This is a genomic window from Methylobacterium sp. C33D, assembly GCF_053345825.1.
Window position 1 is genome coordinate 54502 of record NZ_JBKFAV010000016.1, and the last position, 99210, is coordinate 153711.

General features: G+C 71.8%; 91 protein-coding genes, 1 tRNA gene and 1 pseudogene (1 of these 93 only partly in view). 50 read left to right on the forward strand and 43 right to left on the reverse strand.

Annotated features, from left to right (window positions below; all coding sequences use genetic code 11):
- Both ACLBXO_RS14670 and ACLBXO_RS14675 read right to left on the reverse strand, forming a co-directional pair.
- On the reverse strand, positions 1–109 hold the 5' portion of the coding sequence (locus tag ACLBXO_RS14670; RefSeq protein WP_447685788.1) for an enoyl-CoA hydratase-related protein. Its footprint begins 629 nt before the window's first position; the window shows 109 of its 738 coding nt (coding positions 1–109); it begins with the start codon at positions 107–109; its stop codon lies off the left edge, out of view.
- Entirely contained in the window at positions 106–1134 is a 1029-nt protein-coding gene (locus ACLBXO_RS14675; RefSeq protein WP_447685789.1) for an NAD(P)H-dependent flavin oxidoreductase, read from the reverse strand. The genes ACLBXO_RS14670 and ACLBXO_RS14675 overlap by 4 nt, the downstream gene beginning before the upstream one ends.
- Positions 1135–1473: 339 nt before the next feature.
- Between ACLBXO_RS14675 and ACLBXO_RS14680 the strand changes: the two genes are divergently transcribed.
- From ACLBXO_RS14680 to ACLBXO_RS14695, 4 genes are all read left to right on the forward strand, one after another.
- On the forward strand, positions 1474–3543 hold the full coding sequence (locus ACLBXO_RS14680; protein WP_331314035.1) for a 3-hydroxyacyl-CoA dehydrogenase NAD-binding domain-containing protein: 2070 nt from the start codon (positions 1474–1476) through the stop codon (positions 3541–3543).
- Positions 3544–3557: 14 nt separating this feature from the next.
- A complete protein-coding gene (locus ACLBXO_RS14685; protein WP_447685790.1) occupies positions 3558–4745 on the forward strand; it encodes an acetyl-CoA C-acyltransferase in 1188 nt (395 codons plus the stop codon).
- A 4-nt stretch (positions 4746–4749) separates the two neighbouring features.
- Positions 4750–5946 carry an acyl-CoA dehydrogenase family protein gene (locus ACLBXO_RS14690; RefSeq protein WP_331314038.1) on the forward strand — a complete coding sequence of 399 codons (1197 nt, stop codon included), beginning with the start codon at positions 4750–4752 and terminating at the stop codon, positions 5944–5946.
- A gap of 134 nt (positions 5947–6080) precedes the next feature.
- Positions 6081–7235, forward strand: coding sequence for an acyl-CoA dehydrogenase family protein (locus ACLBXO_RS14695; RefSeq protein WP_331314039.1), 1155 nt, complete (start codon positions 6081–6083; stop codon positions 7233–7235).
- Positions 7236–7341: 106 nt separating this feature from the next.
- On the opposite strand, the gene ACLBXO_RS14700 is transcribed toward ACLBXO_RS14695, so the two are convergent.
- From ACLBXO_RS14700 to ACLBXO_RS14715, 4 genes are all read right to left on the reverse strand, one after another.
- A complete protein-coding gene (locus ACLBXO_RS14700) occupies positions 7342–8214 on the reverse strand; it encodes a tetratricopeptide repeat protein (protein ID WP_331314041.1) in 873 nt (290 codons plus the stop codon).
- A 333-nt stretch (positions 8215–8547) separates the two neighbouring features.
- A complete protein-coding gene (locus ACLBXO_RS14705; RefSeq protein ID WP_331314043.1) occupies positions 8548–9660 on the reverse strand; it encodes a 5-(carboxyamino)imidazole ribonucleotide synthase in 1113 nt (370 codons plus the stop codon).
- Positions 9657–10157, reverse strand: a complete 501-nt coding sequence (purE, locus tag ACLBXO_RS14710; protein WP_447685791.1) for a 5-(carboxyamino)imidazole ribonucleotide mutase — start codon at positions 10155–10157, stop codon at positions 9657–9659. Before purE ends, ACLBXO_RS14705 begins: the two co-directional genes overlap by 4 nt.
- A gap of 78 nt (positions 10158–10235) precedes the next feature.
- Complete coding sequence (locus ACLBXO_RS14715) at positions 10236–10496, reverse strand: YdcH family protein (protein WP_081636461.1); 261 nt, start codon at positions 10494–10496, stop codon at positions 10236–10238.
- Positions 10497–10627: 131 nt separating this feature from the next.
- On the opposite strand from ACLBXO_RS14715, the gene ACLBXO_RS14720 reads away from it, so the two are divergent.
- Entirely contained in the window at positions 10628–10810 is a 183-nt protein-coding gene (locus ACLBXO_RS14720; protein WP_012318068.1) for a YdcH family protein, read from the forward strand.
- Positions 10811–11021: 211 nt separating this feature from the next.
- The gene (locus ACLBXO_RS14725) at positions 11022–12950 is read left to right on the forward strand and encodes a propionyl-CoA synthetase (RefSeq protein WP_447685792.1); all 1929 of its coding nucleotides are present in this window, start codon (positions 11022–11024) and stop codon (positions 12948–12950) included.
- Between the two features lie 48 nt (positions 12951–12998).
- Here the strand turns inward: ACLBXO_RS14725 and ACLBXO_RS14730 are convergent, their stop codons facing one another.
- Positions 12999–13466 (reverse strand): hypothetical protein, encoded by a 468-nt coding sequence (locus ACLBXO_RS14730; protein ID WP_419539328.1) that lies wholly within the window; start codon positions 13464–13466, stop codon positions 12999–13001.
- A 186-nt stretch (positions 13467–13652) separates the two neighbouring features.
- Here ACLBXO_RS14730 and ACLBXO_RS14735 point away from each other — a divergent pair, with 186 nt between their 5' ends.
- Positions 13653–14771, forward strand: a complete 1119-nt coding sequence (locus tag ACLBXO_RS14735) for an NADH:flavin oxidoreductase/NADH oxidase (protein ID WP_447685793.1) — start codon at positions 13653–13655, stop codon at positions 14769–14771.
- 9 nt (positions 14772–14780) lie between these two features.
- On the opposite strand, the gene ACLBXO_RS14740 is transcribed toward ACLBXO_RS14735, so the two are convergent.
- Complete coding sequence (locus ACLBXO_RS14740) at positions 14781–15533, reverse strand: phosphodiester glycosidase family protein (RefSeq protein WP_447685794.1); 753 nt, start codon at positions 15531–15533, stop codon at positions 14781–14783.
- A gap of 213 nt (positions 15534–15746) precedes the next feature.
- Here ACLBXO_RS14740 and ACLBXO_RS14745 point away from each other — a divergent pair, with 213 nt between their 5' ends.
- The 3 genes from ACLBXO_RS14745 to ACLBXO_RS14755 all read left to right on the forward strand — a co-directional run bounded on the left by ACLBXO_RS14745 (position 15747) and on the right by ACLBXO_RS14755 (position 18590).
- Entirely contained in the window at positions 15747–16274 is a 528-nt protein-coding gene (locus tag ACLBXO_RS14745; RefSeq protein WP_331314052.1) for a hypothetical protein, read from the forward strand.
- Positions 16275–16413: 139 nt separating this feature from the next.
- A complete protein-coding gene (locus ACLBXO_RS14750; RefSeq protein WP_447685795.1) occupies positions 16414–17718 on the forward strand; it encodes an MFS transporter in 1305 nt (434 codons plus the stop codon).
- A gap of 2 nt (positions 17719–17720) precedes the next feature.
- Positions 17721–18590 carry an amidohydrolase family protein gene (locus ACLBXO_RS14755; RefSeq protein ID WP_447685796.1) on the forward strand — a complete coding sequence of 290 codons (870 nt, stop codon included), beginning with the start codon at positions 17721–17723 and terminating at the stop codon, positions 18588–18590.
- A gap of 22 nt (positions 18591–18612) precedes the next feature.
- On the opposite strand, the gene ACLBXO_RS14760 is transcribed toward ACLBXO_RS14755, so the two are convergent.
- From ACLBXO_RS14760 to ACLBXO_RS14770, 3 genes are all read right to left on the reverse strand, one after another.
- Positions 18613–18810, reverse strand: coding sequence for a hypothetical protein (locus tag ACLBXO_RS14760; RefSeq protein WP_091682246.1), 198 nt, complete (start codon positions 18808–18810; stop codon positions 18613–18615).
- A 68-nt stretch (positions 18811–18878) separates the two neighbouring features.
- The gene (locus tag ACLBXO_RS14765; RefSeq protein ID WP_331314056.1) at positions 18879–20198 is read right to left on the reverse strand and encodes an MFS transporter; all 1320 of its coding nucleotides are present in this window, start codon (positions 20196–20198) and stop codon (positions 18879–18881) included.
- Positions 20199–20314: 116 nt separating this feature from the next.
- Positions 20315–20875, reverse strand: a complete 561-nt coding sequence (locus tag ACLBXO_RS14770) for a cupin domain-containing protein (RefSeq protein WP_012318079.1) — start codon at positions 20873–20875, stop codon at positions 20315–20317.
- Positions 20876–21042: 167 nt separating this feature from the next.
- Here ACLBXO_RS14770 and ACLBXO_RS14775 point away from each other — a divergent pair, with 167 nt between their 5' ends.
- Both ACLBXO_RS14775 and ACLBXO_RS14780 read left to right on the forward strand, forming a co-directional pair.
- Entirely contained in the window at positions 21043–22377 is a 1335-nt protein-coding gene (locus tag ACLBXO_RS14775; protein ID WP_447685797.1) for an aminotransferase class III-fold pyridoxal phosphate-dependent enzyme, read from the forward strand.
- Between the two features lie 349 nt (positions 22378–22726).
- Positions 22727–23788, forward strand: coding sequence for an SDR family oxidoreductase (locus ACLBXO_RS14780; RefSeq protein WP_447685798.1), 1062 nt, complete (start codon positions 22727–22729; stop codon positions 23786–23788).
- Between the two features lie 7 nt (positions 23789–23795).
- Here ACLBXO_RS14780 and ACLBXO_RS14785 read toward each other — a convergent pair whose 3' ends face one another.
- A complete protein-coding gene (locus tag ACLBXO_RS14785; protein WP_447685799.1) occupies positions 23796–25088 on the reverse strand; it encodes an ArgE/DapE family deacylase in 1293 nt (430 codons plus the stop codon).
- A gap of 100 nt (positions 25089–25188) precedes the next feature.
- A complete protein-coding gene (locus ACLBXO_RS14790; RefSeq protein WP_331314060.1) occupies positions 25189–26079 on the reverse strand; it encodes a LysR family transcriptional regulator in 891 nt (296 codons plus the stop codon).
- A gap of 125 nt (positions 26080–26204) precedes the next feature.
- Between ACLBXO_RS14790 and ACLBXO_RS14795 the strand changes: the two genes are divergently transcribed.
- The 4 genes from ACLBXO_RS14795 to ACLBXO_RS14810 all read left to right on the forward strand — a co-directional run bounded on the left by ACLBXO_RS14795 (position 26205) and on the right by ACLBXO_RS14810 (position 29183).
- A complete protein-coding gene (locus ACLBXO_RS14795) occupies positions 26205–27191 on the forward strand; it encodes an NAD(P)H-dependent flavin oxidoreductase (RefSeq protein WP_447685800.1) in 987 nt (328 codons plus the stop codon).
- 111 nt (positions 27192–27302) lie between these two features.
- On the forward strand, positions 27303–27941 hold the full coding sequence (locus ACLBXO_RS14800) for a L,D-transpeptidase (protein ID WP_447685801.1): 639 nt from the start codon (positions 27303–27305) through the stop codon (positions 27939–27941).
- A 211-nt stretch (positions 27942–28152) separates the two neighbouring features.
- On the forward strand, positions 28153–28638 hold the full coding sequence (locus ACLBXO_RS14805) for an SRPBCC family protein (protein WP_012318087.1): 486 nt from the start codon (positions 28153–28155) through the stop codon (positions 28636–28638).
- 200 nt (positions 28639–28838) lie between these two features.
- Positions 28839–29183 (forward strand): hypothetical protein, encoded by a 345-nt coding sequence (locus tag ACLBXO_RS14810; RefSeq protein WP_447685802.1) that lies wholly within the window; start codon positions 28839–28841, stop codon positions 29181–29183.
- On the opposite strand, the gene ACLBXO_RS14815 is transcribed toward ACLBXO_RS14810, so the two are convergent.
- Positions 29174–30124, reverse strand: a complete 951-nt coding sequence (locus tag ACLBXO_RS14815) for a LysR family transcriptional regulator (RefSeq protein ID WP_447685803.1) — start codon at positions 30122–30124, stop codon at positions 29174–29176. The two genes, ACLBXO_RS14810 and ACLBXO_RS14815, sit on opposite strands and share 10 nt — an antisense overlap.
- Positions 30125–30216: 92 nt before the next feature.
- Between ACLBXO_RS14815 and ACLBXO_RS14820 the strand changes: the two genes are divergently transcribed.
- Positions 30217–31002 carry an NAD(P)H-dependent oxidoreductase gene (locus tag ACLBXO_RS14820; protein WP_447685804.1) on the forward strand — a complete coding sequence of 262 codons (786 nt, stop codon included), beginning with the start codon at positions 30217–30219 and terminating at the stop codon, positions 31000–31002.
- Positions 31003–31021: 19 nt separating this feature from the next.
- Here the strand turns inward: ACLBXO_RS14820 and fdhE are convergent, their stop codons facing one another.
- The 5 genes from fdhE to ACLBXO_RS14845 form a co-directional block, all read right to left on the reverse strand.
- Positions 31022–32017 (reverse strand): formate dehydrogenase accessory protein FdhE, encoded by a 996-nt coding sequence (fdhE, locus tag ACLBXO_RS14825; protein ID WP_447685805.1) that lies wholly within the window; start codon positions 32015–32017, stop codon positions 31022–31024.
- Positions 32018–32020: 3 nt separating this feature from the next.
- Positions 32021–32743 carry a formate dehydrogenase subunit gamma gene (locus tag ACLBXO_RS14830; RefSeq protein WP_447685806.1) on the reverse strand — a complete coding sequence of 241 codons (723 nt, stop codon included), beginning with the start codon at positions 32741–32743 and terminating at the stop codon, positions 32021–32023.
- 155 nt (positions 32744–32898) lie between these two features.
- The gene (gene fdxH / locus ACLBXO_RS14835) at positions 32899–33834 is read right to left on the reverse strand and encodes a formate dehydrogenase subunit beta (protein WP_331314072.1); all 936 of its coding nucleotides are present in this window, start codon (positions 33832–33834) and stop codon (positions 32899–32901) included.
- Positions 33835–33849: 15 nt separating this feature from the next.
- A complete protein-coding gene (fdnG, locus tag ACLBXO_RS14840) occupies positions 33850–36930 on the reverse strand; it encodes a formate dehydrogenase-N subunit alpha (protein ID WP_447685807.1) in 3081 nt (1026 codons plus the stop codon).
- Between the two features lie 154 nt (positions 36931–37084).
- Positions 37085–37426: a hypothetical protein gene (locus ACLBXO_RS14845; RefSeq protein WP_331314074.1), complete on the reverse strand. Its 342-nt coding sequence runs from the start codon at positions 37424–37426 to the stop codon at positions 37085–37087.
- A gap of 183 nt (positions 37427–37609) precedes the next feature.
- Between ACLBXO_RS14845 and ACLBXO_RS14850 the strand changes: the two genes are divergently transcribed.
- The 7 genes from ACLBXO_RS14850 (at position 37610) to ACLBXO_RS14880 (ending at position 43334) form a co-directional block, all read left to right on the forward strand.
- Entirely contained in the window at positions 37610–37795 is a 186-nt protein-coding gene (locus tag ACLBXO_RS14850) for a hypothetical protein (protein ID WP_331314075.1), read from the forward strand.
- A 340-nt stretch (positions 37796–38135) separates the two neighbouring features.
- On the forward strand, positions 38136–39173 hold the full coding sequence (locus ACLBXO_RS14855; protein ID WP_447685808.1) for a sulfate ABC transporter substrate-binding protein: 1038 nt from the start codon (positions 38136–38138) through the stop codon (positions 39171–39173).
- Between the two features lie 11 nt (positions 39174–39184).
- On the forward strand, positions 39185–40039 hold the full coding sequence (gene cysT / locus ACLBXO_RS14860) for a sulfate ABC transporter permease subunit CysT (protein ID WP_331314076.1): 855 nt from the start codon (positions 39185–39187) through the stop codon (positions 40037–40039).
- Positions 40032–40913 carry a sulfate ABC transporter permease subunit CysW gene (cysW, locus tag ACLBXO_RS14865; protein WP_447685809.1) on the forward strand — a complete coding sequence of 294 codons (882 nt, stop codon included), beginning with the start codon at positions 40032–40034 and terminating at the stop codon, positions 40911–40913. The genes cysT and cysW overlap by 8 nt, the downstream gene beginning before the upstream one ends.
- A gap of 70 nt (positions 40914–40983) precedes the next feature.
- A complete protein-coding gene (locus ACLBXO_RS14870) occupies positions 40984–41967 on the forward strand; it encodes a sulfate/molybdate ABC transporter ATP-binding protein (protein ID WP_419539330.1) in 984 nt (327 codons plus the stop codon).
- Between the two features lie 40 nt (positions 41968–42007).
- Positions 42008–43057 carry a cysteine synthase A gene (locus ACLBXO_RS14875; RefSeq protein WP_447685810.1) on the forward strand — a complete coding sequence of 350 codons (1050 nt, stop codon included), beginning with the start codon at positions 42008–42010 and terminating at the stop codon, positions 43055–43057.
- 121 nt (positions 43058–43178) lie between these two features.
- Positions 43179–43334: a hypothetical protein gene (locus ACLBXO_RS14880; protein ID WP_007563230.1), complete on the forward strand. Its 156-nt coding sequence runs from the start codon at positions 43179–43181 to the stop codon at positions 43332–43334.
- A 96-nt stretch (positions 43335–43430) separates the two neighbouring features.
- Here the strand turns inward: ACLBXO_RS14880 and ACLBXO_RS14885 are convergent, their stop codons facing one another.
- A complete protein-coding gene (locus tag ACLBXO_RS14885; protein ID WP_447685811.1) occupies positions 43431–44900 on the reverse strand; it encodes a serine protease in 1470 nt (489 codons plus the stop codon).
- Positions 44901–45114: 214 nt separating this feature from the next.
- Here ACLBXO_RS14885 and ACLBXO_RS14890 point away from each other — a divergent pair, with 214 nt between their 5' ends.
- On the forward strand, positions 45115–45291 hold the full coding sequence (locus ACLBXO_RS14890) for a hypothetical protein (RefSeq protein WP_012318104.1): 177 nt from the start codon (positions 45115–45117) through the stop codon (positions 45289–45291).
- A 37-nt stretch (positions 45292–45328) separates the two neighbouring features.
- Here ACLBXO_RS14890 and ACLBXO_RS14895 read toward each other — a convergent pair whose 3' ends face one another.
- Together ACLBXO_RS14895 and ccrA are read right to left on the reverse strand one after the other, a co-directional pair.
- Positions 45329–45628, reverse strand: a complete 300-nt coding sequence (locus ACLBXO_RS14895) for an alkylphosphonate utilization protein (protein WP_331314079.1) — start codon at positions 45626–45628, stop codon at positions 45329–45331.
- Positions 45629–45796: 168 nt separating this feature from the next.
- The gene (gene ccrA / locus ACLBXO_RS14900) at positions 45797–47083 is read right to left on the reverse strand and encodes a crotonyl-CoA carboxylase/reductase (RefSeq protein WP_331314080.1); all 1287 of its coding nucleotides are present in this window, start codon (positions 47081–47083) and stop codon (positions 45797–45799) included.
- A 601-nt stretch (positions 47084–47684) separates the two neighbouring features.
- Between ccrA and ACLBXO_RS14905 the strand changes: the two genes are divergently transcribed.
- The 5 genes from ACLBXO_RS14905 (at position 47685) to ACLBXO_RS14925 (ending at position 54401) form a co-directional block, all read left to right on the forward strand.
- Positions 47685–49727 (forward strand): protein meaA, encoded by a 2043-nt coding sequence (locus ACLBXO_RS14905; RefSeq protein ID WP_331314081.1) that lies wholly within the window; start codon positions 47685–47687, stop codon positions 49725–49727.
- A gap of 112 nt (positions 49728–49839) precedes the next feature.
- Positions 49840–51525 (forward strand): methyl-accepting chemotaxis protein, encoded by a 1686-nt coding sequence (locus ACLBXO_RS14910; RefSeq protein WP_447685812.1) that lies wholly within the window; start codon positions 49840–49842, stop codon positions 51523–51525.
- A gap of 40 nt (positions 51526–51565) precedes the next feature.
- The gene (locus ACLBXO_RS14915) at positions 51566–52672 is read left to right on the forward strand and encodes an MraY family glycosyltransferase (RefSeq protein ID WP_447685813.1); all 1107 of its coding nucleotides are present in this window, start codon (positions 51566–51568) and stop codon (positions 52670–52672) included.
- Positions 52673–52688: 16 nt separating this feature from the next.
- Positions 52689–53624: an NAD-dependent epimerase/dehydratase family protein gene (locus tag ACLBXO_RS14920; protein WP_447685814.1), complete on the forward strand. Its 936-nt coding sequence runs from the start codon at positions 52689–52691 to the stop codon at positions 53622–53624.
- Positions 53625–53876: 252 nt separating this feature from the next.
- The gene (locus tag ACLBXO_RS14925) at positions 53877–54401 is read left to right on the forward strand and encodes a SixA phosphatase family protein (protein WP_447685815.1); all 525 of its coding nucleotides are present in this window, start codon (positions 53877–53879) and stop codon (positions 54399–54401) included.
- A gap of 4 nt (positions 54402–54405) precedes the next feature.
- Here the strand turns inward: ACLBXO_RS14925 and ACLBXO_RS14930 are convergent, their stop codons facing one another.
- Positions 54406–55440: an alpha/beta fold hydrolase gene (locus ACLBXO_RS14930; protein WP_447685816.1), complete on the reverse strand. Its 1035-nt coding sequence runs from the start codon at positions 55438–55440 to the stop codon at positions 54406–54408.
- Between the two features lie 251 nt (positions 55441–55691).
- Here ACLBXO_RS14930 and ACLBXO_RS14935 point away from each other — a divergent pair, with 251 nt between their 5' ends.
- Positions 55692–56174: an Hsp20 family protein gene (locus tag ACLBXO_RS14935; RefSeq protein ID WP_331314082.1), complete on the forward strand. Its 483-nt coding sequence runs from the start codon at positions 55692–55694 to the stop codon at positions 56172–56174.
- A gap of 171 nt (positions 56175–56345) precedes the next feature.
- A complete protein-coding gene (locus ACLBXO_RS14940) occupies positions 56346–57344 on the forward strand; it encodes a GNAT family N-acetyltransferase (RefSeq protein ID WP_447685836.1) in 999 nt (332 codons plus the stop codon).
- 139 nt (positions 57345–57483) lie between these two features.
- Here the strand turns inward: ACLBXO_RS14940 and ACLBXO_RS14945 are convergent, their stop codons facing one another.
- Positions 57484–57933: an RNA polymerase subunit sigma-70 gene (locus tag ACLBXO_RS14945; RefSeq protein ID WP_447685817.1), complete on the reverse strand. Its 450-nt coding sequence runs from the start codon at positions 57931–57933 to the stop codon at positions 57484–57486.
- A 205-nt stretch (positions 57934–58138) separates the two neighbouring features.
- On the opposite strand from ACLBXO_RS14945, the gene ACLBXO_RS14950 reads away from it, so the two are divergent.
- From ACLBXO_RS14950 to ACLBXO_RS14965, 4 genes are all read left to right on the forward strand, one after another.
- On the forward strand, positions 58139–58999 hold the full coding sequence (locus ACLBXO_RS14950) for a Kdo hydroxylase family protein (protein WP_447685837.1): 861 nt from the start codon (positions 58139–58141) through the stop codon (positions 58997–58999).
- Positions 59000–59015: 16 nt separating this feature from the next.
- A complete protein-coding gene (locus tag ACLBXO_RS14955; protein ID WP_042673072.1) occupies positions 59016–59315 on the forward strand; it encodes an antibiotic biosynthesis monooxygenase family protein in 300 nt (99 codons plus the stop codon).
- A 126-nt stretch (positions 59316–59441) separates the two neighbouring features.
- Positions 59442–64778, forward strand: a complete 5337-nt coding sequence (locus ACLBXO_RS14960; RefSeq protein ID WP_447685818.1) for an alpha-2-macroglobulin family protein — start codon at positions 59442–59444, stop codon at positions 64776–64778.
- Between the two features lie 139 nt (positions 64779–64917).
- Entirely contained in the window at positions 64918–66042 is a 1125-nt protein-coding gene (locus ACLBXO_RS14965) for a mechanosensitive ion channel family protein (protein WP_331314089.1), read from the forward strand.
- Between the two features lie 104 nt (positions 66043–66146).
- Here ACLBXO_RS14965 and rlmN read toward each other — a convergent pair whose 3' ends face one another.
- Positions 66147–67421: a 23S rRNA (adenine(2503)-C(2))-methyltransferase RlmN gene (gene rlmN / locus ACLBXO_RS14970; RefSeq protein WP_043347814.1), complete on the reverse strand. Its 1275-nt coding sequence runs from the start codon at positions 67419–67421 to the stop codon at positions 66147–66149.
- A 98-nt stretch (positions 67422–67519) separates the two neighbouring features.
- On the opposite strand from rlmN, the gene ACLBXO_RS14975 reads away from it, so the two are divergent.
- Positions 67520–68176, forward strand: coding sequence for a class I SAM-dependent methyltransferase (locus tag ACLBXO_RS14975; RefSeq protein ID WP_331314091.1), 657 nt, complete (start codon positions 67520–67522; stop codon positions 68174–68176).
- A gap of 171 nt (positions 68177–68347) precedes the next feature.
- Here ACLBXO_RS14975 and grxD read toward each other — a convergent pair whose 3' ends face one another.
- The 5 genes from grxD to recQ form a co-directional block, all read right to left on the reverse strand.
- A complete protein-coding gene (grxD, locus tag ACLBXO_RS14980) occupies positions 68348–68686 on the reverse strand; it encodes a Grx4 family monothiol glutaredoxin (RefSeq protein WP_012318124.1) in 339 nt (112 codons plus the stop codon).
- A gap of 14 nt (positions 68687–68700) precedes the next feature.
- The gene (locus ACLBXO_RS14985; RefSeq protein ID WP_447685819.1) at positions 68701–69576 is read right to left on the reverse strand and encodes a DUF29 family protein; all 876 of its coding nucleotides are present in this window, start codon (positions 69574–69576) and stop codon (positions 68701–68703) included.
- Positions 69577–69599: 23 nt separating this feature from the next.
- Complete coding sequence (locus ACLBXO_RS14990) at positions 69600–69836, reverse strand: BolA family protein (protein WP_007568343.1); 237 nt, start codon at positions 69834–69836, stop codon at positions 69600–69602.
- A 26-nt stretch (positions 69837–69862) separates the two neighbouring features.
- Entirely contained in the window at positions 69863–72088 is a 2226-nt protein-coding gene (gene purL / locus ACLBXO_RS14995; RefSeq protein WP_447685820.1) for a phosphoribosylformylglycinamidine synthase subunit PurL, read from the reverse strand.
- A gap of 154 nt (positions 72089–72242) precedes the next feature.
- Entirely contained in the window at positions 72243–74084 is a 1842-nt protein-coding gene (recQ, locus tag ACLBXO_RS15000; RefSeq protein ID WP_447685821.1) for a DNA helicase RecQ, read from the reverse strand.
- Positions 74085–74178: 94 nt separating this feature from the next.
- On the opposite strand from recQ, the gene ACLBXO_RS15005 reads away from it, so the two are divergent.
- Positions 74179–74418: a type II toxin-antitoxin system VapB family antitoxin gene (locus ACLBXO_RS15005; RefSeq protein WP_331314097.1), complete on the forward strand. Its 240-nt coding sequence runs from the start codon at positions 74179–74181 to the stop codon at positions 74416–74418.
- Positions 74418–74819, forward strand: a complete 402-nt coding sequence (locus ACLBXO_RS15010; protein WP_331314099.1) for a type II toxin-antitoxin system VapC family toxin — start codon at positions 74418–74420, stop codon at positions 74817–74819. The genes ACLBXO_RS15005 and ACLBXO_RS15010 overlap by 1 nt, the downstream gene beginning before the upstream one ends.
- Positions 74820–74822: 3 nt before the next feature.
- On the opposite strand, the gene denD is transcribed toward ACLBXO_RS15010, so the two are convergent.
- From denD to ACLBXO_RS15035, 5 genes are all read right to left on the reverse strand, one after another.
- Positions 74823–75800 (reverse strand): D-erythronate dehydrogenase, encoded by a 978-nt coding sequence (gene denD, locus ACLBXO_RS15015; protein WP_331314102.1) that lies wholly within the window; start codon positions 75798–75800, stop codon positions 74823–74825.
- Positions 75801–75922: 122 nt separating this feature from the next.
- Positions 75923–77197: a 3-oxo-tetronate kinase gene (otnK, locus tag ACLBXO_RS15020; protein ID WP_447685822.1), complete on the reverse strand. Its 1275-nt coding sequence runs from the start codon at positions 77195–77197 to the stop codon at positions 75923–75925.
- Positions 77194–77976 carry a 2-oxo-tetronate isomerase gene (gene otnI, locus ACLBXO_RS15025; RefSeq protein ID WP_447685823.1) on the reverse strand — a complete coding sequence of 261 codons (783 nt, stop codon included), beginning with the start codon at positions 77974–77976 and terminating at the stop codon, positions 77194–77196. The genes otnK and otnI overlap by 4 nt, the downstream gene beginning before the upstream one ends.
- A gap of 29 nt (positions 77977–78005) precedes the next feature.
- Positions 78006–78914: an L-threonate dehydrogenase gene (ltnD, locus tag ACLBXO_RS15030; RefSeq protein WP_447685824.1), complete on the reverse strand. Its 909-nt coding sequence runs from the start codon at positions 78912–78914 to the stop codon at positions 78006–78008.
- A 106-nt stretch (positions 78915–79020) separates the two neighbouring features.
- Positions 79021–80343: an MFS transporter gene (locus ACLBXO_RS15035; RefSeq protein WP_447685825.1), complete on the reverse strand. Its 1323-nt coding sequence runs from the start codon at positions 80341–80343 to the stop codon at positions 79021–79023.
- A 351-nt stretch (positions 80344–80694) separates the two neighbouring features.
- Between ACLBXO_RS15035 and ACLBXO_RS15040 the strand changes: the two genes are divergently transcribed.
- Together ACLBXO_RS15040 and otnC are read left to right on the forward strand one after the other, a co-directional pair.
- Positions 80695–81702, forward strand: coding sequence for a LacI family DNA-binding transcriptional regulator (locus ACLBXO_RS15040; protein WP_447685826.1), 1008 nt, complete (start codon positions 80695–80697; stop codon positions 81700–81702).
- Complete coding sequence (gene otnC, locus ACLBXO_RS15045) at positions 81699–82379, forward strand: 3-oxo-tetronate 4-phosphate decarboxylase (RefSeq protein ID WP_331314110.1); 681 nt, start codon at positions 81699–81701, stop codon at positions 82377–82379. The genes ACLBXO_RS15040 and otnC overlap by 4 nt, the downstream gene beginning before the upstream one ends.
- 102 nt (positions 82380–82481) lie before the next feature.
- Here otnC and glyS read toward each other — a convergent pair whose 3' ends face one another.
- The 3 genes from glyS to ACLBXO_RS15060 all read right to left on the reverse strand — a co-directional run bounded on the left by glyS (position 82482) and on the right by ACLBXO_RS15060 (position 86240).
- Positions 82482–84581, reverse strand: coding sequence for a glycine--tRNA ligase subunit beta (gene glyS, locus ACLBXO_RS15050; protein ID WP_447685827.1), 2100 nt, complete (start codon positions 84579–84581; stop codon positions 82482–82484).
- Between the two features lie 52 nt (positions 84582–84633).
- On the reverse strand, positions 84634–85077 hold the full coding sequence (locus tag ACLBXO_RS15055; RefSeq protein ID WP_042671538.1) for a DUF3828 domain-containing protein: 444 nt from the start codon (positions 85075–85077) through the stop codon (positions 84634–84636).
- 254 nt (positions 85078–85331) lie between these two features.
- On the reverse strand, positions 85332–86240 hold the full coding sequence (locus ACLBXO_RS15060) for a glycine--tRNA ligase subunit alpha (RefSeq protein WP_447685828.1): 909 nt from the start codon (positions 86238–86240) through the stop codon (positions 85332–85334).
- Positions 86241–86416: 176 nt separating this feature from the next.
- On the opposite strand from ACLBXO_RS15060, the gene ACLBXO_RS15065 reads away from it, so the two are divergent.
- The gene (locus ACLBXO_RS15065; protein ID WP_447685829.1) at positions 86417–86866 is read left to right on the forward strand and encodes a GNAT family N-acetyltransferase; all 450 of its coding nucleotides are present in this window, start codon (positions 86417–86419) and stop codon (positions 86864–86866) included.
- Positions 86867–87015: 149 nt separating this feature from the next.
- Positions 87016–87294 (forward strand): hypothetical protein, encoded by a 279-nt coding sequence (locus ACLBXO_RS15070; RefSeq protein WP_331314119.1) that lies wholly within the window; start codon positions 87016–87018, stop codon positions 87292–87294.
- Positions 87295–87309: 15 nt separating this feature from the next.
- Here ACLBXO_RS15070 and ACLBXO_RS15075 read toward each other — a convergent pair whose 3' ends face one another.
- The 4 genes from ACLBXO_RS15075 to ACLBXO_RS15090 all read right to left on the reverse strand — a co-directional run bounded on the left by ACLBXO_RS15075 (position 87310) and on the right by ACLBXO_RS15090 (position 91003).
- Entirely contained in the window at positions 87310–88914 is a 1605-nt protein-coding gene (locus tag ACLBXO_RS15075; protein ID WP_447685830.1) for a Na+/H+ antiporter, read from the reverse strand.
- 129 nt (positions 88915–89043) lie between these two features.
- Positions 89044–89556: an MmcB family DNA repair protein gene (locus tag ACLBXO_RS15080; protein ID WP_447685831.1), complete on the reverse strand. Its 513-nt coding sequence runs from the start codon at positions 89554–89556 to the stop codon at positions 89044–89046.
- 115 nt (positions 89557–89671) lie between these two features.
- Positions 89672–90448, reverse strand: a complete 777-nt coding sequence (locus ACLBXO_RS15085) for a cobalamin-binding protein (RefSeq protein WP_447685832.1) — start codon at positions 90446–90448, stop codon at positions 89672–89674.
- A gap of 33 nt (positions 90449–90481) precedes the next feature.
- A complete protein-coding gene (locus tag ACLBXO_RS15090; protein WP_056523547.1) occupies positions 90482–91003 on the reverse strand; it encodes a DedA family protein in 522 nt (173 codons plus the stop codon).
- Between the two features lie 136 nt (positions 91004–91139).
- Between ACLBXO_RS15090 and pdxY the strand changes: the two genes are divergently transcribed.
- From pdxY to ACLBXO_RS15125, 7 genes are all read left to right on the forward strand, one after another.
- Positions 91140–91988 (forward strand): pyridoxal kinase PdxY, encoded by an 849-nt coding sequence (pdxY, locus tag ACLBXO_RS15095; protein WP_331314127.1) that lies wholly within the window; start codon positions 91140–91142, stop codon positions 91986–91988.
- A gap of 56 nt (positions 91989–92044) precedes the next feature.
- Positions 92045–92929, forward strand: a complete 885-nt coding sequence (locus ACLBXO_RS15100) for a PhzF family phenazine biosynthesis protein (protein WP_447685833.1) — start codon at positions 92045–92047, stop codon at positions 92927–92929.
- Complete coding sequence (locus ACLBXO_RS15105; RefSeq protein WP_447685834.1) at positions 92922–93656, forward strand: NUDIX hydrolase; 735 nt, start codon at positions 92922–92924, stop codon at positions 93654–93656. The genes ACLBXO_RS15100 and ACLBXO_RS15105 overlap by 8 nt, the downstream gene beginning before the upstream one ends.
- Before the next feature lie 279 nt (positions 93657–93935).
- A complete protein-coding gene (gene glgX, locus ACLBXO_RS15110) occupies positions 93936–96206 on the forward strand; it encodes a glycogen debranching protein GlgX (protein ID WP_447685835.1) in 2271 nt (756 codons plus the stop codon).
- Between the two features lie 141 nt (positions 96207–96347).
- Positions 96348–96437: transfer RNA gene (locus tag ACLBXO_RS15115), tRNA-Ser, on the forward strand.
- A gap of 385 nt (positions 96438–96822) precedes the next feature.
- Positions 96823–97617, forward strand: a complete 795-nt coding sequence (locus ACLBXO_RS15120; protein WP_447685838.1) for an ABC transporter permease — start codon at positions 96823–96825, stop codon at positions 97615–97617.
- A 100-nt stretch (positions 97618–97717) separates the two neighbouring features.
- Positions 97718–99007, forward strand: a complete 1290-nt coding sequence (locus ACLBXO_RS15125; protein ID WP_447685839.1) for an IS1182 family transposase — start codon at positions 97718–97720, stop codon at positions 99005–99007.
- Positions 99008–99100: 93 nt separating this feature from the next.
- On the opposite strand, the pseudogene ACLBXO_RS15130 reads toward ACLBXO_RS15125, so the two are convergent.
- Positions 99101–99210: pseudogene (locus ACLBXO_RS15130) on the reverse strand (IS630 family transposase); the annotation flags it as partial.

Consider the following 99210-nt stretch of genomic DNA (forward strand, 5'->3'; position numbering starts at 1 on the left):
CGTCGGTCAGGCCCGCGTAGGTCGCTCGGTCGAGGGCGTTGCGCCGCTCCGGCCGGTCGATCGTGACGAGCCGGATCCCGGGCTCCGGATCGGCGAGGCGGACGCTCACGGAACGGCCCCGCCGTCGCGGTCCGCGGCGTCGTCCGCGGAGCTGCCGGCGATCCGCGCCCGCGCCGCCGCGTATTCCCGGGCGAGCCGGGCGACGAGGTCGGCGGTCGCCGGCGCGTCCGCGATGGTGCCGACGCCCTGGCCGGCGCCCCAGACGTCCCGCCACGCCTTCACGCTGCCGCTGCCGAAGTTCATCGCGGTCTTGTCGCGCACCGGCAGAGCTTCGGGATCGAGCCCCGCGGCGCGGATGCTCGGCGTCAGGTAGTTGCCGGGCACGCCGGTGAAGTAGGGGGTGTAGAGGATGTCGGACGCCGCGCTGCCGGCGATCATGTCCTTGTAGGCGGGGGCCGCGTTCGCTTCCCGGGTGGCGATGAACCGGGTGCCCATGTAGGCGAGGTCGGCGCCCATGGCCTGGGCCGCCAGGATCGCCGAGCCCGAGGTGATCGCCCCCGACAGGATCAGCGGTCCGTCGTAGAACCGCCGGATCTCCCCGACGAGGGCGAAGGGGCTCAGCGTCCCCGCGTGACCGCCCGCCCCGGCGCAGACCAGGATCAGCCCGTCGACGCCGGCCTCCAGCGCCTTCTCGGCGTGGCGGACGGTGGTGACGTCGTGGAACACCACCCCGCCGTAGGCGTGGACCGGGCGGATCACCGCGTCCGGCGCCCGCAGCGAGGTGATGATGATCGGCACTCGGTGCCGGACGCAGGCCTCGACATCCTGCGCCAGCCGGTCGTTGGACGCGTGGACGATCTGGTTCACCGCGAACGGCGCGACCTTCCGCGCCGGGTCCGCCGCGCGGGCCTCCGCCAGCGTCCGCGTGATCCGCGCGAGCCACTCGTCGAGCAGCTCGGCCGGTCGGGCATTCAGCGCGGGGAAGGAGCCGACCACGCCGGACAGGCACTGCGCGATGACCAGCTCCGGGCCGGAGACGATGAACATCGGGGCGCAGATCACCGGCAGGGCGAGCCGGCCGCGCAGGATCTCGGGCAGGCGCCCGCCCGGGTCGCGCTCGGGACCGTCGCTCACCGCCCGCTCCTCACCGCCGGAACCCGCGCCGGACAGGCACCCCCGGGCCGCTCGCCCCGATCCTTGCCGCGCACCGCGATCCTCCTCCCCGTGCCTCCGGCGGCCCGGCCGTCGCGCGCCGGGCGGCGTCCGCAACCGAGTCTCGTCCAGGGCCGTTGTGATGCCACGGGCCCGGGCCGCGGGTCAAACGGCCGCGGCACCGATCTTCTGCACTGCAGAACAGTTGGATCCACTTTGTCGACGGACCTCGCCTGTCCTTGACGCTGGGGAACACACGGACCAACATCCCGCCGAAATGCGGACACTCATTCTGCATTGCAGAACATCAGGGAGCTTCGGGTGGTTCGTCAGGAGGTCGATGGCGGGGTGGCGGTGCTCACGCTCGCCAACCCGCCGGTCAACGCGCTGGGCGCCGCGCTGCGGGCGGCCCTCGACGAGGCCCTGACGCGAGCCGTGGCGGACGCCTCGGTCCGTGCCGTCGTGCTGGCCGCCGAGGGCAAGGTGTTCGTCGGCGGCGCCGACATCGGCGAGTTCGGCAAGCCGCAGCGGCCGCCGAGCCTGCCGGACATCCTGGACCGGCTCGACGCCAGCCCGAAGCCGGTGGTGGCGGCGATCGGCGGCGCGGCGCTCGGCGGCGGCCTGGAACTGGCGATGGCCTGTCACGGCCGCGTCGCCGCCCCGTCGGCCAGGATCGGGCTGCCGGAGATCAAGCTCGGGATCATCCCGGGCGCCGGGGGCACGCAGCGCCTGCCGCGGCTGATCGGGCCCGACGCCGCCTTCGCGATGATGCTCACGGGCGAGCCGGTCTCCGCCGAGAAGGCGGCGGCGCTCGGCATCGTCGACGCCGTCGTGCTCGGCGACCTGGTGGCGGCGGCCCGGACGCGCGCCCTGGAACTCGCCGATGCGGGGACGCTGCCGCGGGTGCGCGACCGTTCCGACAGACTCACGCGAGAGGCGCGCGACCGGTTCGAGGCGCAGGCCGCCGAGGCGGTGAAGCGCGATCCCGACGCCACCAACGTCCACGCCCTGGCGCGGGCGGTGCGCGCCGGCCTGGAGCAGGATTTCGACGCCGCGGTGGCGGTGGAGCGGGCCGAGTTCCGCACCCTGGTGGAGGATCCGCGCTCGAAGGCCCTGCGCTACGCCTTCTTCGCCGAGCGCGAGGCCGGCCGGGTGCCCGGCCTGCCCAAGGACACGCCCCGCCGTCCCGTCCGCACGGCCGCCGTGATCGGCGCCGGCACGATGGGGGGCGGCATCGCGATGTGCTTCGCCAATGCCGGCATCCCCGTGACGGTGATCGAGACGGAGGAGGGCGCCCTGGCGCGCGGCCTCGACCGGGTGAAGGGGCTCTATGCCGGCTCGGCCAAGCGCGGCTCGATCACGGAGGCCCAGCGGGAGGAGCGGGTCGGCCGGATCACCGGGGCGCTCGGCCTGGAGAACGCCCGGGAGGCCGACATTGTCGTCGAGGCGGCCTTCGAGGATATGGGCGTCAAGCGCGAGATCTTCTCGAGGCTCGACCAGATCGCCAAGCCCGGCGCGATCCTGGCCACCAACACCTCCTACCTCGACGTGAACGCCATCGCGGCGGTGACGGGCCGGCCGCAGGACGTGCTCGGCCTGCACTTCTTCAGCCCGGCCAACGTCATGCGCCTCGTGGAGGTGGTCCGTGCGGAAAAAACCGCGCCGGACGTGCTGGCCACCGCCCTCGATCTCGGCAAGCGCCTCAACAAGCTGCCGGTGACGGTGGGCGTCTGCTTCGGCTTCGTGGGCAACCGTATGCTGGAGCGCCGCAGCCGGGCCGGCGAGCGCCTGCTGCTCGAGGGCGCGCTGCCCCACGAGGTCGACGCGGCGGTGACCGGGTTCGGCTTCCGGATGGGGCCCTTCGCCATGGGCGACCTCGCGGGCCTCGATATCGGCTGGCGCTCGCGCAAGGATTTCGGCGGCCGGGCGCCGGTGGCGGACTCGCTCGCCGAGCAGGGCCGGTTCGGCCAGAAGACCGGCCGCGGCTTCTACCTCTACCCGGACGGTGCCCGCGCCGGCACGCGCGACCCCGAAGTCGAGGCGCTGATCGCGCGGGTCGCCGCCGAGCACGGCGTGAACCGCCGCAGCTTCACCCCGGACGAGATCATCGCGCGGCTGATGTACCCGATGGTCAACGAGGGCGCGCGGATCCTGGAAGAGGGCATCGCGGCCCGGCCCGGCGACATCGATACGATCTGGATCAACGGCTACAACTGGCCGGCCTGGCGCGGCGGCCCGATGCACTGGGCCGACACGGTCGGGCTGCAGACGATCGCGGAGGCGCTGTCGCGCTTCGCGGCCGAGACCGGCGACGACAGCCAGGAGCCGGCGCCGCTGCTGAAGCGTCTCGCCGCCGAGGGCGGCAGCTTCGCCGGCCTGAAGAACGCCTGAGCGGGAGAGAGATCATGACCGACGCGGTGATCGTCGCGACCGCCCGCACCCCCATCGGCAAGGCCCATCGCGGGGCCCTGAACCTCACCCGCGGCGCCGACCTCGCGGCCCACGCGATCCGCGGCGCCCTGGACCGGGCGCGGCTGGAGCCGGAGGCCGTCGAGGAGGTGGTGCTCGGCTGCGGCTATCCGGAGAACGCCACGGGCGGCAACGTCGCCCGGCACGCGGCCCTGGTGGCGGGGATCCCGGTCGAGTCGGCCGGCGTCACCGTCTCGCGCTTCTGCGCCTCGGGCCTGGAGGCGATCGCCAGCGCGGCGCGGCGGATCGTGCTCGACGGCGTGCCGGTGGCGGTGGCGGGCGGCGTCGAGTCGATCAGCCTCGTCCAGCCGAAGGTCCAGCGGGAGCTGACCCGCAATGCGTGGCTGGAGGCGCACCTGCCGGCGATCTACATGCCGATGATCGAGACCGCCGACATCGTGGCGGAGCGGTACGGCATCTCCCGGGAAGCGCAGGATCTTTTCGCGCTGGAGAGCCAGCGCCGGACCGCAGCGGCGCAGGAGCGCGGCCTGTTCGACGACGAGATCGTCCCGATGTCCGCCGTCATGGCTGTGACCGACAAGGCCACCGGCGAGACCCGGGAGGTCGAGACCCGGCTCGCCAAGGACGAGGGCAACCGGCCGGACACGAATCTGGAGGGCCTCGCCAAGCTCAAGCCCGTGCGCGGGGAGGGGGCCTCCATCACGGCGGGCAATGCCAGCCAGCTCTCGGACGGGGCCTCGGCCAGCGTGCTGATGTCGGCCGACGAGGCGGCGCGCCGGGGGCTCGAACCGCTCGGCACCTTCCGGGGCTTCGCCTCGGCGGGCTGCGGGCCGGACGAGATGGGCATCGGCCCGGTCTTCGCGGTGCCGCGGCTCCTGGAGCGGCAGGGCCTGCGCGTCGCCGACATCGATCTCTGGGAGCTGAACGAGGCCTTCGCGTCCCAGTCGGTCTACTGCCGCGACCGGCTCGGGATCGACCCGGCCACAGTCAACGTCAACGGCGGCGCCATCGCGGTCGGCCACCCGTTCGGCATGTCGGGGGCGCGGCTCGTGGGCCACGCCCTGCTGGAGGGCCGCCGCCGCGGCGCCCGCTACGCCGTCGTGACCATGTGCGTCGCCGGCGGCCAGGGCTGCGCCGGCCTGTTCGAGATCGCCCGGAGCTGAGCCGATGGACCTGCGCTTCACCGACGAGGAAATCGCGTTCCGCGACGAGGTCCGGAGCTTCTGCCGGACAGAGATCCCGGCGGAGATCCGGAAGAAGGTCTCGGAGGGGCGCAGCCTCTCGAAGGAGGATTACGTCACCAGCCAGCGGATCCTCAACGCCAAGGGCTGGGCGGTGCCGCACTGGCCGCAGGAATGGGGGGGCCGGGACTGGACCCCGATCCAGCGCTACATCTACACCGAGGAGCTGTTCCAGGCCGCGGTGCCGCTGCCGCAGCAGTTCAACTGCTACATGTTCGGCCCGGTGCTGGCGACCTTCGGGCGGCAGGACCAGAAGGCGCGCTTCCTGCCGCGCGCCGCCAATCTCGACGATTGGTGGTGCCAGGGCTTCTCCGAGCCCGGCGCCGGCTCGGACCTCGCGTCGCTGAAGACCAAGGCGGTGCGCGACGGCGACCACTACGTCGTCGACGGCCAGAAGACCTGGACCACGCTCGGCCAGCACGCCGACTGGATCTTCTGCCTGGTGCGCACCGATTTCGAGGCCAAGAAGCAGCGCGGCATCTCCTTCCTGCTCATCGACATGAAGACGCCCGGGATCACCGTGCGTCCGATCCTCACCCTGGAGGGCCGGCACGAGGTCAACGAGGTTTTCTTCGATTCTGTCCGCGTGCCGGTCGAGAACCTCGTCGGCGAGGAGAACAAGGGCTGGGACTACGCCAAATTCCTGCTCGCCAACGAGCGCACCGGCATCGCCCGGATCGGCCTCACCAAGGAGCGGATCGCCCGGATCAAGCGGCTCGCCCGCGAGATGCCGGCCGGGCCCGGGACGATGTGGGACGATCCCGCCTTCCGCTCTCGCGTCGCCGAGGTGGAGGTCGAGCTGAAGGCCCTGGAGATCACCCAGATGCGGGTGGCGGCCAAGCAGGGAAGGGCGGATTCGGTGGAGCCGGATCCGGCCTCCTCGCTCCTCAAGATCCGCGGCTCCCAGCTCCAGCAGGCGGCGACCGAGCTGCTGGTGGAGCTCGCCGGGCCCTTCGCCCTCGCGGCGCCCGCGCGGGGGGCCGGGGCCAACAACCTGCCCGGCGGCTTCGACTGGGTCGACGCGGCGGCGCCGAGCTACTTCAACAACCGCAAGGTTTCGATCTACGGCGGCTCGAACGAGATCCAGCACAACGTCATCGCCAAGGGCATTCTGGGGTTGTGAGCGATTTCCCCTCCCCCTTGCGGGGAGGGGTCAGGGGTGGGGGTGGTTCAGGATCGAGCGCCACGGTGCCTTCTGCACCCCCCCACCTCCGGCTCCTCCCCGCAAGGGGGAGGAGAGGGGGCAGAGGAAACACCATGGATTTCGACCTGAACGAGGACCAGTCGCTCCTGCGCGACTCGGTCGAGCGGCTCGCCGCCGACCTCTACCCGTCCCTGGAGAGCCGGCAGGCCCGGCTCAAGGCGCCGCTGGGCTTCCCCGAGGAGGGCTGGACGGCCTTCGCCGAACTCGGCGTCGCCGGCCTGCCCTTCTCCGAGGAGGAGGGCGGCCTCGGCGGCGGCCCGGTCGAGACCATGCTGGTCATGGAGGCGGTGGGCCGCAACCTCGTGGTCGAGCCCCTGCTCGCGAGCCTCGTGCTCGGCTCGACGGCCCTGCGGCTCGGCGGCAGCGCCGCGCAGCGGGAGCGCCTCGTCCCGGGCCTCGTCGCCGGCGACCTGCGCCTGACCCTCGCCCATACCGAGCGCCAGTCCCGCTACGACCTCGCCGACGTGGCCACCGCGGCCCGGCGCAGCGGCGACGGCTACGTGCTGAGCGGCGCCAAGAGCGTCGTGCCCAACGCCGACGCGGCCGGCCTGATGGTGGTCTCCGCCCGGGTCTCGGGCGAGCGGCGCGATCCGCACGGGATCGGCCTGTTCCTGGTCCCGACCGACGCCGCGGGCGTCGCCATCGAAGCCTATCCGACCCAGGACGGCGGCCGGGCGGCCGAGGTGTCGTTCTCGGACGTGACGCTCCCGGCCGACGCGGCGCTCGGCGATCCCGAGGGCGGCCTGCCGCTCCTGGAGCGGGTGGTGGAGCACGGCATCGCGGCGCTCGCCGCCGAGGCGGTCGGCTCCATGGATGCGCTCCATAAGCTCACGGTCGAATACCTCAAGACCCGCAAGCAGTTCGGCGTCAGCGTCGGCTCGTTCCAAGCGCTGCAGCACCGGGCCGTCGACATGCTGATCCAGCTGGAGCAGGCCCGCTCGATGGCGCTCTACGCCGCCATGATGGTGGACGCGCCGGATGCCAAGGCGCGGGCCGCGGCCCTGTCGGCCGTGAAGGTGCAGATCAACAAGGCCTGCCGCTACGTCGGCCAGGAGGCGGTCCAGCTCCACGGCGGCATCGGCATGACGCTCGAGTATATCGGCGCCCACCATTTCAAGCGGCTCGCCATGATCGAGTACCTACTCGGCGACACCGCCTACCACCTGCGCCGGATCACGCAGGACGAGAACGGGCTGCTGGCGGCGTAGGTCGGCTCGGGCACTCGCGCCGGCGCCGCGAGCGGCGCGACCCAGCGGCGCCACGCTCGCGAGTGTGGCGCTGCCCCGGGCCGCTCCGCTCGCGATGACGGGGCGATCAGTTGAACAGCGAGCCGACCCCGCCCTGCACGCGGCCGAGACCGGCCCGCGCGACGGTGTTGTTGGGGTCGATCGTCGAGGCGCGCTGGTAGTTCTCCATCGCCTCCTTGCGCTGGCCCTGCTTCTCGTAGGCGAGGCCCCGATAGGCCCAGGACGTGGCGTCCTTGGCGTTCACGTTGAGCGCGGCGTTGTAGTCTTCGATCGCCTTCGCGTACTGGTTGGTCGCGATCAGGCTCTGGCCGCGGGCCGCGTAGGGCGCGGCCACGAACGGGTCGCGGTCGATGGCGGCGTCGAAATCGGCGATCGCCTGGGTGTCCTGACCCTGCTTCTGCCGCACGAGGCCGCGGGCGTGGTAGGCCTGCGCGGATTCGGGGCTCAGGCGGATCGCGACGTTGAGGTCGTTCAGCGCCTGGTCGAGGTTGCCCTGCGCGCGCTCGACATTGGCGCGGCCGATATAGGCCGGCCCGTAATTCGGATCGATCCCGATCGCCTTGGTGAAGTCCTGCAGCGCCGGGCCGTCGCGGCCGATCTGCCGGTTCGCCAGGGCGCGGTTGTTGTAGGCGGAGGCGGAGTTCGGATCGAGCTGGATCGCCTTGGTGAAGTCGCCGATGGCGTCGTTGAACTGGCCGGCGCGGGCGTAGGCGGCGCCGCGGGTGTTGTAGGCCGCCGCGTCGTTCGGATTGCGCTGCACCACCTCGGTCAGGGAGGCGATGTTGACGTTGGTGGCGCCGGTCGTGTCCTTCTCCAGGACCGCGTATTGCCGCGGGCCGGCCGCGCTGCCGACGGTCTCGCAGCCCGCGAGGCCGGCAGCCGAGACCAAGGCCGCGCCGATCAGTGCCGTCTTCCGTCCCAGCCGGTTGCGTACGTTCATCGCCCCACTCTCCCCGAGGCGTCGCCCGCTCCGCGCGTGCCCGCCCCGCCCCTCACAGTCCAAGAGCCCGCGCCCTGCGCCGGGCACACCCGCATCCGGGGCACCGTCGCGCATCACGGTGAAGGCCGGCTTAAGAAGCGCCGCGTCGTGATCCGGCCCCCGCCGGTCCCGACGGGACCGAGGCGGTGCGGGCGGAATCGATCGACAGCATTCGGTACCGACCACGGTGCCGTGGAAGCGGCGGGATGTGGCGAAGGTATGGCTCGACCGTCGCGCGGCGCCGCGGACGGCCGTCCGGCGGTCACGCGGCGGCGCCGGTGTGCCTTCGAAGCCTCAGGAACCGGTCGGGGCGGGTCCGAGACGGGTGACGTGACCCATCTTGCGGCCGGGGCGCGCCTCGCCCTTGCCGTAGAGGTGCAGGTGGGCGCCGGGCTCGGCCAGCAGGGCGTGCCAGTCGTCGGCCTGGGCGCCGATCAGGTTGCGCATCTCCACCGAGAGCCCGCCGACCCGGGCCGGGTCGCCGAGGGGCCAGCCGCAGACGGCCCGGACGTGCTGGGCGAATTGCGAGGTCAGCGCCCCCTCGCTGGTCCAGTGGCCGGAATTGTGCACCCGGGGCGCGATCTCGTTGACCACGAGCCGCTCCGCCCCGTCCTCGCGGACGAGGAACATCTCGACGGCGAGCACGCCGACATAGTCGAGGGCGTCGGCGATCCGCCGGGCGATCTCGACGGCGGCGCGGCCCGTCTCGGCGGACACGCCCGGCGCCGGCACCCGGGTCAGCGCGAGGATGTGGTCGCGGTGCTCGTTCTCGCAGAGGTCGTAGGCCGCGAAGCTGCCGTCGCGCCCGCGCGCCCCCACGACCGAGACCTCGCGCTCGAACGGCACGAAGCCCTCCAGGATCAGCGGCGCGCCGCCGAACTCGGCGAACAGGGCGTTGCGGTCGCCCTCGGCCCGCTCGCGGAGCATGCGCTGCCCCTTGCCGTCGTAGCCGAAGCGGCGGGTCTTGAGCACGGCCGGCAGGCCGATCACCTCGATCGCCCGGTCGAGGTCGTCGGGCGTGTCCACGGCCCGGAACGGCGCCGTCGGGATGCCCAGGCCGTTGATGAACTCCTTCTCGGTGAGCCGGTCCTGCGTGGTCGAGAGCGCGTGCGCGTTCGGGTGCAGGGCGGCGTGCCGGGCCAGGACGTCGGCGGTGGCGTGCGGGATGTTCTCGAACTCGTAGGTCACGACGTCGACGCTGCGGGCGAAATCCGCGAGCGCCGCGGCATCGTCGTAGGCCGCGCAGGTGGTCCGGGCGGCCACGTCGAAGGCGGGGCTGTCCGCGTCGGGCGCGTAGACATGCGCCTTGAGGCCGTAATCGGCCGCCGCGAGCGCGATCATGCGCCCGAGCTGGCCCCCGCCGACGATGCCGAGGGTGGAGCCGGGGCCGAGGATCTTGTCCGTCACGCGTTCTCTTCCGTCACCGGCCGTTCGGCCACCGAGGCGCTCTGGGCCGCGCGCCACGCCTCCAGGCGCTCCGCCAGACCCGCGTCGGTCAGCGCCAGGACCGCCGCGGCGAGCAGGGCCGCGTTGACGGCCCCGGCCCGGCCGATCGCCAGGGTCCCCACCGGGATGCCGGCCGGCATCTGGACGATGGACAGCAGGCTGTCCTGGCCGGACAGGGCCTTCGACTCCACCGGCACGCCGAACACCGGCAGGCGGGTCATCGCGGCCGCCATGCCGGGCAGGTGCGCGGCGCCGCCCGCGCCCGCGATCACGACCCTGAGACCGGCCGCGACCGCGCCCTTGGCGAAGGCCACGAGCCGGTCCGGCGTGCGGTGGGCCGACACGATGCGCGCGTCGTACGGCACGCCGAGCGCGTCGAGCGTCTCGGCGGCATGCCGCATGGTCGCCCAGTCGGACTGGCTGCCCATGATGATCGCGACCGGAGGAGGCGACGCCATCGTTGATCCCGGCAAAAGAGGGCGCTTACAGGCGGCGCGGGCCTGCGGCAAGGCGGGGCCCGAGGGCGTCCACCGGCATCAGGCGATGATGTCCGGCGTGAGCGCGTCCTCGATGTGGTAGATGCGGTCGCGCAGCGTGAGCTTGCGCTTCTTCAGGCGCTGGATCTGGAGCTGGTCCCCGGCGACGCTGCGCTCCAGCGCCTCGATGGCGCTGTCGAGATCCCGGTGCTCCTCGCGCAGCCGCGCCAGCTCGCCCAGGAGGTCCGACTGCGCACCCTCACCCGCCTCGTCCGCCATCGTCACCTGAGAACCCGAAGACCGTTCGTCGCCCGAGAGCATGCGTCACGCTCCGGCGCCGGACAAGGCGGCGCGGTAAGCAATCATCAGACTTAGCAGCAGAAAACGCTTCGACAGGTCCGGCATCCTGTGCCAATCTCGTTGTGTCGAAACGATGACAGGAGATTCGACTCATGTCGCTGCAGACGCATCTGAACCAGCTCGCCCGTAAGCACGAAGCCCTCGAGCGCGAGATTCAGGAAGCGATCCACAGACCTTCGGCGAATGACCTCCACATCGCCGAGCTGAAGCGACGGAAACTCCTCCTCAAGGACGAGATCAACAAGCTCCAGGCGGGCAACGACACGTTGCACTGACGCCTGACACGTCCATCTGATAGCGAATTCGAGCCGACGACCGCCGCACCGGGAGCCCCCGGTGCGGCGGTTTTGCTATGGCGCCCCCGCGGGTCCCGGCCGTCGTGACCCGGACGTGGGCTTGCTCGTCCCTGGCCACTCCCGCGCGCGCGAGAATGGGCTACTCTGCGGACGGCCGCCGGAGAGCGGCCCGCGAGGAAACGCCGGACCAATGACGAGAGCCAGCCTGCCGGGCCGCTACCCGGAAATCTACGAATCGGCCCGCCGCGACCCCGAGGCGTTCTGGCTCGGGGCGGCGCAGGCCCTCGACTGGGCACGCGCGCCGGAGCGCGCCTTCGCGCCGGATTCAGGCCCCTACGGCCGTTGGTTCCCGGACGGCAGCCTGAACGCCTGCCACAACGCGGTGGACCGCCACGCCGACGGGGCCCGGGCGGAGCAGGTGGCGATCCGCTACGACTCGCCCGTGACCGGGACCAAGCGCAGCATCACCTACCGGGCGCTGCGCGACGAGGTGGCGGTGCTGGCCGGGGTGCTGGCCGACCTCGGCGTCGGCAAGGGCGATCGGGTGATCCTGTACATGCCGATGGTGCCCGAGGCGCTGTTCGGCATGCTGGCCTGCGCGCGGCTCGGCGCGGTCCATTCGGTGGTGTTCGGCGGCTTCGCCGCCAACGAGCTGGCGGTGCGGATCGAGGACGCGGCGCCGAAGGTGGTGCTCGCCGCCTCCTGCGGCATCGAGCCGAACCGCGTGGTCGCCTACAAGCCGCTCCTCGACGCAGCGATCGCGGCCTCGCGGCACAAGCCGGAGGCCTGCCTGATCCTCCAGCGCCCGCAAGGGCCCGCGACCCTCGTCGCGGGACGGGATCGCGACTGGGGCGAGACCGTGGCGGCGGCCCGGGCGGCGGGGCGGAGCGCGGGGTGCGTGCCGGTCGCCGCCACCGACCCGCTCTACATCCTGTACACCTCCGGGACGACCGGGAAGCCGAAGGGCGTTGTCCGCGACACCGGCGGCTACCTCGTCGCCCTCGCCTGGTCGATGCCGAACCTCTACGGCGTCCAGCCCGGCGAGACCTACTTCTGCGCCTCCGACATCGGCTGGGTGGTCGGCCACTCCTACATCGTCTACGCGCCGCTCCTGCACGGCTGCACCACGGTCCTCTACGAGGGCAAGCCGGTGGGCACGCCGGATGCCGGCGCCTTCTGGCGGGTCGTCGCCGAGTACGGCGTCGTGTGCCTGTTCACCGCGCCGACGGCCCTGCGGGCGATCAAGAAGGAGGATTCCGCCGGCACCCGGATCGCGGACTACGACCTCTCGGCCTTCCGCAGCCTGTTCCTGGCGGGCGAGCGCGCCGATCCGGACTCGGTCGCCTGGGCCGAGCGCGTGCTGGGCCGGCCGGTGGTCGACCATTGGTGGCAGACCGAGACCGGCTGGCCGATCGCCGGCAACCCGATGGGCCTCGGCCTCCTGCCGGTTAAGCACGGCAGCACCTGCGTGCCGATGCCGGGTTACGAGGTCGAAGTCCTGGACGAGGGCGGCAAGCCGGTTCCGGCAGGGACAATGGGCACGATCGCGATCCGCCTGCCGCTCCCGCCCGGCTGCCTGCCGACGCTCTGGGGTTCGGACGACCGGATGCGGTCGAGCTACCTCGCCACCTTCCCGGGCTACTACGACACCTCGGATGCCGGGGTCATCGACGCCGACGGCTACATCACGGTCCTGGGACGGACCGACGACATCATCAACGTGGCGGGCCACCGGCTGTCCACCGGCGGCATGGAGGCGGTGCTGGCGAGCCACCCGGACGTGGCCGAGTGCGCGGTCATCGGCATCCGCGACGCGCTCAAGGGGGAGGTGCCCTGCGGGTTCGTGGTGCTGAAGGCCGGCGTCGCCCGGTCGACCGAGACGATCGAGCGGGAGCTCGTGGCGAAGGTCCGGGACGAGATCGGCCCGGTGGCAGCCTTCAAGCTGGCGCTCACCGTGCCGCGGCTGCCCAAGACCCGGTCGGGCAAGATCCTGCGGGCGACCATGAAGCGCATCGCCGATCACGAGCCCTGGACGATGCCGGCGACGATCGACGACGCGGCGGCGCTCGAGGAGATCGGCGACAGCCTGAAGGACCGGGGGATCGGCGCGGCCCGGTGAGGAGGCCGCGGGTCCGCGCCGATCGGGCGGGAGACGTCCCGATCCGCCTCAGTCGACGTCGGGGCCGTCGTCGTCGCTGTCGGCGTCGACCGTCGGCTGCGACACGGCGGGCGCGTAGGCGCTCGAGGCGGATCCCGCGACGACCGAGGCCGGCACGCGCCGGGCGTTCGGCTCCGACGGGATCAGGGTCGCGGTGGCCGCCACGAGGCCGGCCATGGACCGGACGTCCTCCGGCTGACGCGGATCGCGCGAGATCAGCGTTGCCTCCTGCTGGAGGCGCAGGTTGCAGGCCTGCGAGGGCAGGCCACCCTGCGGCGTGCAGGCGTCGTGGCGCGCGCAGGCCGCGTCGAGGGCGTCGATCGGCGGGAGGGGCGCGTTGTTGCCCGGCCCGCAGTAATTGCCGTGGATCAGCATCTTGGGTCCGCCGAAGGCGGCGGGCTGCGCCTGCGCCGAGGCGGCGAGGGCGGCGCAGCCGGTGGCCAGGGCGAGCGGGACGGCGAGTCTGGTGAGCATCATCTGGACCTCGGGCGATCTCGCCCCCTCAGGCGGTTCGCGTCGATTGCCGCGATGCGGCGACAGGCCAGGAAACGGGCGGCCACATCCGCGAGTTCCGCAACGCCCGACCGCAGGGGTGCTCTGCCGCACCGCACTGGCCGCGACGCCCGTCCTGGGCCAGAGTGGTCCTTCCACCAGGAGTTGCCGATGACCGCTCGCCTGTTCGAACCGCTGACGCTCGACGCGCTCACCCTCGAGAACCGCATCCTGATCGCCCCGATGTGCCAGTACTCGGCGCGGGACGGCGAGGCGACCGACTGGCACATGATGCATCTCGGTCAGCTCGCCATGTCGGGGGCCGGCCTGCTGACCCTGGAGGCCACCGCGGTCTCGCCGGAGGCGCGGATCACCGCCTGGGATCTCGGACTCTACAACGACGGCTGCGAGCGGGCGCTGGGCCGGGTGCTCGACGCCGTGCGGGAGTACGCGCCGATCCCGGTCTGCATCCAGATCGCCCATGCCGGGCGCAAGGCCTCGAGCGAGGCCCCCTGGGCCGGCGGCCAGCAGATCCCGCCGGAGCACGCCTACGGCTGGCGCACCGAGGCGCCCTCGGCGGTCGCGCACGGGGAGGGCGAAGTCCCGCCCCACGCCCTCGACGCCGCCGACCTGAAGCGCGTCCGCGACCAGTTCGTGGCCACCGCCAAGCGGGCGGTGCGCCTCGGCATCGAGGCGGTCGAGCTGCACGGCGCCCACGGCTACCTGCTGCACCAGTTCCTGTCGCCGATCGCCAACAAGCGGACAGATGAATACGGCGGCAGCCTCGCGAACCGCATGCGCTTCCCGCTGGAGGTCTACGACGCCGTGCGGGATGTCGTGCCCGCCGGCAGCCCGGTCTGGCTGCGGGTCTCGGCCACCGACTGGGTCGAGGACGGCTGGGATCTCGACGAGACGGTGGAGCTGGCCCAGGCCCTGAAGCGCGCCGGATCGCCGGCACTGCACGTCTCGACGGGCGGCGTGTCGCCGAAGCAGGCGATCAGGCTCGGGCCGGGATACCAGGTGCCCTACGCCGAGCGGATCAAGGCCGAGACCGGGCTGACCACCATCGCGGTCGGGCTGATCACCGAGGCCCAGCAGGCGGAGACGATCCTGCTGGAGGGCAAGGCGGACGCGATCTCGCTCGCCCGCGCCATGCTGTACGATCCGCGCTGGCCCTGGCACGCCGCCGCCGAACTCGGCGCCCGGGTGCGGGCCCCCAAGCAGTACTGGCGCTCGCAGCCGCGGGAGTACAAGGACCTGTTCAAGGACACGGCCTTCGGCCAGCGCTGAGCGCGCCCCTCACCGCGGCAGCGCGCCGACCAGCGGCCCGAGCGGGCGGCTGATGTCGGCGCGGCCGAGATTCGGCGCGTAGAGGCTGGAGACCGAGCCGTCGAGGAACAGGGCGTTGCGGCAGCCGAGATCGTCGCGGAACAGCCGCGCGAAGGCCCCGAAGGTCACCGGGCGCTCGGAGATCGCGAAGATCGCCACGTGCCCGTCGCCGGGCACGCCGACGCCGTTGCGGATCTTCTGGCTCGGCCCGTCGGCGGCGATCTTCGGATGGATCTGGCCGTCGATCACCAGCATCGGCCCGGACTGCGTGGCGAAATCCGGCCGGATCTTCGCCCGCAGGTAGCGGGCCGTGTCGACCACCCCGGCGCGCTCGCCCTTCACCCAGAAGATCCCGTTGGGCTTCAGGTGGAAATTGCCCGGCCCGTCGGTCGTGGACACGCGCCTCAGCTCGTGCCCGTCCTCGACGTAGAGGCCGACCGGCGCCTGGTCCTTGTCGTACATGCCGGCGTTCATCGCGAAGGCCAGGCGGCCGCCCTGCTTCTCGGCGAGGGTGCCGAGGGCGCCGTAGGGCTTGCCGTCGTCCTGGAGCCAGAAGAGCCGCAGCCGCTGCTTCCGGAGGTCGATGGTGCAGACCGTGAAGGTCTCACCCTGCGCCTCGACCGCCCGGCAGGGCTCGGTGGCGGCCGCCGGAGCGGCCGCCCGGGCCGGCGCCGCGAGGGCGAGCAGCGTGATCAACAGGGCGTGAGCCGGTCGCAGCATCATCATTCGTTCCAGGCAGCTCGGGGACGGCGAGTCGGGGACGGCGGAGCGCGTCCGGCGCGCCCTTCGCTCTGGAAAGCGGCGAATTTCGTGTCCGAGCGGCGTCCGGCCGCGCCCGGGCGCGGCGCGCGGCCGCGCGCCGCGGGCGGGGCTGGACCGTTTTGCCGATTCGGACGTTCTTAGCCGCAGAGGGCGTTTTTCCACGGAGATGACGTGATGAAGGGTGCAGTGCTCGGCTCGGCCCTGCTGGCGGCGGGTGCTCTGGCCTTGGCGCCGGCCAGCGCGGACGCGCGCGGCTTCGGCGGTGGCGGCTTCCACGGCGGCGGATTCGGCGGCGGCTTCCACGGGGGCGGGTTCGGCGGCGGCTTCCGCGGCGGCGGCTTCGGCGGGTTCCGCAACGGCGGCTTCGGCGGCGGCTTCCGCGGCGCCGGCTTCCGTCCGGGCGGTTTCGGCTACGGTCGCGGCTTCTACGGCCGGGGCTACGGCTGGCGCGGCGGCTACGGCTACCGCGGCGGTTACGGCTACGGCCTCGGCGGCCTGGGCCTCGGCGTCGGGCTCGGCCTCGCGGCCGGCAGCCTCTACGGCGGCTACGGGTACGGCTACCCGGGCTACGGCTACGGCGGCTACTACGCCCCGGCAGCCTACGATTACGGGTACGGCTACGGCGGCGGCTGCTACACGGTCCCGCGGGTGCGCTGGACGCCCTACGGCTACCGCCGGGTGCTTGTCGAGCGCTGCTACTGAGCCTCGCCCGACCGCGAAAAGAACGGGACAGGCCGCCTCCGGGCGGCCTTTTCCTTTCCTGTTCCTTGCGTGACCCGCCGCATCGTTGGACAGCTCTGACCGGGATGCCGATACTGGTATCGGACGGCGGGAGGCGGTGATGAGTTCAGCAGCCGGACAGGGGCGCGCGGGCGTGGACGCGGTCGAGATCCGCGACGCCAGCCTCACCGCGTTCTACCGATCGATGACGCCGCCGGAGCGGCACACCTTCTGGGCGTGCGCCGCCGGCTGGTGCCTCGACGGCATGGACTTCATGATCTACCCGCTGGTGATCGGGACGATCATGGCCCTGTGGCACGTCGATGCCGGCACGGCCGGACTCGCCGCCACGGTGACGCTGCTGGCCTCGGCGCTCGGCGGCTGGCTCGCGGGCTTCGTGGCCGACCGGATCGGCCGGGTGCTGACCCTGCAGATCACGATCCTCTGGTTCTCGGTCTTCTCCCTCCTCTGCGCCTTCGTGCAGAACTTCGAGCAGCTGCTGATCGCGCGGGCGCTGCTCGGCCTCGGCTTCGGCGGCGAGTGGGCGGCCGGCGCGGTGCTGATCGGCGAGACGATCCGGGCCGAGTATCGCGGCCGGGCGGTGGGCTCGGTCCAGTCGGGCTGGGCGATCGGCTGGGGCCTCGCGGTCCTGTCGCAGGCGGTGCTGTTCTCGGTCCTGCCGCCCGAGACCGCGTGGCGCTGGATGTTCGCGGTGGGCGCCCTGCCGGCGCTGCTGGTCTTCTACCTGCGCCGCTACGTGAAGGAGCCGGAGGTCGCCGCCGAGTCCCGCGCCCGGGCCGCCGCCACGGGCGACCGGCCGCAGATCTGGGAGATCTTCTCCGGCCCGACCCTCAAGACCACGCTGCTCGCCTCGCTGGCGGCGGCGGGCTGCCAGGGCGGCTACTACGCGATCACCACCTGGGTGCCGCGCTTCCTGACCACCGAGCGCCACCTGTCGATCGTGTCCTCCACCGGCTACCTCGCGGCCCTGATCATCGGCTCGTTCACCGGCTACCTCGTGGGCGCGTGGCTCGCCGACCGGCTCGGCCGGCGGCCGCTCTTCCTGATCTTCTCGCTGGGCGCCATCGCGGTGATCGTCGCCTACACGCAGATCCCGCTGTCGAACGGCGTGCTGTGGGTGCTGGGCTTCCCGCTGGGCTTCTTCGCCTCCGGCTACTTCTCCGGCATGGGCGCGTTCCTGACCGAACTGTACCCGACGCGCCTGCGCGGCTCGGGGCAGGGGTTCTGCTACAATTTCGGCCGCGGCGTCGGCGCGCTGTTCCCGGCGCTGGTCGGCTACCTCGCGGAGCGCGCCGGCCTCGCCTCCGCCATCGCGATCTTCGCGGCCGTCGCCTACGGGATCTTCTTCCTCGCGGCCTTCGCGCTGCCCGAGACGCGCGGCAAGGTCCTCCACGCGGATTCCTGACCATGTCCGAGATCCGAGACTGCCCCGCCCCGGACCCGCATCCGCAAGGCCCGACCCGCTACGCCGTGCCCGAGGGCGCGGTCGACACGCACGCCCACGTCATCGGCCTGCCGCCGGACTATCCCCTGGTGGCGGACCGGAGCTACACGCCGCCGGCGGCGCCGGCCGAGCGGTACCTCGCGATGCTCGACGGGACCGGCATGGCCAACGGCGTGCTGATCCAGGTCAGCGTGCACGGCACCGACAACCGGCTGATGGTCGAGACGCTGCGCGCCCACCGGCAGCGCCTGCGCGGCGTCGCGGTGATCCCGCTCGGCCTGCCCGACGCCGAGCTCGCCGCGCTGAAGGAGGCCGGAATCGTCGGCCTGCGCCTCAACGTCCTGTTCGGCGGCGGGGTCGGCCTCGACGCGGTCGAGGCCTACGGGGCGCTCGCCCGCGAGATGGGCTGGCACCTCCAGTTCCTGCTCGATGCGCGCGAGCTGCCGCCGATCGCCGGCCGCCTCGCGCGGCTGCCCGTGCCACTGGTCTTCGACCATATGGGGCACATGCCGACCTCGGCGGGCGTGGACCATCCGGGGTTCCGGGCGCTGCTCGGCCTCGTCGCCGACGGCAACTGGGTGAAGCTCTCGGGCGCCTTCCGGGATTCCGTGACCGGGCCGCCCTACGCCGACACGATCCCCTTAGCCCGGGCGCTCAACGACGCCGCGCCGGAGCGCTGCCTCTGGGGCTCGGACTGGCCGCACGTGGCCGCCTGGGACGGGCCGCCGCGGACGCGGGAGCTCCTCGACCTGATGGCCGACTGGGTGCCGGACGCGAACAGGCGCCGGATGGTGTTCGTCGACAACCCGCGGCGGCTCTACGGCTTCGGGTAGGCGCGCGCGGGGCGCGCCCCGGTCAGACCCGCAGGTCGACGCTCTGGCCCTGTCCGGGAGGGGCCGGCGGGCCGGCGCTCGCCGCCTGGGCGGCGCTGTCCGCCACCAGCCCGGCGACGGCCTTGTCGGCCGACAGCTGCTGCTTGGCGACGGCGATGCCGATCTGCTGGTTCTGGGACGAACCCAGCATCTGGACGGCGGCTGCGGCGATCGAATCCATGTCGCCGATCCTGGACCACCGGTCTGAATCTGGCGTTACCCGGATCCGGCGCCTTTGACCGGTCGCGCTCACCCGTCGAGGAAGCCCCGCTGCCGGGCCCGGTAGCCGCCGATCGCCGTGACGCACAGGAACGACACGCCGGCCAGCGCCGTGCCGAACACCGCGATCGGCCACCAGTGGCCCTGGAACCGCTCGGCCAGCACGGTGCCGACGATCGGGGTGAGACCGCCGGCGAGCGCGCCGCAGAACTGGTAGGCGATGGAGATCGCCGTGTAGCGCACCCGCGTCGGGAAGGCGCCCGCGAGGTAGCCGGCGATCACCGCGTAGAAGGTCGCGCTGCCGATGACGTTCAGGGCGAGGCCCAGCACGATCAGCGGCACCGACTTGGTCTCGACCAGCCAGAACAGCGGGTAGGGGGCCAGCATCGCCCAGACCAGCGTCCCCTGGAGGAACAGCCGCTCGTTGCGGATCACCTCGGCGATCCGGGCCCCCACCGGGGTCATCACCAGCTGGACCACGGCGGCGATCAGCAGGGCGTCGAGGATCGTCGCCCGCGCGATGCCGAGATACTGCGTGGTGAACGCGATCATGAAGGTGTTGAACAGGTAGACCGAGGCGATCGCGAAGGTGTTGGCGCCCGCCGCCAGCAGCACCGGCTTCAGGCAGGTCGTCAGCACCTCGCGCACGGGCGCCGGCGGCGGCCCGCCGGCGGCCCGGGCCTTCTCGAAGGCCGGGGATTCCGCGACGCCGAGGCGGATCGCGAGCCCGACGCCGAGCAGCAGGATGCTGACGAGGAACGGCAGCCGCCAGCCCCAGGCCAGGAAGCTCTCCTTGTCGAGGAGGCCCGCGAGCCGGAAGGCCAGCAGCGACAGGATCTGCCCGGCGGGGCTGCCGAGCTGAGCGAAGGAGGCGAAGAAGGTGTTGCGCCCGGCCGGCGCGTGCTCGGCCGCCATCAGCACGGCGCCGCCCCACTCGCCGCCGACCGCGAGCCCCTGGATCAGCCGCAGGACCACCAGCATCACCGGCGCCCAGATCCCGATCGAAGCGTAGGTCGGCAGCAGGCCGATGCCGGAGGTCGCGATGCCCATCATCACGAGCGTCGCCACCAGGGCGCGCTTGCGCCCGAACCGGTCGCCGAGATGCCCGAAGATCAGGCCGCCGAGCGGCCGGGCGAGGAAGCCGACCGCGAAGGTGCCGAAGGCCGAGAGCGTCGCGATGTAGGGGGACTCGGTCGTGAAGAAGAGCGGCCCGAACACCAGGGCCGCCGCGGTGCCGTAGATGAAGAAGTCGTACCACTCGATCGTGGTGCCCACGAAGGCCGCCAGCGCCGCGCGCGCCGACTGGTTCTGTCCGGGCCCGGCGGCCGGGGCGGCTGTGGTGACGGCCATCGATCCTCGCGCGGCATTATGAATTCAAGCGCCGCCCTGCATGCGCCAGTCGGCCGGCCGACCGCAACGCCCGCACGCGACAGGCGGGGTGTTTCATCCGAAAGTCGCGCTCCGCCTCAGAAGCTCGGCGGCGTGCAGGCGCTCACCACTTCGCAGGGGTTGGGCCCGACGCAGCGGAACCGGTGCGGGCGGCGGCTGTCGAAGCTGTAGGCGTCGCCGGGGCCGAGGATCCGGCGCTCGGCGTCCACCGTCACCTCCAGGCGGCCGGAGAGGACGATCCCGCCCTCCTCGCCCTCGTGGGAGAGCGGCACCCGGCCGGTATCGGCGCCCGGCTCGTAGCGCTCCTTGAGGATCTGGAGCTTGCGCCCGAACAGGCTGTCGCCGACCTGCCGGTACGAGATCGCCCCCTTGGCGGCCCGGCGGCCGATCTCGGTGAGTTCCTCGGCGGCGAAGAACGCCTTGCGCTCCGGCTCCGGCTCCAGGGCGAAGAACTCGGCCATGCCGATCGGCACCCCGTCGAGGATCCGCTTCAGCGCGCCGACCGACGGGTTCACCCGGTTCGCCTCGATCAGCGAGATCGCGGAGTTCGTCACGCCGGCGCGCTTGGCGAGCGTCCGCTGCGACAGGCCGTGGCGGGCGCGCACGAAGCGCAGCCGCGCGCCGACATCGATGCTCATCCGGCCGGACCCCGTTTCAGGTGTTGCGGATTCCGCAACGGTGCCACCCGTGGCCCCGGTCCTGCAAGGGGTTGGCGGCGACCAGAAAAGGACTTGTTGCCCGATCGGCGAAGGTGTCCCCTGGTCCCGCCGCTCGATCCGCGCCGCCCGCCCCGGAGAACCGCCCCATGACCGACCATCCGCTCCGCAACACGCCCGCGATGGACGCCTTCTGGATGCCGTTCACGGCCAACCGCCAGTTCAAGGCGGCGCCGCGCCTGCTCGTGTCGGCCGAGGGCATGCACTACACCGCCGACGACGGCCGCAAGGTCCTCGACGGCTCCGCGGGGCTCTGGTGCGTCAACGCCGGCCACGGGCGGCGGGGCATCGCGGCGGCCGTGGAGCGCCAGCTCGCGACCCTCGACTTCGCCCCGACCTTCCAGATGGGCCACCCCGTCGCCTTCGAGTTCGCCGAGCGGCTGGCCGAGATCGCTCCGGGCGGGCCGGACAAGCGCCTCGACCGGGTGTTCTTCACCAATTCCGGCTCGGAATCGGTCGACACCGCCCTCAAGATCGCGCTGGCCTACCAGCGGGCGATCGGGCAGGGGACGCGGACCCGGCTCGTCGGCCGCGAGCGCGGCTATCACGGCGTCGGCTTCGGCGGCCTGTCGGTCGGCGGCATCGTGTCGAACCGGCGGGTCTTCCCGCAGCTCAACGGCACCGACCACCTGCGCCACACCCACGACCCGGCCCGCAACGCCTTCGTGAAGGGCCAGCCCGAGCACGGGGCGGAACTCGCCGAGGACCTGGAGCGGCTCGTGGCGCTGCACGGGGCCGAGACGATCGCGGCCTGCATCGTCGAGCCGGTGGCGGGCTCGACCGGCGTGCTGATCCCGCCGAAGGGCTATCTCGAGCGCCTGCGCGAGATCTGCACGAAGCACGGCATCCTGCTGATCTTCGACGAGGTCATCTCCGGGTTCGGCCGCCTGGGTGCGCCGTTCGCGACCGACTTCTTCGGCGTCGTCCCCGACCTCGTGACCAGCGCCAAGGGCCTGACCAACGGCACGGTGCCGATGGGCGCGGTCTTCGCGAGCCGCGCGGTCCACGACGCGCTGATGCAGGGGCCGGACGGGATCGAGCTCTTCCACGGCTACACCTATTCCGGGCACCCGATCGCCTGCGCGGCCGGCCTCGCGACGCTCGACATCTACCGGGAGGAGGGGCTGCTCACCCGCGTCGCCGACATCGCCGACGACTGGGCGGCGGCGATCCACGACCTGCGCGGGCGCAAAAACGTCGTCGACATCCGCACCATCGGCCTCGTCGCCGGCGTCGAGCTGGCGCCGCGGCCGGACGCGCCGGGCAAGCGCGCCTACGACGTGTTCGTCGACTGCTTCGAGCGCGGCCTGCTCACCCGGGTGACCGGCGACATCATCGCGCTGTCGCCGCCGCTGATCATCGAGCGCGGCCAGATCGGCGAGATCGTGGACATCCTGGGCGCCGCGATCGACCGCGTCGCCTGAAAACTCTCGATCCGCGTTTCCAAGGGGCGAGCCCTAAGCTGCTTATGATGAACGCGCATTTCCCCTCCCCCTTGTGGGGAGGGGCAGGGGTTGGGGGTGGTTCAGGATTGAGCGCAACGGTGCCTTCTGCGCCACCCCCACCTCCAACTCCTCCCCACAAGGGGGAGGAGAGCGCGTCTGGTCGGTATCCCGCCGGCCCGAAATCACCTTAACAGGGGCGGGCCTCGACCTTTCGAAACCGCGCCTGGAGCCCTCCGCATAGGTGCCTGTCCCACACGGCGGGGTTGTCGCGACACCGCCCGTGCCCATCTGCCCGGGACCCGGATTTGGGCCGGGCACGAGGGTTTCCATGTCGAACACCGCCCTGATCGTCGGCGCCAGCGGGATCGTCGGCAGCGCCACGGCGGCGCTGCTCCATCGAGAGGGCTGGCGGGTCGCGGGCTTGGCGCGCCATCCGGTGCAGCAGGACGGCGTCGAGCCGGTGGCCGGCGACCTGCAGGATCCGGCCTCCCTGGAGACGGCCCTGGCCGACCTCGCACCGAGCCACGTGTTCCTGGCGACCTGGCAGCGGCGCCCGACCGAGGCGGAGATGATCCGCGTCAACCGGGCGATGGTCGAGAACCTGCTCGACGCGCTCCGGTCGAAGAGGAGCGTCCGCCACGTCGCCCTGGTGACCGGGCTGAAGCACTATCTCGGCCCGTTCGAGGCCTACGGCAAAGGCAAGCTCCCGCAGACGCCGTTCCGCGAGGACCAGGGCCGCCTCGACATCGAGAACTTCTACTACGCGCAGGAGGACGCCGTGTTCGCGGCCGCCGAACGCGACGGCTTCACCTGGAGCGTGCACCGCCCGCACACGATCATCGGCAAGGCGGTGGGCAACGCCATGAACATGGGCACGACGCTCGCCTGCTACGCCACCCTGTGCCGGGAGCTGGGGCGGCCCTTCGTCTTCCCGGGCTCGGCCGCGCAGTGGAACGGGCTGACCGACATGACCGACGCGCGGCTCCTCGCCCGCCAGCTGCTCTGGGCGTCGACCGAGCCCAAGGCCGCCAACGAGGCGTTCAACGTCGTCGACGGCGACGTCTTCCGCTGGAGCTGGATGTGGGGCCGGATCGCCGACTGGTTCGGGATCGAGGCGGTGCCGTTCGACGGCACGCACCGGCCGCTCGAGCCCCGGATGGCGCAGGACGGCCCGGCCTGGGCCGGGATCGCGCAGCGCTACGGTCTGGCCGAGCCGAACCTCGAGAAGCTGGCCTCGCCCTGGCACACGGATGCCGATCTCGGCCGGCCGATCGAGGTCGTCACCGACATGAGCAAGAGCCGGCGGCTGGGCTTCACCGCCTACCAGCCGACCGACGACGCGTTCTACGACCTGTTCGCCCAGCTCCGCGCGGACCGGCTGATCCCCTGACGGCGGCTCACGCGGCCCTGCGCTCGGTCCCGCACCACTCGGCCACGAACAGCGCCATGGCGGTCGTGATCCGGTTCACCGAGGCGAGGCTCACGCGCTCGTCGAAGCCGTGGATGTTCTGGGAGGTCGGGCCGTAGCAGAGGGCCGGCACCCGGTCGTAGAGGGCGTGGACCCGGGTATCGAGGTAGCCCGCGGTCATGAAGCTCTGGAGCGGCGACCCGATCGCCCGCTCGTGGGCGCGGCCGAGCACCGCCTCGGCCTCCGAGCCCTCCTCCAGCACGTAGCCCTCGGCGAAGAAGCCGTTGAAGACCACGCGCGGCGGGCTGTTGGCCAGGAACGGGTCGGTGCGGGCGAAGGACGCCACCGCGGCCTCGATCTCGGCGGCGGCCTGCGCGGCGGTCACGCCCGGGTAGAGCGCCACCCGGCAGTGGATCCGGCACCAGGCCGGGACCGAGGAGGCCCAGTCGCCGCCCTCGATCTTGCCGATGTTGAGGTTGATCGGGTGGTCCTCGGTTTCGAAATGCGAGTGCGCCGCCTTCTCGGCGTTCCAGCGGGCCTCGACGTCGCGCAGCGCGCCGATCACCCGGTAGGTGGCGTCGATGGCGTTGGCGCCCGCGCCCATCTCGCGGACATGGACCGGCACGCCCCGCACCTCGACGGTGAACCAGAGCACGCCGGTGTTGGCGCGGACGAGCTTCTCGTCCTCCGGCTCGGGGATCAGAACGGCGTCGGCCCGGTAGCCGCGCAGGTGGGTCATCAGGGCGCCGTTGCCGGTGGATTCCTCCTCGACCACCGACTGCACCGTGACCGAGGCCGCCGGCTGGAGGCCGAGGCGGGCGAGCGCGTCGAGGGCGAACAGGTTGGCGGCATGCCCGGCCTTCATGTCGCCGGCGCCGCGGCCATACATCCAGTCGCCCTGGATCACCGGATCGAAGGGCCGATGGGTCCAGAGGTCGAGGGGACCGGGCGGCACCACGTCGACATGCGCCTGCAGGATCAGCGAGCGGCCGGTCTCGGTACCGGGTCGATGGTGGCAGACCACGATCGGCGCGTCCGAATGGTGCGCGGCGTCGATCTTCGAGCCGCCCGGATGGGCCGCGATGGCGGCCCGGTCCATGGTGAAGCGCTCGGTGGCGTAGCCGCGCGCGCGGAACTGGTCGAAGACGTAGTCCTGGCAGGCATGCTCCTCCCCGCGCAGGGACGCGAACCGGACGAGCGCCTGCGTGTGGGCGACCTGATCGGCGAATCCCTCCGCCACGGAGGCTTCGATCTCGGCGGCGAGGGTGGGGTCGAGGGCCATGGGAACTCCGAACCGTCTGCGGCCGGGAGGAAGCGCCCGGGCCCGGGCAGCTGTCAACCGGCGGTTGCCGAGAGCATGGCGCGTGCCGGAACCGGGAGGTTCACGGCGCGTGCGCGACGGCCGTTCGGACCTGCTCGGCGAACCGCGCGAAGGCCGCGCTCGGCCGGTCGTCGGCGCGGTGGACCAGCAGGGTCGGGACGTGTCCCTCCCCGTCGGGTACGGGGTGGACCGAGACGCGGCCGGCGCGGTGCGCCGGGTCCGCCACGGCGCGCGGCACCAGGGTCACGCCCAGGCCGGCCGCCACGCAGCCGAGGATGCCGTCGAGGGTGCCGAACTCCATGCGCCGCACGTGCACGAGGCCCTGGCGCCCCAGAAAGTCCTCCAGGCGCCTCCGGTACGAGCAGCCGGCCCGGAACACGAGCACCTTCGCGTCGCGCGCCCGGGCCAGCCGGTCGAGCAGCGCCGCGAGGTCGCCGACGGCCGGGGGCGCCACCAGAACCAGCTCTTCCGTGAAGACCGGGATCCCGACGAGGTCGGCCTGCGCGACCGGGCCGGCCACGAAGGCCCCCTCCAGGCTCCGGTCGAGGACCCGGGCGATCAGCTGCTCGGTCGGGCCGGTCTCCAGCTCGATGTCCACCTCCGGGTGGCGCGCGGCGAAATCCGCGAGCGGGCCGGGCAGGCGCAGGGCCGCGGTCGTCTCCATGGCGCCGATCCGCAGGGGTCCGCGCGGCTCGCCCTCGGCCAGCAGGGCGTGGCGCGCCTCCGCGAGGAGCTGCCCGACCTGAAGCGCGTAGGGCAGGAGCCGTTCTCCCGCCCGGGTCAGCGTCACCCCGCGGCTGCCGCGGTGGAACAGCGGCACGCGCAGGGCCTGCTCCAGGGCGCGGATCCGCCCGGTCACATTGGACTGGACGGTGTTGAGCCGCGCCGCCGCCCGCCCGATGCCGCCGGTCTCGGCAACGGCCGCGAAGAACATCAGGTCGGTGCTGTTCATGTCATCTGCTTTTCCGATGCCTTCCTTCTCAAGGAATCATTTTCTCAGCACCGGACGGATCGTTAAGCCTGGACGGGCAGCGCGCGCAACCGCGCGTCCGAGACGTTCCGCGGAGGAGGGGACCCATGGCCCTGAGGACCAGACTCACCGACGCCTTCGGGCTGCGGCACCCGATCGTGCTCGCCCCGATGGACCCGGCCTCGGGGGGCGCCCTCGCGGCGGCGGTGAGCGCCGCCGGCGGCCTCGGCCTGATCGGCGGCGGTTACGGCGACCACGCGACGCTCAAACGGGAATTCGCCCGCGCGGGCAATCAGCGGGTCGGCTGCGGCTTCATCACGTGGTCGATGGCCCGGGACCCGTCGCTCCTCGACGCGGCGCTCGCCCGGTCGCCCGCCGCCCTGATGCTCTCCTTCGCGGATCCCGCGCCGTTCGCCGACCGGGTCCGCGCCGCCGGCGTGCGGCTCATCTGCCAGGTGCACACGCTGGCCCACGCCCGGCGCGCCCTGGAGGTCGGCGCGGCCGCGGTGGTGGCGCAGGGGACGGAGGCCGGCGGCCACGGCCTCACCGCCCGCGGCACCGCGGCCTTCGTGCCGGCTGTCGCCGACCTGATCGCCCGCGAACGCCCCGAGACGCTGCTCCTCGCGGCGGGCGGCATCGCCGACGGGCGCGGCCTCGCCGCCGCCCTGGCCCTGGGGGCCGACGGCGTCCTGATGGGGACGCGGTTCTGGGCCACCCGGGAGGCGCTGATCCATCCGGCCGCGAAGCGACGGGTCCTCGCCGCCACCGGCGACGAGACGATCCGCACGCAGGTCTACGACATCGCCCGCCAGCGGGCCTGGCCGGCGCCCTATACCGGGCGGCTCCTGCGCAACGCCTTCATCGAGACGTGGCACGGCCGCGAGGACGCGCTGCGCGCGGCCTCGGCCGAGCGGCGCCGGGACGTGGAGGAGGCCGACGCGGCCGGCGACTACGATGTCGCCAACGTCACGGTCGGCGAGGCCGTCGGGCTGATCGACGATCTGCCGGGCGCCGGCGACCTCGTCCTGCGCATCGCCGAGGAGGCGGAGGCCGCGATACGGCGGATCTCCGGCATGGCCACGGCGGCGCCGTGACGGCACTCAGCAAAGCGTGACTACGCAGGGTTGCCGCGGACCGGAACCTCGGTGTTGCCGACGGCTTAGCGTGACGGCAAACCGTCGCTGTCTTTCCAGTCGGAGTCGCTCATGCGTGTCGGTCTGATCTCCGTCCTGTCCGGGCTCCTTCTGTGCGCGGGCATCCCCGCGACGGCCAGCGCCGACGTGCTCGTCAATGTCGACAAGTCCGCGCAGCGCATGGAGGTCTCGGTCGACGGCCAGCCGCGCTACTCCTGGCCGGTCTCGACCGGCGTCGCGAGCTACGACACCCCGTCCGGCTCCTATCGCCCGTTCCGGATGGAGCGCACGCACTTCTCGAAGGAGTGGGACGACGCGCCCATGCCCTTCGCGATGTTCTTCACGACGCAGGGCCACGCCATCCACGGCACCAACCACGTCCGGAGCCTGGGACGCGCGGCCTCGCACGGCTGCGTGCGCCTGTCGGTGCGCAACGCCGCGACCCTGTTCAACCTCGTGAAGAGCCAGGGCATGGGCCGGACCCGGGTGGTGATCGAGGGGGCGGATGTCCCGATGGCCGACCGGGGTCAGCGCGGAACCCGCGTCGCCCGGAGCCGCAGCCCCTACGGGCCTGACGACCTGCTGGCGGACAGCGATCAGATGGGACGCCGGTCGGTACCGGCCTATTACCGCCCCGCTTCCCGGCCCGCCTACGCGCCCGCGACGGTCTACGGCTATCCGGCCGACACCGACGAGATGGACGGCTGGTAGGCCGGATCGCGCTCCGGGCCCGGTGTCCGCGGATCGGCGCCACGACCTGCCCTGACGCGCGGCCGGTCACCGACCGCGTCGTGTGACTGCGAAAGTCATGCGCCGCCGCTCCCGCCCATTGCCGAGCGCCACCTCCCGGCCTAGCTCCTGCGCGGCCAACAGAGCCTGCGCGGCCCCTGCCGCGACCTGAGACGGACGGAGACACCCCGAGATGCCCTTCGCTTTCTGCCGGTCCCTTCCCCTTGCCGCCCTGGCGCTCGCCGCCGCCACCGTGCCGGGCTACGCCCTGGAGGTCACGCGCTCGGCCGACATCGCCGCGCCGCCGGCCAAGGTCTGGCAGACCATCGGCGAGTTCTGCGGCATCGGCGACTGGCACCCCGCCATCGAGAAATGCGTCCTGTCGGACAAGGACGGCATGAAGGTCCGCACCCTCAGCCTCAAGGGCGGCGGCACCATCAAGGAGGAGCAGGTCTCCCGCGACGACAAGGTGATGAGCTACACCTACACGATCCTGGAGAGCCCGCTCCCGGTCTCGGACTACAAGTCGACCCTGTCGGTCGCCCCCGCCGGCTCCGGCTCGAAGGTGACCTGGACCGGGACCTTCAACGCCAAGGGCGCCCCGGACACGGTCGCCACCGACGCGATCCAGGGCATCTACGATTCGGGCCTGAAGGCGCTCGCCGACAAGGCGAAGTAAGTCCCGTCACGATTCGGAGCGCGCCGCCGGTGTAGGATGCCGGCGGCGCGCTCCAAGGTCCTGCTGGCACAGCGAAATCGCAAGCCGCCGGCGCTCGGCGTCCCGCGCTCCGCGCCCCCTCGGCATGTGGCCGGGGCGATTGACCCACTGCCAAGCTCGGCTCAAAACCTCGGCGGCGCGGTCCCTCGCGCCCCAACAGGATGATCGCCGTGCCCGCGTCCCGCCTCCCGATGCGCCTCAGCCTCGTCGCCCTCGCCGTCGCGGCGCTGGGCGCCTGCCAGCAGCGCGCCACGCCCGCGGTCACCGAGCCCGCGCCGGTCATCCCGGCCCCCCTGGCCCTGCCCACCGGCAGCGGCTGCGGCCCGGAGATCGCGCGCACCAAGGCGATCGTCGACAGCGACGTGGCCACCGGCAACCTCAACAAGCCGGTGGGCGACCGCTTCAGCGCCGACCTCGCCCACGCCGCCGCGGAATGCTCGGCCGGCAAGTCGGGCGAGGCCCTGCACCTGCTCGCCGCCGCCAAGAGCCGCTACGGCTATCGCTGAGCGGCGGCCGCGCCCACGGCGGGCTCCGGCGCGATCCCCGGGACCGCGCGGAGTTCCGTGGCGAGGAAATCCGCCAGCAGCCGGACCCGCGCGATCCCGGCCCGCTCGGGCACGATCAGCAGGCTGAGCGGCACCGACGGCACCGCGTGATCCGGCAGGACCGCCTCGAGCCGGCCGTCGGCGAGACAATCCGCGACCAGCCAACGATGCGCGGGCGCGATGCCCCGCCCCGCGAGGACCGCCGCCCTTGCGGCGAGCCCGTGATCGACCCGGAGGCGTCCGCCGAACGGCACCGCGTGGCGCCCGCCATCCGGTCCTTCGAGAACCAGCGTGCCGCTCCCCGCCACGTTCGTCATGCGGATCCCCTCGTGGCCGGCGAGATCCTGCGGCGTCAGCGGCCGGCCGCGCGCCGCCAGGTAGGCGGGGGCCGCGACGAGACGACGCTCCGACTGCCCGACGGCCCGCAGCCTCAGGGTGCTGTCGGCCAGGGGGCCCAGGCGGATCGCCAGGTCCATGCCCTCGCGGACGAGATCCACGCGCTCGTCGGTCAGGCTCAGATCCACTGAGATGTCGGGGTAGCGGTCCTGGAACGCGAAGACGGTGGCGCCGACGTGGAGGGCGCCCAGCGCCGCCGTGCACGACAGGCGGACGGTGCCCGCCGGAGCGTGCCGCCGGTCCCGCGCCGCGGCACCCGCCTGCTCGACGAGGTCCAGGATGCGCAGGCTGTTCTCGTAGTAGCCCAGGCCCTCGGCCGTCAGGGCCAGGCGCCGCGTCGTCCGGCTGATCAGGGCGACCCCGACGGCGTCCTCGAGTTCGCGCAGGTGCCGGGTGATCGTCGATTGCCCGACTCCGAACTCGCGCGCCACCGCCGACAGGCTGCCGCGCTCGGCCACCCGGACGAAGCTGCGCATGCGCTCCAGGGTGACATCGGATCTATCCATGCTGCGGCACAATCCTATCCGGACGCGCCACGTACCGGATCGATCGGCCGCGGGCTAGCAGGGGGGCCCCGATACACGACGGATCCCGCACCATGAACATCCTGATCGTCTTCGCCCATCCGGAGCCGCGCTCCCTCTGCGGCGCGCTCCGCGACGAGGCCGTGGCCGCGCTGGAGGCGCAGGGCCATGCGGTCGCGGTCTCGGATCTCTACGCGATGGGCTGGAAAGCGGCGGTCGACCGGGCGGACTTCCCGGGCCTCTTCCCCGGGGCGCGCCTGCGCGTGCCAGCCGCCTCGGGGGAGGCCGCCGCGGCCGGACGCCTCACCGCCGACGTGGTCGCCGAGCAGGCCAAGCTCCTGTGGGCCGACCAGCTGATCCTGCTGTTCCCGCTCTGGTGGTTCGGCCTGCCGGCGATCCTCAAGGGCTGGGTCGATCGGGTCTACGCCCACGGCTTCGCCTACGGCGTCGGCGAGCACAGCGACCGGCGCTGGGGCGACCGCTACGGCGAGGGCCGCCTCGCGGGCCGGCGCGCCATGCTGATCGTGACCGCCGGCGGCTGGGAGGAGCACTACGCCGCGCGCGGGATCAACGGGCCGATCGACGACCTGCTGTTCCCGATCCAGCACGGGATCCTGCATTATCCCGGCTACACGGTGCTGCCGCCCTTCGTCGCCTACCGGGCCGACGGCCTCGACGCGGCCGCGTTCGAGGCCGTGGCCGAGCGCCTGCGGGAGCGGCTGGCCGCGCTCGCGACGACGCCCCCGATCCCGTTCCGGCAGCAGAATGGCGGCGATTACCGGATTCCCAGCATGGAGCTGCGGCCGGGGCTGGAGGCGCCGGGCGCGCGGGGATTCGCCCTCCACCGCGCCGGCGCGTGACCGGCGCGGCCGAGGCCGCTCAGATCACGAACAGCAGGTTCAGTCCGGCGCGCCGGAACCCGTCCTCGGCGATCTTCAGATCGAGTCCGTAGGACGCGATGTCGTCCGCCACCGGGTCGAGGGCCGGCGCGCGATGCTGGTGCAGGTGCTTGATGTAGCTGTGGCAGGCCGTGCAGGTCTCGACCTGAACGTCCTTCGAGACCTCGTCGAGCCCGTAATAGCTGACGCCCTCGCCGTCGCCGCAGGCGGTGCAGCGGATCCGGACGTGGTTCCAGTACGTGCCGCAGAGCGAGCAGCTGAGGTACCGGGCCTTGTCGGCCGGGGTCCAGGAGACGATGACGCTCGCCACCGGCGCGCCGCCGCAGCACGGGCAGACACCGTCCGCCACGGGCTTCAGCGCGGTCCTGTCGAGGCGCGCGGCCTGCTCGGCGAGGCGCACCTGCAGCGCGGCCGAGACGAACACGCACTCGGCGATCCGGTCCACCGGCAGCGCGCCCTCGAAAACCTGGAGGGCGAGATCGAGACGATCCTCCCGCGAGGCGGCCCGCAGGGCATCCCGCGCCGCGCCCGAGGCCTCGGGCGCGGTCGAGAGATCCAGCTCGGCGAGCAGCGCGAGGAGGCACGCGTCGAAATCCGGGTCGGCCTCGAGGCCGTGCCGCGACAGCGGCGGCATGCCGTGCTCGCTCCGCAGCGCCTGATCGGCGGCGTCCGGCGCCGCGGGGGCGGGAAACGTCGCCTGGATCACCGCCTGGGCCCGGGCGACCTCGCCGACGAACCGGAGATAGGCCTCCAGCGGGTGCCCGGGCGCGGCCTCCGCCAGGCGCGCGGCCCGGTCGGCGAACAGCGTGGTGGGATCGGGCAGGCGGACGAACGGCACCGAGCCCGAGATCCCGATCTTGTCGGGATCGGGCTTCAGCTCGCTGAAATCCCGGCGGCGGGGCTGGGGCGCCTCGGCTCGTGTCGGGGTCTTCTCCGCGACCGGAGCCGCGGGTTTACGCTTGAAGAAGTTGGCCAAGACTCAGGATCCGCGCTTGTCCACCGAGCCCTGGCGCGCCTTGCCGCCCGCGATCTGCCGGAACCACTTGCGGTGGTGCCGGTAAGCCCAGCCGCCCGTGACCGTGCCGCGGACCATCGCCCGGCCGGTGCCGCGCACCCAGATGCCGGCGTAGATGTGCACCACGATGATCGCGATGGCGATCACGGCGGCCAGCGAGTGGGCGAGCAGCGCCCAGCGCTGGGTCTCGATCGAGGTGAGCCCCCCGAAATAGGTGTTCCAGATCACCAGCCCGGTCACGAACATCACGCCGATCAGCGCGGTCTGGCCCCAGAACACGCCCTTCTGGCCGGCATTGTACTTGCCGAGTTCCGGCAGCCGGTCCTCGCGGTTGGTGACCACGTCGCCGATGTGCTTCGTCCACTCGACATCGTCCTTGTTGGGGATGTTGAGCTTCCAGAAGCGCACGAACAGGAAGAGGAAGCTGACCGCCAGCGCCACGCCGAACCACGGGTGGATCGCCCGGGTCGCCTGTCCGCCGCCGAACAGGCCGGTCAGCGAGAACAGGTAGGGCGTGAACATCGCCAGACCCGACAGGGTCAGCAGCGTGAACAGGATCGCGGTGATCCAGTGGTTGACCCGCTGCACACCGGTGTAACGCGGGACGTACATCACCTCCGGCGCCGCGGACTTGGCGTGGTGGAGGGGGCGGGGATCGCCGTCCCGGATATCGCTGTGGATCGTCATCGGCCTTCACCTGCCTGATGCGGCGCCGGCCCCGCATCGCCGCGGAGGTGGCTCTGAATTGTAAGATAGGGCGAAGCGGCTGTACCGTCCTCGTCCTGTCGCTCGCGGCGCCGCCTCTCTCCCTCCCCCGAAGAGAGGGGAGGGAGACCGTTGCGTCAGTGCGGCCGGACCTCGCCGCCGCCATTCTCCCGGCGCTTGGCCTCGTCGTACTCGACCGCCTCTTCCTCCTCCTCGGGCACGACCTCGTTCGGGCCGGCCGTCACGTAGTGGAAGAAGCCCGCCACGGCCGCGAAGCCCATCGCGGCGAGACCGAACACCTTGGCCCCGCCCTTCCAGAAGGCGACCAGCGGCGAGATCTTCGGATCGTTCGGCAGGCCGGCATAGAGGCTCGGCTGGTCGGCGTGGTGCAGCACGTACATGACGTGCGTGCCGCCGACCCCGGCCGGATCGTAGAGACCCGCCTTGTCGAAGCCGCGCGACTTCAGGTCCTCGACGCGGTCGTGGGCCTGATCGATCATGGCCTGCTTGGTGCCGAACATGATCGAGCCGGTCGGGCAGGCCTTGGCGCAGGCCGGAGCCTGCCCCACCGCCACCCGGTCCGAGCACAGGGTGCACTTGTACGCCTTGTGGTCGGTCTGGCTGATGCGCGGGATGTTGAAGGGGCAGCCCTTCACGCAGTAGCCGCAGCCGATGCAGTTCTCCTCGATGAAGTCGACGATGCCGTTGGAGTACTGCACGATCGCGCCGGGGGACGGGCAGGCCTTCAGGCAGCCCGGCTCGGTGCAGTGCATGCAGCCGTCCTTCCGGATCAGCCATTCGAGGTTGTTGGTCTCCGGGTTCTCGTACTCGGTGAACCGCATCAGGGTCCACGACTTCGGCGTGAGGTCGTGGGGGTTCTGGTAGGTGCCCGTGTTGACGCCGATGTCGTCGCGCAGGTCGTTCCACTCCTCGCAGGCCGACTGGCAGGCCTTGCAGCCGATGCACTTCGACACGTCGATGAGTTTCGCGACCTCCACCTGGCGGCGGATCTCCGGCGGCGTCTCCGTGGAGGCGGAGCGCTGGCGGATGTCGAGGGAGCTGTAGTCAGCCATGTCTGCCGCTCCCCCTTACGCGACCGCGTCCGACGGAGGCGTGGTCGGCTCGATGTTCACGAGCCAGGCCTTGAACTCCGGCGTCTCGGTGTTCGCGTCGCCCACGACCGGCGTGAGCGAGTTCGGGTGCCATCCTTTCTTGGTGTGGCCCATGAAGCCCCAGTGCTGCGGGATGCCGACGACGTGGACGGGCTTGCCGTCGCAGATCAGCGGCTTGATCCGCTTCGTCACCACGGCCTTGGCCTTCAGGGAGCCGCGCTTCGACCAGACGCGGACCCAGCCGCCCTTGGCGATGCCCTTCTCCTTGGCGAGCTCCTCCGAGATCTCCACGAAGGCCTCCGGCTGGAGGATCGCGTTGATCCGGGCGTGCTTGGTCCACCCGTGGAAGTGCTCGGTCAGGCGGTAGCTCGTCGCCGCGTAGGGGAACTCCTTCGCGTCGCCGAGATCGGCCAGGTCGTCCTTGAAGATGCGGGACGCGGGCGCGCCCTTGATCTTCGGGAAGGCGAGGTTGGCCACCGGCGACTCGAAGGGCTCGTAGTGCGTCGGGAACGGCCCGTCGCGCATGAGGCCGCGGGTCCACAGGCGGGCGACACCCTCCTGGTTCAGGATGAACGGCCCGACGCCCTTATCGGGGGCGACGGTGACGCCGTAGTCCGGCACGTCGAAGCCGATCCACTGCTTGCCGTTCCACTCGATGAGCTTCTTCTTCTCCGACCACGGGCGACCCTCGGGGTCGCACGAGGCGCGGTTGTAGAGCACGCGCCGGTTGGCCGGCCACGCGAAGGCCCAGTTGGGCGCGATGCCGCGGTCGCCGGGATCGGTGTTGTCCCGGCGGGCCATCATGTTGCCCTTCTCGGTGTAGCAGCCCGAGTAGATCCAGCAGCCGCACGCGGTGGTGCCGTCGTCCTTCAGCTGGGCGAAGCCGTCGACCTGCCTGCCGGCCGGAATGACGGTCCCGTTGAGGTCCGGCGTCGGCGCCAGCGTGTAGCCGTTCAGCTCGCGGGCGAGCTCGGTCGGCGTCGGCGCCTCGGCGATCGCGTAGTCCCACTTCAGATTGACGATCGCGTCCGGGAAGGCCCCGCCGTCCTTCTTGTAGGCGTTGCGGATGCGCAGGAAGATCTCCGACATGATCTCGATGTCGGAGCGGCACTCGCCGGGCGCGTCCTGCGCCTGCCAGTGCCACTGCAGCCAGCGGCTGGAGTTCGACAGCGAGCCTTCCTCCTCCACGAACAGGGTGGTCGGAAGCTCGAACACCTCGGTCTGGATCTTGGTCGGATCGACGTCGTTGTACTCGCCGTGGTTCTCCCAGAACCGGGCCGTCTCCGTCTTGAGCGGATCCATCACCACGATGAACTTCATCTTGGAGAAGGCTTCCGTCATCTTGGCGCGATTCGGGAATGACAGCAGGGGGTTGAAGCCCTGGATGACGTAGCCGGTCATCTTGCCCTGCTTGGCGAGCTCGAACCCGCGCAGCACGTCGTAGGTCGGCACGTCGAGCTTGGGCAGGTAATCGTACGCCCAATCGTTCTCCTTGGTGGCCTTGTCGCCCCACATCGCCTTCTGGAACGAGACGAAGAACTTGTTGTAGTTCTGCCAGTAACTCGTCTGTCCGGGACGCAGCGGCTTGAACTGCCGCTTGGCGATGTAGCTCGCGTAATCCGGCTCCTTCTCCACCGGGATGTTCAGATAGCCGGGGATGAGATTGCTCATCAGCCCGATATCGGTCAGCCCCTGGATGTTGGAGTGACCGCGCAGGGCCTGCAGGCCGCCGCCGAGCACGCCGAGATTGCCCAGCAGGGTCTGCACGATGCACATCGAGCGGATGTTCTGCGAGCCCTTGGAGTGGTGCGTCCAGCCGAGCGCGTAGAGCGAGGCCATCGACTTCTCGGGGGAAGCCGTGGTCGCCATCAGCTCGCAGACCTTCAGGAAGGTCTCCTTGGGCGAGCCGCAGATCTTCTCGACCATCTCGGGGGTGTAGAGCGAGACGTGCTTCTTCAGGAGCTGCATCACGCAGCGCGGGTGCTGCATCGTCTCGTCGACCACGGCGTAGCCGTCGGGGCCGATCTCGTAGTCCCAGGTGGTCTTGTCGTAGTCGCGCTTGTCCGCGTCGTAGCCCGTGAACAGGCCTTCGCTGAAGTCGTAGCCCTCGCGGACCACGTACCCGGCGTTGGTGTAGGCGGAGACGTAGCGGTGCTGCAGCTTGTCGTTGTCGAGCAGGTACTTGGCCACGCCTGACAGGAACGCGATGTCGGTCCCCTGCCGGATCGGGCAGTAGAGATCGGCCACCGACGCCGTGCGGGTGAAGCGCGGATCGACGACGATCAGCTTGGCGTTGTTATGGGCTTTCGCCTCGACGACCCACTTGAAGCCGCAGGGATGAGCCTCGGCGGCATTGCCGCCCATCACGGTGATCACGTCCGCGTGCTTGATGTCCATCCAGAGGTTGGTCATCGCACCGCGTCCGAAGGAGGGCGCCAAACTGGCGACCGACGGACCGTGTCAAACTCTGGCCTGGTTATCGAAGACCAGGGCCCCCATGCTTCGGACTGTCTTGTAGGTCAGCCAAGCCGTCTCGTTGGTGGTGGCCGAGGCCCCGAGGAAGCCCATCGTGGTCCACCGGTTGACCGTGAGGTCGCCGTTCTTGGCCACGAAGTTCTTGTCCCGGTCCTCCTTCATGAGCCGCGCGATGCGGTCGAGGGCGAAGTCCCAGGACACGCGCTTGAACTCGGAGGACCCCGGCGCGCGGTGGAGCGGGTACTTGGTGCGCGTCTCGGCGTGCACGAAGTCGAGCAGCGCCGAGCCCTTCGGGCAGAGCGTGCCGCGGTTGATCGGGTGATCGGGATCGCCCTCGATGTGCATGACCGAGGAGCGCGCGTTCTTCGAACGGTCCCCGAGGCTGTACAGGATGACGCCGCACGCGACCGAGCAGTACGGGCATGTGTTGCGGGTCTCGCGCATCTGCGCGAGCTTGAAGGGCCGCACCGCGGCGGCCATGGCGGGCTCAAGTCCGCCGAATCCGAGCGCGCCCAGCGAGCCGCCCGCGAGGCCGGCACCGGCCCCCTTGAGCAGGCCACGCCTCGAGACCTGGACCGTCATCTCCGCTCCGTAAAAGCGATCTGGTATAATTCCAGGGTGTCCCAAAAAAGCGTGTGCGAGGCAAGTGCGGTTGCGTGACACAGCAAGTCGCTGTGTCTCGGCCGAAGCAACACGTTCATCGCTCCTGCATCATCCTGCAGGAGAACGAATTTTTTTACTTGCTGGGATTGGCCGGGTTGGAGCCGGACGGACCGGCGGTGCGGTGCTCCAGGGGCGCCTGCGGCTCGGTGGCGGAGGTGCCGCCTGTCTGGGCCGGCGGGACCGGGCGGTCGGCGTTCTCCTTGATCGAGCGGCCGCCCGGGTCGGGCGCGTCCTTGGCGGCCGACTGCTCCCGCGGCACCGGCGCCTGGCTCCAGCCGTCCTGCGCGCTGCGGGACTTGTCGCCCATCGCGTCCACGCCCTTGATCTCGCCCGGCTTGGTCTGCGCGAGGCAGGGCGACGCGGCCGTGGCCACGGCGAGGAGCACCGACATCATCAGGGGGATCGAGCGGGACACGGGGCGGCTCCAGGCTTTGGGCATCGCCCGGGCAACGTGGCCTTCGCCGCCGCAGTTCCGGCCTGCGACACCGTCCGGCTCCGGGCACCCGGATCGCCGGCCGCCGTCGCGGCGCCTGCGGTGACGGCTCCTTAACCAAACCTTGCAACCGTACGTGTCCACAGGCGCGAGGATCTCCCGGTCATGTCGAAGCCGCATCCCGAGCGCCCGTCCGAGACCGAGCGGACCGTCGACGCGCCGCCGCTCAGCTCCGATATCCGACGGCACCTCGGCCAGAACCTGCGCGCGCTCTTCACCGAAACGCTCTCGGCCCCGGTCGATCCGCGGCTGGAAGCCCTGATCGCCCGGCTCGGCAAGCCGAAGCGCTGACGCGGATCGACGCGCGGAGCGCGGCGCGGGGAAGCCGCCGCGGCGCGGAACGCCGCCTCGTGTGCGCCAGAGCACATGGGATTGTTCGTTCTGAGAAACCCATTTCCGCGTAGCGATTCTTCTCCTCGGCCCGCGATCAGGAGAAGATCCATGCGTTCTCATTCTCTACACCCCTGTATTCCCTTGCATTTCCGGCCCGATCATCGATCCTGATCGGGCTACGGCATCGCGCAGGTCCGCATTCGAGGCTTGACTTCGTTCTGTAAAACGAACGATTTCGGGCGTCCCGGGGACGCTTGTCCCTGCGTCGCGAACGCGGATGGCTGGGGGATCGGACGTGATGACGAACGCTTCAGGTCGGGGCCGGTCGGCTCGGGCGATCGGGCTCTCCCTCATGGCCGGAGCCGCGCTGCTGGCCTGCGCGCTGCCGGTCGCGGCGGAGACCGCGCTCCTCAACGTCTCGTACGATCCGACGCGCGAACTCTACCGCGAGATCAACACCGCCTTCGCGGCGGACTGGAAGGCCAAGACCGGTGAGGCGATCACGGTGCGGGCCTCGCACGGCGGCTCGGGCGCGCAGGCGCGGACGGTGATCGACGGGGTCGACGCCGACGTGGTCACCCTCGGCATCCCCTCCGACATCGACGCGATCGCCAAGCTCACCCGCAAGATCCCCGAGGACTGGCGCAGCAAGCTGCCGAACCAGGGGACGCCCTACACCTCGACGGTGGTGTTCCTCGTCCGGAAGGGCAACCCGAAGGGCGTCAAGGACTGGGACGACCTGGTCAAGCCCGACGTGAAGGTCATCACCCCGAACCCGAAGACGTCGGCGGGCGGGCGCTGGAACTTCCTCGCCGCCTGGGGCTACGCCTACAATCACGACAAGGACGCCGCCAAGGCCGACGCCTTCGTGGGGCAGGTCTACAAGAACGTGCCGGTGCTCGACACCGGCGCCCGCGGGTCGACCGTGACCTTCGCGCAGCGCGGCCTCGGCGACGTCCTGCCGACCTGGGAGAACGAGGCCTACCTCGTGCTCCAGGAATTCGGCGCCGACAAGTTCGACATCGTCTCGCCGCCGACCTCGATCTACGCCGAGCCGCCCGTGGCCCTGGTGGCGGTCAATGCCGAGCGGAAGGGCACCACCAAGGCGGCCCAGGCCTATCTCGACTTCCTCTACGGCGACCGCGCCCAGGCGATCTTCGCCAAGCACCATTACCGGCCGATCCGGCGGGAGGCGGCCGCCCCGGCGGATCTCGCCCAGCTGCCCGAGATCAAGCTGTTCAAGATCGAGGATCTGCAGGGATCCTGGGACGAGATCCAGAAGCGGAACTTCGACGCCGGCGGCCTGTTCGACCGTCTGAGCCGGGCCGGCCGCTGAGGCTTCAGATCATGGTCCAGACGCCCCGTCCCCGTCGGACATTCCGACGGCCGAGCGTGATCCCGGGCTTCGGGATCAGCTTCGGCTACACGCTGACCTGCCTCGGCCTGATCGTCCTGCTGCCGCTCGCGGGCCTCGTGGTGAAGGCCTCGGGTCTCGGCCTGTCGGGCATCTGGGAGGTCGCCACCGATCCCCGCGTTGCGAGCGCCCTGCGGATCAGCTTCGGCGTCTCGGCCATCGCGGCGCTGGTGGCCTCGGCCTTCGGCTTCCTCGTGGCCTGGGTGCTGACCCGCTACCGCTTCCCGGGCCGCAAGCTGGTCGACGCCGCCGTCGACCTGCCGTTCGCCCTGCCCACCGCGGTCGCCGGCATCGCGCTCGCCGCGCTCTACGCGCCGGACGGGCTCCTCGGCGCGCCGCTCGCGCGCCTCGGCATCCAGGCGGCCTACACGCCGGTCGGCATCTTCATCGCCATGGTGTTCATCGGCCTGCCCTTCGCGGTGCGGACCGTGCAGCCGCTGATCGCCGAGATCGACAAGGAGATCGAGGAGGCCTCGGCCACCCTCGGGGCGACGCGCCTCGTCACCCTCACCCGGGTGGTGCTGCCGCCGCTGATCCCGGCGGTGCTCACGGGCTTCGCGCTCGCCTTCGCCCGGGGCGTCGGCGAGTACGGCTCGATCATCTTCATCGCCGGCAACCTGCCCTACGTGTCGGAGATCGCGCCGCTCCTGATCGTCATCAAGCTCTCCGAGTTCGACTACGGCGGCGCCGCGGCCATCGCGACGATCATGCTCGGGATCTCGTTCCTGACGCTGCTCGCCATCAATCTCATCCAGGCCTGGTCCCGGAGGCGGTTCGGCTATGTCTGAGATCTTCTCCCCCGCCTTCGTGCCGGCCGCCAAGCCGGCCCCGGTCGCCTCCGAGGGCGCGGGCATCCGCGCGGTCCTGATCGGGATCGCGGTGGCGTTCCTCGCGCTCTTCCTGGTGCTGCCGCTGTTCGCGGTCTTCCTCCAGGCCTTCTCGAAGGGGCTCGGCGCCTTCCTGGACGCGTTCCGCGAGCCCGATGCCTGGAGCGCGATCCGGCTGACGCTGACGGTGGCGGCGATCGCGGTGCCGTTCAACGTCGTGTTCGGGCTCGCCGCCTCCTGGGCGATCGCCAAGTTCGATTTCCCCGGCAAGGCGCTGCTGATCACTCTGATCGACCTGCCGTTCTCGGTCTCGCCGGTGGTCTCGGGGATGATCTACGTGCTGCTGTTCGGGTCCCAGGGCCTGTTCGGCTCCTGGCTCATCGATCACGGCATCCAGATCCTGTTCGCCCTGCCGGGGATCGTGCTGGCGACGGTGTTCGTGACCTTCCCGTTCGTCGCCCGCGAGCTGATCCCGCTGATGCAGGAGCAGGGGACCGCCGAGGAAGAGGCGGCGCTGACGCTCGGCGCCTCGGGCCTGCACGCGTTCCGGACGGTGACGCTGCCCAATATCCGCTGGGGCCTGCTCTACAGCGTGCTCCTCTGCAATGCCCGGGCGATGGGCGAGTTCGGGGCGGTGTCGGTGGTGTCGGGCCACATCCGCGGCCTGACCAACACCATCCCACTCCACGTGGAGATCCTCTACAATGAGTACAACTTCGTCGCCGCATTCGCCGTCGCTTCGCTCCTCGCCGTCCTTGCCCTCATCACCCTCGTCCTCAAATCCGTCCTCGAATGGCGCTTCGCGGGCGAGCTCGCGCACGGCCGGGCGCACTGACAGGCCCTCGGATCGCCCCTCGACGGCGATCCGGGTCGAGAACGTCTCGAAGACGTTCGACACGGCGGCGGTGCTGCACGACCTGTCGCTGGACGTGCGGGCGGGCGAGCTGATCGGCCTGCTCGGGCCCTCGGGCTCGGGCAAGACGACGCTCTTGCGGATCATCGCCGGGCTCGACGCGCCGGACCGGGGCCGGATCCTGTTCGGGGACGACGACGCCACCGGACTCGCCGTGCAGGAGCGGGCGGTCGGCTTCGTCTTCCAGCACTACGCCCTGTTCAAGCACATGAGCGTGGCCGACAACATCGCCTACGGGCTGAACGCGCGCCGCCGCGCCGATCGCCCGTCCAAGACCGAGATCAAGCGCCGGGTCGGCGACCTGCTCGACCTGATCCGCCTGTCGGGGTTCGGCGACCGCTACCCGTCGCAGCTCTCGGGCGGTCAGCGCCAGCGCGTGGCGCTCGCCCGCGCGCTCGCCGTGGAGCCGCGGGTGCTGCTGCTCGACGAGCCCTTCGGGGCGCTGGACGCCCAGGTCCGAAAGGACCTGCGCCGCTGGCTGCGCGAGATCCACGACCGCACCGGCCAGACCACGATCTTCGTGACCCACGACCAGGACGAGGCGCTGGAGCTGTCCGACCGGGTGGCGGTGCTGGATCGCGGCCGGCTGGAGCAGGTCGGCACGCCGGACGAGGTGCAGGAGAATCCGGCCTCCGCGACCGTCATGAAGTTTCTGGGCGATTCCGTCGAGGTCGAGGCCATCGCCGAGGGCGGCCGGGTGCTGGTGCGCGGGCGGGAGACGCCGGTCGTCGCGCCGGTCGGCACGATCGGTCCGGTGAAGCTCTACGTGCGCCCCTGGCAGCTCCAGCTCGCCGAGCCCGAGGCTTCGCACCTCTCCGGCACCGTGCGCAGCTCCTACCGGACGCAGGGCCGCCAGCGGATCGAGGTGGCCGACGCCGAGGGTCGCGTACTGGCGGTCGAGGATTCCGACGGCGTGCGCTACGCCGCCGGGCACCCGGTGGGTCTGCGGATCAACGGGGGGCACGTGTTCGGGTGAGGCTCGCCAGCGGCCGCGCGGCACCCTACGCTGCCGACCCATGACCGCACCGAGTCGCGACCCCGCCCCCGATGTCCTCGCCGCCATCGGCCAGACGCCGCTGATCCGCCTGCGCCGGGCCTCCGAGGAGACCGGCTGCGCCATCTATGGCAAGGCCGAGTTCCTCAATCCCGGCCTGTCGGTGAAGGACCGCGCGGCGCTCTCGATCGTGCGGGACGCCGAGGCCAAGGGCCTGATCGGGCCGGGCGGCATGATCGTGGAGGGCACCGCCGGCAACACCGGCATCGGCCTCGCCCTGGTGGCCTCGGTGCGCGGCTACCGGACGCTGATCGTCATCCCGGTCACCCAGTCCGAGGAGAAGAAGCAGACCCTGCGGCTCGCGGGCGCCCGGCTGGTGGAGGTGCCGGCGGTGCCCTTCGCCAACCCGAACAACTACGTCCACGTGGCCCGGCGGCTCGCGGAGAAGCTCGCCGCCACCGAGCCGGCGGGCGCCTTCTTCGCCGACCAGTTCGACAACGTCGCCAATCGGCGGGCCCATGTCGACGGCACCGGTCCGGAGATCTGGGCGCAGACCGGCGGCCGGGTCGACGGCTTCGTCTGCGCGGCCGGGACCGGCGGCACGCTGGCCGGCACCGCCGAGGCCCTGCGCGCCCGCAACCCGCAGGTGCGGATCGCGCTGTCGGATCCGGAAGGCTCGGCCCTCTACGCCCACTACACGACCGGCACCCTGAAGGCCGAGGGCTCCTCGATCACCGAGGGGATCGGCCAGGGACGGATCACCCGCAACCTGGAGGGCTTCACACCGGACCGCGCCTTCCGGATCCCGGACCGCGAGGCCCTCGACATCGTCTTCGGGCTGATGCGGGAGGAGGGGCTGTCGCTGGGCGGCTCGTCGGGCATCAACGTCGCCGGGGCGATCCGGCTGGCCCGGGACCTCGGGCCCGGCCACACCGTCGTGACGATCCTGTGCGACGGGGCGGCCCGCTACGCCTCGAAGCTGTTCAACCCGACCTTCCTCGCCGAGCGCGACCTGCCGGTGCCGGGCTGGCTCGACGCGCCCGCGGAGGCCCTGCCGGACTGGCACGCCTGAGGCCCGGGCCTCATCCGGAATTTTCCTCACAAAAGCGTAGCTTGGCGTTGAACGGAACGGAATGTCGCAGCGTTTGAACGGTCACGCTCGCACCAGCGCGACCGTCCGGAGAACGCGACCGATGTCCCTCGTCACCATCCTGCTCATCATCCTGATCATCCTGGCCTTCGGCGGCGGCGGCTTCCTCGGCGGCGGCGCGTATCGCGGGCCCGGCTTCGGCCTGGGCGGCATCCTGCTGATCGTGCTGATCGTTCTCCTGGTCACCGGGCGGCTCTGAGCCGGAACCCGTCGCCCGGGCGGACGATGGTCCGCCCGGGCCCCTGGACGGCCGCGGGTCCCGGCCGAGCGACAGGACATCCGACCTTCGCGATCCCTACCGGCAGGTGATCCCGAACACGGCGGGCGCGACCGCGCCGGGCCCGCCCCCCGGTTGGGGCGGCGCGGCGGCGATGCCCTGGGCGGCGAGGAAGGCGGCGATCGCCCGTGCCGGCACGACCGGCAGGCGCGCCGGCGGCACCACCCCGGCGACCCGGCGGGGCGTCGCGGGATAGCGGGCGACGAGCCCGACGAGGGCCCCCGACCGGTCGAGCACCGGCGCGCCGCCGGAACCCGGCTGGAGCGCCGCGATCACGTCGCCGCCCCGCGCATCGCCGGGGGCGGCCTGGACCCCGTCGGCGCCCGGCGCCAGGGCGATCACGCTCTCCTCGGCACCGACGGGCTCGGACCGGAGCGCGGGCCGGAGCGGGGCAGGGGCGCCGGGCACGTCGAGGAGGGCGAGGCCGGCCGGGTCGGTGGCGAGCACCCGCGCCGCCGTCGCGCCGACGCGGGGCTGCGCGCAGCCCTCCAGCACGGCGGCGGCGGTGAGCACGCGTCCCGGCGCCACCGCGAGACCCGCGCCCGATGCCGGAGCGGAGGCGAGGCTCGCCGGCCCCAGGGGCGCGGCGGCCTGCGGCCGGGGCGCCGGGTCGGCGCCGCGGGTCGCCGGCGCCGGGCCTGAGGGGAGCTGGGCGGCCGGCGCCGCGGCGGTGTCGGGAAACGGCACGAAGGCGTTCGCCACGGCGATGACGAGCCGGTCGACCTCCGGTGCCAGGGCCCTGTCGTAGCCGAGCAGGAAACCGCGGACGCCCTCGGGTCCGGAGGCGTAGCGGATGTAGGACAGTCCCGGCCCGGTCTCGGCGGTGACCACGACGGTGTCCGGCCGCCTCAGCTTGTAGGTCACCTTGCGGCCGGGGAGCGGCGCGGTCGCCTTCTCGAACAGCGCGTCCAGGCTCTCGGCGCCCGGCGGGAAGGCGCGGGATTCCAGGGTGACGCGCCCGTCCTGGCTCTGCCAGCGGGTCCCGGAGGGCAGGGCGGTCCGTCTCGCCAGGAGCCGCTCGGGCACCCCCATCACGGCGCCGGTCCCGGGATCGACCGCGACGCGGAAGCGCGCCGCGTTCCGCGCCGCCGCGCCGGCGGCCAGCAGCGCCGCCCGGCCGCGCGGATCGAGGGGGTCGGCCCCGCCGGTCCGGGCGGCGTGGGCGGTGAGCGCCTCGAAGGTCCGGCGCCCGAAGGCCCCCGACACCACGGCGTTGAAGTCGCCGGTCCAGACGAGGGCGTCCTGGACGGCCTTGCGGTCGGCCTCCGGCAGGGCCTCGAAGCCGGCCTTCATGGCCTCGAAGGCCGGGTCGGCCGGCGCTCCGGGCACCGCCGCGGGTCTCGGAGCGGCCCGGGCGGGCGCCGGCCGGTCCTGGGCCGCGACCGGCCCGGTGCCGAGGGCGATCAGGATCGCGAGGGCGGACGCGCGCCGGGCGCGGCCGCGCGGGGCGCCCGGGATCCGACACCGCGACGCGTCACCCGAATCCATGCCCGCCCTCCGACCCTCGTCGGCCGATCCTGGCAGAGGCCGCCGCGACAGGCCAGATCAATCCGGCCCCGGCCCGATCCCGGCCCGATCCCAGCAGCCGTGCGTCCGGCGCCGCGATGCGCTACAGGGCGGATGTCCGGCCCTGGGCGGCGGCCGGCTCCCGGATCGGTCGTCCGGCCACGCGATGCCGCCACGGTTCGACGCGGGGCCCGGCATGAGCGACACCAACAACACCTTCAAGAAGGCGCCCAAGCGCAAGGCCGCCAAGGGCAAGAGCATCAGCGTGTCGCCGGAGATGCGGCAGGCCTACGCCGACCTGATCCAGGAGCGCGCGGAGAAGCAGGAGGCCTACGGCCGCCACCTGCCGCAGGACGAGACGCGGCGGCGGTAGCGCGAACGGTCGGGGGAAGCGCCGCCCCGAATCGGTCTCAGCGCCTGCGCACGAACTCGGTGCGCAGCACCAGGCCCTTGATGGTGTCGTGGCGGCAGTCGATCTCCTCCGGATCGTCCGTGAGCCGGATCGAGCGGATGACCGTGCCCTGCTTCAGGGTCTGGTTGGCACCCTTGACCTTGAGGTCCTTGATCAGGGTGACCGAATCGCCGTCGGCCAGGATGTTGCCGGCCGCGTCGCGGACGGCCGTCGCCGCGGGGGGCGTGGCCGCGGAGCCGGGCGGGAGCCACTCGCCCGTCGCCTCGTCGTAGACGTAAGTTTCGTCGTCGCCGCTCAAAGCCGTGCCCCCTGTTCGGATCGGGGCCGAGTCCTGTCAGGATCGCGTGGGCCCGTCATCCGCGCGTCCCGGCACACCGAACCGGTCAGCGGGTCGGCGCGGGACGCCGCGAAGCTTAGCCGATCGGGCCGGCCCCGCGCGAGAGCGGGGCCGGCTCGACGGGGCACCCTACCGCTTGAGCGGGCCGGCCTCGATCACGTCCTCGACCGTGCGCAGGCCGGCGCGGGGCGAGTTGACGAGGCAGGCCATGTTGCCCGGCGGGTGCTGGTTCTTCCACATCTTGGTGTGGGCCTGGGGGATCTTGTCCCAGGGGAAGACCTCGCTCATGCACGGGTCGATCCGCTGGTCGAGCACGAACTGGTTCGCCGCCGAGGCCTGCTTGAGGTGGGCGAAGTGCGAGCCCTGGATGCGCTTCTGGCGCATCCAGACGTAGCGGGCGTCGAAGGTGATGTTGAAGCCGGTCGTGCCGGCGCAGAACACCACCATGCCGCCGCGCTTCACCACCAGCGCCGAGACCGGGAAGGTCGCCTCGCCGGGATGCTCGAACACGATGTCGACGTCCTGCTTGCCGGTGATGTCCCAGATCGCCTTGCCGAACTTCCGCGCCTCCTTGGTCCAGGCGTGGAACTCGGGGCTGTTGACCTTCGGGAGCTGGCCCCAGCAGTTGAAGTCCTTGCGGTTGATGACGCCCTTGGCGCCGAGGCTCATCACGTAGTCCCGCTTCGAATCGTCCGAGATCACCGCGATCGCGTTGGCGCCCGAGGCCGCGCAGAGCTGCACGCCGAACACGCCGAGGCCGCCGGAGGCACCCCAGATCAGCACGTTCTGGCCGGGCTTCACCGTGTGCGGGGCGTGGCCGAACAGCATGCGGTAGGCGGTGGCGAGCGTCAGCGTGTAGCAGGCCGCCTCCTCCCAGGTGAGGTGCTTCGGCCGGACCATGAGCTGGCGGGACTGCACCCGGCAGAACTGCGCGAACGAGCCGTCGCCGGTCTCGTAGCCCCAGATGCGCTGCGAGGGCGAGAACATCGGGTCGCCGCCGTTGCACTCCTCGTCGTCGCCGTCGTCCCGGTTGCAGTGGACGATGACCTCGTCGCCGACCTTCCAGCGCTTCACCTTGGAGCCGACCTTCCAGACGATGCCGGAGGCGTCGGAGCCCGCGATGTGGTACTCGCCCTTGTGCACGTCGAAGGGCGAGATCGGCTCGCCGAGGCCGGCCCAGACGCCGTTGTAGTTGACGCCCGCCGCCATGACGTAGACCAGCACCTCGTCGTCGCCGATCTCCCAGACCGGCAGCACCTCGAGCTGGTGGGACTGCTCCGGGGGACCGTGCCGCTCGCGCCGGATCGCCCAGGCATACATCTTGGCCGGCACATGACCCAGCGGCGGGATCTCACCCATCTCGTAGAGGTCCTTGACCTCCCCACCCGTCGGACTGATCGCAGCGCTCGCCGCCATCTCGCTCTCCTCTCGTCCCGCGTGTTTCTCACGGCCGCGGTTCTCCATCGCGCTATACCGGCGATGCCGGAGGCGTCCAAGTGGGCCGAAAGTCGAAAGCCGACGGTTTCCGACATGAAAAAAGCGCGAGCACAGGGCGCGCAGCCACGTATTCAAAATCGGCTTTCCGGCAGACCAAGTATTATTCGGCGCTGGCCTCGGTCGCCCGGTCCCGAGACCTTGCCCGACTCCGCCGCCGAGGGCCCGCGCTGCTCCCGGTCGCTGGGCGAGCACATGCCCCTCTAAGTCCTTGTTAAGACGTGCTGTCTCGCGCCTGACCGGCGGCAAGTCCCGCGCAGTACAGTTCAGGTAGACATTATACCAGCATTGACAGAGCGGGCCGGGACAACCGTCCGGACCGCGCGTGCGGGCGGCACGCGGCCGGCGGCGCGCCGCGGCACCTTCAAATCCCGCTGTTCCGGCGGGCAAGTTTTTTCATGAGCCGCCGATGCCCGCGCGGGCGTCTTGCACTTCCGTCCCGGATGACGCGTGCTCAAGCCTTCGCTACGGTGACCGCAAGGCCGCGCCCCGCGCGGATACAAAGATCACACGGAGGCGAGGAATGGGCGCGAGCGTCGCCGAGACCAGGAGCGACAAGTCGAGCCGCGACAAGCCCTGGATCATCCGCACCTACGCGGGGCACTCGACCGCGGCGGAGTCCAACAAGCTCTATCGGGGCAACCTCGCCAAGGGCCAGACCGGCCTGTCGGTCGCCTTCGACCTGCCGACCCAGACCGGCTACGATCCCGACCACGAGCTGTCCCGCGGCGAGGTCGGCAAGGTCGGCGTCTCGATCGCGCATCTCGGCGACATGCGGACCCTGTTCCAGGACATCCCGCTCGCCCAGATGAACACCTCGATGACGATCAACGCCACGGCCCCGTGGCTGCTGGCGCTCTACCTCGCGGTGGCCGAGGAGCAGGGCGCGCCGATCGCCGCGCTCCAGGGCACGACCCAGAACGACATCATCAAGGAGTACCTGTCGCGCGGCACCTACGTGTTCCCGCCCGCGCCCAGCCTGCGGCTCACCAAGGACGTGATCCTCTTCACCACGAAGAACGTGCCGAAGTGGAATCCGATGAACGTCTGCTCCTACCACCTGCAGGAGGCGGGGGCGACGCCGGTCCAGGAGCTGTCCTACGCGCTCGCCATCGCCATCGCGGTGCTCGACACCGTGCGCGACGACCCCGAGTTCGACGCCGCGAGCTTCCCCGAGGTGTTCGGCCGGATCTCGTTCTTCGTGAACGCGGGCCTGCGGTTCGTCACCGAGATCTGCAAGATGCGGGCGTTCTCGGAACTCTGGGACGAGATCGCCCGGGAGCGCTACGGCATCGACGACCCGAAGAAGCGCATCTTCCGCTACGGCGTGCAGGTGAACTCGCTGGGGCTCACCGAGCAGCAGCCGGAGAACAACGTCCACCGCATCCTGATCGAGATGCTGGCGGTGACGCTGTCCAAGCGCGCCCGCGCCCGCGCGGTGCAGCTCCCGGCCTGGAACGAGGCGCTCGGTCTGCCGCGGCCCTGGGACCAGCAATGGTCCATGCGCATGCAGCAGATCCTGGCCTTCGAGACCGACCTCCTCGAGTACGACGACATCTTCGACGGCAGCCACGTGATCGAGGCCAAGGTCGAGGAACTGAAGGCGCAGACCCGCGCCGAGCTGGAGCGGATCGGCGGCATCGGCGGCGCCGTCGCGGCGGTCGAGACCGGGGCGCTCAAGCGCGCGCTGGTGGAGTCCAACGCGCGGCGGATCTCGGCGATCGAGGCCGGCGAGCAGATCGTGGTCGGCGTCAACAAGTGGCAGCAGGGGGAGCCGTCGCCGCTCACGGCCGGGGAGGGGGCGATCTTCTCCGTCTCCGAGACCGTCGAGATGGAGGCGCAGGGCCGGATCCGCGAGTGGCGCGGCCGCCGCGACGAGAGCGCCGTGGGCCAAGCCCTCGACGCCCTGGAGCAGGCGGCGCGCTCCGGCGCCAACATCATGCCGCCCTCGATCGAGGCCGCCAGGGCCGGCGTCACGACGGGCGAGTGGGGCGCGCGCCTGCGGGCGGTCTTCGGCGAGTACCGGGCGCCCACCGGCGTGACCCTGGAGACGGTCTCGTCCGGAGCGGCCGAGGAGGCCAAGCTGCTGATCGCCGATCTCGGCGAGCGGCTGGGCGAGACGCCGAAGCTCGTGGTCGGCAAGCCGGGCCTCGACGGCCATTCCAACGGCGCCGAGCAGATCGCGCTCCGCGCCCGGGACGTCGGCTTCGACGTCACCTACGACGGCATCCGTCAGACGCCGGCCGAGATCGTCGCGAAGGCCAAGGAGACCGGCGCCCACGTGGTCGGCCTGTCGATCCTGTCCGGCTCCCACGTGCCGCTGGTGCGGGAGGTCCGCGCCAAGATGCGCGAGGCCGGGCTCGACCACGTCCCGGTGGTGGTCGGCGGCATCATCTCGCCGGAGGACGAGCTCGTCCTGAAGAACATGGGCGTGCGCGCCGTCTACACGCCGAAGGACTACGCCATCGACCAGATCATGGTCGGGCTCGCCAAGGTCGTGGAGAAGGGCCTGGAGCGGCGCGACGGCCCGGCGGATCAGCCGCGCGCGGAGGCACAGGTCTACTAGCGGACCGTTCCTGCCCGGATGTCGGCCGGTCCGGGCAGGATCCAAACAACTTTAACGTTTATCGGACAAGCATGGGCTCCGATCCCAGATACGGGATCGGGGACCAATACCTATGCGCGCCGGCATCTCCATCGCGGCCAAGCTCGGCCTGTGTCTCGCGGCCCTGGTGCTGCTGATCGCCGCCACGAGCGGCCTCTCGCTGGCCGAGCTCGGGCGCATCGAGTCCGCCGCCGCGCAGCTGCGCGACACGCGCATCCCGGCCACCGACGCCCTCGGCCGGATCGGCATCAACTTCATGCGGCAGCGGGTCAACGCCGTGCGCCTGATCACCGCCGACACGCCGGCGCTGCGCGCCGAGGTCGCCGACCAGATCGCCAAGCGCGACGCGCTGCTCGCCGCCCAGTACGCCCGGTACGAGGCCCTGCCGCTGACCCAGCCCGAGCGCGAGGCCTACGCGGTGTTCCGCCAGCACGTGGCCACCTACGCCGAGCAGCAGCGGGAGGCGGTGGCCAAGGCCGAGGCGGGCGACGTCGCCGGCGGCCAGCGGATCTACAACACGACGATGTCGGACAGCATCCGCGCCATCATGGCCGACTGGGAGAAGCTCGTCGCCCTGAACGGCGACGGATCGCAGGCGAGCGGCACGCTGATCGCGCAGACCTACGACGCCGCCAAGCGGAACGTGCTGGCGCTCGCCGGCCTCGCCCTGCTGGTGGCGCTCGGCGCCTTCGTGCTGGTGACCCGCGGCGTCAGCGGGCCGCTCCGCAAGATCGCCGCCGTGACGCAGCGCCTCGCGGCGGGCGACGCCGAGGTGGCGATCTCCGGGCAGGAGCGCCGCGACGAGATCGGGGCGCTGGCGGGCTCCGTGGTGGTGTTCCGCGACAACCTCGTCCGGGCGCGCGCCCTGGAGGCGGAGACGGCGCTGGCCCGCGCGGACGCCGAGACGCAGCGCCGCGCCGCGACCCGGGCCCTGGCCGACGCCTTCGAGCAGGCGGTGGGCGGCATCGTCGGTGGCGTGTCGGCGGCGGCCACCGAGCTGGAGGCGACCGCCCGGTCGCTGACCGGCAGCGCGGCCGAGGCGGCCGGGCAATCCGGCACCGTCGCGGCCGCGGCGGGCGACGCCGCCGCCAACGTCAACACCGTCGCGGCCGCCGCCGAGGAGCTCGGCTCCTCCGTGCAGGAGATCGGCCGGCAGGTCAGCGGCTCGGCGGAGCTCGCGCGGGTCGCCGTCGCCGAGGCGACCAACACGGTTGCGCTGGTCCAGGACCTGAGCGGCGCGGCCGCGAAGGTCGGCGACGTGGTGGCGCTGATCTCCGGGATCGCCGCCCAGACCAACCTGCTGGCGCTCAACGCCACGATCGAGGCGGCGCGTGCCGGCGCCGCGGGCCGCGGCTTCGCGGTCGTCGCCTCGGAGGTGAAGGCGCTCGCCGAGCAGACCGCCCGGGCCACCGAGGAGATCACCGGCCAGATCGGCCGGATCCAGTCCTCCACCGGGCAGGCCGCGTCGGCGATCGACGGGATCGGGCGGCGCATCCGCGAGATCGACGGCGTGGCCGCCAGCATCGCGGCCGCCGTCGAGCAGCAGGGGGCGGCCACCCAGGAGATCGTCCGCAACGTCGCCGAGGCGGCCGCCGGCACCGGCGCGGTCACCGGCACCATCGCGAGCCTCGCCCAGTCCGCCGAGGAGACGGGCGCCGCCGCCGCCCAGGTGCTCGGGGCCGCGAGCGAGATGTCGCGCCAGTCCGAGCATCTCGGGGCCGAGGTCGCGCGCTTCCTCGCCACGGTGCGGGCGGCGTAGCCCCCTCACGGTCGGGCGGCGGATCGCGTAGGACGGCGCCATGCCGCCCAACTTGCCGCCCAACTTGCCGCCCATTTTGCCGCCCGACGCGCCGCCCGCCCTGTTCGCCCTGCCGTTCGCCCTGACGGCGATCCTGCTCCTGGCGGTACCCCTCGCCGCCGCCCTCTCGGCGGGCCTGATCCTGCGCCTGCGCCCGCTGCTGCAGCGCTACGCCCTGGCCCGGCCGAACGCCCGCTCCAGCCACACCGTGCCGACACCGCAGGGGGGCGGGATCGCCGTGGTGACGGCGCTGGTCACGATCTCGGGCCTGCTGATCGCGGCGCCGGAGATCGGCGGGCGGCCGGACTGGATCTGGCTCGCCGGCGGCGCCCTGGCCCTGGCCGTCCTCGGTGCCGTGGACGACGTCCGGCCGCTGCCGGCCGCCCTGCGGCTCGCCGTGCAGGCCGTCGTGGTCGGCCTGCTGGTCTGGCACCTGGACGGGCGCCTGCTGCCCGGCCTGCCGCTCTGGCTGGAGCGCGGCCTCGCGCTGCTGGCCGGCCTGTGGTTCGTCAACCTGACGAACTTCATGGACGGGCTCGACTGGATGACGGTGGCGGAGATCGTCCCGGTGGCGGGCGCGCTCCTGCTCGTCGGCCTCGCCGGGCACCTGCCGCCGCTGCCGACCCTGGTGGCGGCGAGCCTGCTGGGCGCGGTGCTGGGCTTCGCGCCGTTCAACCGGCCGGTCGCGCGGCTCTTCCTCGGGGATGTCGGCTCTCTGCCGGTCGGGCTCGTCACCGCGTGGCTGCTGTGCCAGCTCGCCCTGGCGGGCGGGCTCGCCGCGGCGCTGCTGCTGCCGCTCGTCTACCTCGCCGATGCCAGCCTGACCCTCGCCGCGCGGGCGGCGCGGGGCGAGCGGGTCTGGGAGGCCCATCGCGAACACTATTACCAGCGGGCCACCCTCAACGGGCTGACCGTGCCCGGCGTGGTCGGACGGGTGTTCGCGGCCAATCTCGCCCTGGCGGCGCTCGCCGCCGCGACCTTGCTTTGGCCGTCCTGGCCGGTCACGCTCGCCGCGTCGGCCGCCGGGCTCGCCCTGGTCGCCGTCCTGCTCCGCCGCTTCGCCCGCGCCCCGGCGCCGGCCCCCGCCGAAGGTGCCGCCCAGCCGTGACAAAGGCCGCCCAGCCGTGACCGGACTCATCGCGCTCACCGGGGCGACCGGCTTCATCGGCCGCCACCTGCTCGCCGACCTCACCGCGCGCGGCTACCGGGTCCGGGTGCTGCTGCGCCGGCCCACGACCGTGCCGGAGGGCGCGGCGAGCGCGGTCGTCGGCGACCTGACCCGCCCGATCAACATGGCGGCGGCCCTCAGCGGCGTCGACGCGGTGGTGCACTCGGCCGGCCTCGCCCATGCCAATCTCGGTCCGACGGCGTCGGGGGCACCGGAGGACGACTACCGCACGCTCAACACCGAGGCGACGCGCCGGCTGGCGGAGGCCGCGGCGCGCGCGAAGGTGCGTCGCTTCGTGTTCCTGTCGTCGATCCGCGCGCAGGTCGGGGCGAGCGCGCCGGGCGTGGTCGGGGAGGGCGATCCGCCCCGGCCCACCGACGCCTACGGCCGCTCCAAGCTCGAGGCCGAGGCGGCGCTCGCCGAGACCGGCCTGGACTGGGTCGCGCTGCGCCCGGTCCTCGTCTACGGCGCCGGCGTGAAGGGCAACATGGCGGCGCTGCTGCGGCTGGCGCGTAGCCCCTACCCGCTGCCGCTGGGCGGCCTGGAGGCGCGGCGCTCGCTGATCTCCCTGGAGAGCCTGTCGGGCGCCGTCGACGCGGTGCTGGCGGCGCCCGGCCCCCTGAACCGCGCCCTCGTCGCGGCCGACCCCGACCCGCTCAGCCTGCCCGAGATGATCGCGGCCCTCCGGCAGGGCCTCGGCCGCGGCCCGGGCCTCGTCCCGGTCCCGGCCGGGCTCCTCCGGCTGGCCTGCCGGCTGACCGGCCGGGACGCGCAGTACGCCCGCGTCGCCGAGGGGCTCGTCGCCCGCGCCGACGGGCTCGTGTCCCTCGGCTGGCGGCCGGCCGGCTCGACCCGCGACGGGCTCGCCCGGCTGGCCCGCGACGGCGGCTGACGGCGACGGCCGGCGCGCCCCGGCGGCCCGCGTCGATGGCGGGACGTCCGGGCGCGGTCGATGGCGGTCCCGGCGCCGTCGACCCCTTACCGCGACAGGCGCGCGGTGACGCGGTCGGAACTTGCGGTCAAAGGCGCGGTTCCCGCACGCGGCGCTTTCGGCTAACCGGGCGGGAGCGGGCGCCGCCCGGTCGGCCGCGCGCCCGAACCGGCAGCCGGAGCCCGGCCCACGACACGCGTCAGAGGTTCGCTCATGCGCAGGCTGATCCTGCTGCGGCACGCCAAGTCCGACCGTCCGCCGGGCGTGGCCGACCACGAGCGCCCGCTCAACGCGCGCGGGAAGCGGGCCGCCCCGGCGGTGGGCGCCCACCTGGCGCGGGAGGGCCTGCGCCCGGATCTCGCCCTCGTCTCCACCGCCGCGCGGACCCGCGAGACCTGGGCCGCGCTGGAGGGCGCCCTCGGCAGCCCCGAGACGCGCTGGCACGCCGAGATCTACGAGGCGCCGGCGGACCGGATCCTCACGGTGATCCGGCAGGCGCCCGACACGGCCGCCACGCTGATCGTGGTCGGCCACAATCCCGGCCTCGGCGACCTCGCGGCGGCGCTCGCGGGGTCGGGGCCGCGGGCGGCCCGGGACCGGCTGGCCCTGGAATTCCCGACCGCGGCCTTCGTGGTGATCGACTTCGACGGCGAACACTGGGCGGAGATCGCGCCGGGCCGCGGGCGCCTCGACCGGTACGTGCGCCCCCGGGACATCGACCCGGATCTGGGGGGCTGACGCCTCAGGCGACCGGCACCGCCACGGCGTGCGCCTCGACCTCCGCGTGGGTCGGCAGCGGCGAGCCCGGCACGAACGCCTCGAAGGCCGCCCAGAAATCCTGCCGGATCGCGTCGCGCTCGGTCAGGATCTCGTGCCGGGAATCCGGCAGGACCAGGATGTGGCCGGCCTTCAGCCGGGCGGCGAAGCGCTCGGTGTCGGCCGTGCCGCAGACCGGGTCGGCGCCCGCCGCGACGATCAGGGTCGGCAGCCCGATCCGCGGCGCCGCCCGGGGATCGCGCAGCCGCGCCATCGCTCGGAACGCCTCGGCGAGCCACGCGATCGTCGGGTCGCCGACCGCGCCGGCACCGACCTGCCGGGCCGCCGCGGCGTTGCGGGCGTAGCGGACCGGGTCCCGCGACAGGCGGTTGCCCGCGTACGGGTTGGTGGCGATCGAGACCGGCTTGCCGAACGGGATGTAGCGGCTGCCGAGGCCGAGCCGCTGCAGCACCCGCGACAGGATCGCGGCCCCGGCCGGCCAGCGGACCATCCGGATCGACAGCATCGGCGCCAGGGTCACCAGCCGCCGGAACGGCAGCGCGCCGTCGAGGGCCGCGAGGAGGGCGACGCATCCGCCCATGGAATGCGCGAGGCCGACATGGGGCTCGGGCATCAGCGGCACCAGGACCGTCTCGGCCACGGCCCGCAGGTCGAGGCGGTAATCGTCGAACCGGGCGACGTGGCCCTTGTGCGGATCGTCGACCCGGCGGTCCGATTCGCCCTGGCCGCGCCAGTCGAAGGCCACGACCGCGAAGCCCCGGGCGCGCAGTTCGTGGATCGTCTCGTAGTACTTCTCGATGAATTCGGCCCGGCCCTGGAGCAGGCAGACCGTGCCCCGGCAGGTGCGCGCGGTGGTCTGCCAGTAGGCTGCCCGCAGGGTGCAGTCGTCGCGCGTGCCGACGGCGATCAGCGTGCCGCCCGGCGGGACCGGGTTGTCGGGCGTGCCGCGCAGGGTCAGGAGCGGCGGCTCGCGCCCGGTGTCACCGTCGAAGCGTCTCACTGGCCTCACCTCAGCGCCTCCGCGCACCGTCCCGTGCATCGAGCGTGCGCTGCCCGATGCGCGCTCGATGCACCCTCCGATGCACCCTGCGACCGTAGCGAAAAAATCTCGTTTCCGACCCTCGCGGGGGGTCTTGAAGCGCGATTTTCCCCCTCCGATATCTCGTCTGTGCCGGCCGTCAGGCGGCACGAGAGACGGGTCCGGCCCATCGGGCGGACCGGAATTGCATGTTGCTCAGACGAGGATATGTCATGCGTCAGTTCGATCTCGCTCCCCTGTACCGCTCCACCGTCGGCTTCGATCGCCTGTTCTCCGCCCTCGACCAGTTCGCGAGCGCCGAGGCGGCCCCGACCTACCCGCCCTACAACATCGAGCGGACCGGCGAGAACGCCTACCGCATCACCGTCGCGGTCGCCGGCTTCACCGAGTCCGACCTGTCGATCGAGGTGCGGGAGAACGCGCTCACGCTGAAGGGCGAGCGCAAGGCCGAGGGCAAGGCGGAGTTCCTGCACCAGGGCATCGCGGCCCGCGCCTTCGAGCGCCGGTTCCAGCTCGCCGACCACGTCCAGGTGACCGGCGCGGCGCTGGAGAACGGTCTCCTCCACATCGACCTCGTCCGCGAGGTCCCGGAGGCGAAGAAGCCCCGTCGCATCGAGATCGCCTCGGCGGTGCGCCCCGGCGCCCCGGTGATCGAGGGCGACGTCCGCAAGGACGCGGTCCAGCAGGCCGCCTGATCCCGCCCGGGGCGGAACCGTCAGGTTCCGATCGGGCCCCGACCAGGCTCTCGGAGCGCCCCGGCCCCGGCCGGGGCGCTTTCTCGTGGCGGCTGTCATAATGGCGTGTGGCCATCGTGCTCTCTGTCGGATTCGACGGTGCACGGACGCGCACCCGGAGTGAACCCGACCATGGTCGCCAATCTCGCCCGCGGAGCCTACAGCGCGCTCGGAGCCGGCTGGCACAAGGGCGTGCAATGGGGCGTCGGCGCGCCGATCGCCAAGCTGCGCCGCCGGTCGGCCCCGCGGCCGGGCGTCGAGGGCGCGGGTGGAATCGACGAGGTGCTTTCGGCCGAGCGGGCGATCCGCCTGCCCGAGCCGTTCGAGGGGCGCAGCCTCGGCCGCATCGGCAGCCTCGAGGTCCGGCTGGCGACGCGGAGATCGGAGATCCGGCGGGCCCAGCGGCTGCGCTACAAGGTCTTCTACGAGGAGATGTCGGCGGTGCCCTCCGGGCTCGCCGCCCTGTCCCGCCGCGACGTCGACGGCTACGACGCGGTCTGCGACCACCTGCTCGTCCTCGACCACGCGGCGCCGCGGCGGAAGAAGCCCTTCGTCGAGCCGCGCCCGAAGGTCGTCGGCACCTACCGGCTGCTGCGCGGCGCGGTGGCCGAGCAGCACACCGGCTTCTATTCCGAGAGCGAGTACGACCTCGCGCCGCTGCTCGCCGCGCAGGGGCACCGGCGGCTCCTGGAACTCGGCCGCTCCTGCGTGCTCAAGCCCTACCGGAGCAAGCGGACCGTCGAGCTGCTGTGGCAGGGGATCTACGCCTACGTCCTGCACCACCGGATCGACGCGCTGATCGGCTGCGCGAGCCTCGAGGGGACCGATCCGGACCGCCTGGCCCTGCCGCTCGCCTTCCTGCACCACCACGCCCGCGCGCCGGAGGGCTGGCGGGCCCGGGCGCTGCCGGAGCGGGCGGTGGCGATGGACCGGATGCCGCGCGAGGCGGTGGATACCAAGGCCGCGCTCCAGGCGCTGCCGCCCCTGATCAAGGGCTACCTGCGCCTCGGCGCCACCTTCGGCGACGGCGCGGTGATCGACCGCCAGTTCGGTACGACGGACGTGTTCGTCGCGCTGCCGGTCGAGGTGATCGGCGCGCGCTACCGGGGCCATTTCGCGCCGGCCGGGTGAGCGCGCGGGCCATCGGAGGCGAGAGCCCGCACCGTCCTCGCGAGCGAAGCGAAGCGATCCAGCGTCGCCGCGCTTCGCAGGGTCGCGCTGCCCAGGCTTGCTGCGCCCCGCCCGCGAGGACGGGGGCCGCGGGAGCCCCTCAGAGATCCCCCAGCGCCAGCTGACCCTGGTTGCGCGCCTTCGGCGGGGCCGTCTTGCGCTCCTTGGCCCGCGCGGAGGCGGGGCGGGCGGCGGCCGGCTTCTTGGGCTTCGGGTCGCCGCGCATCCGGGCCACCGCCTTGTCGCGGGCCACGGCCTCCGGGGCGCTCGGGTCGTCGGTCAGCCACTTGCCGCGCTTGATCACCTCGTTCACGCGGCCCTGGTTGACCCCGACCTTGAAGGCGATCTCCTGCTGGGTCATGCCGGTCGTGGCGTGCAGGTCCAGGATCGCCCGGGCGAGTTCCGGGGTCATCTTCTGGCCGGTCAGCCGCCGGGCGGGCTTCACCGTCCGGGTCGCGCGGTCGCGCTCGCGCAGGCGCTCTAGGAGCGCCAGCGCCATGTTCATGCCGTGCTCGCGCAGAGCTTCCTCGAATTCCTTCAACGTCGCCATCGGCGCCATCCTCCGCCGGGCTCTCGGGCCGGGTGCTGGCCGGGGAACGTGCCGGGAACGAAGCGGTTGCGCAAGCCGATCGGGCGGGCGCCCTCCGCCGGGCCGGTGGATGACACCGGCCGTCCACCGGAAATGCGCGGCCCTGGCCTCACCCCGGCGGCTCCGCTAGAGGGGCGGAACCGTGACGGCAGCCAACGCGCAGACGATGATCAGCCCGATCCGCAGAGTCGCCCCCGGCGAGGCGCCCGGCTCCCTGGCGCGGGAGCTCGAAGCCGGAGCGGTGCTGCTGTTCCCGGACCTGCCCTTCCCGTTCAGCGACTTCGAGCGCCGGTTCACCGAGCGGCCCTTCGCGGACGGCAAGGCCAAGAACGTCAACATCCGCGGCGAGGCCGCGGAACTGCGCGGCGCGGCCGGCACGCCGGAGGAGCAGGAGGCCCTGCGCCAGCTCCTGATCCGCTACCGCGCCTTCGCCCGCGACCTGATCGGCACCCATCTGCCCGAATACCTCGACCGGGTGAGCCTCGCCGGCACCTCCTACCGGCCGTTCGACGTCGACCGGCGCAAGCTGAGCTGGCGGCGCGACGACACGCGCCTGCACGTCGACGCCTTCCCGTCGAACCCGATCGGCGAGAGGCGGATCCTGCGGGTGTTCCGCAACATCAACCCCGCGGGCGAGGCGCGCCGCTGGCGGGTCGGCGAGGATTTCGGGTCGATGGCGGAGAGGTTCCTGCCGCGGCTGCCGGGCTACGCGCCGCTCTCGGCGCGCCTGCTCGCGGCGCTGCGCATCACCAAGGCGAAGCGCTCGGAATACGACCACCTGATGCTGCACCTGCACGACGCCCTCAAGCAGGACGAGGCCTATCAGGCGTCGGCGCCCCAGGCCGACGTGGAGTTCCGCCCGGGCGAGACCTGGGTGACCTTCTCGGACCTCGTCATGCACGGGGCCATGGGCGGCCGATACATGCTCGAGCAGACCGCCTACCTGCCGGTCTCCGCCCAGGCCGACCCCGCCTTGAGCCCGCAGCGCATCCTCGCGGCCAAGCTCGGCCGCCCCCTCCGCCCCTGAGACAGGAACCGCACCGATGATCCTCGAAATCGCGCAGATCGAGATCAAGCCCGGCCTGGAGGCCGAGTTCGAGAAGGGCATCGCCGAGGCCTCGGCGATCTTCAAGCAGGCCAAGGGCTGCCGGCACTTCGAGGTCCGGCGCTCGATCGAGCACCCGCAGCGCTACCGGCTGCTGATCCACTGGGACACGCTGGAGGCCCACACCAAGGACTTCACCGGCTCGCAGCCCTGGCAGGATTACCGCGCGCTGGTCTCCCACTGCTTCGCCGGCCCGGTGGCGGTCGAGCACGCCGAGCAGGTGCTGAAGGCGTTCTGAGCCGCGGCGCGGGGCCGGGCAGGGCCTCCAGCGATCCGGAGCGTTGCGGGCCCGACCGCCGGTGCTAGGCTCCGGCGCGACGGGACCCGGGGCGAATCATCGGGATTGCGGGTGGGGAACAGGCTGATGGCGCGGCTCGGACGGCTCGCGGGTGCCCTGGCGCTCCTCGGAGGGATCGCCAGCGGTCCGGCCCTCGCCCAGTCGCCGCTCGCCCAGACCCAGCTCGCCCAGTCGCCGCTCGCGCAGTCGCCTCCTGCGGCCCGCACCGCGCCCCGGCCGGCGACGGCCGTCGCCGCGCCGTTCGCCAGGACCTTCGTCCGGGCCGACCTCGCCAGCGCTGCGGTCCGCCTGGAGACCGCGCTGAAGGCGGAGGCCGGCGGTCCCCTGCGGCCGGCCGGCCAGTCCCGCGCCGCCGGGCTGGCCCTGCTCGCCGCCGACAAGCCCGACGCGGCGCTGGCGTCCCTCACCGCCGCGGTGGCGGCCGACCCGGCCGACGGGCGCAACTGGCAGGCCTACGCCCGCGGGGCCGCGGCGGCGCTCAGCGCCCTCGAGGACAGCGACTACCAGGGCCGGTCGCGCCTGCGCGGGCGAGTGACGGCCGCCGCCTACCGCGCCTACGAGCGCGCCGGCACGGCCGCCGACGCCGCGGCCGCGCTGGCCGCCCTCGGCGCCGCGGAGGCCGAGCAGGAATCCTGGCGCCCGGCGCTCGACGCCTACGCGGCGAGCCTCGCTCTGGCCGATGCCGCCCCGGTCCGGGAGACCTACGAGACCCTGCGGGCGCAGCACGGCTTCCGCATCCTCGACTACAAGGTCGATTCCGACGCGGCCGCCCCGCGGGCCTGCTTCACCTTCTCGGAGGCGATCCGGCCCAAGACCGACTACGCGCCCTTCGTCGCCGTCTCGGGCAGCAGCGCGGCCGCCGTGACCGGGGAGGGCTCCCAGGTCTGCGTCGACGGGCTCAAGCACGGCGGCCGCTACGCCATCGTGGTCCGCCCGGGCCTGCCCTCCGCGGTCGGCGAGAGCCTGCTCAAGGCCGCCGATTACGAGATCTACGTCCGCGACCGCGCCCCGCAGGTGCGCTTCACCGGGCGCAACTACGTCCTGCCCCGGACCGGCCAGGCGGGCGTGCCCCTGGTCTCGGTGAACGCGCCCAAGCTCGACGTCGAGGTGCTGCGCATCGGCGACCGCGGCCTGCTGCCGACCCTGCGGTCCGAGGACTTCCTGGGCCAGCTCAGCGGGTCCACCGCCCGGACGATCGCGTCCGATAAGGGCCAGCGCGTCTGGAAGGGCACCCTCGACACCGCCAAGGCCGAGATCAACCAGGAGGCGGTCACAGCCTTCCCGGTCCTCCAGGCCGTGGGCAAGCTGGAGCCCGGCCTCTACGTGATGCTGGCCCGCCCGTCGGGCGTGGCCGCCTCCGACGAGGAATACGACACCCAGGCGACCCAGTGGTTCGTGGTCTCCGACCTGGGGCTCACCGCCACCAAGGGGCGGGACGGGGTCCACGTGGTCCTGCGCTCGCTCGCCTCCGCGCAGGTGATGCCGGGCGCCGAGATCCGGCTCATCGCCCGCAACAACGAGGTGCTGGGCACCCGGACCACCGACGCGCAGGGGCACGTCGCCTTCGATCCCGGGCTCGCCCGCGGGGAGGGTGGCCTGGCGCCGAGCCTCGTGGTCGCCCAGGCGGGCGGCGATTACGGCTTCCTCGACCTCAATCTCGGCGCCTTCGACCTCACCGACCGCGGCGTGAAGGGGCGGCCCGAGACCGGCGGCCTCGACGCCTACCTGTTCCCGGAGCGCGGGGTCTACCGCACGGGCGAGACCGTCCAGCTCACCGCCCTGCTGCGCGACCCCCGCGGCACCGCCGTGCCGGACCTGCCGCTGACCCTGGTGGTCAGACGGCCGGACGGCGTCGAGTACCGGCGCGTCTCGGTGCCCGACCAGGGGCTCGGCGGCCGGGCCCTGCCGCTGCCGCTCCTGTCCGGGGCGATGCACGGCACGTGGCGGGTCTCCGCCTACACGGACCCGAAGGCGCCCGCGATCGGCGAGACCAGCTTCCTCGTGGAGGATTACGTCCCCGAGCGCCTGGAGGTGACCCTCAAGGCCCGGCAAGCGGCCCTGAACCGGGGCGAGGCCGCGCAGGTCGACGTCGCCGCCCGCTACCTCTACGGCGCCCCGGGCGCCGATCTCGACGTGTCGGGCAGCGTCACCGTGCAGGCGGCGGCCACCAGCGGCATCAAGGGGCTGGAGACCTATTCCATCGGTCTCGACGACGAGGCGGTCGAGCCGGCGACCCAGGAGCTGCAGGACCACGCCACCACGAGCGCGCAGGGCGCCGCCACCGTCTCGGTGCCGGTGCCGCAGGTCGCGGCGCCGCGGGCGCTGGAGGCGAAGATCACGCTGGCGGTCGGCGAGCCCGGCGGCCGGGCGCTGTCGCGCAGCCTGACCCTGCCGATCCTCCCGGCCAACCCGGTGCTGGCCCTGCGCAAGGGCTTCACCGACCTCAAGGAGGGCGGGATCGCGGGCTTCGACGCGGTGTTCGCGCGCCCCGACGGGGCGCTCCTGGCCCGGCCGGGCGTGACCTGGACCCTGTCGCGGATCGATTCCTCCTACCAGTGGTACCGGGCGGACGGGCGCTGGTCGTTCGAGGCGGTCAAGTCCGCCCGGCGCGTCGCCAGCGGCACCGTCGACCTCACGGCCGCCGGCCCGAGCCGGATCGAGGCGCCGGTCGGCCTCGGCCGCTACCGGCTGGAGGTCTCGACCGCGGGCGCCCCGGAGGCGAGCGCGAGCCTCGGCTTCGAGGTGGGCTGGGGCGGCTCCGAGACCGCCGAGGCGCCCGACCTGCTCGACCTGACCCTCGACAGGGCCGCCTACGCGGCCGGCGACACGCTGCGGGCCAAGCTCAGCCCGAAGTTCAAGGGGCAGGCCAGCCTGATGGTCGTCAGCGACCGCGTGCACCAGACCCTGGAGGTCAGCGTGCCGGAGGGCGGCACCACGGTCAGCATCCCGGTGAAGGCCGAGTGGGGCGCCGGTGCCTACCTGGTGGCCACAGCCTACCGGCCCCTCGACCAGGCGGCCAAGCGCCTGCCGGGCCGGGCGCTGGGTCTGGCGTGGTTCTCGGTCGACCGGGAGCGGCGCAGCCTCGGGGTCGCCCTGAAGGCGCCGGAGCGGGCGCGCCCGCGCCAGGACCTGACCCTGCCGGTCCAGCTCACCGGTCTGAAGGTCGGCGAGCCGGCGCGGATCACCCTGGCCCTGGTCGATGTCGGCATCCTCAACCTGACCCGCTACGCGGCGCCGGACCCGACCCAGTACTTCCTCGGCCAGCGGGCGCTCGGGCCGGAGGTCCGCGACCTCTACGGCTACCTGATCGACGGCATGCAGGGCTCGGCCGGGGCGATCCGCTCCGGCGGCGACGCGGGCGGCGGCGAGCTGGCCGATTCGCCGCCGACCCAGGCGCCGCTGGCGCTCTATTCGGGGGTCGTGACCGTGGGGCCGGACGGCGCGGCCAGCGTCACCTTCCCGATCCCGGCCTTCAACGGCACCGGCCGCGTCATGGTCACCGCCTGGAGCGGCGACCGGGTCGGGCAGGCGCAGGCCGACGTGATCATCCGCGACCCGGTCGTGCTCAGCGCCACGCTGCCGCGCTTCCTCGACACCGGCGACCGCTCGCGCCTGTTCGTCGCCCTCGACAACGTTGAGGGGCGTGCGGGCGAGTACACGGTCGATCTGAACCCGACCGGCCCGGTCGTGGTCGGCGCCAGCGCGCTGCGCCAGACGCTGCGGCTGGAGGCCGGCGCCAAGGGCCAGTTCGCGATTCCCCTCACCGCCGCCGGACCCGGCACGGCCCGCCTCGACCTCGCCCTGTCGGGGCCCGGCCTCCCGGCCGCCCTGAACCAGAGTTTCTCGCTCGGTATCGCGCCGGGGACCGGCGCCCTGCTGCGCCGCTCGGTGCGCAGCCTCGCCCCCGGGGCGAACCTGACGCTGACCTCGGACCTCCTCGCCGACCTGCAGCCCGGCACCGGCAGCGTCTCGCTCTCGGCCACGGCCCTGCCGGGGGTCGACGTGGCGGCCCTGCTCCGGGCGCTCGACCGCTACCCCTACGGCTGCTCCGAGCAGGTGGTGAGCCGGGCGATGCCGCTGCTCTACGTCAACAAGCTCGCGGCCCTGGAGAAGCTCGCCCTCGACGCGGGCGCGGACGAAAGGGTGCGCGAATCGATCGAGCGCCTGCTCGCCCGCCAGGATTCGAGCGGCGATTTCGGCCTCTGGTCGGCGCAGGGGTCGAGCGACCTCTGGCTCGACGCCTACGTGACCGACTTCCTGACCCGCGCCCGCGAGCGCGGCTTCGGGGTGCCGCAGAAGGCCTTCGCCCAGGCCCTCGACTACCTGCGCAACGCCGTGGCCAACGCCACCGAGGTGCGGGGCGGCGGCGCCGACCTCGCCTACGCGGCCTACGTTCTCGCCCGGAACGGCCGGCCGGTGATGGGCGACCTGCGCTACCTCGCCGACACCAAGATCGGCGACTTCTCCTCCGCCCTCGGGCGCGCGCAGCTCGCCGCCGCCCTGGCGCTGCTGGGTGACCGCGGCCGGGCCGCCAAGGCGATGGACTCGGCGCTCGCCGCGCTGCGCGCCGAGCGCGACAAGGGTGTCTACCGCGCCGATTACGGCTCCCGGCTGCGCGACGGGGCCGGGCTGATCACGCTCGCCGCCGAGAGCGGGCTGGCGCAGGGGGCGCTGGGCCCCGCGGCTTCCGTGCTCGGCGAGGAGCAGCAGGCCGACCGGCCGACGAGCACGCAGGAGAATGCCTGGATGGTGCTCGCCGCCGAGAGCCTGTCGAACGAGGCGGGCGCCCTCTCGTTCACCCTGGACGGCGCCCCGCAGACCGGGATGCTGGCCCGGGTCTACCGGGAGGCGGCCCTGGCCGACCGGGGCGTTCAGCTCACCAATACCGGCCGCAGCCCGGTGCAGGTGGCCGTGACCGTCAACGGCAGTCCCCTGGTGCCGGAGCCGGCGGCGCAGCAGGGCTACACGATCGAGCGCAGCTTCCGCCGGCTGGACGGCAGCACCGTCGACCCGGCGAGCGGCCTGCGCCAGAACGACCGGCTCGTGGTGGTGCTCAAGGTCACCGAGGCCAAGGCGGAGGCCGCGCGGCTGCTGCTGGTCGATCCGCTGCCGGCGGGGCTGGAGATCGACAACCCGAAGCTCCTCGACGCCGACGCGCTCCAGGGGCTCGCCTTCGCCAAGTCCGACGTCCAGCCTGTCCACACCGAGTTCCGGGACGACCGCTTCGTCGCGGCCTACGATCGCGACCCGAGCCAGTCGGCCTTCTTCACGGTGGCCTACACGGTGCGGGCGGTCTCGCCCGGGACCTACGTCCATCCGGGCGCGACGGTGGAGGACATGTACCGGCCGGCGCGGTTCGGCCGGACCGCCTCGGGCAGCGTGACGGTCGGGGCAGCGAAGTAGGCGCGGCCAAGTCGAGTCGGGGTCGCAAGCCGCCGCGCCGGGTCGCTGCGTTGCGGCGGGCACATGGTGCGGTGCGGAACCCCCGCGAGCGCCCACCCATTCCCATGGGTCCCGTTCGGAACCCGTGGAGCGATGCCCGATGCCGGACCTCGACGCGCTCGCCGGCTCCGCAGCCCGCGCGCTGGCCTACCTGCCGTGGTGGGCCGAGAGCCTGATCCTCATCGTCGCCTGCTGCGCCGTGGTGATGCCCCTGCACGGGGTCGTCTACCGGGCGATGAAGCGGGCTGTCTCGGGCAAGAGCCTGTTCTGGCGCTCGCTGGTGTCGCGCACCCGCGGGCCGAGCCGCCTCGGCCTGATCGTGGTGGCGATCAGCCTCGCCTCGACCACCGTGCACCTGTCCTGGGAGGTGCGGATCGCCCTCAACCAGATCCTGCTGGTCGCCTTCGTGACGCTGACCGGCTGGTGCTGCGCCACCGCGCTCCACATCGCCACGGTGATCTACCTGCGGCGGTTCAAGCTCGACGCCGAGGACAACCTCCTGGCGCGCAAGCACTTCACGCAGATGCGCATCCTGGAGCGGGCCGGCGTGACGCTGGTGGCCCTCGTCACCCTCTCGGTGGCGCTGATGACCTTCGAGCCGGTGCGACAGTACGGCGTCAGCCTGCTGGCCTCGGCGGGCGCGGCGGGCCTCGTCCTCGGGCTGGCCATGCAGCCGGTCCTGTCGAACCTCGTGGCCGGCATCCAGATCGCCATCACGCAGCCGATCCGGATCGAGGACGCGATCATCGTCGAGAACGAGTGGGGCTGGGTCGAGGAGATCACCGCGACCTACGTGGTGGTCCGCCTCTGGGACTGGCGCCGGCTGGTCCTGCCGCTGACCTACTTCATCCAGAAGCCGTTCCAGAACTGGACCCGCGACGGCGCCTCGCTGATCGGCAGCGTCTTCCTCTACGTCGACCATCGGGCGCCGGTGGCGGCGATGCGCGAGAAGCTCGCCGAGATCGCCAGGGCCACGCCCCTGTGGGACGGCAAGGTGGTGAACCTCCAAGTCTCGGACGCGAAGGAATCGACGATCGAGATCCGGATGCTGGTGAGCGCCCGCAACGCGCCCCAGGCCTGGGACCTGCGCTGCGTGGTCCGCGAGGCGATGATCACGTGGCTCCAGGCCGAGCACCCGGAGGCTCTGCCGCGGCACCGGACGGAGTGGGTCGGCGCCGAGGAGGCGCCGCTGCGCAGAGCTGACGCGCGACGTTTTGCTGCGTGAGCCACCCCGTCATCGCGAGCGCAGCGAAGCGACCCGGGGCGGCGGCGACAGCGGTGAACGGGGCGCTGCTCTGGATCGCTGCGCTCCGCTCGCAGGGACGGGTGTCAGTCGTCGGCGCCCGCGTAGAAGCTCTCCACGCCGATGCCCTCCTCCTGCATCAGCCGGGCGCGGGCGCGCAGCTTCTCGGTCTCACTCTTGAGCTGACCGCAGGCGGCCAGGATGTCCCGGCCCCGGGGCGTGCGCACCGGCGAGGCGTAGCCGGCGTTGAACACGATCTCGGAGAAGCGCTCGATCCGGTCCCAGTCGGAGCATTCGTAGCGGCTGCCCGGCCAGGGGTTGAACGGGATCAGGTTGATCTTGGCCGGGATGCCCTTGAGCAGGCGGACCAGCTCCCGCGCGTCCGCGTCCGAATCGTTGACGCCCTTCAGCATCACGTACTCGAAGGTGATCCGGCGGGCGTTGCTCAGGCCCGGATAGGCCCGGCAGGCCGCCAGCAGCTCGGCGATCGGGTACTTGCGGTTCAGCGGCACCAGCTCGTCGCGCAGGTCGTCGCGCACGGCGTGCAGCGAGATCGCCAGCATGGCGTTGGCCTGCTCGCCGAGCCGCGGGATCTGCGGCACGACCCCCGAGGTCGAGACCGTGATCCGGCGGCGGGACAGGCCGAGGCCCTCCTGGTCCGACATCACCCCGACCGCGTCGACCACGGCGTCGAGGTTGTAGAGGGGCTCGCCCATGCCCATGAACACGATGTTGGTCACGAGCCGGCCGACCTCGCCGGAGCCGCCGGCGTCGCGGCTCGGCATCTGGCCGGGCCAGTCGCCGAGCTCGTCCCGGGCGGTGACGAGCTGCTGGACGATCTCGGCCGCCGACAGGTTGCGCACGAGGCGCTGCGTGCCGGTGTGGCAGAACGAGCAGGTCAGCGTGCAGCCGACCTGGGAGGACACGCAGAGCGTGCCGCGGTCCGGGCCGGGAATGTAGACGCACTCGATCTCGGCGCCGCGGTTGTGCTCCTGCCGGTTGGTCGGCGCCATGCGCAGCAACCACTTGCGGGTGCCGTCGCGGGAGACCTGCCGGCTCGCCACCTCGGGCCGCTCCAGGGTGAAGTGCTCGGCGAGCTGCGCCTTCAGCGCCTTGCCGACATTGGTCATCTCGGCGAAATCGGACGCCCCGCGGAAATTCACCCAGTGCCAGACCTGGCCGGCGCGCATCCGGCTCTCGCGCTCGGGCACGCCCATGCCGACGAGCTGCGCCTTGAGGGCGTCGCGGGTCAGGCCGACCAGCGACGGCCGGCGGCCGGGCAGCGCCTCGGGGAGGAGATCCGGCGCCTTCTCGATCGCGGCATCGGCCGCGCGGGCGCTGTCGAGCGACGGCGTCGCCATGGCGTTCAAACGATCCATACGTTGGAAAGGGTCTGATATAGGCGATCCCCGCGGCGAATGCGAATGCGCGCCGCCCAGAGCGGCCCTGACGGAGAGCCATGGCGACCGATACCCGCGCCGGGCAGGCGATCTACAATCCGCGGACGCTGCGGCTCTACGACCTCGTCGTGCTGCGCCTGTCGAACCCGCTGATCTGGCGCTGCCCCACGGCGCGGATCCTCGATCTCTACGACCGGCACGCGGGCCGCGCCCATCTCGACGTCGGGGTCGGGACCGGCTGGTACCTCGACCGCTGCCGGTTCCCGTCCGCCACACCGCGCATCGGCCTGATGGACCTCAACGCCGACAGCCTCGCCTTCGCGGCCGACCGGATCGCGCGCTACCGGCCCGAGACCTACCGGGTCGACGTCCTCGGCGCCCCGGTCACCGGCCTCGCGCCGTTCGACTCGATCGGGATGACCTACCTGCTGCACTGCCTGCCGGGCGACATCGCCGCGAAGGCCAAGGCCTTCGACACTTTGCGGCCGTGCCTCGCCGACGGCGGCGCGGTGTTCGGCGCCACGATCCTGTCGGGGGGCGTCCCGGCCACGGGGGCGGCGCGGGCGCTGATGCGGGTCTACAACCGCAAGGGGGTGTTCTCGAACGCCGCCGACACCTTGCCGGACCTGCGCGCGGCGCTCGACCGGCGGTTCCGGTCGGTGGAGATCACGGTCGTCGGCTGCGTGGCGCTGTTCGTGGCGCGGGAGCCGCGCTGACGGGCCATCGCCGTGGGGCTTCACCGTCTTTGCGAGCGCAGCGAAGCAACCCAGGGCAGCGCAAGGTCGGCGAGCGTGGCGCAACTGGATCGCTTCGCTGCGCTCGCAAAAACGGGCACGAAAAAGGGCGCCCGCAGGCGCCCTCATCCAACGTGCCAAGTCGTAAAAGAATCAGGCGGCGGCCGTCTTCACCGGCACGCCCTTCTCGGACAGGAAGGTCTGCAGCTCACCCGACTGGAACATCTCGCGGGTGATGTCGCAGCCGCCGACGAACTCGCCCTTCACGTAGATCTGCGGGATGGTCGGCCAGTTCGAGAAGGCCTTGATGCCCTCGCGGATCTCCTGGTCGGCCAGGACGTTCACGCCCTTGAACGGCACGCCGAGGTAGTTGAGGATCTGTACCACCTGCCCCGAGAAACCGCATTGCGGCATCTGCGGCGTGCCCTTCATGAACACCACCACGTCCTGGGAGGCGATCTCGTTCTGGATGGTCGTGTTGACGTCGGTCATCGGGTACCTCGGGTTTATTCGGTTGGCTTCATATCGACGGTCCCGGCCAGCTTCTCAAGGAGGCCGGCAACGGGCAGCGTGCCCGTGGTCAGATCCTCGTAGCTGAACGGGCACTCCTGCGGCAGGTCCCGCGGCACGCGGATCGCGTGTTGCGATAGGCTGGCAGCGGCATCGGACACGCCGCGCCGCCAAGCCGCGTTCAAGTCGATCAACCGACGCATCGATGGCTTCGCCTCATGGGAGACCCGGAGCAGAAACGCGTCGATCTCGATCCGCCAGTGATTGCGGCTGGGCGCGTTCGGGTCGGACAAAAGTTTCACCAAGTGCTCGAAAACCAGCTCCATCTTGCGGACCACGCCGCTGACTTGCGAGCGGCCCACGTAGAGGAGCTCCTGAACGATGTTCTGCCAGTCGATCTGTTGTGAGAGAGGGTCGGACCGCTCGGCGAGCCGTACGAGCAGGGCGACCTGTTGATGGCACCACGCCACGGTGTCGCTGTCGATCAGTTCAGGCTGCTCACGTCGCAGCTCTGCGTCGGCGTGGATATCGAGCGCGTTCCTTATCGCATCGGAAGCCGGAGCACGCTCGGCAAGCAGACGGTCGAGCCAAGCATCGATACCGCCTTCCGCATCCCAAGCATAAGTGCCGAGCGCATCGGGGATCGCGTCACGATCGATCGCTCCGTCCGCCTCAACGATCTTGGGCATGGCCTCGAACAGGCGCTCGTGGAGGCCGATCGAGAAATCGTCGGGCGCGACCAAAGGACGAACGCCCGCGAAGAGGGATGAATCGTGCAGCAAGGCGCCGAGAAGTCCGCGTTCCCGGGCGAAGGTTTCCCCCCAGGTCGCCGGCCGTACGCGTTCGATGACGACAGACGGTTTGAGACTCATCGCGACGCCTGAGGGTCTTCTCCTCAATCCTGCGGGACGCCCGTGGTCAGCGCAAGGGCGTGGAGCACGCCGCCCATCCGGCCCTGGAGAGCGCCGTAGACCATCTGGTGCTGCGCCACGCGGGTCTTGCCCTTGAAGGCCGCCGACAGGACGGTGGCGGCGTAGTGGTCGCCGTCGCCCGCGAGGTCGCGGATCTCCACCTGCGCGTCCGGCAGGGCCTCGCGGATCATGCGCTCGATCTCGCCCGCATCCATCGGCATCGGGAAACTCCTCGTCAGAACGGGGCTCAGGCGGCCGGCGCGGCCGGCTGGCTCGCCATGTAGTCGGGCAGCCAGCCCTCGTGCGCCGCGGTGAGGTCGGCGAGCGATATGGTCTCGCCGCCCGGCAGGGTCAAACGGTCGGAGCCGGTGACGCCGACCGACGCGGCCGCCACGCCCTGGGAAGCGGCGGCCGCGAGGAGGTCGGTGGCCGCCTCCGGCCGCACCGCCACCAGGTAGCGGCCCTGATCCTCGCCGAACAGGTAGGCGTGGGGCGGCAGGTCCACCGGCACGTCGGAGAGCGCCGCGCCGATCCGGCCCGCCATCGCCATCTCGGCGAGCGCGACGGCGAGGCCGCCATCCGCGAGGTCGTGGACCGTGTCGACGGTGCCCGCCTGGATCAGGCCGCGGACGAAGTCGCCGTTGCGGCGCTCCAGCGCGAGGTCGACGGGCGGCGGCGCGCCCTCCTCGCGGCCCTCGATCACCGACAGGTAGGACGACTGGCCGAGCCAGCCCTCGCTCGCCCCGATCAGCACCAGCACGTCGCCTTCCCGCTTGAGGGCGATCGTCGCGTGGCGCGCCACGTCGTCCAGCACGCCGACGCCGCCGATGGTCGGGGTCGGCAGGATGCCGACGCCGTTGGTCTCGTTGTAGAGCGAGACGTTGCCCGACACGACCGGGAAGTCCAGTGCCCGACAGGCCTCGCCGATGCCCTGAAGGCAGCCGACGAGCTGGCCCATCACCTCGGGCTTCTCCGGGTTGCCGAAGTTCAGATTGTCGGTGATGGCCAGCGGCTTGGCCCCCACCGCCGTGATGTTGCGCCACGCCTCGGCCACGGCCTGCCGGCCGCCCTCGACCGGGTCGGCCTCGCAGTAGCGCGGGGTCACGTCGCAGGTCAGCGCGAGGCCCTTCGGCCCGTCCTCGACCCGGACGATCGCGGCGTCGCCGCCGGGCTTCTGGACGGTGTTCCCTAAGATGAAGTGGTCGTACTGCTCGAACACCCAGCGCTTCGAGGCGAGGTCGGGGGAGCCGACGAGGCGCTTCAGCGCGTCGGTGAGCGAGGCCGGCGCCGGGACGTCGGCGGCCGCGATCACCGGCTGGTGCGTGTTGGCGAGGTGCGGCCGGTCGTAGAGCGGGGCCTCGTCGCCGAGCTCCTTGATCGGCAGGTCGGCCACGGTCTCGCCGTGCCACTTGATGACGAAGCGCAGCGTGTCGGTGGTCCGGCCGATCACCGCGAAGTCGAGGCCCCACTTCACGAAGATCGCCTGGGCCTCGGCCTCCATGCCGGGCTTGAGCACCATGAGCATGCGCTCCTGGCTCTCCGAGAGCATCATCTCGTAGGGGGTCATGCCCTCTTCGCGGGCCGGGACCTTGTCGATGTCGAGCTCGACGCCGAGGTCGCCCTTGGCGCCCATCTCGACCGCCGAGCAGGTGAGGCCGGCCGCGCCCATGTCCTGGATGGCGATGACCGCGCCGGAGGCCATCAGCTCCAGGCAGGCCTCCAGCAGCAGCTTCTCGGCGAAGGGGTCGCCGACCTGCACGGTCGGGCGCTTCGACTCGGATTCCTCGTCGAACTCGGCCGACGCCATGGTGGCGCCGTGGATGCCGTCGCGGCCGGTCTTGGAGCCGAGATAGACGATCGGGTTCCCGACGCCGGCGGCGGCCGCGTAGAAGATGCCGTCGGTGCGGGCGAGGCCCACCGCCATGGCGTTGACCAGGATGTTGCCGTCGTAGCGCTTGTGGAAGCCGGTCAGGCCGCCGACCGTCGGCACGCCGAAGGAGTTGCCGTAGCCGCCGACGCCCGCGACCACGCCCGAGACGAGGCTGCGGGTGCGCGGGTGGTCGGGGGAGCCGAAGCGCAGGGCGTTGAGCGCCGCGATCGGCCGCGCGCCCATGGTGAAGACGTCGCGCAGGATGCCGCCCACGCCGGTCGCCGCGCCCTGGTAGGGCTCGATGTAGCTCGGGTGGTTGTGGCTCTCCATCTTGAAGACGCAGGCGTGGCCGTCGCCGATGTCGATGACGCCGGCGTTCTCGCCCGGGCCCTGGATAACCCACGGCGCCGAGGTCGGCAGGCCGCGCAGGTGCTTGCGGGAGGATTTGTAGGAACAGTGCTCGTTCCACATCGCCGAGACGATGCCGAGCTCGGTCAGCGTCGGGTCGCGCCCGATCAGGCCGCGGAAGCGCTCGTACTCGTCCGGCGTCAGGCCGTGCTGGGCCACGAGCTCGGGGGTGATCGGAACGTCGTTGCGGAACATGGGCGGTCTCGACGAGGGCGGTCCGGGAGCCCCGGCGGGGCCCTCGACCCGATGCGCGCCCCGGACCGGGCCGCGCGCGGCGACGGTGACGGATTAGTGCGTTCCGCCACCGCGTTGCAATACGCCGGCAATGCTGGCCGTGTATGGGTGCCGGTCACGCCGCCGGCGGATGGGCCAGAAAATCGGCGATCGCGGCCACGAACTTGTCGCCGTAGGCCTCGCGCTTGCGCTCGCCGACGCCGTGCACGGTGCGGAGCGCCCAGAGGTCCACGGGCTTCTGGCGGGCCATCTCGATGAGGGTCCGGTCCGGGAAGACCATGAAGGCCGCGATGCCCTCGGCCCGGGCCAGCGTGGCGCGCAGGCCGCGCAGGTGCTGGAACAGAGCCTCGTCGGCCTCCGAGAGGGCGATCTCCCCGTCCTCGCGGGCCGCGGCCCGGCGGCGCTCGCGGGACTCGGCCTTCGGCTCCGGATCGGGGCGGAGCTGGACCGGCTCCCGGCCGAACAGGATCGCCTCGCCCTTCTCGGTCATGGACAGGCCGCCGTAACCGTCGGCGTTCTCGGCGATCGCCCCGGCCGCGAAGAGCTGGCGCAGGATCGCCCGCCACGCCGCCACCGGCTTGTCGGCCCCGACCCCGAAAGTCTTGAGGCCCGCGTGGCCGTTGCGGCGGATCTGCTCGCTCTCCTTCCCGTGGACCACGTCGCAGATGTAGGCCGCGCCGAAGCGCTGGCCCGTGCGCACGATCGCCGACAGGATCTTCTGGGCCGGGACCGTCCCGTCCACGAGGGTGACGCCGCCGCGGCACAGGTCGCAGCGGCCGCAAACACCGCTCGACTCGCCGAAATAGGCGAGCAGCGACTGGCGGCGGCAGGTGGCGCCCTCGCACAGGGTGATCATCGCCTCGAGCTTGCGCCGCTCGACCCGGCGGCGCTCGTCCGAGATCTCCTTCTCGTCGATCTGGCGGCGGCGGAGCGCCATGTCGTCGAGGCCGTAGAGGGTCAGCGTGTCGGCCGGCAGCCCGTCGCGGCCGGCGCGGCCGATCTCCTGATAGTAGCCCTCGACGTTGTTGGGCATGTCGGCGTGGCAGACGAAGCGGACGTCCGGCTTGTTGATGCCCATGCCGAACGCGACGGTGGCGGTCATCACCACCCCGTCCTCCTGCAGGAACCGGTCCTGGTTCGCCATCCGCGTCGCCTGGTCGAGGCCGGCATGGTAGGGCAGGGCGTCGAAGCCGTCCTTCCGGAGGGTCTCGGCAAGCTGCTCGGTGCGCTTGCGCGACGAGCAGTAGATGATCCCGCTCTCCGCCCTTCGGTGCTTCAGGAACCGCTCGATCTGCCGGGCCGGGTTGTCCTTGGGCTGGAAGGTCAGCCGGATGTTCGGCCGGTCGAAGGAGTGGACGAAGATCTTCGGGGGCCGGTCCTGCGGGAACAGGCGCTCGGCGATCTCGGCGCGGGTCGCGGCGTCGGCGGTGGCGGTGAGCGCCAGGGTCTGGACGTTGCCAAGCGCCGTCCGGGCGCGGGCGATCTCACGGTACTCCGGCCGGAAATCGTGGCCCCACTGCGAGACGCAGTGGGCCTCGTCGACGGCGAGCCGCCGGACGCCGGCGCCGCGCAGGACGTCCATGCAGCCGTCCATCAGCAGACGCTCGGGAGAGACGAACAGCAGCCGCAGGTCGCCCGAGCGCAGGCTGCGCCAGGTCTCGCGGGACTCGGTATCCGACACCGTCGAGTTCAGCGTCGCTGCGTGGATGCCGACGCTGCGCATCTGCTGGACCTGATCGTGCATCAGCGCGATCAGCGGCGAGACCACCACGGTCAGCCCCGGGTCGACCAGAGCGGGGAGCTGGTAGGTCATCGACTTGCCCGAACCCGTGGGCATCACGGCGAACACGTCGGTCCCGTCGAGCACCGCGCCGATCACCTCGTCCTGGCCGGGGCGGAAATCCTCGTAGCCGAACGTCTTCTTCAGCGCGGCACGGGCCTCGTCGAGGCGGGTCATCGGGATCCTTTGGGACGGTCGAGCCGTCTTGCGGCGGCCAACTTGCGGCAACGGTGTGTAGACACTAGCCTCCTGTGTCTACACGGGGGCCGCCATGCCGCTCAACATCCGCAGCGAAGAGGTGAATCGGCTCGCCGAGAAGCTGGCATCGCGGGCCGGCGTGAGCAAGACCGAGGCGGTGCGACTCGCGCTCGCGAACGAGCTGGCGCGGCGAGACGCGGAGCGCGAGACCTTCCTAGAGCGGGTCACGCAGATCCAGGAAAGGCTCGCGTCCTACCCGTCAACGGGGCTCAAGGCCGACAAGGCGTTCTACGACAGCCTGAACGACGAGTGATGTTCGTCGACGCGTCCGCCATCGTGGTGATCGTCGCCGGCGAGCCAGGACATCGTGCGCTGTTGGATCGGTTGCGCGACAGTCCGGTGCGGCTCACGAGCGGTGTGGCGGTCTATGAGGCGGTGCTCGCCATTGCCCGGCTCAAGGCCGTCCCACCCGAAGTCGCCGGAGAGATCGTGGACGATTTTCTGAACGCCACTGGCGTCAGGCGGGTCCCCATCGCAGACGCGGAGGCGCGGCTCGCCGTCGCGGCCCATGCCCGCTACGGCAAGGGCCGCCACCCGGCGCGGCTGAACCTCGGCGATTGCTTTGCCTATGCCTGCGCGCGGGCGCACGGCGTGCCGCTGCTCTCCGTCGGCGACGATTTCTCGCAGACCGACATCCGCTCGGTCCTCGGCTGAGCCTCAGCCGCCGTGGAACTCGGCCACGTGCTGGGCGACGATCGCGTCGAAGGATGCGTCCGCCCGGAAGCCCAGGGCCAGGGCGGCCTCCGGCTCGAACGCTTCCGGCCAGGAGCCGACGATCCGCGCGATGGTGGCGTCGGGTTCGCGCCGGATCAGCGCCACGGCCTTGTCGCCCGCCGCGCGCCGCAGGGCCTCGATCTCCTCCGTCACCGTCGCCGAGACGCCCGGCATGGTCAGGCTGATCCGGGGGCCGATCGCCGCGAGGTCGAGCCCGGCCGCGTGGGTGAGGAAGCCCACCGCCGCCGCGGGGCTGGCGAACCAGTGCCGGACCGTGTCGGGCACCGGCAGGATCGCCTCCTGGCCGGCGAGCGGCTCGCGGATGATCCCCGAGAAGAAGCCCGAGGCCGCCTTGTTGGGCTTGCCCGGCCGCACGCAGATCGTCGGCAGCCGCAGGCCGATCCCGTCGAGGAAGCCGCGGCGGGCGTAGTCGGCGAGCATCAGCTCGCCCATGGCCTTCTGGACCCCGTACGAGGAGGCCGGGCGCAGGATGTGGTCGTCCGGGATGACCTTGGGGAAGGGCGGCCCGAACACCGCCAGCGAGGAGGTGAAGACCAGCTTCGGCCGGTAGCCATCCGCCGCGCTAGCCGCCCGGATCGCGTCGAGGAGCAGGCGCGTGCCGTCGAGATTGACCCGGTAGCCCAGCTCGAGGTTGGCCTCGGCCTCGCCCGAGACCACGGCGGCGAGGTGGAAGATCACCCCCGGCCGCTCGGCGATGGCGGCCTCGGCGGCGCCGGGCGCCGTGAGGTCGGCGGCCTCGGCCCGCACCGGGCCGGAGAAGCCCTCGGGCGCCGACGGCGGCACCACGTCGAGCAGCGTGAGGGCGGTGAGCGGCTGCCCGCCGACCCGGCCGTCCCTCACCAGGGCGTCCACGAGGCGGCGGCCGATCATGCCGGCGGCGCCGAGAATCAGGGCGTGCATGGAAAACCTCCCGTCGGGTTGTGCGGTTTCAGAGCATCCCCCCGGGACCGGGGCGATGCTCTCAGTCGTTGGTGCCGCATCATCCTGTTCTGAATGCCGGACGCCACCTCTCGGGGCGATGCTCAGGCCATCATGTCGAGGGCGCGGCCGAAGAAGTCGGCGCCGCCGAAATTGCCGGATTTGAGGGCGAGCAGCATCGGCTCGGGCCGGCCCGCCGTGCGCAGGACCGGCACGCCCGCGGCGATCTCCGGCCCGAGCAGGAAGGCCGTGAGGCCCAGCCGGTCGACCACCGCGCCGGAGGTCTCGCCGCCGGCGACCACGAGACGGCGCACCCCGCGGGCGACGAGGCCCTCGGCGATCGCCGCCAGAGCCGCCTCGATGGCGTGGCCGGCCGCGTCGACCCCGTGGGCGGCCTGGAGGGCGCGCACCGCCTCGGGCGGGGCCGAGGTGGCGATCAGCACCGGGCCGGAGGGCAGGCGCGCCTCCGCGAAGGCCAGGGCCTCGGCGACCACGTCCTCGCCCGCCAGCAGCCGCGCCGGGTCGAGGCGCAGCACCGGCATGATCGCCTCCGCGGCGGCGACCTGCTGGAGGGTCGCCTGCGAGCAGCTGCCGGCGAGGCAGGCCGAGGCGCCGCCCACCGGCTCGCACACAGCCGCGCCGGCGGCGTCCCTGGTGCCGCGCCCGTCGGCCGCGAGCGCCCGCGCGAGGCCGAGGCCGAGACCGGAGGCCCCCACCGAGAATTTGCGGTCGAGGATCGCCCGGCCCAGCACCTCGAGGTCGCTGTCGAAGATCGCGTCCGCGATGGCGGCGCCCTTGCCCTCCTGCGCGAGGGCGTCGAGGCGGGCAGCCACGGCCTCCGCGCCCCGGGCGACCGTGGCGGTGTCGATCAGGCCGACCGGACTCCGGCTCTGGCGCCCGAGCACGCGCACGAGGTTGGCGTCGCGCATCGGGTTGAGCGGGTGGTCCTTGAGCGGGCTCTCGTTCAGCGGCACCGAACCGACGAACAGGTTGCCCTGGTAGACGCTCCGCCCCGTCTCCGGGAACGCCGGGGTGACCAGCGCGATGGTCTCGCCCGCGTCGGCCCGCAGGGCGTCCATGACCGGGCCGATATTGCCCGCATCGGTCGAGTCGAAGGTCGAGCAGACCTTGAACATCACGTGGGCCGCGCCTCGGGCCCGCAGCCACGCCTCAGCCTCGCGGGAGCGCGCCACGGCCTGATCCGCGGGAATCGAGCGGCTCTTGAGGGCCACCACCACCGCGTCGGCCTCCGGCAGGGTCTGGCCCGCCTCAGGCACGCCGATGGTCTGGATCGTGCGCAGGCCCGCCTTGGTCAGGGTGTTGGCGAGGTCCGAGGCGCCCGTGTAGTCGTCGGCGACGCATCCCAGGGCGAGGCTCATCGGGCGTTTCCTCTATAGGCGGCGAGCCAGCCGAGGCCCGCGACGGTGTCGGCGGCCGGGATGTACTCGCAGCCGACGAAGCCGGCGTAGCCGAGCCGATCCAGCTCGTCGAACAGGAAGGCATCGTTCATCTCGCCGGTGCCGGGCTCGTGCCGCTCGGGCACGCTCGCGGTCTGGACATGGCCGATGATCGGCATCAGGGCCCGCAGCCGCACGGTCACGTCGCCGTGCAGGATCTGGCAATGGTAGAGATCGAACTGGAGCTTCAGGTTCGGCAGGGCGAGGTCGCGGATCAGGTCGGCGGCCCGGCCGAAATCGTTGAGGAAGTAGCCCGGCATGTTGCGGCCGTTGATCGGCTCCAGGACGAGGTCGAGGCCGGCCGGCGCCAGCCGCTCCGCCGTCCAGGTCACCGCCCGGCGGTAGGCTTCGATTGCCTTCGGATCGTCCCAGGGGGCGAGGCCCGCCATGAGGTGGAGCCGGCCGACGCCGGTCGCCTCGGCGTAGCGGAGCGCCGTATCGACCCCCGCCTTCAGTTCATCGAACCGCTCAGGAAACGCGGCCAAGCCACGCTCACCCTTTGAAAAATCTCCCGGCGGCAGGTTGAACAGCGCCTGGGTCAGGCCGTTCGCCCGAAGACGCTCGCCGATGGCTTCCGGTGGATGCTCGTAGGGGAACAGGAACTCGACGGCGTCGAATCCGGCTCGGGCCGCGGCCTCGAAGCGATCGAGGAACGGCACCTCGTTGAACATCAGGCTCAGGTTGGCGGCAAAGCGCGGCATTGGTGTCGAACTCCCTGCGCTCGATCCGGCTACTTCTGGCCCGGGAGCTTCGCCCCAGAGACCTGCGCGTAGAGCCGCGCCACGGAGGCATCGTCGTCCCGGCCCATGCCGGCGCCCGACGCCATTAGGAACATCTGCAGCGCCGCCGCAGCCACCGGGACCGGGTACTTCTCGGCCCGGGCCATGTCCTGCACGATGCCGAGATCCTTGACGAAGATGTCGACCGCGCTCTTAGGGCTGTAATCGGCGTCGAGGATGTGCGGCACCCGGTTCTCGAACATCCACGAATTGCCGGCCGATTTGGTGATGACCTCGTAGACGCGGCCGAGGTCGAGCCCCTGCTTGGCCGCGAAGGTCATCGCCTCGCAGGCGGCGGCGATGTGGACGCCCGCGAGCAGCTGGTTGATCATCTTGAAGGCCGCGCCCTGGCCGGCCGCGTCGCCGAGTTCGTAGAGCGTGCCCGCCATGGCATCGAGGGCCGGCCGTGCCTTGGCGAAAGCGTCCGCCGAGCCCGAGGCCAAGAAGGTCAGGCCGCCATCGGCCGCGCGGGCGGCGCCCCCGCTCATCGGGGCGTCGAGGTAGTGGCGACCGGTGGCCTCCAGCCGTGCCGCCAGGGCGCGGGCGATGGCCGGATCCATGGTGGCGGAGGAGACGAACACCGCGCCCTCCGGCATCGCGGCGGCGGCGCCGTTCTCGCCGAACAGCACCGCCTCGGTCTGGGCGGCGTTGACGACGACGCTCACCACCACGTCGGCGTCGCGCGCCGCCTCGGCGGGGGTGGAAACGCCCCGGCCGCCGGCAGCGGTGAAGCGCGTCACCGCCTCTGGGTTCACGTCGCAGGCGGCCACGGAGAAGCCCGCCCGCAGGAGCGAGCCGGCCATGCCGGAGCCCATGGAGCCCAGGCCGATCACCGCGGCGCGGGGTGTTGCGTTGGTCATCGGGGACGGCTCCTACGTGAGGGGGGAGAGCACCGCGCATCACCGCGTGAGGCGTAGGTCCCCTCTCCCGTCCGGGAGAGGAGGCAGGTTGCAGTCGGACCGAAGGTCAGCGGTTGACCATCCGGGCCGGTGTCACGAACACGCAGACCGCGCCGACCACCAGCATCGCGGCGAGCGCGTAGAGGCCGGTGGCAGTGCTGCCGGTGGCGTCGCGCAGCGCGCCGATCACGTAGGGGCTGACGAAGCCCGCGAGGTTCCCCACCGAGTTGATCAGCGCGATCCCGGCGGCCGCGCCCGCGCCGCTCAGGAACGCCGTGGGCAGCGACCAGAACAGAGGCGAGCAGGTCAGCACGCCGGCCGCCGCCACCGAGAGCGCCGCGATGGCGAGCGTGGTCGAGCCGGCATTCGCCGAGACCACGAAGCCGACGGCGCCGATCAGGGCCGGGATGATCAGGTGCCAGCGGCGCTCGCGCATCCGGTCGGCCGAGAGGCCGAGCAGGACCATTACCACCGCCGCGCACAGGAACGGGATCGCGCTGATCAGGCCGATGTTGAAGTTGCCCTGCACGCCCGAGGCCTTGACGATCGTCGGCATCCAGAAGGTCAGCCCGTACTGGCCGGTGACGAAGGCGAAGTAGATCAGGCTCATGAACCACACGCGGCCGTTGCGGAACACGGTGGCGATCGAGTGCGGGCTCGATTCCTTGCCCTGGTTGTCGGCCGCGATGTCGCGCTCGAGGAGCTGCTTCTCAGGCTCGCTCAGCCACTTGGCCTCGGACGGGCGGTTGTCGAGGTAGAGGAACACCGCGATGCCGACCAGCACCGCCGGCACCGCCTCGATCAGGAACATCCACTGCCAGCCCGACAGGCCGTGGGCGCCGTTGAACGCGTCCATGATCCAGCCGGAGAGCGGGTTGCCGAAGATGCCGGAGATCGGGATCGCCGCCATGAACACCGCGATCACCTTGGCCCGGCGATGGGCCGGGAACCACGAGGTCGTGTAGAGGATCACGCCGGGATAGAAGCCGGCCTCGGCGAGGCCGAGGAGGAAGCGCATCCCGTAGAAGCTCCACTCGGAGTTCACGAACAGGAAGGCGCCGGAGATGATCCCCCAGGTGATCATGATCCGGGCGATCCAGACCCGGGCGCCGACCCGGTGCAGGATCACGTTCGAGGGCACCTCGAACAGGAAGTAGCCGAGGAAGAAGATGCCGGCGCCGAGGCCGTAGACCGTCTCGGAGAACTTCAGCTCCTGGGACATCTGAAGCTTGGCGAAGCCGACATTCACCCGGTCGAGATACGCCACCACGTAGCAGAGCATCAGGAACGGCACGAGGCGCCAGAACACCTTGGCGTAGGTGCGGTCGGCGAAGGATTTCTCGTCCGCTTGCGCTGTGGCGCCCCCCAGCGGGGCAGCTTGGACCGGCATGGGCGTTCTCCCGCGCCCGCACCTCTCCGGTACGGACGAATAGTGGTCTTCACCGCTCGTGAGGCGGCGCTGGGTGGTGCCATATCGCCTTTTGGCAGCGCTGCCAATCCGGTTGTGCGAGATAATGCAGGCCGCTATGTCAGTGCGGATTGCCGAGGACGGTCTTCCCATCCACCCACCTCATCCTGAGGCGCCGGAGCGCAGCGGAGGCCTCGAAGGAGTCCTCCAAGTAGCACTGCGACTTCTGGAGCCCTCCTTCGAGGCCCGCCGGCGCGGGCACCTCAGGATGAGGTGGGTGGATGGGAGACGCGACGGGCGTCATGAGACAATCCGCACCGGGAGAGCGGGGCCATGGATGAGATTCAGCCGCCGGGGCGGCTCGTGACGCTCACCGATGTCGCCCGTGAAGCCGGTCTCGGCGAGAGCACGGTCTCGCGGGTGCTGCGCAATCACGGCTCCTATTCCAGGCGGGCCGGCGAGCGGGTGGCCGAGGCGGTGGCCCGGCTCGGCTACGTCCCGAACCGGCTCGCGGGCAGCCTCGCCGGCCAGGGGGCGAGCGCGCGGCTCGTCGGGGTCGTGATCCCGTCGCTCGCCAACGTGGTCTTCCCCGACCTGCTGCGCGGGCTGACATCGGCGCTGGACGCCGAGGGCATCCCCTGCGTGATCGGGGTGAGCGATTACGATCCGGACCGGGAAGAGGCGCTGGTCGCCGCGCTCCTGTCCTGGCGGCCGGCGGCGCTGCTGCTCACCGGGCTGGAGCACAATCCCGGCACCGTCACCCTGGCGAAGGCCGGGGGCGTGCGCGTGGTGGAGATGATCGATACGGACGGAGCGGGGATCGATGCCGTGGTCGGCTTCTCCAACCGGGCCGTGGGGGCGGCGAGCGCCCGGCACCTCGTCGCGCGGGGCTACCGGCGGATCGCCTATCTCGGCCACGATCTCGCGGTCGACCTGCGCGCGGGCAAGCGGCTGGCCGGGTTCGAGACAACCCTCGCGGAGTCGGGTTTGGCGCTCTGTGGCAAGGAGATCCGGCCGGGGCCGTCCTCGCCGGCCTCGGGCCGGGCGGGGCTGGAGGCGCTGCTGGCGCGCCATCCCGACCTCGACGCGGTCTACTTCTCCAACGACGACATGGCGCTCGGCGGCTACTTCGCCTGCCTCGCGGCGGGACTGGCGGTGCCGGGACGGCTCGCGCTGTTCGGCTTCAACGGGCTCGACTTCGCCGCCGCGATGCCCCAGCCCCTGTCGACGGTGCGCACGCCGCGCCTGGAGATCGGCCGGCAGGCCGCCGCCTGCCTGACCGGCGAAGGCCCGAAAACAATCGATCTCGGATTCGAGCTGATCGAGGGAGCGACCGCATGAGCGATGAGAGCCGGCTGCGCGAGGAGATCTGCCGCTACGGCCGCTCGCTGTTCGAGCGGGGCCTGACGCCGGGCTCCTCCGGCAACATCTCGCTGCGCCTGCCCGACGGCGGCTGGCTGGTGACGCCGACCAACGCGTCGCTCGGCTTCCTCGACCCGGCACGGATCTCGCGGCTGGATCAGAACGGCCGCCTGGTCTCGGGGGATAAGCCAACCAAGGAGATCCCGCTGCACGGCGCGCTCTACGAGAGCCGGAGCGAGGCGAAGGCCATCGTCCACCTGCACTCGACCCACGCGGTGGCGGTCTCGATGCTGCCGGAGATCGACCCGCGGCAGGTGCTGCCGCCGCTGACGCCCTACTACCTGATGCGCACCGGCGGCACGGCGCTCGTGCCCTACTATCGCCCGGGCGATCCGGCCGTGGCGGACGCGATCCGGGGCCTCGCGGGGAAGTACAGCTCGGTGCTGCTCGCCAATCACGGCCCGGTGGTGGCCGGCGACAGCCTGGAGGGCGCGGTCTTCGCCACCGAGGAGCTGGAGGAGACCGCCAAGCTCTACCTGCTCCTGCGCAATCTCAACCCGCGGCCGCTGAGCCCCGGGCAGGTGGCCGATCTGGTGAGCCATTTCGGCCTGACCCTGCCGGAGCCGGACGACCATGCCGGGCACGATCACGGGTGAGGGACTTCAGGGGCCGGTGCAGGGCGCGACGCGCCCCTCTCCCGCGCGGGAGAGGAAACGCGCTCCGATCCGAAGCCGGTCGTCCGCGGGGAAGTCTCCGCCTCACCCCTCGATCTTCGCGAACTCCGCCACCTCCCGCGTCGCGGCGCGCAGCGCGTTGAGCAGAGCCAAGCGGTTCTCGCGGAGCTTCGGATCGGGCGCGTTGACGGTCACGTCCTGGAAGAACGCGTCGACCGGCGCGCGCAGCGTCGAGAGCGCCTGCATGGCGCCTGAGAAATCCTCGCGGGCAACGGCGGCTGAGGCGGTCTCCCGCGCCTTCGCGAGGGCCTCGGCCAGCGCCCGCTCGGCCGGCTCGCCCGCGGCGGCCAGCGCGGCGTCGGGCGCGGAATCGTAGGCGCGGCCGTCCTTCTTCTCCTCGATCCGCAGGATGTTGGCCGCGCGCTTGTAGCCCGCGAGCAGGTTCTGCCCGTCCTCAGTGTCGAGGAACTGCCCGAGGGCTTCAACGCGGCGGACCACCATCAGCAGGTCGTCCTGGCCGGGCAGGGCGAAGACGGCGTCGATCAGGTCGTGGCGGGCGCCCTGGTCGCGGAGATAGACCTTCAAGCGGTCGGCGAGGAAGCCGAGGAGGTCCCGCGCATCGGCGCCGGCCCGACCGGCGAGGCCGCGATCCGCCGCGCCGGCCTGCTCCAGCAGGCGCAGGCGCAGGCCGCGGTCGAGGATCAGGCGGATCACGCCGAGAGCCGCCCGGCGCAGGGCGAACGGGTCCTTGCTCCCCGTGGGCTTCTCGTCGATCGCCCAGAAGCCCGCCAGCGTGTCGAGCTTGTCGGCGAGCGCCACCGCGATGGAGACCGGATCGGTCGGCACCCGGTCGGAGGGGCCGAGCGGCTTGTAGTGCTCCTCGATGGCGGCGCAGACGCTGTCGGGCTCGCCCTGGAGCGCCGCGTATTTCCGGCCCATCAGGCCCTGGAGCTCGGGGAACTCGCCGACCATCTCGGTGACGAGGTCGGCCTTGGCGAGGCGGGCGGCGCGCTCGGCGAGGGCCGGGTCGGCGCCGACCAGCGGCGCGAGGCCCTTTGCCAGAGCGGCGATGCGGGCGATCCGCTCGCCCTGCGTGCCGAGCTTCTCGTGGAACACGATGCTGTCGAGCTTGGGCAGCCTATCTTCCAGGCGGGTGGCCTTGTCGGTCTCCCAGAAGAACTTCGCGTCCGAGAGGCGCGCCCGCACCACCCGCTCGTTGCCGGCGGTGATCGCCTGGCCGCCGTCGGTGGCGACGAGGTTCGAGACCAGGATGAAGGCCGGCGCCAGGTCCTCCGAGCCGCTCTTCCGCAGCACGAAGCACTTCTGGTTGGCCCGGATCGTCGCCCGGATCGCCTCGGCGGGGATGTCGAGGAAGCTCGCGTCGAACGAGCCCATCAGCACCACCGGCCATTCCACGAGGCCCGACACCTCGTCCAGCAGGCCCTCGTCCTCCACGAGGTCGAGGCCGCTCGCGAAGGCGAGGTCGCGGGCATCGTGCAGGATCACGTCCTTGCGCCGCTCGGGGTCGAGGACGACCTTCGCCCGCTCCAGCGCCTGGATGTAATCGTCGAACCGGCGCACCTCGATCGCCTCGGGGGCGAGGAAGCGGTGGCCGTAGGTCACGGTGCCGGCCGCGATTCCGCCGACCGAGAAGGGCACTGTTTCCGGCGTCTCGGTCTCCGGCCCGAAGGTCGCGACGATCGACTGCAGCGGGCGCACCCAGCGCAGGGAGCCCGGCTCGGCCGAGGCCGCGCCCCAGCGCATGGATTTCGGCCAGGGGAAGCTCTTGACGATCTCGGGCAGGAGTTCGGCCAGCACGTCCAGAGTCTCGCGGCCCGGGCGCTCGATCACCGCGAGGTAGAACGCGCCCTTCTTCGGGTCGGTGACGGTCGTGGCCTGATCGAGGCTCGTCAGCCCCGCGCCCTTCAGGAAGCCCTGGACGGCCGCCTCGGGCGCGCCGACCCGCGGGCCGCGGCGCTCCTCGCGCACGGCCTCGCCCCGGGCGGGCAGGCCGGCGATGTGCAGCGCCAAGCGGCGCGGCGTCGAGAACGCCCGGGCGCCCTCGTACAGGAAGCCGCGCGCCACGAGGGCGTCGGTGACGAGCTTCTTGAGATCCTCCGCCGCGCGCCGCTGCATGCGGGCGGGGATCTCTTCCGAGCGGAGTTCGAGCAGGAGGTCGGGCATGGGGCGGCCATATCGCCGCGCCGCACCCCTGTCGAGGGTCGGCGCGCGGGGCTCAGCGCGACTCGCCCTTGAGGATGGTCGAGAGCTGCCACTTGCGGTCGCCGATCGCGTGGGCGTCGGAGACCTTCCAGCCGCCGTCCTCGCGCACGAGGTCGTACACGATGACGTTGGCGCCGTTGCCGCCCTTGCGCTCGACGGTGACCTTCGCCTGGTCCTTGCCCTCGGTGGCCTCCTTGAAGGTCAGGTTCTTCACCGTGTCGGGCTTCAGGGGCTCGCCGTTCAGGCGGTAGTCGAAGTCGAGGTTGCCGGTGGCGCCGTTGGCCTGCTTCGCGTCGGCGTCGAACAGGCCCTGCAGGCGCTTCGAGTACACGGAGGAGTGATTCGGGTGCGGCTCGGCGTAGAGCTTCTTCACCGTGGCCTCGGGCCCGGGATCGGCCGCCAGCGCGGGGGCGAGGCCGAATCCGAGGAGGCTGAGGGCGAGGATCGTCTTCTTCATTGGGCATGTCCCGCGTCTGCGGACGCGCCGAGGCGCGCCGGTTGGCGGGGGTTGCAACGCGCGAGGGGGCAAGGGGCTCCGCGATGGGGCTCCGCTCCGTCATCGCGAGCGCAGCGAAGTAACCCAGGGTGTCGGCACGTCTGGCAGCGAGGAGCGACCCTGGATTGCTTCGCTGCGCTCGCAAGGACGGCGGCGCCACCGGGCACTCCGGACTGCGTCATCCGCAGCCGTCTGGCCGAGCGCCAGCGCCGACCTCACGCCCCCCCGGCGGCGGTCCTCAACCACGCCGCGCCGCAGGCCTTGGCCAGCTCGCGCACGCGCAGGATATAGCTCTGGCGCTCCGTCACCGAGATCACGCCGCGCGCGTCGAGCAGGTTGAACACGTGGCTCGCCTTGATGCACTGGTCGTAGGCCGGCTGCGCCATGCGGTGGCGCTCCCCCTCCGCGCCCGGCGCGCCCGCCGCGAGGTAGGACCGGCAGGCGGCCTCCGCGTCGGTGAACTGGCGGAACAGCATCGCGGTGTCGGCCGCCTCGAAGTTGTGGCGGGAATATTCCTGCTCGGCCTGCAGGAACACGTCCCCGTAGGTGATCCGGTCGGCGCCCTCGGCGCCGTTGAAGTCGAGGTCGTAGACGTTCTCGACACCCTGGACGTACATGGCGAGCCGCTCCAGCCCGTAGGTCAGCTCGCCCGCCACCGGCGCGCACTCGAAGCCCGCCACCTGCTGGAAATAGGTGAACTGGCTCACCTCCATCCCGTCGCACCAGCACTCCCAGCCGAGACCCCAGGCACCGAGCGTCGGGCTCTCCCAGTCGTCCTCGACGAAGCGGATGTCGTGGAGCTTCAGGTCGACGCCGATGGCGGCGAGCGAGGCGAGGTAGAGCTCCTGCAGGTTCGGCGGGTTCGGCTTCAGGATCACCTGGAACTGGTAATAGTGCTGGAGCCGGTTGGGGTTCTCGCCGTAGCGGCCGTCCTTGGGCCGGCGCGAGGGCTGGACGTAGGCCGCCTTCCAGGGCTTCGGGCCGAGCGCCCGCAGGGTCGTGGCCGGATGGAACGTGCCGGCACCGACCTCCATGTCGTAGGGCTGGAGGATCACGCAGCCCTGCGCCGCCCAGAATTCCTGAAGCGTCAGGATCAGACCCTGGAAGGATTTTGTCTGGGACATCGGTCTCGGCGGCTCGGGATCGCGCGGCGGCTGGGGCCGTCGGCGGGCCGGTTTAGGTGCGGGCGGCCGGGGGTGCAAGCAGAGGGCGCGGCCGGGCTTGCCTGCCCGGACCGGATGGTGGTCCGATCCCGCCGTCCCGGCGGAGAGACACCCGGCGGAGAGACACGGAGCGAATCATGGACGACAGCCTCGCGATCCGCCCGATCGGGCCCGGCGACCGGGACGCGTGGCTGCCGCTCTGGCAGGGCTACCAGGCCTTCTACAAGGTCGACCTGTCGAACGCCGTCACCGACACGACCTGGCAGCGCCTCAACGATCCGGCCGAGCCGGTGGATGGCGCCCTGGCGTGGCGCGGCGCCGACGCGGTCGGCCTCGTCCACCACATCCGCCACCGCTCGGCCTGGACGATCGGCGACTACTGCTACCTCCAGGACCTGTTCGTGGCGGACGGCACGCGCGGGCTCGGGATCGGCCGTCGGCTGATCGAGCACGTCTACGCGGCCGCGCAGGCCGCCGGCTGCTCCCGCGTCCACTGGCTGACGCACGAGACCAACGCGGACGCGATGCAGCTCTACGACCGGATCGCCGAGAAGTCGGGCTTCGTGCAGTACCGCAGGATCTTCTGAGCGCCGGCTCCCCACGTGCGCCCGGACACCCAAGCGTGGCGGTTTTTGGGCAATAAACCGGAACCGCCGAGCTGACGGCCAAGTTATCAGCGCAACAGGGGATCTCGGCACCTCAGCGCTGCCGAATACAGAACGTCGGACGACCCGTCATGTACAATGCTCGCACCCGCACCAGCTTCGGCCGCAAGAACATCGCCGTCTTCGCCGCGCTCGCCATCTCGTCGCTGGCCGCCACGCCCTTCGTGATGAGCGCCAGCCGCGCGCTCGCCACCTCCGAGGACCAGCCGGTGACCGCGACTCTGCGGGTCGAGCCTGTGGAGGTCGCCCCCGTGGCGGCCGCGCCGAAGGCTGAGGGAAGCTGCCTGCGTAAGGTCCGGGTGGTCTACAGCGGCTACGGCCAGTCGGCGGACGGCTGCGCGGCCCACTGAGGACCGCGCCCCGACTCAGCCGTGGGCCGGCGCGGTCCCGGCCAGGCGCTTGAGATGGAGTTCCTCCAAGTCGATCTCCGTCTCCAGCTGCCGCAGAACCGAGCTGTGGATCCGGTTCTGCCGGTGCAGGTCGATCAGGGCCGACCGGCCTGAGCGCACGGCGAGCAGCGCGGCGGCGAAGTGTTCGGTCTTCTCGGCCGCCAGCGCCGTGCGCTCGTCGCGGTCGCGCGAGGCCGCCCGCACCCGGCGGCGGTACTCCTCCACGAGGCGCGGGTGCTGCAGCGCGCCGGTCTCGGGGAACACGAGGCCCTGAAGGGCGGCGAGCCCGGCCTCGTTCACGACGACGCGGGCCATCGGCGCGTCGAGGTGGCCGTCGGGGAGGCGCGACGCGGGGTCGAGGCGGAGGCCGCGGATCAGCGGCCCCAGGGTCGTGCCCTGCACCAGCACGGTGAACAGGATCACCGCGAAGGCCGCCACCAGGATCGCGTCGCGGCCGGGGAAATCCACCGGCAGGGCCAGGGCGGCCGCCAGGGTCACGACCCCGCGCATGCCGGCCCACCCGACGATCAGCGGCACGGCCGGGTTCGGGGAAGGCTCCTGCGCGCGGACCCGCGGCGACAGCAGCCGCCGGAGGTAGACGGCGGGGAACACCCAGAGCAGGCGGGCGACGACGCAGGTCGCCGTGACGGCGAGCGCCAGCGGCAGCTCCGCCGCGAGCGCCCCCGGCTGGCCGCCGGTCCGGGCGAGCACGCCGCGGAGCGCCAGCCCGATCAGCACGAAGACCAGGGCCTCCAGCACGAAGACCACGAATTCCCACACCGCCACGGAGTGGCGGCGGGCATGGGCGTCGAAGGTCTCGTGCTCCCGACCGCCCATCATCAGGCCGCAGGCGACCACGGCCAGGACGCCGGAGGCGTGAACCTCCTCGGCCGCGAGGTAGGCCACGTAGGCGGCGAGGAAGCTCAGCACTGTGATGGCGTTGGCGTCGTGCATGCGCCGCATCACCAGGGTCACCGCCACCCCGCAGCCGACCCCGACCGCGACGCCCGCCGCCGCGAGCCACGCGAAGCTGCCGGCCGCCGCCCAGGCGCTGAAGGTGCCGGTGAGCGCCGCCGCCACCGCGAACCGGTAGAGCACGAGGCCCGAGGCGTCGTTCACGAGGCTCTCGCCCTCCAGGACCGTGATCATCCGGCGGGGCAGGGCGACGCGGGCCAGCACCGCCTTGGCGGCGACCGCGTCCGGCGGCGACACGATGGCGCCCAGCGCGAAGCAGGCGGCCCAGGGCAGGGACGGCACCACCGCGTGGGCGACGAGACCGACCACCAGGGTCGTGAACAGGACCGCGCCGAGGGACAGGGACAGGATCGGGCCGAGGCTCGCCCGGAAGTCGCGCCAGACGGTGAAGTAGGCGGATTCCAGCAGGAGCGGCGGCAGGAACAGGACCATGATCAGGTCCGGGTCGAGATCGAAGGCCGGCAGCCCCGGCACCACCGCCAGCGCCATGCCGCCGACGACGAGGGCGGCGGCCGGCGGGAAGCCGAGGCGCCCGGCCGACAGCGACAGCAGCAGGGCCGCGCCGAGGAGGCCGAGGATCAGTTCGAACAGGGCGACGGCTGTCATCGATGGATCGGGCCCGGCGCCGGAACTCCGGCAAGCGCGGCCGTTCTAGGACGTTTCCAGGCCGGATGAATACCGCGTCCGCCGCGGGGCCATCGAGGGGCCGCCGAGGATCGCGGTGCGGTCAGCGACCTACAGCGCGCCTTCCCGCACGGCACCCGGATCGGCCAGCGCGTGCAGGATGCGCGCGGCGCTGTGGGCGAAGCGCAGCGTCACGGCCTTGCGGCGGGCGCCGCTCAGCGGGTGCTCGGGCGGCTCGCGCAGGATCCCGGCCCCGTAGGCGTCGGCGACGATCAGGCCGCACTCCTCCGGGATCAGCGACTCGGGCACGTCCTCGGGGATGGCGAAGAAGAACCGGTCGCAGAAGTCGCGGTAATCCGGCCATTTCCGGTCGGCGCGGAAATCGGCCACGCTCGACTTGATCTCCACGATGGTGAGCTTGCCGGCGCCGCAGAGCGCGATCACGTCGGCGCGGCGGCCGTTGACGAGAGAGAATTCCGGCAGGGTGACGCAGCCCATCTCCGAGAACAGCCGGCGCACGCCGCGCTGGATGCGCAGGGCCGTGGGCGATTGCCGCCGGTCGAGCGGCAGCAGCGCCTCGACGGACGGGGGCGCGGAATCGGGGAGGCCGAGGGAAGCGGACATCGAGCTCGGGGGATGCGTCTGCGGGTGCGTCTGTACCGAATCGGGACATCCTGCCAAGTCGCGCCCGGTCCGTCACCTGCGGCGCGGCGGCGCCCCACGCATCACCCCTGGGCGATCACCCGAGGCAGGCCCGGATCGCGTCGAACCCGTCGGTGAGGGCGGCCGGGCCGGGCTGCAGGATCAGCGGCGACTTGATCTCGTGGATGCGCCCGTCGCGCACCGCCGGGATCGCCGCCCAGCCGGGCCGGGACCGGATCCGCTCGACATTGACCCGCTTGCCGCACCACGAGGCGAGGATCACGTCGGGCGCGGCCGCGATCACCTGCTCGGCGGCGACGATCCGGTCCTTCGCGGCCGGCTGGCGGCTCAGTTCCGGGAAGACGTCGCGGCCGCCGGCGAGGCCGATCAGGTCCGAGACCCAGCCGATGCCGGAGATCATCGGCGCGTCCCACTCCTCGAAGTAGACGCGCGGGGGCGGCCGGTCCCGGACCTCCGCGGCGGCCGCGGCCAGCCGCGCCTCGAGGCCCGCCGCAAGGGTCTCGGCCCGCTCCGGCAGGCCCACGAGGGCGCCGAGCGTCCGCACCATGGCGAGGCAGCCCGCCACGTCGCGCTGGTTGAACAGGTGGACCGCCACGCCCGCGCGGGCGAGGTCGGCGACGATGCCGGCCTGGAGGTCCGAGAAGGCCAGGACGAGGTCCGGCGCCAGCGCCAGGATCTTCGGGATGTCCGCGCTGGTGAAGGCGGAGACGCGCGGCTTCTCCCGGCGGACCCGGGGCGGGCGCACCGCGTAGCCCGAGACGCCGACGATCCTGTCTTCCGCGCCCAGGAGGTACAGGGTCTCGACCGTCTCCTCGGTGAGGCAGACGATCCGCTCGGGCGGGAAGCGGCGCATCAGCGGCGGGGCCGGATCATCGGTCGAGCCAGTTCATCGGTCGAGCCACGTGAGCAGCCCGGCCCCGGGGGCCAGCAGCACGAAGGCCCAGACCAGGGCGGAGGCGACGTTGGCCAGCTGGAACGGCAGCCGCGCCAGGCCGAGGATGCCGGCGAAGAGCGGGACCAGGGCGCGGGCCGGTCCGAAGAAGCGCCCCAGAGCCACCGCGGCGATGCCCCAGCGGCCGATGAAAGCCTCGGCCTTGGCCATGAGCTCGGGGTAGCGCCGCAGCGGCCACTTGGTCTTCGCCCCGGGCCCGAGCCAGCGCCCGGCCTCGTAGGAGATCCAGTCGCCGAGGGCGGCTCCCAGCGCCGCGGCGATCACCACCGGCCAGAACGGGATGTCGGCGCCGCCGACGAGGGCCCCGATGCCCACCAGGATCACCGTCGCCGGGACGAACAGCGACAGGATGGCGATCGATTCGCAGAAGGCGAGGCCGCCCGCGATGACCGGCGTCCAGGCCTTGTGCGCCTCCACGAAGGCGAGGGTCGAGGTGCGCAGGGCTTCGATGTCCATGGGGCTCCGAACGGGGCTCGGCGGATGGGAGGAGGGTCGGTCCCATCTGAGGCGCGCGGGGGAGGGCGGCAAGGGACAGGGGTGCGGCCGGCGCCGGAACCGGCTAACCGTAGCGGGACAACGAGCGAGTCCCGCGTTGAACGTCCTGTCGATCCAGTCCCACGTCGCCTACGGCCATGTCGGCAACGCCTCGGCGGTGTTCCCGATGCAGCGACTCGGGGTCGAGGTCTGGCCGGTCCACACGGTGCAGTTCTCCAACCACACCGGCTACGGGGCGTGGCGCGGCCCCGTCTTCGACGCGGCGATGATCCGCGAGGTGGTGCGCGGCATCGGCGAGCGCGGGGTCCTGGGCGGCTGCGACGCGGTCCTGTCGGGCTACATGGGCTCGGCCGAGATCGGCGCCGCGATCCTGGAGGCGGTGAATGCCGTGCGGGCGGCGAACCCGCGGGCGCTCTACTGCTGCGACCCGGTGATCGGCGACGTCGAGGAGGGCGTCTACGTGCGGCCCGGCATCGAGGCCTTCCTGCGCGAGCGCGCGGTCCCGGCCGCCGACATCCTCACCCCCAACCAGTTCGAGCTCGGCCTCCTCACCGGCCTGCCGAGCGGCACCCTGGCGGAGGCCGGGGCCGCGATCGCGGCGCTCCGGGCGCGCGGGCCGCGGGTGGTCCTGGTCACCTCGGCGCTCTGCGCCGACACCCCCGCCGACAGCATCGACCTGCTGGCGGGCGCGGAGGGGCGGCTGTTCCGGGTCCGGACGCCCCGGCTCGCCATCGCGGTGAACGGGGCCGGCGACTGCATCGCGGCGCTGTTCCTGGTGCACTACGCCCGGACCGGCTCGGCCGAGGCGGCGCTGGGCGCGGCGGCGGCCTCGATCTACGGGCTGCTCAAGCGCACCGCCGAGGCGGGGTCGCGGGAGATCCTGACGGTGGCCGCGCAGGAGGAGTACGTGAACCCGAGCGCGCGGTTTCCGGTCGAGGCGGTCTGAGGCCCCCCGGCAAACCGCCTCGCTCAAATCCGCAGAGAGCAGCAAGGATCGAAACGATGGCGCGCCGCTTCGTCACCCTCGACGTGTTCACCGAGCGGAGGCTCGCCGGCAATCCCCTCGCCGTGGTGCTCGACGCGGAGGGGCTCGACACCGCCGCCATGCAGGCCATCGCGCGGGAGTTCAACCTGTCGGAGACGGTCTTCGTCCTCCCGCCCGCGGAGGCCCGGCATCGGGCGGCGCTGCGCATCTTCACCCCCGCCCGGGAGCTGCCCTTCGCCGGGCACCCGACGGTGGGCACCGCCGTGCTGCTGGCGCTGCAGGACCCGACCCGGGGCGACGCCCGGGCCTTCGGCCTGGAGGAGGGGATCGGCATCGTCCCCTGCGTGGTCGAGACCCTGGCGGACGGGACCGGCGGACGGGCCCGGTTCCGGCTCCCGGTCCTGCCGGACTATCTCGGGCCCGGCCCCGATCCCGCCGCGCTGGCGCGGCTGCTGGGCCTCGAGCCCGGCGACATCGGCACCGGCCGGCACGCCCCGAGCCGCCACGGCGTGGGGCCGACCTTCACCTGCGTGCCGGTCGCGTCAGTCGCCGCCCTCGACGCCGCCCGGACCGCCCAGGCACCCGATCCGGCCGACGGGCTCTACCTCTACACCCCGGATCCCGAGGGCACCGGCCAAAGCTGGCGCGTCCGCATGTTCGCGCCGAATGTCGGCGTGCCGGAGGACCCCGCCACCGGCTCGGCGGCCTCCGCCTTCGCGGGGGTACTGATGCAGTTCGAGGCGCTGGGCGACGGCACCCACGACGTGGCGATTCGCCAGGGCGAGGCGATGGGACGGCCGAGCGACATCGCGCTCCAGCTCACCGTCTGGGCCGGCGCCCTGCAGGGCGTCGAGATCGGCGGCGCCGCCGTGATCCTGTCGGACGGCACCCTGCATGTCTGAACGCTCCTCTGACGGCGTCTCCGACGGCTTCCGGATCACCCGCGTCGCGGACGTGGTGGCGCGGTTCGTGGACCACGACTGGGCCTTCCCCCGGGCGCACGCGGCCGCCATCGCGGCCCACTGGCAGGCCCGGCTGCGCCGCAGCCCCGGCATGTTCGACGGGACCGTCCTGCTGTGCTGCGACCACGCCGTCGCCGACGGGGTCGCCCGCCTCGACCTGTTCGCGACGCGCTACGCGACCTTCACCTACTACCGGGAGGTGCCCCACGCCGAGGCCGGCATCGCCAACGCCTTCGCGGCGATCGTGCCCTGGACTGCGGACGGCGCCGTCCTGCTCGGCGACATGGGCGCCCACACGGCCAATGCCGGCCAGCTCTACTTCCCCTGCGGGACCCCGGATCCGGACGACGTGCGCGGCGCGGGGGTCGATCTCACCGGCAGCGCCGCCCGGGAACTCGCCGAGGAGACCGGCCTCGCACTGCCGGACGGGGCCGAGACGGATTGGGTGCTGCTGGAGGGGGAGGGCCAGCTCGCCTTCCTGCGGCCGGTGCGCTTCCCCGAGCCGGCCGCGCGGCTCGTGGCGCGCATCGCCGACCATCTCCGCGCCGAGGCCGAGCCGGAACTCGCCGGGATGCACGTGGTGCGGGGCCGCGAGGACATCGACGCAGCGCGGATGCCGGGCTTCGTGCGGGCCTACCTGGCGGACGCGTTCCCGCCCACCCGCTGATCGGCGCACGGACCAGCCCGATCGCCCTCGACGCGGGCGTCGTGGCGGGGGTCCAGCAGGCCGCGGACCGGGCGCCGCGGCACGGCATCCTGTCGAGGCCCCTCGAAGTCGGGCGGGCCGTGGACCGGAGCTTCGCGGAAGCGGCCTCGAACTGGGCTAGGGACGGTCGTCAAACCCCGCGTTTTTTGCGGCACTGCGGGAGCTTCGCTGTTTTCGGCACGTTCACCAGGGGCTCCCCGCAGCGGCACGTGGCCGGGCGGGTCGCGTTCCGGAGTGTCCATGTCCGATTCCCGTCGTCCCGCATCGCAGGCCCGCGCGTCCCGCTCGCGCATCCAGGAAGGCCAACCCTATCCCCTCGGCGCTACCTGGGACGGGCTCGGGGTCAATTTCGCGCTGTTCTCGGCCCACGCCACCAAGGTCGAGCTCTGCCTGTTCGACGACCAGGGCGAGCAGGAGATCGAGCGGATCGAGCTGCCCGAGTACACGGACGAGATCTGGCACGGCTACCTGCCCGACGCGCGCCCCGGCACGATCTACGGCTACCGCGTCCACGGCCCCTACGAGCCGAAGGCCGGACACCGGTTCAACCCCAACAAGCTGCTGATCGACCCCTACGCCAAGGGTCTCGTCGGCTCGATCACCTGGAACCCGGCCCTGTTCGGCTACCAGATGGAGACGGGCGACGACCTGACCTTCGACGAGCGCGACAGCGCCCCCTACACGCGCCGCTCCCGCGTCATCGACCCGGCCTTCACCTGGGGACGGCACCGCAAGCCGCTGATCCCCTGGGAGAAGACCATCGTGTACGAGGCCCACGTCAAGGGCATGACCAAGCTCGACCCGCGGGTGCCGGAGAAGCTGCGCGGCACCTATGCCGGCCTCGGGACCCGGGACGTGCTCGACTACATCAAGAGCCTCGGCGTCACCTCGGTGGAGCTGCTGCCGGTCCACGCCTTCGTGCAGGACGACTACCTGCAGCAGAAGGACCTGGTGAATTACTGGGGCTACAACACGATCTCGTTCTTCACCCCCGCACGGCGCTACGCCGCAGTGCCGGACTTCGCCTTCTCCGAGTTCAAGGAGATGGTCTCGCGCTTCCACGGTGCCGGCCTCGAGGTGATCCTCGACGTGGTCTACAACCACACCGCCGAGGGCAACGAGAAGGGTCCGACCCTGTCGTTCAAGGGTGTCGACAACGCCTCCTACTACCGGCTGCTGCCGAACGAGCCGCGCTACTACATCAACGACACCGGCACCGGGAACACCTTCAACCTGTCGCACCCGCGGGTGCTGCAGCTCGTGACCGACTCCCTGCGCTACTGGGCGCAGGAGATGCAGGTGGACGGGTTCCGCTTCGACCTCGCGACGATCCTGGGCCGCGAGCCCTACGGCTTCGACGAGGGCGGCGGCTTCCTCGACACCTGCCGGCAGGACCCGGTGCTCAACAACGTCAAGCTGATCGCCGAGCCGTGGGATTGCGGCCCGGGCGGCTACCAAGTCGGCGGCTTCCCGCCGGGCTGGGCCGAGTGGAACGACCGGTTCCGCGACGACGTCCGCGCCTACTGGAAAGGCGACGGCGGGCTGCTGCCGGACCTGGCCGCGCGCGTCTCGGGCTCGGCCGACAAGTTCAACAAGCGCGGGCGCAAGCCCTGGGCCTCGGTGAACTTCCTCACCGCCCACGACGGCTTCACCCTGCACGACACGGTCTCGTACAACGACAAGCACAATGAGGCGAACGGCGAGGGCAACCGCGACGGCCACTCGCACAACCTCTCGTACAATTACGGCGTGGAGGGCCCCACGGACGATCCTGAGATCCGGGCGGTGCGCCTGCGCCAGATGCGCAACATGCTGGCGACCCTGTTCCTGTCCCGCGGCACGCCGATGCTGCTCGCCGGCGACGAGTTCGCCCGGACACAGAAGGGCAACAACAACGCCTACTGCCAGGACAACGAGGTCTCGTGGCTCGACTGGGGGGCGATCGGCGACGAGGAGCGGGATCTCGCCGAGTTCACACAGCGCCTGATCATCCTGCGCAACGCCCTGCCGATCCTGAGCCGCGGCCGGTTCCTCACCGGCCAGTACGACGAGGAGTTCGGCGTCAAGGACGTGACGTGGCTGCGGCCGGACGGCAGCGAGATGGCCGGCGAGAACTGGTCGGACGGCGAGGCCCGGGCCTTCGCGGTCCAGCTCGACGGGCGCGCCCAGGCCACCGGCCTGCACCGGCGCGGCGGCGACGCGACCTTGCTGATCATGTTCAACGCCTACCACGACCTCGTGACGTTCACGCTGCCGGAATCGGTTGGCGGCGTGGCCTGGACGCGGCTCCTCGACACCAACCTGCCCGACAGCCAGGACGTGGAGAGCTTCAAGTTCGGCTCCGGCTACGACGTGACCGGGCGCTCGCTCCTGATGTTCGTGCTCAAGCCCGAGGACAGCCCGGGCGTCGAGGACAACGCCATGGAGCGCTCCTACCAGCACGTGATGCAAGCCTTCGAGCGGGCGAACGTGGAGCATGTCCGCTTCCACCTCGACGATGCGGAAGGGTGAGGGACGCGGCCGGGCGGTTTTAGCGTCGCCCAGCCGGCTACGCCTTGCGCCGGACGGCGCACCCGGCTAACAGCACGGCACCGCGCGGCCCTGGCCGCGCCCGGCGCGCCGCGTGCGCGCCCGGGTGCCCGGTTCGCGGACGGAGGGGTGGCCGAGTGGTTGAAGGCGCACGCCTGGAAAGTGTGTATACCGGAAACGGTATCGCGGGTTCGAATCCCGCTCCCTCCGCCATTTTGCTCTGATTATATTGAAAAAATTTTCCGGCTTGGGGATCCTACCCTACCAACCGGGCAGGATCTGATCGTCACCCCTTCCAATCCGAAACGCGAAGCCATTCTGCAGATGTTGCGGATTTTGGTCTGGTTCGCACGTCGACCTGGCCTGAAGAGGCGGCGAGCCGTTCACAGGATCCCTGCCGACATGCCAGGGTCCATCGGACTACGAGTCCCTGAGCCTGCTTGTGGGACGCTTACCGGTGGCGGTGTAGCGGCCTGCCAGCTGGTCCGCAGCATGACGCAGCGGCCGAGACCGACGACGCACCCGTTTGACGCTCCATCAACGCACTTTCGCCCGTTTTTTTGCCGAGATCGGTAGCGAGCGATCGAGGCTAGATACCATGGAACTTCCAATCGCGGCTCGGCACGAGAAATCCCCAGGCGAGTCGTATCTGCACGTCCTGCACGCGCTAATCCTTCGAGACATGCGAACCCGTTTCGGCGCTTCTCTGTGGGGTTATGGGGTGATCGTGCTCTGGCCCTGCGTTCACATCTTCATGCTGATTGCAATTTATACATTTCAGAAAGTTGCTGCGCCGTTGGGCGATAATAGAGCCTTGTTCTTCGCAACGGGCGCAGTTCCGGTCCTGGTTTTCCAGTACATATCACGTGAAGTTATGAAGTCTGTGATAATGAACCGGCCATTGACATACTACCCGCAAGTAAAATTATTTGATGTTGTTCTGTCTCGAGTTCTGGTCGAGATTGTAACGGGATTTCTGGCGCTCCTGGTGGTTGCTTCTGTGTTAGTTATTATTGGCAGCAATCCCATACCCGCAGATCCATTCACTGCCATGTGTGGATATCTAGCCGCCATCCTGCTCGGAATTGGTATAGGAACTATCAATGTTGCTATTATCGGATTTTTTCCGGGCTGGATGATTGGCTACGCGCTGTTTAGCATCATTCTCTATGTTTCCAGCGGCGTAATGTTTCTACCGAGCTACATGCCCGACAAGATTTACTATTGGATGAAATTCAATCCCGCCCTCCAATGCGCCGAATGGGTCAGATCAGCTTATTATCCGTACGCGGGCATCCAAGTTGACGGTCTTTATGTGATATTATTTGCATTAACCTCAGCCACCATCGGATTGTTGCTTATCAAGCACGTCGTTAGCAAGATGAACGCCTAGGAGTCTGTCCGAGCAATCCCTCGACGTCGGATCCGGAGGGTGATTCATTCGGCTTATGGCCAAGGTGTTTCGCGCGTGGGACGTCGATCAGGGCTGACTACTGCCGCCCTCGCTGCACGAGTTCGTTCCGCCCGGGCACATGGCGCACTTCGTGCGCGATACGGTGCGGGAGGCGCTCGACCTCTCGGCCATCCTCGCCACCTACACGGAGGAGCGCGGATACCCGCCCTACCATCCCGGCATGATGGTGGCCCTGCTGCTCTACGGCTACAGCCGCGGTCTGTACTCGTCGCGCCAGCTCGCCCGCGCCTGTGAGGAGCGGGTCGATGTCATGGCCGTCACCGGCCTGAACCGGCCCGACTTCCGCACCATCGCCGACTTCCGCAAACGCCACCTCGCGGCCCTGTCGGACCTGTTCGTGCAGGTGCTGCGCCTGTGTCGAGCCGCCGGTCTGGTCGAGTTCGCCCACGTGGCGGTGGACGGCACCAAGCTGAAGGCCAACGCCTCCCGCCACAAGGCGATGAGCTACAGAGGGATGAAGACGGCCGAGCCGGCCCTGACCGCCGAGGTCCAAGCCTGGTTGGATCGCGCGAGCGAGGCTGACACGGCCAAGGATCAGGCTCACGGCGTGAACCGGCGCGGCGACGAGACGCCGGACTGGATGGCCGACAAGCAGCAACGGCTGGAAGCAATACGCGCCGCCAAGGCCGCGCTGGAGGCGGAGGCGGCTGATCCGCCCGATCCCGAGGACGAGAGCGGGCCGGGCGCCTCGTTGGGCATGCGTTGGCAGGGCCGGCCACTGCGCGGCGAAGACGGCAGTCCGCCCGACCGGGCGCAGCGCAACTTCACTGACCCGGACAGCGGGATCCTGCCCACGCGTGATGGCTTCGTGCAAGGCTACAACGGCCAGGTCGCAGTCGACGCGGCGCATCAGGTGATCGTCGCGCACCGCTTCGTGACCAACTCGGCCGACTACCGCGCCCTCGTGCCGCTCGTGGACGGGGTCCGGGCTCATCTTGGGCGCAGGCCGCGGGAGGTCTCGGGCGATGCCGGCTTTGCCAACGAGGCGAACCTCGTCGCGCTGAAGGAGCGGGGCATCACGGGCTACCTTGCTCCGGGCCGGCCGCGTCATGGCGAGGCTGACGCGGCCGGGCGCCGGAAGCTGACCAAGATGCCGTTGATGAGCGCGATGGCCGCCCGCCTGAAGCGGGCTGGGCGCCGCAGTCGGTCCCGTCTCAGGAAGCAGGTGGTCGAGCCGCTGTTCGGGCAGATCAAGCAGGCCCGAGGCTTCCGACAGTTCCTGATGAGAGGGCTCAATCAGGTCCGGGGCGAGTGGGCGATGATCTGCACGGCTCACAACCTGCTGAAGCTGGCACAGGCAGGCCGCTGAGGCCGCTGATCCGCCCTCATCGGCTCCCGTCTCGCCCCCTCTACACCGGCTTCAAGCCTCGTTACTCGGACGGGCTCCTAGAGCGGCATCCGATCAGGTTGCGTTGTATCCTGCAGCGGCAAGGTAGGCTCGACATTCAGCTGGCGCGAAGCGGGTTAGGCTGCGCCGTATGGCATCCCAGAGGTCTGGGATAGTTCGCGCCG

Excerpts from the sequence above, each read along its gene's own strand:
- ACLBXO_RS14685 (WP_447685790.1), top strand. The coding sequence starts at position 3,558 with ATGACCGACGCGGTGATCGTCGCGACCGCCCGCACCCCCATCGGCAAG.
- ACLBXO_RS14690 (WP_331314038.1), top strand. The coding sequence starts at position 4,750 with ATGGACCTGCGCTTCACCGACGAGGAAATCGCGTTCCGCGACGAGGTC.
- ACLBXO_RS14695 (WP_331314039.1), top strand. The coding sequence starts at position 6,081 with ATGGATTTCGACCTGAACGAGGACCAGTCGCTCCTGCGCGACTCGGTC.
- ACLBXO_RS14700 (WP_331314041.1), bottom strand. The coding sequence starts at position 8,214 with ATGAACGTACGCAACCGGCTGGGACGGAAGACGGCACTGATCGGCGCG.
- purE (WP_447685791.1), bottom strand. The coding sequence starts at position 10,157 with ATGGCGTCGCCTCCTCCGGTCGCGATCATCATGGGCAGCCAGTCCGAC.
- ACLBXO_RS14715 (WP_081636461.1), bottom strand. The coding sequence starts at position 10,496 with ATGCTCTCGGGCGACGAACGGTCTTCGGGTTCTCAGGTGACGATGGCG.
- ACLBXO_RS14720 (WP_012318068.1), top strand. The coding sequence starts at position 10,628 with ATGTCGCTGCAGACGCATCTGAACCAGCTCGCCCGTAAGCACGAAGCC.
- ACLBXO_RS14725 (WP_447685792.1), top strand. The coding sequence starts at position 11,022 with ATGACGAGAGCCAGCCTGCCGGGCCGCTACCCGGAAATCTACGAATCG.
- ACLBXO_RS14730 (WP_419539328.1), bottom strand. The coding sequence starts at position 13,466 with ATGATGCTCACCAGACTCGCCGTCCCGCTCGCCCTGGCCACCGGCTGC.
- ACLBXO_RS14735 (WP_447685793.1), top strand. The coding sequence starts at position 13,653 with ATGACCGCTCGCCTGTTCGAACCGCTGACGCTCGACGCGCTCACCCTC.
- ACLBXO_RS14740 (WP_447685794.1), bottom strand. The coding sequence starts at position 15,533 with ATGATGCTGCGACCGGCTCACGCCCTGTTGATCACGCTGCTCGCCCTC.
- ACLBXO_RS14745 (WP_331314052.1), top strand. The coding sequence starts at position 15,747 with ATGAAGGGTGCAGTGCTCGGCTCGGCCCTGCTGGCGGCGGGTGCTCTG.
- ACLBXO_RS14750 (WP_447685795.1), top strand. The coding sequence starts at position 16,414 with ATGAGTTCAGCAGCCGGACAGGGGCGCGCGGGCGTGGACGCGGTCGAG.
- ACLBXO_RS14755 (WP_447685796.1), top strand. The coding sequence starts at position 17,721 with ATGTCCGAGATCCGAGACTGCCCCGCCCCGGACCCGCATCCGCAAGGC.
- ACLBXO_RS14760 (WP_091682246.1), bottom strand. The coding sequence starts at position 18,810 with ATGGATTCGATCGCCGCAGCCGCCGTCCAGATGCTGGGTTCGTCCCAG.
- ACLBXO_RS14765 (WP_331314056.1), bottom strand. The coding sequence starts at position 20,198 with ATGGCCGTCACCACAGCCGCCCCGGCCGCCGGGCCCGGACAGAACCAG.
- ACLBXO_RS14770 (WP_012318079.1), bottom strand. The coding sequence starts at position 20,875 with ATGAGCATCGATGTCGGCGCGCGGCTGCGCTTCGTGCGCGCCCGCCAC.
- ACLBXO_RS14775 (WP_447685797.1), top strand. The coding sequence starts at position 21,043 with ATGACCGACCATCCGCTCCGCAACACGCCCGCGATGGACGCCTTCTGG.
- ACLBXO_RS14780 (WP_447685798.1), top strand. The coding sequence starts at position 22,727 with ATGTCGAACACCGCCCTGATCGTCGGCGCCAGCGGGATCGTCGGCAGC.
- ACLBXO_RS14785 (WP_447685799.1), bottom strand. The coding sequence starts at position 25,088 with ATGGCCCTCGACCCCACCCTCGCCGCCGAGATCGAAGCCTCCGTGGCG.
- ACLBXO_RS14790 (WP_331314060.1), bottom strand. The coding sequence starts at position 26,079 with ATGAACAGCACCGACCTGATGTTCTTCGCGGCCGTTGCCGAGACCGGC.
- ACLBXO_RS14795 (WP_447685800.1), top strand. The coding sequence starts at position 26,205 with ATGGCCCTGAGGACCAGACTCACCGACGCCTTCGGGCTGCGGCACCCG.
- ACLBXO_RS14800 (WP_447685801.1), top strand. The coding sequence starts at position 27,303 with ATGCGTGTCGGTCTGATCTCCGTCCTGTCCGGGCTCCTTCTGTGCGCG.
- ACLBXO_RS14805 (WP_012318087.1), top strand. The coding sequence starts at position 28,153 with ATGCCCTTCGCTTTCTGCCGGTCCCTTCCCCTTGCCGCCCTGGCGCTC.
- ACLBXO_RS14810 (WP_447685802.1), top strand. The coding sequence starts at position 28,839 with ATGATCGCCGTGCCCGCGTCCCGCCTCCCGATGCGCCTCAGCCTCGTC.
- ACLBXO_RS14815 (WP_447685803.1), bottom strand. The coding sequence starts at position 30,124 with ATGGATAGATCCGATGTCACCCTGGAGCGCATGCGCAGCTTCGTCCGG.
- ACLBXO_RS14820 (WP_447685804.1), top strand. The coding sequence starts at position 30,217 with ATGAACATCCTGATCGTCTTCGCCCATCCGGAGCCGCGCTCCCTCTGC.
- ACLBXO_RS14830 (WP_447685806.1), bottom strand. The coding sequence starts at position 32,743 with ATGACGATCCACAGCGATATCCGGGACGGCGATCCCCGCCCCCTCCAC.
- fdxH (WP_331314072.1), bottom strand. The coding sequence starts at position 33,834 with ATGGCTGACTACAGCTCCCTCGACATCCGCCAGCGCTCCGCCTCCACG.
- ACLBXO_RS14850 (WP_331314075.1), top strand. The coding sequence starts at position 37,610 with ATGTCGAAGCCGCATCCCGAGCGCCCGTCCGAGACCGAGCGGACCGTC.
- ACLBXO_RS14855 (WP_447685808.1), top strand. The coding sequence starts at position 38,136 with ATGACGAACGCTTCAGGTCGGGGCCGGTCGGCTCGGGCGATCGGGCTC.
- cysT (WP_331314076.1), top strand. The coding sequence starts at position 39,185 with ATGGTCCAGACGCCCCGTCCCCGTCGGACATTCCGACGGCCGAGCGTG.
- cysW (WP_447685809.1), top strand. The coding sequence starts at position 40,032 with ATGTCTGAGATCTTCTCCCCCGCCTTCGTGCCGGCCGCCAAGCCGGCC.
- ACLBXO_RS14875 (WP_447685810.1), top strand. The coding sequence starts at position 42,008 with ATGACCGCACCGAGTCGCGACCCCGCCCCCGATGTCCTCGCCGCCATC.
- ACLBXO_RS14880 (WP_007563230.1), top strand. The coding sequence starts at position 43,179 with ATGTCCCTCGTCACCATCCTGCTCATCATCCTGATCATCCTGGCCTTC.
- ACLBXO_RS14885 (WP_447685811.1), bottom strand. The coding sequence starts at position 44,900 with ATGGATTCGGGTGACGCGTCGCGGTGTCGGATCCCGGGCGCCCCGCGC.
- ACLBXO_RS14890 (WP_012318104.1), top strand. The coding sequence starts at position 45,115 with ATGAGCGACACCAACAACACCTTCAAGAAGGCGCCCAAGCGCAAGGCC.
- ccrA (WP_331314080.1), bottom strand. The coding sequence starts at position 47,083 with ATGGCGGCGAGCGCTGCGATCAGTCCGACGGGTGGGGAGGTCAAGGAC.
- ACLBXO_RS14905 (WP_331314081.1), top strand. The coding sequence starts at position 47,685 with ATGGGCGCGAGCGTCGCCGAGACCAGGAGCGACAAGTCGAGCCGCGAC.
- ACLBXO_RS14910 (WP_447685812.1), top strand. The coding sequence starts at position 49,840 with ATGCGCGCCGGCATCTCCATCGCGGCCAAGCTCGGCCTGTGTCTCGCG.
- ACLBXO_RS14915 (WP_447685813.1), top strand. The coding sequence starts at position 51,566 with ATGCCGCCCAACTTGCCGCCCAACTTGCCGCCCATTTTGCCGCCCGAC.
- ACLBXO_RS14925 (WP_447685815.1), top strand. The coding sequence starts at position 53,877 with ATGCGCAGGCTGATCCTGCTGCGGCACGCCAAGTCCGACCGTCCGCCG.
- ACLBXO_RS14935 (WP_331314082.1), top strand. The coding sequence starts at position 55,692 with ATGCGTCAGTTCGATCTCGCTCCCCTGTACCGCTCCACCGTCGGCTTC.
- ACLBXO_RS14940 (WP_447685836.1), top strand. The coding sequence starts at position 56,346 with ATGGTCGCCAATCTCGCCCGCGGAGCCTACAGCGCGCTCGGAGCCGGC.
- ACLBXO_RS14945 (WP_447685817.1), bottom strand. The coding sequence starts at position 57,933 with ATGGCGACGTTGAAGGAATTCGAGGAAGCTCTGCGCGAGCACGGCATG.
- ACLBXO_RS14950 (WP_447685837.1), top strand. The coding sequence starts at position 58,139 with ATGATCAGCCCGATCCGCAGAGTCGCCCCCGGCGAGGCGCCCGGCTCC.
- ACLBXO_RS14955 (WP_042673072.1), top strand. The coding sequence starts at position 59,016 with ATGATCCTCGAAATCGCGCAGATCGAGATCAAGCCCGGCCTGGAGGCC.
- ACLBXO_RS14960 (WP_447685818.1), top strand. The coding sequence starts at position 59,442 with ATGGCGCGGCTCGGACGGCTCGCGGGTGCCCTGGCGCTCCTCGGAGGG.
- ACLBXO_RS14965 (WP_331314089.1), top strand. The coding sequence starts at position 64,918 with ATGCCGGACCTCGACGCGCTCGCCGGCTCCGCAGCCCGCGCGCTGGCC.
- rlmN (WP_043347814.1), bottom strand. The coding sequence starts at position 67,421 with ATGGCGACGCCGTCGCTCGACAGCGCCCGCGCGGCCGATGCCGCGATC.
- ACLBXO_RS14975 (WP_331314091.1), top strand. The coding sequence starts at position 67,520 with ATGGCGACCGATACCCGCGCCGGGCAGGCGATCTACAATCCGCGGACG.
- grxD (WP_012318124.1), bottom strand. The coding sequence starts at position 68,686 with ATGACCGACGTCAACACGACCATCCAGAACGAGATCGCCTCCCAGGAC.
- ACLBXO_RS14985 (WP_447685819.1), bottom strand. The coding sequence starts at position 69,576 with ATGAGTCTCAAACCGTCTGTCGTCATCGAACGCGTACGGCCGGCGACC.
- ACLBXO_RS14990 (WP_007568343.1), bottom strand. The coding sequence starts at position 69,836 with ATGCCGATGGATGCGGGCGAGATCGAGCGCATGATCCGCGAGGCCCTG.
- purL (WP_447685820.1), bottom strand. The coding sequence starts at position 72,088 with ATGTTCCGCAACGACGTTCCGATCACCCCCGAGCTCGTGGCCCAGCAC.
- recQ (WP_447685821.1), bottom strand. The coding sequence starts at position 74,084 with ATGACCCGCCTCGACGAGGCCCGTGCCGCGCTGAAGAAGACGTTCGGC.
- ACLBXO_RS15005 (WP_331314097.1), top strand. The coding sequence starts at position 74,179 with ATGCCGCTCAACATCCGCAGCGAAGAGGTGAATCGGCTCGCCGAGAAG.
- ACLBXO_RS15010 (WP_331314099.1), top strand. The coding sequence starts at position 74,418 with ATGTTCGTCGACGCGTCCGCCATCGTGGTGATCGTCGCCGGCGAGCCA.
- denD (WP_331314102.1), bottom strand. The coding sequence starts at position 75,800 with ATGCACGCCCTGATTCTCGGCGCCGCCGGCATGATCGGCCGCCGCCTC.
- otnK (WP_447685822.1), bottom strand. The coding sequence starts at position 77,197 with ATGAGCCTCGCCCTGGGATGCGTCGCCGACGACTACACGGGCGCCTCG.
- otnI (WP_447685823.1), bottom strand. The coding sequence starts at position 77,976 with ATGCCGCGCTTTGCCGCCAACCTGAGCCTGATGTTCAACGAGGTGCCG.
- ltnD (WP_447685824.1), bottom strand. The coding sequence starts at position 78,914 with ATGACCAACGCAACACCCCGCGCCGCGGTGATCGGCCTGGGCTCCATG.
- ACLBXO_RS15035 (WP_447685825.1), bottom strand. The coding sequence starts at position 80,343 with ATGCCGGTCCAAGCTGCCCCGCTGGGGGGCGCCACAGCGCAAGCGGAC.
- ACLBXO_RS15040 (WP_447685826.1), top strand. The coding sequence starts at position 80,695 with ATGGATGAGATTCAGCCGCCGGGGCGGCTCGTGACGCTCACCGATGTC.
- otnC (WP_331314110.1), top strand. The coding sequence starts at position 81,699 with ATGAGCGATGAGAGCCGGCTGCGCGAGGAGATCTGCCGCTACGGCCGC.
- glyS (WP_447685827.1), bottom strand. The coding sequence starts at position 84,581 with ATGCCCGACCTCCTGCTCGAACTCCGCTCGGAAGAGATCCCCGCCCGC.
- ACLBXO_RS15055 (WP_042671538.1), bottom strand. The coding sequence starts at position 85,077 with ATGAAGAAGACGATCCTCGCCCTCAGCCTCCTCGGATTCGGCCTCGCC.
- ACLBXO_RS15060 (WP_447685828.1), bottom strand. The coding sequence starts at position 86,240 with ATGTCCCAGACAAAATCCTTCCAGGGTCTGATCCTGACGCTTCAGGAA.
- ACLBXO_RS15065 (WP_447685829.1), top strand. The coding sequence starts at position 86,417 with ATGGACGACAGCCTCGCGATCCGCCCGATCGGGCCCGGCGACCGGGAC.
- ACLBXO_RS15070 (WP_331314119.1), top strand. The coding sequence starts at position 87,016 with ATGTACAATGCTCGCACCCGCACCAGCTTCGGCCGCAAGAACATCGCC.
- ACLBXO_RS15075 (WP_447685830.1), bottom strand. The coding sequence starts at position 88,914 with ATGACAGCCGTCGCCCTGTTCGAACTGATCCTCGGCCTCCTCGGCGCG.
- ACLBXO_RS15080 (WP_447685831.1), bottom strand. The coding sequence starts at position 89,556 with ATGTCCGCTTCCCTCGGCCTCCCCGATTCCGCGCCCCCGTCCGTCGAG.
- ACLBXO_RS15085 (WP_447685832.1), bottom strand. The coding sequence starts at position 90,448 with ATGCGCCGCTTCCCGCCCGAGCGGATCGTCTGCCTCACCGAGGAGACG.
- ACLBXO_RS15090 (WP_056523547.1), bottom strand. The coding sequence starts at position 91,003 with ATGGACATCGAAGCCCTGCGCACCTCGACCCTCGCCTTCGTGGAGGCG.
- ACLBXO_RS15100 (WP_447685833.1), top strand. The coding sequence starts at position 92,045 with ATGGCGCGCCGCTTCGTCACCCTCGACGTGTTCACCGAGCGGAGGCTC.
- ACLBXO_RS15105 (WP_447685834.1), top strand. The coding sequence starts at position 92,922 with ATGTCTGAACGCTCCTCTGACGGCGTCTCCGACGGCTTCCGGATCACC.
- glgX (WP_447685835.1), top strand. The coding sequence starts at position 93,936 with ATGTCCGATTCCCGTCGTCCCGCATCGCAGGCCCGCGCGTCCCGCTCG.
- ACLBXO_RS15120 (WP_447685838.1), top strand. The coding sequence starts at position 96,823 with ATGGAACTTCCAATCGCGGCTCGGCACGAGAAATCCCCAGGCGAGTCG.